Raw genomic sequence first — 110,120 nt, forward strand, 5'->3', positions numbered from 1 at the left:
CGGTTACATTCCGAACCCGGAAGCTAAGCCTTACAGCGCCGATGGTACTGCAGGGGGGACCCTGTGGGAGAGTAGGACACCGCCGAACAAATTTTGAGAGAGGCCCACGCCGTCATGGCGTGGGCCTTTCTGCGTTTACGGGCATGGTCCGGCTAGAACGTCACGTCCGCCGTGTCGACCGTGCCGCCCTTTCGGCCGGGGGCCTCCTGCCACTGCCAGTAGAGGTTCGTGTGCGAGATGACCTGCTGCGGTGCCGGCGCACCGTACGCGGTGAGGTCCTCCGTGGTGTGGGCGTCGCCGACCAGGGTCGCGTCGTAACCGCGGACCATCGCGCCGTGCAGTGTGGAGCGGACGCAGGCGTCGGTCTGGGCGCCGGTGACGACCACGCGGCCCACGCCGTGTGCGGCCAGGACGGACTCCAGTTCGGTGTCCTCGAAGGAGTCACCGTAGCGCTTGTGAATGAGGGGCTCGGTGGCCTCCTCACGGGTCAGCTCCGGCACGTACTGCCAGGGGGCGCTGTCCGGCTTCAGCTCGTCGCTGGAGTGCTGGATCCAGATCACCGGGACCGCCTCGGAACGGGCCTTGGTGATCAGGGTGTTGATGTTGGCGATGACCTCGTCGCGGTTGTGGGAACTGTCCACCACCCCGTTCTGCACATCCACGATCAGCAGGGCGGTGTTCGGTCGGTTCGGCAGAGTCGTCATGGCGTCCACAGTAGGCGGGAGCACTGACAGCGGGCCCTGTGCGAGCGTCGTAAACGGGGTGAGCATGGTGGGCGGTGGCGGCTACCGTGGCCGTATGAGTGCGATGACCAGCGGTGATTACGTTGTTCGTGCGATACGGGCCGAGGAGTGGGAGGACGTGAAGCGGCTGCGGCTGGTCGCGTTGCGGGACCCGGTGGCGCGTATCGCGTTCCTGGAGACCTACGAGGACGCCGTGGGCCGGCCGGACTCCTTCTACCAGGAGCGGGCCGCGCGGTCGGCCGACGAACCGAGCGGTGCGCGGCAGTTCGTCGCCGAGGCTGCGGACGGGGAATGGGTCGGGAGTGTGACCGTACTCGTCGAGGAGGCCGGGTCCACGGACTGGGCCGGGGCCCGGGTCGAGCGGCGGCAAGGGCATGTGGTCGGGGTGTTCGTGCGGCCCGAGCACCGTGCGAGCGGGCTGATCAAGGCGCTGTTCGACGCCGGTGTGGCCTGGGCGCGGGAACGGGGTGCCGAACGGGTACGGCTGCTGGTGCACCAGGACAACGCGCGGGCCCAAGGGGCCTACCGCAAGGCGGGGTTCGTGCCGAGCGGCGTACTCGTGCCGTTCGTCAAGGACGAGACGGAGAACGAGGTGGAGTTCGTTCTGGAGTGGCCGTCCTAGGCACTCGGCCGGACCGGCAGTTCCCGGTGCGGCCAGCGGGAGCGGGCCTGTTCGTGGGAGCGAAGCAGCGCCAGGGTCGGCAGGCCCTGGTCGACGCCGGTGGCGAGCAGGTCGGGGAGCTGGGGGAGCGGGGCCACGGCCGCGACGTCGTCCAGGACCAGGGTCAGTGGTGGGTCGAGCCGACCGGAGGATGACCGTTCGGCCATGCGCCGGCCGCGCTCGACCACGCTGGAGACGAGGGCCGTCAGGAGGGGCATCGCGCCGGGGTTGGTCCTGGGGTCCTCGATGGATTCACCGACCACATAAAGCGTGCCCCCTTCGGCCACGAAGGAATCCAGGGCGAGGGCATCGGATCGGTTGGGTGTGCAGGCCTCGCGGATGTTGACCGTGAAGAGGGCGGCGAGCGCCCGGGCCGTCAACTCCTGTGCGATGTCGCGGCGTTCGGGGTGGGAGGTGAGTGCGGCTTCGAGCTCGCCGGCCGCGCCGGGGGCCGCCTTCGGGTGGGTGCGGAGGGTTCGTACGGCGTCCTGGACGCCGGTGCCCTGTGCCCAGCGGTGGACGTGGCGGATCGTGCGGTTCTCCAGGGCGGCGGCGTGGAGGTAGCTGCGCAGGAGGGTCTCGGCCGTGTCGGTGACCGCCTGGTCGATCTTGGCGGTGGGTTTCACGGGGGTGAGAAGGGCCTGGGCGCGCAGGACCGCGGTCTGCTTGTCCTCGCAGTTGGCCGTGGGGGACCAGTGGAAGCGGGCCGGGGTGTCGCAGAGGTGGTTCGGGTCGTAGAGGAGGGCCGGGCCGAGTTTGGCCCTGGCGTCCTTGGTGTCGGACCAGAGGGCGGGGTTCGAGGTGACGACGAGGGCGGGTCCGGCCGCGTCGCGGACGGCCTGGGTCGCGGTGGTGTGGCGGGTGTCCTTGGGGGCGATGTGGATCTCCGTCCACCTACCCACCAGGCCGCCGTTGGCGGCGGGGTGAGCGTAGAAGCCGTCGGGGACGGGGCGGGCCGGTGCGTCACCAGGGGTGGAGTGGGCCAGTGCGCTGATCGGGCCGGGGGCCGGGTAGGTGCCGTGCGCGTCGTGGCCGGCCTGTTCGAGTCCCGGGGCTCCAGCGTCCGGGACTGCCGCTCCCGGGACGGCCGGGTTCGAGGCTGACGCCCCCGAGGCCGGCGTCTGTGTCGGTTCGTGGCCCGTACGTGGCTCGGGAACCGCGGTGGTCGCCGCCGCGTACTTGTCCGCCGTCCGTCTTCTTCTCCCCGCGCGCCATCTCGCCACCGTGCCCATCACGAAGATCGTCAGGACCAGCAGGATCATCAGCTGGCCGATGAACAGGCCCCAGAACAGGCCCCATCCCGACAGCCGGGCCGGCGGTGTGTCCGGCCAGGCGCCCGTGATGTCGTGCGGTTCGCCGACGAGGTGGCGCATCGCGAGGGGGGTGTGGGAGAGGTCGACGGTCGACGGCCAGGCGCCGTGGGAGAACCAGGCCGCCAGGCCGGTCGCCGTCCACACCATCACCGTGATGCCGAGCAGGAACGCGAGTATGCCGATCAGCAGGCCGTCGGGGATGCCGCCGCCGCTCTGCTGTTCGCGCTCCTGCCGGGGGTCCGGTCTCACGATCGGGTCCTCCCTACGCCACCGTCGATTCCGAGTCGCCGAGATGCTGTTCGACGAAGGCCGCCGCCCGCTCCTCCGCCTCCAGTTCGGCGGCGCGCAGGGCGTCGTCGGCGGCGGCGAGCTGGTCGGCGGACGACTCGGTCATCGCGCGGTCGGTGAAGACGAGCGGGCGTTCCGTCTCGGTGACCAGGTGTTTGACCACCTGGACATTGCCGTTGACGTCCCAGACGGCGATGCCGGGGGTGAGGGTGGGGATGATTTCCACCGCCCAGCGGGGGAGGCCCAGTACGCGGCCGGTGGCGCGCGCCTCGTCCGCTTTCTGGGCGTAGATCGTCCGTGTCGACGCCATCTTCAGGATCGCCGCCGCCTCCTTCGCCGCCGCGCCGTCGACGACGTCGGAGAGGTGGTGGACGACCGCGACGAAGGAGAGGCCGAGCCGTCGGCCGAACTTCAGCAGCCGCTGGAAGAGCTGCGCCACGAAGGGGCTGTTGATGATGTGCCAGGCCTCCTCGACCAGGAAGATGCGCTTCTTCCGGTCGGGGCGGATCCAGGTGTGCTCCAGCCATACGCCGACGATCGCCATCAGGATGGGCATGGCGATGGAGTTGCGGTCGATGTGGGAGAGGTCGAAGACGATCAGCGGGGCGTCGAGGTCGATGCCTACCGTGGTCGGGCCGTCGAACATGCCCCTCAGGTCACCGTCGACCAGGCGGTCCAGGACCAGGGCGACGTCCAGGCCCCAGGCCCGTACGTCGTCTATGGCGACGTTCATCGCCTCCGCGGACTCCGGCTCGGGGTGCCGTAGCTGCTCGACGATGTCCATCAGGACCGGCTGGCGGTCCAGGATCGTCTCGTTGACGTACGAGTGCGCGACCTTGAGGGCGAAGCCCGAGCGTTCGTCGAGTCCGTGGCCCATCGCCACCTCGATGATGGTGCGGAGCAGCGCCAGCTGGCCGGTGGTGGTGATCGACGGGTCCAGCGGGTTCAGGCGGATGCCGTGGTTCAGCGCCGCCGTCGGGTCGAGCCGGATGGGTGTTATCCCCAGCTCTTCCGCGATGAGGTTCCACTCGCCGACGCCGTCCTCGCCCTGGGCGTCCAGGACGACGACCTGGCGGTCCCGGAAGCGCAGTTGCCGTAGGACGTAGGTCTTCTCCAGGGCCGACTTGCCGTTGCCGGACTCGCCGAGGACCAGCCAGTGCGGGGCCGGGAGCTGCTGGCCGTAGAGCTGGAACGGGTCGTAGATGTAGCCCTTGCCGGAGTACACCTCGCGGCCGATGATCACGCCCGAGTCGCCCAGGCCGGGGGCGGCGGTCGGGAGGTAGACCGCCTGGGCCTGGCCGGTGGAGGTGCGGACCGGGGAGCGGGTCGTCTCGACCTTCCCGAACAGGAAGGACGTGAAGGCTTCGGTGAGGACGGACAGCGGGTCCCTCATCAGCGCATCAGCCTCTACCTTCGGATTCCGGTGGCGAAGGGAAGTGTGTTCACGAAGGCGCGGTGGTGCTCACGGTCGCACCACTCCAGTTTCAGGTACGACTTTCCGGCGGACGCCCTTATCGTGCGCTTGTCGCGGTTGAGGGCCTCCGGGGTACGGGAGGAGACCGTGATGTAGCCGACCAGGTTGACGCCGGCCGCACCGCTGGCCAGGTCCTCGCCGCGCTGGTCGAGGCGGTTGTGGGCGGCGATGTCGCGGGGGTCGACGGTCCGGTTCATCTTGGCGGCGCGGGACGCCTCCGCCTCGTCGTTGGTCTTCTCGGTCAGCATGCGCTCGATGGCCACCTCGGTGGGTTCGAGGTCCATCGTCACGGCCACCGTGCGGATGACGTCGGGGGTGTGGACCAGGAGGGGCGCGAGGAAGTTGACGCCGACGGGGGTCATCGGCCACTCCTTCACCCAGGCCGTGGCGTGGCACCAGGGCGCGCGGGTGCTGGACTCGCGGGTCTTCGCCTGGAGGAACGTCGGCTCCATGGCGTCCAGTTCGGCCGGCCAGGCGTTGCGCTGGGTCATCGCCTGGATGTGGTCGATGGGGTGGTCCGGGTCGTACATGGAGTGGATGAGGGAGGCGAGCCGGCCCTGGCCGAGGGGCTGGCGGACACGGATGTCCGCCTCCTGGAGGCGGGAGCAGATGTCGGTGAGCTCGCGGGCCATGACGACCGCGAGGCCGGCGTCGCGGTCCAGCTTGCGGCCGGACTGCGGGCGGGCGGCGCGGGCCATCGCCTGGGCCTCCGCGGCCAGTTCGCGGGAGTAGTGCATGCAGGCGACCAGGTAGGCGCGGTGCTGCTCGCTGCTGGTGGAGACCATGGACTGCAGCTGGTCGTAGGAGCGGGACAGCCAGTCCGGGGACTCCTCGTCACCGCGCTGGGCGACGTCCTTGGCGTGGGCGTCGGGGTCGGCGGGGAGGGTGCGGGCGAGCATCTGCAGGCGGGTGACGAAGCCGTCGCCGTTGGCCACGTGCTTGAGGAGGGTGCCGAAGCGGTCGACGAGGGCTTCCTGGTCCTCGGAATCGCGCAGGCCGACGCCGGGCCCCTCGATCTCGATGGCCGCGGTGACCGTCTTGCGGTCGGCGTGGAGCAGGACGGCGATCTCGTCCGGGCCGAACGGGGCGGCGAGCCAGCTGATCCGGCCGATACCGGGCGGGGGACCGACCTCGACCTCACGGCCGTCGATCCGGGTGCCGGCCTCGGCGGCCGCGGAACGGTAGACCGTGCCCTGGCGGAGCGTCCGCTTGAAACTGCGGTTGATCTCGAACCACCTGTAGAACGTACGGCGCTTGTACGGCACGTAGACCGCCGCCAGCGCGAGCAGCGGGAAGCCCATGAGCAGCACGATCCGCAGGGAGAGGACCGGGACGAGGAGCCCGCACATCATGCCGAGGAACGCGCCCGCGATGATCAGCACGATCTCGCCGGATTCACGGTTCCGGCCGACGATCGCGTTCGGCCGGGCGCGGCCGATCAGATACGTACGGCGGGGCGTGACCGGATGGGAGAGATGGGACTCGGTCGTCAACGCCCTTCACCTCCCGAGCTGTTGTTGCGGGTGTTGCCGGCGTGCGGGGTGTTCATCGGGCTGGGCGCGCGGGGTGCGGGTGCGGCGGAGGGGACAGATCCGCCGCCACCACCGTTCGGGGTACGCGTGCTGTGCGCGGCGACGCCGCCCGAGGCCGGGTTGGACGGGCGGGCACCGGAGGAGGCGGAACCGCCGCCCCCGCCCCCGCCGCCGTTGTTGTCGGCGCGGGCGCTGTGCGTTCTGATGCCCTGGGCGACCAGGTTGGCGGGGCTGCTGATGACGGCGGCTGCCTTGCCCTCGGCGCCCGACATGATGCGGTTGCTGCGGCCGGCCGCGATCTCGTCGCCGAAGCCGGGGACGAAGCGGTAGATCATCGCGCTGGCGAAGATGGCGAGCAGGATGATGGCGAGGCCGGAGACGACGGCGGAGAACGCGTCGGGGCCGCCGTCGGAGGACAGGGCGCCGGCGAGGCCGAGCACTATCACGATGACCGGCTTCACGAGGATGACGGCGATCATGATGCCGGCCCAGCGGCGGACGTGGCCCCACAGGTTCTTGTCGACGAGTCCGGCGTAGACGACGGTGCCGAGGAGGGCGCCGACGTAGAGCAGGGCGGCCCGGATGACGAGCTCCAGCCACAGCACTCCGGCGGCGAGGATGCTGACCAGGGAGACGACGATCAGCATGATCGGGCCGCCGCCGATGTCGTCGCCCTTGCCGAGGGCGCCGGAGAAGGTACCGAAGAACGTGTCCGTCTGGTTGCCGGTGGTCTTCGCGAGGACGTCGGTGACGCCGTCGGTGGCCGATACGACGGTGTAGAGGATGAGGGGCGTGAAGGCGGACGCCAGCACCGTCAGCCAGAGGAAGCCGATGGCCTCGGAGATGGCGGTGCCGAGGGGTACGCCTCGCACCGCGCGCTTGGCGACGGCCAGGAGCCAGAGCAGGAGCGTAAGGATCGTCGACGCGGCGAAGACGACGGCGTACTGCTGGAGGAACTTCTCGTTCGTGAAGTCGACGTTCGCGGTCTCCTTCACGGCGGCGCTGAGCTTGTCGACGGTCCAGGAGGCGGCCTTGGCACACCCCTGAGCAAGCGAGGAGAGGGGGTCGAGGGTGGAGGTGAGGGGGTCGGTGGTGCCGCCGGTGCCGCCGGTGCCGCCCTTCTCGCAGTAGTCCTTCGCGGGACCGCGAATGAGGTCGCAGGCGTCGTTGCTCGCCGTGGGGGACGGAGTGGCGGAGGGCGTGGGGGCGGCGACGGCGTGGGTGGCCAGCAGCACCGCGGCCGTTTGCAGGGTGCCGAGGACCGCGCTGACTTTGAGGAAGCGGTGGCTAGCGCGCATACGTGAACCCTCCGAACTCCTCCACGGCCCTGGTCATGTCGTCGGCGGTGGAGGCCTGCTGGTCACGACCGACGGGGACTGGGCCGTCCTTCTGCTGGAAGTCGGTGATCTTCCAGTCGTCATCGACCCACGTCAGTTCATAGGTGGTGGTGTACCAACTCTCGGTCACCGGGTTGGTCGAGGCCGCGCCGGACAGTCCGAAGAGCGAGGTGTACCAGACCGCGACCGTGGCGGCGTCCGTGCTGGACGCGGTGACCTTCGTGCCCACCGGGATGACCCGGGAGATGAAGGTCTCGCCGACCGGTGTGCTGCCATCGTTGTTGAGGCCGATGTTCGTGAGGAACTTCGCGCTGGAATACGCGCTGTCCAGTCCCGCTTGTCTGCTCGCGGCGACGTCGGGGGCGTAGATCGTGTTCACGAGCGCGTGCCGCTTGGCCATGACGAACATGTCGGTCGAGCCAAGTGCAACGGAATAGTTCGCCGCCGCGCTCTGCGCCCCCTGCACACTGCGCGCGAACCCCGCCGGGATTCCCTCGGTGTTCTTCGTCTCCACCGGCTTCGTACCGCTCGCCGCCGTTGACGAAGTCGTCGGCTGCCCCCCGTTGCCGGTGCCGCCTCCGGTGCCCGTCGCCGATGACGAGTCTCCGTCCCCGCCTCTGTTCGCGAAGGCGATCGCCGCGATGAGGAGGACGACCACGCCGACGACCGTGACCAGGCTTCTGGAGGAGGAGCGGCCGCCGCGGCGGGACGCGCCGCCGTACGGGTCGCTCTCGGGCAGGCGGGTGCGAGTGTGACCCGTCTCCGGGTAGCCGGGCTCGTCTCCGAGGCTCATGCCGCGTACTCCCCCTCCACGTCGTACCGGAACGCGTAGCAGTACGACGGTAGCCGTGCTGGTTCCCGCGCGGGCGCGGTGTGGTGACTCGACATCAGGGAAACGCAACCTCGGAGCGGGGGAAAGGGAGGTGCAGATTGGCTAGACGGCCATGCCGTACACGATCGTGAACAGGGTGCCGAGTGAGCCGATGATGAAGACTCCGGTCAGTCCGGCGATGATGAGGCCCTTGCCCTGTTCGGCACTGAAGGTGTCACGGAGGGCCGTGGCGCCGATGCGCTGTTTGGCGGCGCCCCAGACGGCGATGCCGAGGCAGAGCAGGATGGCGACGGCCATGACCACCTGGATCATCGTCTTCGCCTCGTTACCCAGGCTGCCGAAGGGGCCCCAGTCCGGAGCGATCCCGCCGATGATGGTGTTGATGTCTCCCTTGTCGGCCGCATAGAACACGTAAGTCACCGCCCCTGGTGGGTAGTTCCGTTCGCCCCTGCCGGGTGCAGAGGTCACGCATCATTCTCGCCGAAAACGTCGCCGGAGTATGTCGACTTGACGTCATCGATTGGCGGGTTTCGTACGAAAGGCTCGTACGGTCACTCTGTGTATCACGGCAGGTCACGCCGGGCAATGAGGCCTGAGCGGAACCTGTCGTGTGGTTCCGTCGTTGACCCCCTCTATGACCTGGCACGTTTGATGACGGCCGGTCGGGTGAGGGATCGAGACGATGTTCTCACGGTAGTCATGGGGAAATGGCCAGTGGACCCCGGCCGATGCCGGGGCCCACTGGGTCGGTGACGGGTGCTCAGCCCGCGAAGGCCGTGACGCCCTCCGGGGTGCCCCAGCCGGTCGGACCGTCGTAGCCGGTCGTGGCGGTGCAGTAGTACGAGGTGGTGCAGGTGCCGTTGTTGCCGCTGGTCACGTCGTTGAGGTACGAGGTGCCGGCGTAGCCGTAGGGGAACTTGGCCGGGTAGGAGCCGCTGGACGGGGTGCCGGCCAGGGCGTAGACGCCCGCGATGATGGGCGCGGAGACGCTGGTGCCGCCGAAGGTGTACCAGCCGGCGGTGACGCCGTAGGAGTCGTAGACGGAGACGCCGGTCGCCGGGTCGGCCACCGCGGAGACGTCCGAGATCATGCGCTTGGTGCAGCTGGAGTCGGTCTGCCAGGTGGGCTTGGCGTCGTAGGCGGAGCAGCCGGAGCCGGTGCCCTCGGTGCTGGACGTCTTCCAGACGGTCTCGGTCCAGCCGCGGGTGGTGGAGGAGGTGGCGAGCTTGGTGCCGCCCACCGAGGTCACGTACTTCGACGCGGCCGGGTACTCGGCGCCGTAGCCCTCGTCACCGGCGGAGACGGTGATGGCGACACCGGTGTGGTTGAAGTACGAGGAGTCGTACGAGGTGTCGGACGAGGACTCGCTGCCGCCGTAGCTGTTGGAGACGAACTTCGCGCCCAGGGTGACCGCCTCGTTCACGGCGGTGCCCAGGTTGGCCATGGTGGCGCTGGTCGCCTCGACGAGCAGGATGTTGCAGTTCGGGCAGATCGCGGAGGCCATGTCGAGGTCGAGGGAGATCTCCTCGGACCAGCCGGCGTCGGACGAGGGCAGCGAGGTCGTGGAGCCGGTCTGGCTGACCTTCTTGAAGCAGCCGTTGGCCGTGGTGCAGGCGGAGAGGCCGTAGTACGAGCGGTAGGTCGCGAGGTCGGTCTCGGCGTTGGGGTCGTTGTACGCGTCGACGATCGCGATGGTCTCGCCCGAGCCGTTGGAGGCGGCGGCGGAGGTCAGGCCGTAGGCGGCCCGGAGGTTGGTCGGGCTGTAGCCGGAGGGAGTGCTGGCGTCGGCGGCCTTGGGGGTGACGCCGGTCTTCGCGGCCCGCTCCTTCTGGTAGGCGGTGAGGCCGCCGGTGACGCGGTAGGAGTTGCAGGCGAGTTCGCCCGTGTGCTTGGGGGTGGCACAGGGGGTCGCGGTGTAGGTCACCTTGGCGGAGGAGACGGAAGATGCCGCGTCGGCCTGGACGGCGGTGCCGAATCCGGTGAGCAGCAGCGCGGCCGTGGCCGCTGCCGCCGTGCCGATGCGGCGCCAGCCACCGCGTATGGAAGGTCTGTTGGGGGGAGTGGAACGCATGCGTGCAGCCTCCTGAGTTCCGGTATGGGGGAGGAACAGGGGCGGTGCGGGTGCGATCTGGTGCGTTGTGGTGCGCGATGAGAATCCTTTGTTGAGTACGCGACAACAAGAGGGTTCAGGAATCATGACTTCCGCATTGCCGAACGGGGCGCCCGCGTGACTCGTCGATGGCCGCCCGTTGTCCTGCGGGTGACAGGCACTTGACTCAACTCACAGCCAGTTCAATGGAGTTACCAAGGCGGCCAGGAATAGGAAAAAACGGGCCACGGCCGGCTGCCGTGACCCGTTTCCCTTTGCGTGCCGCCGAGGGGACCCCACGTCCCCCTTACGGTGGCGGCTCCCCGTGACCCGACGGGGAGGTCCTGCGGTCGGGGCTCAGCCGGTGAAGGCGTCGGTCCCTTCCGGGGTGCCCCAGCCGGTCGGGCCGTCGTAGCCCGACTTGGCGGTGCAGTAGTAGGACGTGGAGCACGAGCCGTTGGATCCGCTCGTCACGTCGTTCAGGGCGGAGGTGCCGGCCGCCGCGTAGGGGTACTGGGCCGGGTAGTCGCTGCTGCCCGGCGTGCCGGCCAGGGCGTAGACCGAGGCGATGATCGGCGAGGAGGCGCTGGTGCCGCCGTAGGTGTTCCAGCCGGTGCCGTCGGCGCCGTAGGAGTCGTAGACGGAGACGCCGGTGGCCGGGTCGGCGACCGCCGACACGTCGGCGATCATGCGCTTGGAGCAGCTGGTGTCGGTCTGCCAGGTCGGCTTGGCGTCGTAGGCCGAGCAGCCGGAGCCGGTCCCCTCGGTGCTGGACGTCTTCCAGACGCTCTCGGTCCAGCCGCGGCTGGTGGAGGAGGTCTTCAGGGCGGTGCCGCCGACGGCGGTCACATAGCGGGAGCCGGCCGGGTACTCGGCGCCGTAGCCCTCGTCACCGGCGCTCGCGGTGATGGCCACGCCCGCGTGCTTGTAGTACGAGGTGTCGTACGTCGTGTCCGACGACGACTCGCTGCCGCCGTAGCTGTTGGAGACGAACTTGGCGCCCAGCTTGACGGCCTCGTTCACCGCGGTGCCCAGGTTGGCGTCGGAGGCCGACTTGGCCTCGACGAGCAGGATGTTGCAGTTCGGGCAGGTCGCGCTGACCATGTCGAGGTCGAGGGACTCCTCGCCGGCCCAGCCGCTGTCGGCGGAGGGGAGCGAGGTCGTGGAGCCCGTCTGGCTGACCTTCTTGAAGCAGCCGTTGCCGGTGGTGCAGTCCGACAGGCCGTAGTACGACCGGTAGGTCGCGAGGTCTTCCTCGGCGTTCGGGTCGTCGTACGCGTCGACGATCGCGACGGTCTCGCCCGAGCCGTTCGAGGCGGCGGCGGAGGCCAGGCCGTAGGCCGACTGGAGGTCCGAAGGGCCGTATCCGGTGGGGGAGTCGGAGGCGGCGTCCGGCTTGACGGTCTTCGGCGTCACGCCCTTGAGCGCGGCCTGCTTCTCCATGAAGGCGGTGGTGCCGCCGGTGACCCGCAGGGCGTCGCACGCGGCGAAGCCCTTCTTCGGGGTGGCGCCGCAGCCGGCCTTCTCGTACCGCACATGGGCCTTGGCGACCTGGGCGGCGACGGCCTTGGCGCTGACCCTGTGGGTCGTGGTGGCGGTGGCCGCGGTGGCGTGCGCCGCGGTGCCGAGTCCGGCGACGAGCAGGGCGGCGGTGGCCGCGGCTGCCGAGCCGACGCGGCGCCATCTGCCGCGTATGTGGGGGGTGTCGGGGGTGGTCGTACGCAACGTACAGCCTCCTGGAAGAGGGGGACAGAGGCCTGCGGGTGGGGGCCACCGGTGTGGTTGCCGGTGGGGGCGGCGGCCCGCGACGACCATCGCGTTGTTCAGTACGCGACAACAAGGTGGGTTTCGGAATCCTGACTTCCGCGTTACTGAAGGACGGTCGGGGCTTACTGATCAATGGGCCGCGGATGGCCGGAAGTTGGGGTCCGATTGACCTGGAGGGCGCTGGAGGTGGTGACTCAATGCGCGTTGATCGGGGCGTACCGAGCTGTCAGCGGGGCTTCAGGCCGTGCAGCAGGAGATGGACGTGTTCGTCCAGGCCGGCCAGCGCCTCGTCCGCCGGGAGCGTGCAGTTGGCGACCAGGGCCGCCAGGCCGTGGACGGCGGAGGCGGCGACGAGCGTGATGCGCTCCGGGTCGCCGTCGACGATCTCGCCCCGCTGCTGGGCGTCGGCGAGCAGTCGCACGAAGGAGCCCATGGAGCGGTCGACCGCCTCGGCCAGCGGCGTGGAGATGTCCGGGTCGTGCTTGCGGGAGAACATCAGCTCCAGCAGTTCGGGGTTCTCGACGGCGAAGGTCAGATAGGTCCGGGCGAGCGTGACGATGCGCGGTTCGAGGGGGGCGCCCGGATCGTCCGCCGACTCCAGGCCCCGGTTGAGACGGTCGTACCCGCTGAGCGCGAGCGCGTCCAGCAGGGCCTGCTTGTCCTTGAAGTGCCGGCCGGGCGCGGCGTGGCTGACGCCGATGTCGCGGGCCAGTTCGCGCAGGGACAGCGCGGCGGCGCCCTTCTCGCGCAGGGTGCGTTCCGCGCTGGCGAGCAGGGCGGCGCGCAGGTCTCCGTGGTGGTAGGGGCGGCTTTGCGACATGAAGGTCATCCTAACCCGGATGTTGACGGTGCCAGCTTTGTTGACACCGTCAGCTTTGTTGGCGTTGCCATCTTTGTTGTCATTGACAGCATTGTTGTCGACGCCTACATTGGCGGGCATGGCGAAGAAGACCGGCACATGGAACGCATCCGACCTCCCCGACCTCTCCGGCCGCACGGCCGTGGTCACCGGTGCCAACAGCGGCATCGGCTTCACCGCCGCGGACGCGCTGGCCCGGGCCGGTGCGCACGTGGTGTTCGCGGTACGGGACCCGGAGCGCGGGCGCGCGGCCGCCGCGCGGGTGAACGGCAGCACCGAGGTGCGCCGCCTGGACCTGGCGGACCTGGCCTCGGTTCGGGAGTTCGCGGCGGGCTGGGACCGCCCGCTGGACCTTCTGATCAACAACGCGGGCGTGATGATGCTGCCGGAGCAGTCCACCAAGGACGGCTTCGAGATGCAGTTCGGCACGAACCACCTGGGTCACTTCGCGCTGACGAACCTGCTGCTGCCGCATCTCACGGACCGGGTGGTGACGCTCTCCTCCGGGCTGCACCGCGGGGGCGACGGCGTGATCCACTTCGCCGACGTCAATCTGCGCGGCACCTACAACCCGACCCGCGCCTACGCCCAGTCCAAACTGGCCAATCTGCTGTTCACCCTGGAACTCCAGCGCCGGCTGACGGAGGCCGGCTCCCCGGTCCGCGCGCTGGCCGCCCATCCCGGCTACGCGGCCACCAACCTCCAGAGCCACACCGCCAGCCCGCTGGCCCGGCTCGGCATGCGCCTCGGCAACCTCCTTGTCGCCCAGGACGACCGCTCCGGCGCCCTCCCGACGCTGTACGCGGCGACCCAGGACCTGCCCGGCGCCAGCTACGTCGGCCCCGACGGCATGGGCGGGATGCGGGGCGCGCCGGCCCTGGCCGGCCGCAGTCCGGCGGCGAGCGATCCGGTGGCGGCCCGCAGGCTGTGGACGCTGTCGGAGGAGATGACAGGGGTGACGTGGCCGCTCGGGGTGGAGGCCGTGTGACCGCGGCCCGGTAGCCCGGCGCCCAGTACCCGGACGCCCCTCGGTCCGTCCGCACCCGCCGGATACGGTGAGCCGATACGACGGATACGGCGGATACGACGGTTCTCCGGGAGGCGGCCGGATGAGCGGTGGCGTGGACTTCGCGCTCGACGGGCGTACGGCCCTGGTGACCGGCTCCGCGCGCGGACTGGGCCTGGAGATGGCCCGGGGACTGGCGGGCGCCGGCGCGCGGGTGATCCTCAACGGGCGTGACCCGGCGACGCTGGAGGCGGTGGCCGGGCGGCTCCGCGACGACGGTCTCGACGCGGTGGGCGCGGTGTTCGACGTCACCGACCGGGAGGCCGCCGAGGAGACGGTGACCGCCCTCGGCGCGATCGACATCCTGGTCAACAACGTGGGCCACCGCGACCGGCGCGGAGTCCACGAGATGACCCCCGACGAGCTGTCCGCGCTTCTCGACGTCCACCTGACCTCGGCGTACGCGCTGAGCCAGACGGTGGCCCGGGGGCTGGCCGCGCGGGACGTCCCGGGCCGGATCATCAACGTCTCCTCGGTCGTCGGCCAGCTGGGGCGCACCGGGGACGTCGCCTACGCCACGGCGAAGGCGGGCCTGGACGGTCTGACCCGGGCGCTGGCGGCCGACCTCGGCCCCAGCGGCACGACGGTGAACTCGGTGGCACCGGGCACCTTCGCGACGGACGTCAACGCCGACCTGGCGGAGGACCCGGAGTGGGCGCGGTGGCTGCGCACGCGCACGGCGCTGGGCCGCTGGGGCCGCCCCGCCGAGATCGCCGGCATCGTCGTCTTCCTGGCGAGCGACGCGGCGTCCTTCATCACGGGCCAGACGATCGCGGTCGACGGCGGGATGACCACGACGTTCTGAGGGCGGGCGCCGGCCGCATCCCGTACGGGCGTGCGCCGAGCGCCGTTGACCTGTGGCCGGCCCGGTTCACAGAGAAATCTCAGTCAAGTGGGGAACCGTTTCTCACCTTTGTGGGACACAGTGGGGGCTGATGAAGCGCACCTCACGCATCTCTTCCGTATCGCGCCGTGTCGCGCTCGGCGCGGCGGTCGTGCTCGCCGCCACCTCGGCCTCCGTGGCGGCCGCCGACGACGGGCCCGGGCCGTTCGGGGTCACCGCGGTGGTCGGGCCGACCGCGGAGAGCGCGCGGGTCGGGGCCCTGTTCGGCGCCGACAAGGCCGGGAGTCTGGCCGGCAACCACTTCTGCACCGCCTCCGTCGTGCACAGCCCGCAGCGGGACCTGATCGTCAGCGCCGCGCACTGCGTCGACGGCGACGACACCACCGGGCTCGTCTTCGTGCCGGGCTACCGGGACGGCCAGGCGCCGTACGGGGTGTGGAAGGTGGGGAAGCGGTACCTGCCCGACGGGTGGGCGAAGGGGCAGGACGAGGACAGCGACGTGGCCTTCGCCGTCGTGGCCGAACGGGATGGTAAGAGGGTCGAGGAGGTGACCGGGGCCAATCGGTTCGTCAGCGGCATGGCCACCGGGGCCACCGCCGTGACCGTCACCGGGTATCCCGACTCCCGTGAGGTGCCCGTCAGTTGCACCAACAAGCCCGTCGCCCACAGCGCCACCCAGCAGCGGTTCGACTGTCCCGAGTTCACCGGGGGTACCAGCGGGAGCCCCTGGGTGAACGGGGACCACGAGGTGGTCGGGGTACTGGGCGGCCACGAGCAGGGCGGTTCGACCCCCGACACGTCCTACAGTGTCGTGCTCGGGAGCGAGGCCGGCGAGCTGTACAAGGACGCCGTGGCCGGCTGAGACGGCGTCATGTGCGCCGTCCTGCTGTGAAATAGCGCCACTCTCCGCCGAAATGGCGTTGAACAGCCCTGACATGGGGGAGGGTTGGGGCGTGCGGAAAGTATGGGTGATCGGTGGCGCGGCGGTCGGCGTCGGGCTGAGCTTCGTCATGCTGCTCGTCGTCGGGGTGTACGTCGTCGCCGGGAACCTGCTGGGCGGCGCCGGCGGTGCCGGCAAGGCACTGGCCAAGGGAGCCGTACCGGCCGCCTACTCCACGCTCGTGCAGAAGTGGGGCAACCTGTGCTCCGCGATCAATCCCGCCCTGCTCGCCGCGCAGCTCTACCAGGAGAGCGGGTTCAACCCGAAGGCGCAGAGCGCGGCGGCCGCGCAGGGGATAGCTCAGTTCATCCCGGGGACCTGGGCCACCCACGGCATCGACGGCGACGGCGACGGGGACCGCGACGTCTGGGACCCGAATGACGCGATTCCGTCGGCCGCCTCCTACGACTGCCAGCTCGCCTCGTACGTCAAGGACGTCCCCGGCAACATCTCCGAGAACATGCTCGCCGCCTACAACGCGGGGGCGTACGCGGTCATCCAGTACAAGGGTGTGCCGCCGTACAAGGAGACCCAGAACTACGTCAAGACGATCACCACCCTCGAGGACAGCTTCGCCGCGCCCGTCAGCCGGCTCTCCCCGACCAGGCAGGCCGCCGGCGCCATCGAGTACGCCCAGAACAAGCTCGGCACCCCGTACCTCTGGGGCGGCAACGGCACAGCTCAGGACGGTGGCCGGTTCGACTGCTCGGGGCTGACCAAGGCGGCGTACGCGCGGGTGGGGATCACGCTGCCACGCGTCGCCAACGATCAGTACAACGCCGGTCCGCACCCCTCGCGCAAGGAACTGCTCCCGGGGGACCTGGTCTTCTTCTCCACCGACCTCTCCAACTCCCGCGCCATCCACCACGTGGGGATCTACGTCGGCGGCGGGTACATGATCGACGCGCCGTACACCGGGGCGGTCATCCGGTTCGACCCCATCGACAGCGCCGACTACTTCGGGGCCACCCGGGTCACCGAGGATGGCGCGAAAGCGCTGCCCACCACGGTGTGAACGGAGCGTATAACCCACCCCCTGAGCTGGGGCTTTGTGTCTCTCTTCGATAACGTCTGCGTGATCATTCGGTGGAACCTGGAACGTAGTGATGGGGACCGTGCGTTCCTGTTGACGTAGCCGACCACGGGGGTGGCAGCGAGCGACGCACACGAGGTGCGTCCGGGACGACGACGAAGGGGCCGCAGGCACGATGGCTGTACTCGCCGAATCCGGATCCAACCCCGACGTCGACCTGCTCTACGACATCAACGGCCTGGCCAAGGACGCACCGCACTGGTTCGACCGGGCCATGGAGTTCGTCGGGGAGTACGGGCTGCTGGTCGCGATGGTGCTGCTGGTGGTGTGGTGCTGGTGGTCCGTGCGGCGCCGGGGCGACGCGGACACCGCGTCCACCATGGCCGCGCTGGTGTGGACGCCGCTCGCCGCCGCCATCGCCGTCCTCGTGAACGTCCCCATCCGCGGGTTCGTCGAGCGGCCCCGGCCGTTCCTCACCCACCAGGGGCTCGACGTCCTGGTCTCCGGCAAGACCGACTACTCGTTCGTGAGCGACCACGCGACGATCACCATGGCCCTGGGCGTCGGGCTGTTCATCGCGAACCGCCGGTTCGGGCTGGCGGGGATAGGGCTGGCGCTGGTCGAGGGGTTCTGCCGGGTGTACATGGGGGTGCACTACCCGACGGACGTGGTCGGGGGGTTCGCCCTCGGCACCGCGGTCGTGCTCCTGCTGTCCCCGCTGGCCACGGCTGTGCTGACGCCGGTGATGAAGGCCGTGGAGGGGTCGCCGAGGGCGGGGTGGATCGTGCGGGGGCGGTCGGTGACGGTGGGGTTGGTGCCGGGAGCCCGTACGCCGATGGACCCTGAGGAACGGGACCTGGCGGCGTAGCCGGGGGGTTTCGCTCACCGGCGCCGGCAGGGTGCCGCCGCGCCCACCCGTGCCGCCCTGCCCTGCGGCACGATTGCCCGCAGCTGAGCGGCCCTTCAGGGGCGCGGGGAACTGCGCGATCAGCCCCCGCGCACCCGCGGACGGAAACGACTCCCTACAACCCCTGCGGAGAAGAGAAGAACCGATTCGGGTCGTACTGCTTCTTCACCTTGCCCAGCTTCGTCACGGCGTCGCCGTAGTACGCCTTCTTCCAGTCGGCCAGCGTCGGGTCCGTGTAGTTCTGGTAGGCCGCGCCGGAGGCGTACGGCTTCATCGCCGTGTGCGCCCCGTTCAGCCACGTCTGGCCCGAACCGCCGGAGGCCCCCGCCCCCCACGACACTATGTACTGCGCCAGCATCCGCGACCGCCGGTGCACGAACGCCGTCGCCGTCGGAGAGACCCGGTTCACCGCGCCGCCGAGCGCCGTGAAGGCGATGCTCCCGGCGCCGCCGCGCACCGCGCCGATCTGCCGCAGGGCCGTCTGGATGCCGGCCGCCGAGAGCGAGCGGTCGAAGAAGTCGGAGCGGGCCGCGTAGGTCTCCCGGCCCAGCCTGCCCGCCGTGGAGCGGCCCGGCGTGGACCCGGGCAGGTGGCACTGGGGCTCGGTGGCGAAGGAGGAGCAGCCGGCGTAGCTCTCCATCGCCTCCTCGTAGCCGTGGCGGCGCAGCGAGACGGAGGAGGCGTTGGCGCCGGCCTTGTGGGCGAGCGCGTCCACCGCGTTCTGGAGTTCGCCGTAGGTGCCCATCGAGAAGCAGGCCACGGAGACCCGCGGGCCGCTGCCCGCGTTCTCCAGGTGCAGGGAGGACCAGATCTCGTCCGGCTGGGAGGGGCCCCACTCCTGCCAGGCCTTGAGGACCTGCGCCGCCTTAGACCAGGGCCAGGTCAGGTACGCCGTCACGGCCTGCGGGGTGGGGTGGGTCCTGAACTGCAGCTCGGTCACGACGCCGAAGTTGCCGTTGCCGGCCCCGCGCAGTGCCCAGAAGAGGTCCTTGTTGGTGCTCGCGTTGGCGACCACCTGTGTGCCGTCCGCCGTGATCAGCGTCGCCTGGGTGAGACTGTCGCAGGTCAGGCCGTACGCGCGGGACGCGACCCCGTGGCCGCCGCCGAGGACCAGGCCGGAGACGCCGACGGTGGGGCAGGAGCCCGCCGGGATGGTCACGCCCTTGGCCGCGAGGCCGCGGTAGACGTCGATCAGCTTGGAGCCGGCGCCGACGACCGCCGTGCCGCCGCTGACCCGGATCCGGTTGAGCTTGGAGACGTCGAGGATCAGGCGGCCGTCGCCCGAGGAGTAGCCCGCGTAGGAGTGGCCGCCGTTGCGGATGGAGACCTTCAGCCCGTGGGCCTGGGCGTACGACAGCGTGGTGCGGATGTCGTCCGCGTGGGCCACGTAGGCCACCGCGGACGGCTTCAGTCCGTCGAAGCGGGTGTTGTAGAGCTGGTGTGCCGTCGTCCAGCTCGCGTCGCCGGGGCGGACCAGGGTGCCGTCCAGGGCGTGGGCCAGGGCGGTCCAGTTGGCCGCGGCCGCTGCGCTGGTGGTCTTCAGCGCCGTACGAGAGGATGTGGACGCGAGTGGCGTGCCGGTCGTGTGGGATGTGGTGGCGCCGCCGGAGCTGCACCCCGTCAGTGCGGTCGCCGCGAGGGCGGCCGCCCCGCCCGATATGAAGGTACGCCGTTCCATGCCCGTGCCTTTCGTCGGCTTTCGTGGGACGAGACGGCGTCCGTCGCACAGAGGTTCCCGTGCGGTGTAACGAACGCTGTGACGTCGTAACGGCTGTGATGGCGAACGGCGAATAAATGTTCGCGTAACCCGGCCGTCGGAACCGTGGCGTGCCCTCACCGTGAGCGTTCCGTGACCTAACCGGGTCGACGGCAGGGGTTCACCCTCCGTTTACCTATGGCCATCGGCGGCTTCACCTGTTCTGCCTAATTTCGGCCCTACCCGATGCGGTGAGCGGTCCTAAATGACCAGTCAGGAGGCCCTCACCCATCACGACTACTTCGCACGCCGCCGAAGGTGGCGCCTCTGGAAGGAACCCCCGAAAGTGAAGCTTCAGCGCAAGAACCGGCTGCGCGCCCTGTCTCTCGGTGCTGTCGCTGTCTCCGGCGCCCTGGCCCTGACGGCGTGCGGCTCGGACGACAACGGTGGCGGCAGCGGTTCGAGCACCTCCTCGGCCTCCGCGAACGCCAGCTCCATCAAGTGCGACGACGCCAAGGGCCAGCTGCTCGCCGACGGCTCCTCCGCGCAGAAGAACGCGATCGACGCCTGGGTGAAGGCCTTCTCCCAGGCCTGCGGTGTGCAGATCAACTACAAGGGCTCCGGCTCCGGCGCCGGTGTGACCGCCTTCACGCAGGGCCAGGTCGCCTTCGCCGGTTCCGACTCCGCGCTGAAGCCGGAAGAGGTCACCGCCTCCAAGAAGGTCTGCTCCGGCGGCCAGGGCATCGACCTCCCGATGGTCGGCGGCCCGATCGCCCTCGGCTACAACGTCCCGGGTGTCGACAACCTGGTCCTGGACGCGCCGACGATCGCGAAGATCTTCGACAGCAAGATCACCAAGTGGAACGACGCCGCGATCAAGAAGCTGAACCCCGGCGCGAAGCTCCCCGACCTCAAGATCCAGGCGTTCCACCGCTCGGACGAGTCGGGCACGACGGACAACTTCACCAAGTACCTGATCGCCGCCACCCCGTCCAACTGGAAGTACTCGGGCGGTAAGGCCTGGCAGGCCAAGGGCGGCCAGTCCGCTCCGCAGTCCGCGGGTGTCGCGCAGCAGGTCAAGCAGACCTCCGGCGCCATCGGCTACTTCGAGCTGTCCTACGTCTCGGACGGCGTCAAGGCCGTCTCGATCGACACGGGTGCCAGCAAGCCGGTCGCCCCGTCCACCGAGTCCGCCACCGCCGACATCGCGGCCGCCAAGGTCGTCGGCACCGGCAAGGACCTGGCGCTGCAGCTGGACTACAAGACCAAGGCCGAGGGTGCGTACCCGATGACCCTGGTCACGTACGAGATCGTCTGCGACAAGGGCAACAAGGCCGACACCCTCCCGGCGACCAAGGCGTTCCTGCGCTACATCGCCTCCGAGGACGGCCAGAAGGTCCTCTCCACGATCGACTACGCCCCCGTCCCCGACGACATCATCGCCAAGGTCCGCACCACCATCGAGGGCCTGAGCTAAAGATCCGCGAGTGCGGCCGAGTTCCGTGAGGAGCCCGGCCGCACCGTCCGGTGCACCGCCGCCCGGAGCCGTACGCCCACAAGCCGGGGCGTGCGGCTCCTCCGAGCCGCCCCTCAGGACGGCTCCGCAGACCGGAGAACCCGATGGACATATCTACGCAGACAACAGACGCATCTCCCCCCACCCCACGGCCCGGCACGGCCGAGCAGAAGCGCAACGCCCGCGGTGCCACCCGGGCGGGTGACCGGGTCTTCCTCGGTCTCTCCCGCGGATCCGGCATCCTGCTGCTGGTGATCATGGCCGCGATCGCGGTCTTCCTCACCTACCGTGCCGCCCTCGCGATCAACCGCGACCACGGCAACTTCCTCACCACTTTCGAGTGGAACACCAACATCCTCCCGCCGACCTTCGGCATCGCGGTCCTGGCCTTCGGCACGGTCGTCTCCTCGATCATCGCCATGGCCATCGCCGTCCCGGTCGCCGTCGCGATCGCGCTGTTCATCACGCACTACTCGCCGCGCAGGCTCGGCGGCACCATCGGCTACGTGATCGACCTGCTCGCCGCGGTGCCGTCCATCGTGTACGGCCTGTGGGGCGCGCTGGTCCTGGTACCGCACATGACCGGCCTGTTCGGCTGGCTCGACAAGTACTTCGGCTGGACCGGGATCTTCTCCTGGGACGGCGGAGCCCCCCGCTCGATGCTGACCGTCGGCGTCCTGCTCGCGATCATGATCCTGCCGATCATCACCAACGTGAGCCGCGAGGTCTTCCGCCAGGTCCCGCAGATGCACGAGGAAGCGGCACTCGCTCTCGGCGCCACGCGCTGGGAGGTCATCCGCATGTCGGTGCTGCCCTTCGGCCGCTCCGGCGTGATCTCCGCCTCGATGCTCGGCCTCGGCCGTGCGCTCGGCGAGACGATGGCCGTGGCCACCGTGCTCTCCCCGGACTTCGACATCCACGCCAGCCTGCTCAACCCGGGCGGCGGCACCTTCGCCCAGAACATCGCCAGCAAGTTCAGCGAGGCGACCGCGGACGGCCGTGACGCGCTGATCGCGTCCGGTCTGGTCCTGTTCGTCATCACCCTGCTGGTCAACGGCGCGGCCCGCATCATCATCCAGCGCCGCGCGGAGTACTCGGGGGCCAACGCATGAGCACCGCAGCAGTCAAGCGCCCCAGCACCCTGCAAGGCGCCACCCTCCCCAAGTGGTCGCCCTACGCCATCATCGGCGGGTCCATCGTCCTCGGCGTGGTCATCGGCCTCGTCGGCGGCCTGGACAGCAAGATCCAGTGGGGCCTGATCGCCGCCCTCCTCTACGTCTTCGGCACCTACGGCATCGCCGCCCGGGTCGAGGGCCGCCGCCAGGCGAAGGACCGGATCGCGACCTCGCTGGTCTGGGTCGCCTTCATCATCGCCGTCATCCCGCTGGTCTCCCTGATCTGGGTGACCATCTCGCGCGGTGTCAAGGTCCTGGACCCCTACTTCCTCAGCCACTCCATGGGTGTGGTCGCCGACTCCGAGGCCGGCGGCGGCGCCTACGCCGCGATCATCGGCTCCCTGGAGCAGGTCGGTCTCGCCACCGTGATCGGTGCCCCGATCGGCATCCTCACCGCGGTCTACCTCGTCGAGTACGGCCGTGGCCGGCTCGCCAAGGCGGTCACCTTCTTCGTGGACGTGATGACGGGTATCCCGTCGATCGTCGCGGGTCTGTTCATCCTCAGCCTCATGCTGATCTTCGACATGCAGCCCTTCGGTTTCGCCGGATCGCTCGCCCTGGCCATCCTGATGATGCCGGTCGTGGTCCGCTCCACCGAGGAGATGCTCAAGCTCGTCCCCAACGAGCTGCGCGAGGCCTCGCTGGCCCTGGGCGTGCCGAAGTGGCGCACGATCCTGAAGGTGGTCCTGCCGACCTCCATCGGCGGTATCACCACCGGTGTCATGCTGGCCATCGCCCGTATCGCGGGTGAGACCGCCCCGGTGCTGCTGCTGGTGTTCGGTAACCCGTTCATCAACAACAACCCCTTCGAGGGTGCGCAGTCGTCGCTGCCGCTGTTCATCTACCAGCAGTACGCGAACAGCGCGGGTGCCAACGCCGCGTACGACCGTGCCTGGGCGGCGTCGCTCACGCTGATCGCCTTTGTGATGATCCTGAACCTGGTGGCCCGCGGCATCGCCCGCTGGAAGGCCCCGAAGACCGGTCGCTGACCGGCCTACAGCGACCGACTCCCTGGAAGTGAAGAAGTAATGTCCAAGCGAATCGACGTAAGCGGGCTCACCGCCTACTACGGCTCCCACAAGGCCATCGAAGACATCTCGATGAACATCGAGCCGCGCACCGTCACGGCGTTCATCGGCCCCTCCGGCTGCGGCAAGTCGACGTTCCTGCGCACGCTCAACCGCATGCACGAGGTCACCCCCGGCGGCCGCGTCGAGGGCAAGGTCCTCCTCGACGACGAGAACCTCTACGGCGCCGGTATCGACCCCGTGTCGGTGCGCCGTGAGATCGGCATGGTGTTCCAGCGTCCGAACCCCTTCCCCACCATGTCGATCTTCGACAACGTGGCCGCGGGTCTGAAGCTGAACGGCAACTACAAGAAGAGCCAGCTCAACGACATCGTCGAGAAGTCGCTCAAGGGCGCCAACCTCTGGAACGAGGTCAAGGACCGCCTGAACAAGCCGGGCTCCGGCCTCTCCGGCGGTCAGCAGCAGCGTCTGTGCATCGCCCGCGCGATCGCGGTCGAGCCGAAGGTGCTGCTCATGGACGAGCCCTGCTCCGCCCTCGACCCGATCTCCACCCTCGCCATCGAGGACCTGATCGGTGAGCTCAAGGAGCGCTTCACGATCGTCATCGTGACGCACAACATGCAGCAGGCCGCGCGTGTCTCCGACCGCACCGCCTTCTTCAACCTCGCCGCCGTCGGCCAGCCCGGCCGGCTGATCGAGATCGACGACACGGAGCGCATCTTCTCCAACCCGTCGGTCCAGGCGACCGAGGACTACATCTCCGGCCGCTTCGGCTAGGCCGGATCCGACCCCTCGCGGTGCTGCATGGCGGTGCCACCGCGAGGATGCAAGAGGGCCCGCCCCTGGCTCCCGGGGGCGGGCCCGTCTGCGTTGGGGGGCGGCGGCTCGGTGTTCACACCCTGTGGACGGGGAAGGCGACCGGTTCCGCTCCCGACTCCCGCAGCTTGTCCACAGCCTGTTGGACCACCTGGGGTCCGGTCAGTCCCATGGTCCGCGCCAGCCGCCGCCAGGTCACCGCGTCCGGCCGGCCACCGTGGCCGCCCGGGGACGGCCGACCGGGCGCCGGCCGGCCGGCGCAGTCGTGCGCCACCAGGGCGAGGGGCTCGTCCGCGGCGGCGAACCGGACCACCGAGGCCGTGCTCCGGTCCACCCGGGTGATCTCCCCGTCGGGGAAGGTCGCCACGTCCCCCTCGAAGCCCAGCGCCCCGGCGCAGACCAGCGCCAGGGTGTCCGAGCAGTCGTGCACGACAGTCGTGGCGAACTCCCGGGCCACGTCCTCGCCGACCTTCGTCCCCTCGGCCGAGGTCAGCGCGGACACGAACGCCCAGTAGTCGTCGGCCGAGCCGGATCCCACCAGACAGACGGTGAAGTGCCGCAGCGGCGCGAGCAGCGCCTGTACGGCGTCCCCGGCGGGGCCGGGCGGCGGCAACCGCACCCCCGACCCGCAGGAACACCGGAACGGTCCGCCGACGGACACCACCTCGACGACCGGGTCGCCGAGCTCCCGCCGCAGCGCGGCCAGCACGTCGAGGACGGCCGTGGTCGGCAGCTCGTGATCCACCAGCACCAGCTCGACGGGCGCCGCGTAGGCCGCCCGGACCCAGTCCAGGTCCTGCGGGAGCGCGCCGAGCAGAGCGGGGGTGAGGCGTACGACACCTTCCGTGCCGCCGGCCGCCTCCCGTACGAAACCCTCCGTGCCGCCGGCCGCCTCCCGTACGAAACCCTCCGTGCCGCCGGCCGGCTCGCGCACGGCCCGGCCCTCGTCGCCGACGAGCACGACGGTGGAGACCCGCTCCGCCGCGTTCGGCCGCCGGGCCATCGCCGCGGCCACGAAGTCCCCGAGGCCGTTGCCGGCCATGACATGAATCGTTCCTGCCCTCAGACCCACCGAAGCCTCACCGGTCCCGTCGCGGAGCCGCACAGGGCGTACGGCGTCCCGTCGGCATGATCACACCGAAGGACGAGGATGGGGTGCAGGCGGGGGCGGCGGCCGCTGCCGTTACAGGAATACCAGGTCCACGAGGCCGAACGTCGCGGCTGCCACCAGGGCCGCCGCCGGCATCGTGATGAACCAGCCGAGGACGATGTTCTTGGCCACGCCCCAGCGGACCGCGTTCACGCGCTTCGTCGCGCCGACGCCCATGATGGCCGAGGTGATGACGTGGGTCGTGGAGACCGGAGCCTTGAAGAGGTACGCCGTGGTGAACATGATCGAGGCCCCCGTCGCCTCGGCCGCGAAGCCCTGCGGGGGGTCCAGCTCGATGATCTTGCGGCCCAGCGTGCGCATGATGCGCCAGCCGCCCGCGTAGGTGCCGAGGGAGAGCATCACGGCACAGGCGATCTTGACCCAGACCGGAATCGCGTCGCCGTACGTCTCGTGGCCGGAAATCACCAGTGCCATGACGACGACGCCCATCGTCTTCTGGGCGTCCTGGAGACCGTGGCCGAGGGCCATGCCGGCCGCGGAGACGGTCTGGGCGATACGGAAGCCGCGCTTGGCCTTGTGCGGGTTGGCGCGGCGGAAGAGCCACATGATGGCCGTCATGACCAGGTAGCCGAGGACCAGGCCGACGACCGGCGACAGGAACATCGGGATGATGACCTTGTCGACGACACCGTTCCAGAGGACCTCCGTGCCGCCCGCCAGGGCGGCGCCCACCAGACCGCCGAACAGGGCATGGGAGGAGGACGAGGGCAGACCGAAGTACCAGGTGACGAGGTTCCAGACGATCGCGCCGACCAGCGCGGCGAAGAGGATGCCCATGCCCCTCGAGCCCTCGGGCGTCTCGATCAGGCCCTCGCTGACGGTCTTGGCGACCCCGGTGCCGAAGAACGCACCGGCCATGTTCATGACCGCGGCCATGGCGAGAGCCGCCCGCGGGGTGAGCGCACGTGTCGACACGGACGTCGCGATCGCGTTCGCCGAGTCGTGGAAGCCGTTCGTGTACGTGAAGAAGAGCGCGACCAGGATGGTCACGACGAGCGCGAAGGTGTCCATCGACGCCTCAGGACTCCTTGACGGCGATGGTCTCCACCGTGTTCGCCACGTGCTCGAACGCGTCCGCGGCCTCTTCCAGGACGTCCACGATCTGCTTGAGCTTCAGCACCTCGATCGCGTCGTACTTGCCGTTGAAGAGGTGGGCGAGAAGCTTGCGGTGGATCTGGTCGGCCTGGTTCTCCAGACGGTTGACCTCGATCCAGTACTCGGTGAGGTTCTCCATCGTGCGCAGGTTGGGCATCGCCTCGGCGGTCAGGTCGGCGGCCCGCGCCAGCACCTCGATCTGCTGCTCGACGCCCTTCGGCAACTCCTCGACGTTGTAGAGGACGACCAGGTCGACGGCTTCCTCCATGAAGTCCATGATGTCGTCGAGGGAGGACGCGAGGTTGTAGATGTCCTCGCGGTCGAAGGGCGTGATGAACGAGGAGTTCAGCTGGTGGAAGATCGCGTGCGTGGCGTCGTCACCCGCGTGTTCCGCTGCCCGCATACGCTCCGCGATCTCGGCCCGGGCAGACGCGTCCGCCCCGAGCAGTTCCATCAGGAGTTTCGAGCCCGTGACGATGTTGTCCGCGGACGCGGCGAACATGTCGTAGAAGCTCGTCTCCCTGGGGGTCAGACGAAAGCGCACTTGGGGTCCTCGGTATGCATGGGTTTCGGTCAGGCTGATGCTAGGCGCATCATCCGGCCACGGCTAATGGGCCGTCCTCCAGTGTCGCCCATCGGGCAAGGTGATCAGTACGGGGGCGTCCCGAGGGCCCTATACCCAGCAAAGTTCGTTACCATATACCCACCAGGGGTATATGTATCGGCAATGCGGAGGACGCGATGACGACCACCGAGGCCGGCGCCACCAAGCCCTCCGGCAACGGGGCTCCGGCGACCACGCACGGCTACCACAAGCAGAAGGACGAACACCTCAAACGGCTGCGCCGGATCGAGGGCCAGATCCGTGGCCTGCAGCGCATGGTCGACGAGGACACCTACTGCATCGACATACTCACCCAGGTCTCCGCCTCCACCAAGGCCCTGCAGTCGTTCGCCCTGCAACTGCTCGAGGAACACCTGCGGCACTGCGTCGCCGACGCTGCGGTCAAGGGCGGTGCGGAGATCGACGCGAAGGTGGAAGAGGCCACCCAGGCCATCGCCCGGCTGCTGCGGACCTGAACCGGCGGAATCGAACCCGCGGGCCTGAACCGCGGACCTGACCTGCGGACCTGACCTGCGGACCTGGCCGAAGTCAGCCGTCCTCGCGCGCCTCGGCCACGCGCAGCACCTCGTCGATGCTCTCCAGGCTGAGCCGTTCCTCGGCGGCCGACGCCGCGATGATCAGTTCTCCGCACAGCTCGATCTCGGCGAGGGCCACGTGGTCCTGAACTGCCGTACCGCCGACCGGAGCCACGCGCATCACCTCTTCTCTGCCGTCACCGACTTCCTAGAGTAGGGAGCGGTCTACACAACGCGCATGGCACGGACGGGCTAGTTCACAGGTTGTACAGGGCCGATCCCGGACTAGTGCGCTGGCTGGTTTTCGGCGATCCGGCCCGCGTAGATGTCCCGGGAACGCGGCAACTTTACGTCCACCGGAGTGCCGAAGTCGTACAGCAGAGTCGTCGAGGCGACCGCGACCGTGCCCTTGCTGCTGTCGTTGACGAAGCTGAACCGCTGCCGCAGTTTGCGGATACGGCCCTGGTCGTCGAGGTACGCGTCGAACGGAACCTCGGCCGTGGCGAACCCTTTCGCCGCGGCGGCGAGGGCCGGCCGGTTGCCGGCGGAGGCGGCGCGGGCGGCGGCCGCGAGGTCGGCGGTGCCCCGGTAGTGCCGGACCTCGGCCCCGGCGACCTCGGTCTTCCCCAGGTAGGTCGCGGTGCGGGTGCCGAGGAGCAGCTCGGCCGCGGCGAACGGGTCGGTCGCGCCGCCGGTGACCAGGTTGCCGTCGGAGAGGCTCGCGGTCTCCACCCGGACCCATTTGTCGGCGGGTACCCCGGCGCCCCGGTTCTTCATGAACAGCGCGCCCGGGGCGAGGAGTTCGGTGATCGGACGGTGCTCGGGGGTGCCCGCGGGGTCCTGCGGGAGCACGACCGTGAGTTCGCCGAGCTGGTTGCGGTAGTCGTAGCGGCCCTTGCCGCGGATGGTGACCCGGGTGCCGCCGGTCGCCATCTCCATCGACGTCGTCGCCCTCGAGGTGGCCGCGGCACGCAGGGTGTCCGCCGCGCGCTTGAGGACGGCGACCGAGGTGCCGCCGGGGTCGCCGTTGGCGCCCTCCGCCGCGGCGCCGCCGCAGCCGGTTGCGCATGCGCCGAGGCCGACCATGAGCCCTACGGTGACGGCCGTCTTTCCAGCGCGCCTTTGCTGCCGCCGATCCATCGCCTGCCTACCCCCAGCCGGTACGTCCGTCACGGGCCCCCTGTCGTTCCGCTTAACGAGGGGTGGGTGGGGCCGTCACGCATACCGGCCGTTTACCGGGCGTGGGTAACGTTGTCAGGGTGGCGCAGAAAGACGGTTCCGGGCGGGGCGTGCAGGGGCAGCAGCACGATACGAGGCTGGTCGAGCACGGACCGTTCTGTTACGCGCGGTGCACGTGTGGGTGGCGGGGGCCGGCGCGGCGGGCGCGGAGCCTCGCGCGAACGGACGGGACGGGGCATGTGTCCGGGGGCGGCTGAGGTGGGGAGTCGGCCGCGGGCCGAGTGGGGGTTGTTCGCGCCCGCGCGGCGGTAGCCGCATATCGAATACAGTCCCGCGCCCCTACGGGGCGCGATGCAGCGAGGCCAGGAGTTCGTCCACCAGCTCGGCGTCTCTCGGCTGGGTGAGCCGTTGCCGGGCCTCTGTCGGCCGGAGCCACAGGATCCTGTCGACCTCGTGGTTCGGGGTGAAGTGGCCTTCTCCTGCCTCTCCCGCCCAGTAACGGACCTGCTTGGGGCGGTCGTTGGCGTAGTAGAGGGCCGTGGAGAGTTCGCTGCCGACGTGTGCGGTGTAGCCGGTCTCCTCCGCGACCTCGCGCAGGGCGCCCGTGACCGCGTCCTCGCCGCGCTTGAGCTTGCCCTTCGGGTGGGACCAGTCGTCGTACTTGGGGCGGTGGACGAGGCAGACCTCCAGGTCGCCGTCCACCGGTGAGCGGCGCCACAGGACGCAGCCGGCCGCCAGGACCGGGGTGTCGTTCACACCGCCTCCAGCCGCTGCTTCTGCCACGCCTGCTGGAACGCGAACCGGGCCGCCTCCACCTCGTGCCGCTGGTCGGCGTGGAGGACGCCGAGGGCGTAGGCGGTCGCCGGCGCGATGCGCGGGGTGCGGGCCGCGGCCGCGGCGGCCGCGGCCGCTTCGGAGGCGTCGCGGTGCCGGTTCAGGGCCTGGCCCGCCGAGAACAGCCGTACGTCCACGGGCGCGCCCTCGCCGCACAGCACCTCGCGGGCGTAGCGGTGCAGGCGCAGGAGAAGGCGGACCTGGTGCCAGGGGCCGTCCTGGGGGTGCGGGGCCGGGTCCGGGGACAGGCCGTGGACCAGGGCCTCCGCGTTGTAGGGGTGGCCGGCGGTGACCAGCGGGAGGGCCGCGACGGCGTCGGTGAGGCGTTCCTCGGCCGCCGAGGCGAGCGGGCGCAGGTCGGCCGAGGGCGCCGCGGGGGTGAGCGGGACCTCGCTGGCCAGGACCGCGACCTTGTCGGCGACCGCGTGGAACCGGGAGGAGCCGAGCGCCTGGAGGGCGGTGGAGTGGGCCCTGGTACGGGCGAGGGTGAGCTGGCGGTCGAGCAGGGCGCCCGCCTTGGCGGCGCCGACGGTGAGGTTGCCGCGCTCGACCGGGGTCTCCGAAGTGGCCTGGCTCGGCAGGGTCGTCGAGCCGGAGAGCCGGTGGAGTGCCAGCAACAGGCGCTCCAGTCTTGCCTCGTAGGCGTGCTCAAGACCCAAGGTGCCCGACAGCCAGGCCAGTTCGGGGCGGATCTCCTCCGACCAGTCGGCCTCTAGCAGGGGCCGGAAGGTGTGCAGGCTGCCGCTGATGCGCCGGGCCGAGCGGCGCAGCGCGCGGGCCGCGTCGACGGACTCCTCCGCCGCGCTCGCCGTCCCGGTCTCCCGGTGCAGGCGCAGCGCGCGGAGGAACTCGGTGGCCTGGGCGCGCAGGTAGCCCGCGAGGGCGTCCCCGATGGGGGCACCTCCCGCTTGAGCGGAGCCGAGAGTGGGGGACACCCGGGCCGTCGGGTCCGTCGGTTCAAGGTGTTGCTGTGCCACGCCGGCGCCTCCGGGCGTCTATGAGCATCTCCTGGATGTTGCGCAGGGGCTGTCCGTCCGCGTCGGTCGCGTGCCGGGTCCACTCGCCGTCCGCACTCAGGTGCCAGGAGGAGGTGGAGTCGGACATACCGGTTTCGAGGAGCCGGTTGAGCGCGGCCCGGTGGGCCGGGTCGGTGACCCGGACCAAGGCCTCTATCCGGCGGTCGAGGTTGCGGTGCATCATGTCGGCGCTGCCTATCCACACCTCGGGCTCGCCGCCGTTGCCGAAGGCGAAGACCCGGGAGTGTTCCAGGAAGCGGCCGAGGATCGAGCGGACCCGGACGTTCTCCGACAGGCCCGCGACGCCCGGCCGGATCGCGCAGATGCCGCGGACCCAGATGTCGACCGGTACGCCCGCCATGGACGCGCGGTACAGGGCGTCGATGATCGCCTCGTCGACCATCGAGTTGACCTTGATGCGGATGAACGCGGGACGGCCGGCCCGGTGGTGCTGTACTTCCTTGTTGATCCGCGCGATCAGTCCGTCGCGCAGCGACTTGGGTGCCACCAGCAGGCGGCGGTAGGTCTCCCGGCGCGAGTAGCCGGAGAGCCGGTTGAACAGGTCGGACAGGTCCGCGCCGACCTGGGTGTCGGCGGTGAGCAGGCCGAGGTCCTCGTAGAGCCGTGCCGTCTTCGGGTGGTAGTTGCCGGTGCCGACGTGGCTGTAGCGGCGGAGCGTCTCGCCCTCCTGGCGGACCACCAGGGACAGCTTGCAGTGCGTCTTCAGGCCCACCAGGCCGTAGACGACGTGGCAGCCGGCCTCTTCCAGGCGCTTGGCCCACTTGATGTTGGCGTGCTCGTCGAAGCGGGCCTTGATCTCGACCAGGACGAGGACCTGCTTGCCCGCCTCGGCGGCGTCGACGAGCGCGTTGACGATCGGGGAGTCGCCGGAGGTCCGGTACAGGGTCTGCTTGATGGCGAGGACGTCCGGGTCCTCGGCGGCCTGTTCGATGAAGGCCTGCACGGAGGTGGAGAAGCTGTCGTAGGGGTGGTGCAGCAGGACGTCCCGCTCGCGCAGGGCCGCGAAGATGTCGGGCGCGGACGCCGACTCGACCTCGGCGAGGTCGCGGTGGGTGCCCGCGATGAACTTGCGGTACTTCAGCTCCGGCCGGTCCAGCCCGTGGATGCGGAACAGGCCGGTCAGGTCGAGCGGGCCGGGCAGCGGGTAGACCTCGGCCTCGGAGACCTTCAGCTCGCGGACCAGCAGGTCGAGCACCTCGCGGTCGATGGACTCCTCGACCTCCAGGCGCACCGGCGGACCGAAGCGGCGCCGCATGAGCTCCTTCTCCAGGGCCTGGAGCAGGTTCTCGGCGTCGTCCTCCTCGACCTCCAGGTCCTCGTTCCGGGTGAGGCGGAAGGCGTGGTGCTCGACGACCTCCATGCCGGGGAACAGTTCCTCCAGGTGGGCGCCGATGACGTCCTCGATGGGGACGTACCGGCCCGGGCTGCTCTCCAGGAAGCGGGACAGCGACGGCGGCACCTTGACCCGGGCGAAGTGCTTGTGGCCGCTGACCGGGTTGCGTACCACCACGGCCAGGTTCAGGGAGAGGCCGGAGATGTACGGGAAGGGGTGCGCCGGGTCGACCGCCAGCGGGGTCAGGACCGGGAAGATCTGGTGCCGGAAGAGCGTGAAGAGCCGCGCCTGCTCCTTCTCGGTCAGCTCGGCCCAGCGGACCAGGTGGATGCCCTCCTCCGCCAGCGCGGGGGCGATGTCCTCGTGGTAGCAGGCGGCGTGCCGGGCCATCAGCTCACGGGAGCGGGCCCAGATCATCTCCAGCACCTCGCGGGGCTGCAGCCCGGAGGCGGACCGGGTGGCCACGCCCGTCGCTATCCGGCGCTTCAGCCCTGCCACCCGGACCATGAAGAACTCGTCCAGGTTGCTGGCGAAGATCGCCAGGAAGTTCGCCCGCTCCAGCAGTGGCGTGTTCGGGTCCTCGGCGAGTTCGAGCACCCGCTCGTTGAACGCGAGCCAGCTGCGCTCCCGGTCGAGGAAGCGGCCCTGGGGCAGTTGGGGCCCGTCGTACGGTGACTCCTCGTACGCGTCGAGGTCGGCATCGATGTCGGGTTCGAGGTCGGAGACCGCGGCGGCCACGGTGTGCGGGCGGTGCGCGGCGATGGAGCCCACGGAGGGCTGGGCGTGCTGGACCTCGGCTGCCTGGGCGTTCTGCTGACTCATGACCCCATTCTTCCGCGCCCGGGGCGTGACAGGCGCGTCGGAGCGCGCGGTCGGGAGCTGAACGACCCCGTTTCCCGCGGACCCCTGCGGGGGCGGCGAAGGCTCTGGCACGGCGGGCTTCATTGGCTGAGCGTCGCAAGCCAGCCTGAACCAATGGTTACGAAGACATGGCGTATGGGATAGCTGCGAGAGGCTCGCGGACGTCGAAGATCAGGCCGCGGCGCTCTCCGGGATCACGAAAGCGACGTTCCTGTACGACCTTCCCACGGATCCCGTACGCCCTTCCGCCGACGGGGGGACGCACGGGTCCGACGGTCTCTCAGCGGGCCCGGTGGCGCAAGAGGGAGAACGCGCCGACGACGGCCGCCGCGGCAACGGCGAGCACCATGGCGGTGGCCGTGAGGTGGACGGCCCAGAAGCCGTGCAGGGGACCGCGCAGCGGCTGCCATGCCGCGCGCAGATACAGCCTGATCACCAGGGTCACGGCGGCGGCCGCGGCCAGCGCGGGCAGGGTGCGGCGCAGGGCGATCCCGGCCAGCGCGCCGACCGCGAGGCCGAGCAGCAGCAGGGCCGGCAGCAGCGGGCCGCGCGGGATGAAGACGCGGTCCCAGGTCCAGTTGGTGACCAGGGCGCCCCGGTCGGAGGACCACACCCAGCCGAAGGCCAGTGCCAGCAGTCCGCCCCCGGCGAGCAGCGGCAGGGCGGCGGCGATCAGCTTCCCGGCCAGCCAGCGGGCCGGGGAGACCGACTGGGTCCAGGCCAGCTTGGCGGTCCCGGACTCCAGCTCCCGGCCGATCAGCGCGGCGCCCGCCCAGGCGGCGACCGCGACACAGGAGTAGCTGAGGGCCTCGCCGAGGAAGTTGAAGAGGTTGTTGGCATCCGTGAACGCCGAGTAGGTGCAGGTGGGGAGGTTGCCGTCGGCGGAGTAGTGAAAGCCCAGGCAGGCCTGCTCGGCGGGCACCTCGGAGAAGTGCAGCCAGAGCAGCCAGCCCGTCACCAGCAGCCCGAACGCGGTCCAGACGAGCAGTGCCGGGCGGTGCAGCCGGCGCAGGGAACGCTGGGCGGCCGCGGGACCGGGGGCGGCGGACAGGGTGGTCATCAGGCGGTCGTCTTTCCGGTCAGGCGGCGCAGTGCCAGGAAGCAGCCGAGGGTCAGCAGGGCCGCCACGGCGAGGAGCAGGGCGGTGGTGGTCAGCTGGAGCGGCCAGTAGTGCGAGGCCGGATGGTAGTCGCCGGAGGGCACCGCGCCGTTCTTGCTCTCCCGCACCGTCCAGGAGCTGTTGGGGAGGGCGAAGAAGGCCTCTCCGGTGCTGGTCCGCGTCGGCCACAGGCGGGGCATGACCAGCTGGGCGACGGTCCAGATCGCGCCGGTGAGGAGCAGGCCGAGGCCCAGGGCGGGCAGGGTGCGGCGGGACAGCAGGCCCGTCAGCGCGCCCGCCGCCAGGCCGCACAGGGCCAGGGCGACGAGGGTGGGGCCGTTGGTGTGGAAGGTCCAGACGTCGTACCACTGCTTGGCGGTGTCGATGCGGTCGTGGCCCGCGGCCCAGGCCAGATGGTGCAGCCAGACCAGCAGTCCGGTCCCGCCGGCGACGGCCGCGGCCGGAACCGCGAGGCGGACGGTCAGCCAGCGCACGGGGGTGCTGGACTGGGTCCAGGCCAGCCGGGCGGTGCCGGACTCCAGCTCCTTGCCGAACGCGCCGCCCGCCCAGCCGGCCGCCAGGAGGGGCACCGCGGCCACGGTCAGGGTGGCGTAGTTGTACCAGTCCTTGTAGCGCAGGATCGCGTTCTGGTCGTAATCGCACCGCTTCGGCCACTCGGGGCAGCCGTTGTACTGGCGCCAGGCTTCGGCCGCGGCGTCGGTCATGGGGCCGTGCAGGAGGAGGAGCACGACGGTGGCGGCGAGCACCAGGCCCGTCCAGACGTACAGCGCGGGGCGGTGCAGGCGCAGCAGCCAGCGGGTGAGGTGGGCCCGGGTGGCCGGCGCCGGCGCGGGTGCGGTCAGGGTGGTCATACGGTGGCCTCCACCGCGGTCAGGGCCGGGGCCTCGGGGTTGCGGAGATGGGCGAGGACCAGCTCCTCCAGGGAGGGGGAGCCGGTGCTCCAGTCGGCGGGCAGCGGGCCCGCCGGGCGGATCATGGCGCTCAGCCGGCGGCCGGTGGTCCGGGACTCCACCACGGTGTGCGGGGCGAGGTCGGCGTCGGCGGTGGCGCCGACCCGGGTGTGGGCGGCCAGCAGGTCGTCGATCTCGCCGGCCAGCCGGACCCGGCCGCCGCCGATCAGCAGCAGATGGTCGCAGGAGTCCTCCAGTTCGGCGACCACGTGCGAGGACATCGCGATGGTGGTGCCGTGCTGGGCGGCCTCCACCATGAGCAGGCCCATCAGTTCGTGCCGGGCCAGCGGGTCGAGGTCGGCCATCGGCTCGTCCAGGAGCAGCAGTTCGGGCCGCTTGCCGAGCGCGAGGGCGAGCGCGACCCGGGTGCGCTGGCCGCCGGAGAGGGCGCGCACCCGGGACTTCGGGTCCAGGTCGCCGCCGGCCACGACGTGCTCGGCGGCGGCCGCGTCCCAGCGCTCCGGGTTCAGGTCGGCGCCCATCCGGAGCGTCTCGCCGACCGTGAGCTGCGGATACAGCGGCTTGTCCTGGGCGACGTAACCGACCCGGCCGCGGGCCTCGGCCGGGGTGGTGCCGAGGACGGTCAGCTCGCCCTCGGTCGGGCCCAGCAGACCGGCGGCGAGGGCGAGGAGCGTGGACTTGCCCGCCCCGTTGGGGCCTACGACGGCACACACGCGGCCGGCCGGCAGCCGGAAGCCGCACTCGCGCAGCGCCCAGCCCCCGCGCCGGCCGAACCGTTTGCCGAGCGCGGTGGCCGCTATCGCGGTGTCGGTCATGAACTCTCTCCTTGGAAGTGCTTCTCGGGCACGGTGAAGTGCTTCTCCGGTGCGGGGAAGCACTTCTCCAGTACGGCGGTGAAGAGTGCGGCCACGTCGTCCCGGTCCAGGCCGGACTCCCGGGCCCGGACGGCCCAGTCGTCCAGCTCCCCGTGCAGCGGGGACTCGGCCGGGGCGGTGCCCAGGGCGCGTTTCACGAACGTGCCCAGGCCGCGCCGGGCCTCGACCAGGCCTTCCCGTTCCAGTTCCCGGTAGGCCTTGAGGACCGTGTTGGGGTTGATGGCCGTGGCCTCGACCACCTCACGCGCGGTGGGCAGTTTGTCTCCCGGCTGTATGTGGCCGAGCCGGAGCGCCTGCTTGGTCTGCTGGACGATCTGGACGTAGGTGGCGACGCCGGAGCGCCGGTCGATGCGGTACTCGACCACCCGTACAACCACCCTTTCACTAATTGAGTAGTGAAAGGGTGGTGCAAGGGTGGGCCGAAAGTCAATCCCGGAAGATTTCCGGAACGGCCCCGTAGCCCGTGAACCGATCGGCCGGGCTCGTGCGATGAGGAGACGTGAGCGGAACGAGAAGCGACGGGGAGCTGCTGCGGGCCATCGCGGCGGACTCGGACCGGCGCGCCTTCGAGGAGCTGTACCGGCGGTACGCGCCGTGGCTGACCGCGCGGCTGCGCGGCCGGTGTGCCGATCCGGCGGTCGTCGACGACGTCGTACAGGAGACGTTCCTCGCGGTGTGGCGCGGCACGGCCCGCTACCGCGAGGAGGGGGACGCCGCCGGGTGGCTGTGGCGGATCGGGTCGCGGCGGCTGGTCGACGTGCTGCGCGGGGACGGGGCCCGGGGCCGGCTGCGGCAGGCGCTGGCGCGGCTGCGGCACCGGGACGAGGCCTCGGCGGAGGAACGCGTGCTCGCGGGGGTGGAGCACGGGGACCTCGCCGGGGCCCTGGTCCGGCTCTCGCCGGAGCTGCGGGCGGTGCTCCAGGCGACGGTGGTCGACGGGCTGACCACCCGGGAGGCGGCGGTCCTGCTCGGCATTCCGCCGGGGACGGTCAAGACACGGGCGATGCGGGCGCGCAAGCAGTTGCGGGAGGAGTTGGCATGACCTGGCATGTGTCCGAGGAAGAGCTGCGGGCCTACGCGCGCGGCGAGTTGGCGGCGCCGCTGCTGTGGTCGGCCGACACCCACGTCGGCTCCTGCACCGAGTGCCGTGCGGTGCTCGCGGCGGTCTCCGACCCGGTCGCGCTGGACGCCGGCTGGGACCGCCTGGACGCCGAACTGGACGCGCCCCGGCCGGTATGGGGCGAACGGCTGCTGATGCGGCTGGGCGTCGGCGAGCACACCGCGCGGCTGCTCACCGCGACCCCGGTGCTGCGCCGCTCCTGGCTGGCGTCGGTCGCGTTCGTGCTGGCGGCGACGGTCACCGTGGTGCGCCTGGTGGACGCCCCGGCCCTGTTCCTGGCGCTGGCCCCGCTCCTTCCGCTGGCCGCGGTGGCGCTGTCGTACGGCCCGACACTCGACCCGACGTACGAGATCGCCGCGGTCGCCCCGACGCACGGCTTCCGGCTGCTGATGATCCGTACGGTGGCCGCGCTGGCCGCCTCGCTGGGCCTCAACTGCCTTGCCGCGCTGGCCCTGCCCGGGTTCGGCCTGCTCGCCTTCGGCTGGCTGCTGCCCGCCCTCGCGCTCACCGCGGCCGGCCTCGCGCTCTCCGCGCGGCTGGGCCCGCTGCTCGGCCCCGGCCTGGTCGGCGGCGCCTGGACGCTGCTGATGGTGACGGCCGCGCGGCACCCGGCGGACACGCCGGCCGCGTTCACGGCGGCGGGCCAGTCGGTGGCCGCTGTGCTGGCCGCGCTGGCGATCTTCCTGCTGCACCGGGCGCGGGACCGCTTCGACGCCAAGCCCTACTGATCTGGAGTCTCACGTGCACACCACTGTCTCCGCCGCGGGCCTCACCGTGCGCTACGGCGGCACCCGGGCCCTGGACGGCGTCTCGCTGCGCCTGACGGACGGCGTGACCGGCCTGCTGGGCCCGAACGGCGCCGGAAAGACGACCCTGCTGAAGGTCCTGGCCACGGCCGTGCCGCCCGACAGCGGCGGCTTCACGGTCCGCGGCGAGGACCCGTCGACCCCGGCCGGCCGGCTGGCCGTCCGCCGCACGCTCGGCTACCTCCCGCAGACCCCCGGTTTCCACCCGGACTTCACGGCCTTCGAGTTCGTCGACTACGTGGCCGTCCTCAAGGAGCTGACCAACCGGGCCGAGCGCCACCGCGAGGTGCGGCGCGTCGTGGACCAGGTCGGGCTCGCCGACGTGCGCGGCACGCGCATCAGGCGGCTGTCCGGCGGCATGCGCCAGCGGGTCGCGCTGGCCGCGGCCCTCGTCGGCGACCCCGGCTTCCTGGTCCTGGACGAGCCGACCGTCCACCTCGACCCCGAACAGCGGATGCGGTTCCGGGAGCTGGTCGCGGAGGCGGGGGAGGGCCGCACGGTGCTGCTCTCCACCCACCAGACCGAGGACGTGGCGATGCTCTGCCACCACGTGATCGTCCTGGCGGGCGGCGCGGTCCGCTTCGACGGCACCCCCGCCGAGCTGACGGCACGGGCGGCGGCCCGGGTGTGGAGCAGTACGGAACGCGCCCCGGGCGCCCGGGCGGGCTGGCGCACCGGCAGCGGCGCCTACCGCAACGTGGGCGATCCGCCGGCCGGCGCCGACCTGCTCGAACCGACCCTGGAGGACGGCTACCTGCTGGTCCTCGACGACGAGACCACGGAGGTGGCGGCGGCATGACGACGACCCTGGTGAAGCCGGCCGTGCCGGTGGCGGGCGGTCCCGGCCGCCGTACCGCGTCCGTGCTGACCCTCGCGGCCTTCGAGGCCCGCCAACTCGCCCTGCAGATACCGGTGGTGGTGCTCGGCCTGGTGTATCTCGTCTACGTCGGCTACCAGTTGCTCGGCCGGGACGAGGGCATGGACGCGTACCCGGTCCTCCACGACGCCGACCGCGCCACCCAGGGCGGTCCGATGCTGCTCTGCGTCGCCCTGCTGGCGTGCGTGCACCGGGCCGCCCTGCTGAACCGGCGGCGCGGGCTGGAGGAGCAGCTCTCGGTGCTGGTCATGTCGCCGCCGCGGCGCACCCTGGCGCACGCCCTGTCGGTGGTGCCGTTCGCCGTCGGCGTGGCCCTGGTGGTGGGCGTCCAGTTCGGCTGGGCGGCGCTGCGGCCGGGCGCGGCCGGTCATGGCTCGCTCGCCGAACTCGCCGTCGCCCCGCTGACGGTCCTGCTCTCCGGGGCGGTCGGTGTCCTGCTGGCCCGGGTGCTGCCGTTCCCGGCGGCCCCGGTGCTGTTCGTGATCGCCCTGGCGGTCGTCGTCACCCTCCTCGGCGGCGTCACGGGCGGCGCGCACGGTGTCCAGTGGCTCTGGCCGACGGTGCAGGAGAACGGCGGCACGCCGGTCCCGGGCGAGCTGCTGGGCCGCCCGGCGGGCTGGCACGCGCTGTACCTGGCGGGGTTGACGGTGCTGGCGGCGAGCGTCGCGGTACTGGTGGCGGGCGGCCGGACGCGGGCGCTCCAGGTGGTGACGGCCGTGGCCCTGGCCGCGACGGTCGCCGGCGTGAACGGCCAGACCCCGGGCACCTCGGCCTCGCTCCAGGCCACCCGGAAGGCGGAGGCGGACCGCCCGGGGAAGTTCCAGACGTGCGTGGAGCGCGACGGATCCCGGTACTGCGCCTACCCGGACTGGACGGGCTGGACGGCCGACTGGGCGGGAGTGGTGCGCCGGGTGCGGGCCGAGGCGGGCGGCGACGCGGCGAACCCCCGTCTCACCGTCCGCCAGCGCATCCAGGAGATCACCGACCTGACCACGGACGCCGCCCTGCCGACCAGTTCGACCCGGGGCACGGTCACGGTCGGCACCCAGTGGGGCGGCAACCGCGTCCCCGAGTTCGCGGTCGGCGTCGCCAGGGTCCTGGTGGCGGGCGACGAGATGGCGTCCATCGACATGTGCGACGCCCGGGCGGTCACGACGATGTGGCTGGCCCTCGCCACCGACCCGACCCCGGAGGACACCTTCCGCCGGCTCCGCATCGACGACAGCCTCAGCGGCCCGGCCGCGGTCCTCACCCCGGACGGCGGCAGCATGGGCGTCTCCGCCCAGGCCACCGAGGTCGTACGGGAACTGCTCCGCGCCCCGCACGACACGATCGCGGCCCGGGTGAAGGCCCACTGGACCGAACTGACCTCGTCACGGACGACCACGGCGGAGGCGGCCCGCCTGCTCGGCGTGACCGTCCCGAAGGGCGCGGACGACTGCGGGGAGGGCTGACGGGGGATGCCGGAGCCGGCTCACGTCCTGACGGCCCTCACGTCTCCGTGCGGTACATCAGGTCCGTCTCGTGCGTCGTGAAGCCGAGGCGTTCGTACACCGCCACCGCCGCCGTGTTGTCGGCGTCGACGTAGAGCATCGCCGTCGGCAGGCCCCGGTCGGACAGATGGCGCAGGCCGATGGTGGTGAGGGACTTGCCGAGGCCGCCGCCCTGGGCGGCGGGGGAGACACCGAGGACGTAGACCTCGCCGAGGCCCTCCTGGTCGTGGACCTTCGTCCAGTGGAAGCCGACGAGTTCGCCCGCGCGCTCGGCGAGGAAGAAGCCGGCCGGGTCGAACCAGGGCTGGGACTTGCGGTCGTCCAGGTCGCGTTGGGTGAGTGAGCCCTGTTCGGGGTGGTGGGCGAAGGCGGCCGCGTTCAGGGCGAGCCAGGCCGTGTCGTCCTGACCGGGCACGAAGGCACGGACCGTCACGCCCTCGGGCAGCTTCGGGTCGGGCAGGTCCAGGTTCGTCAACGGGCGGCGCATCTGGCGCAGTTCTCGGAACAGGGTGAGGCCGAGGACCTGGGCGAGGTGGCGGGCCGCCGAGTGGCCGCCGTGGGCCCAGACACGCAGCCGCTTGCCGGAGGCCGCGAGGAGGGCGGAGCCGAGCGCGCGGCCGTGGCCGTGGCCCCGGTGGGCGGGGTGGACGACGAGTTCCGCGGCCGGTGCCTCCACCGGGTCGGTGTCCTCCAGCTGGGCGTAGCCGACGAGTTCGTCGCCGACGCTGAGCAGCAGATGGGAGACGCCCTCGCGGGCGCCGCCGCGGATCTGGATCCGGCCCTGCTCGGACACCGGCTGCTGGCCGTCGGAACGGGCCGCCTCCGCGAGCAGTCCCAGCACGGCCTCGGCCTGGTCCGGGGTGAGCGCGGAGTAGGTGTCGATGGAGCGGGAGTACATGGGCGGCCGTGCGGTGTCGTCGCTGGTCATGCGTACGAGGGTACGGGGCCGGACCGGCAAAGTGGGGACACCGGAGAAGGTAAAGGGCAGGGCAACCGGCAACCAAGATGTAACCATGAACCCCCTGTTGCGCTACGCGCGTTGACCCTAGGCTGCGCCGGACCGGGCCACTTCTCAGCAGACCCACAGGGGGGTTCCATGCAAGCGAAGGCCAGACCGTCCAGACGGCGTACCTACGCGCTGCTCGCGTCGGCCGCCGGGCTCGCCACCGTCGCAGCCCTGGCGAGCGCGCTGCCCGCCGACGCCCACTCCGGCAAGGGGCACGGGCACCACGGCCCCAGCCGCTACCAGGACGTCCAGCTCCTCTCCTTCAACGACCTGCACGGCAACCTGGAGCCGCCGGCGGGCTCGTCGGGCCGGGTGACCGAGACCCAGGCCGACGGGACGACGAAGACGATCGACGCCGGCGGTGTGGAGTACCTCGCCACGCACCTGCGCCAGGCCCGCAAGGGCAACCCGTACTCCGTCACGGCCGCCGGCGGTGACATGGTCGGCGCCTCCCCGCTGATCTCCGGGCTCTTCCACGACGAGCCCACCATCGAGGCGCTCAACAAGCTCGACCTGGACGTGACGACGGTCGGCAACCACGAGTTCGACGAGGGCGCCAGGGAACTCGCGCGCCTGCAGAACGGCGGCTGCCACCCCACCGACGGCTGCTACACCGACAAGAAGTTCAAGGGTGCCGACTTCCCCTACCTGGCCGCCAACGTCCTCGACGACAAGACCGACAAGCCGATCCTGAAGCCTTACTGGGTCTGGAAGAAGAAGGACGTCAGGATCGGCTTCATCGGCGTCACCCTGGAGGGCACGCCGGGCATCGTCTCCGCCGACGGCGTCAAGGGGCTGGCCTTCAAGGACGAGGTCGAGACGATCAACAAGTACGCCAAGGTGCTCCAGCGCCAGGGCGTCCAGTCGATCGTGGCGCTGGTGCACGAGGGCGGCTTCCCGGCCTCCGCCAACTACAACTACGACTGCGACTCCCCGGGCGCCGGCAGCGGTATCTCCGGGCCGATCGTCGACATCGCGAAGAACGTCAGCCCGGCCGTGGACGCGCTCGTCACCGGACACACCCACACCGCGTACGTCTGCACGGTCGACGACCCGGCCGGCAACCCCCGCATGGTCACCTCCGCCGCCTCCTTCGGCCGCCTCTACACCGACACCACCCTGACGTACGACCGCCGCACCGGCGACATCGCGCGTACGGCCGTGAAGTCGGCGAACCACGTGGTCACCCGGGACGTCGCCAAGGCGCCCGACATGACCGCGCTGATCGGCAAGTGGAACACCCTCGCCGCCCCGATCGGCAACCGCGCCATCGGCTACATCTCCGCCGACGTCAACAGCACCGGCACCGAGTCCCCGATGGGCGACCTGATCGCCGACGCGCAACTGGCGTACGGCAGGAAGCTGGACCCGGAGACCGACCTGGCGCTGATGAACCCGGGCGGGGTGCGGGCCGGACTGACGTACGCGGCCAAGGGGAGCGAGGGCGACGGTGTGGTGACCTACGCCGAGGGCTTCACGGTCCAGCCGTTCGCCAACACCGTCAACCTCCAGGACTTCACCGGGGCCCAGGTCATCCAGGCGCTCAAGGAGCAGGTGAGCGGGAGCAACGCCGCCGCCCCGAAGATCCTCCAGCCCTCCAGGGGCCTCACCTACACCCTGGACCTGACGAAGACGGGCGCGGACCGTGTCGTCACCGACTCCGTGAAGCTGAACGGCACCGCCATCGACCCGGCGGCCACCTACCGCGTCGCCACCAACTCCTTCCTCGCGGGCGGCGGCGACGGCTTCACCACCCTCGGCCAGGGCACCGGCGACGTCGTCGGCACCGACGACCTGTCCGCCCTGGCGGACTACCTGACGGCCAACTCCTCGGCCACGAGCCCGATCGCGCCGCCGGCCACCGACCGGATCACGATCGTGCAGTAGTCACCCCACGCCGGCCCTCGGGCCCGGTGCGCGCAGCCGCGTGCACCGGGCCCGCTCTGTTTTATAAAACCTGTGTGAGGCGATGTTTGGTTCCGCGTTGCTCCTGAAAATTCATCTCAGCCGCAATTCATCGAGGTCTAAGTGAAAATGGCTTTCTTCGGCTCGCGGAGCACGTAATGTTTTCCATGTCGAAAGCGAACGGCGCAGACGGCAGAACGAAGGAGAACACCATGAGCTTCCACAGGATCGCCCCGGTCAAGAAGAGCCACAAGCCCGCTCCGGCCCCGAAGAAGCCCGCGCCGAAGAAGCCTGCTCCGAAGCGCCGCCCGGTCGGCGACCAGCGCTGACAAAGAATTTACAGACGTAATTCAAATCAATTCACAGGTCATTGCAGCAGGGCGGTAGAGGACTGTTGCAGAACCATGACAGAGGCCCCGGCAGAGGCCACGACAGAGAGGAACAGCACCATGAGCTTCCACAAGATCGCCCCGGTCAGGAAGAACCACAAGCCCGCTCCGGCCCCGAAGAAGCCCGCGCCGAAGAAGCCGGCCCCCAAGCGCCGCCCCGTCGGCGACCAGCACTGAGGCACGCAGCGAGGCGGGGCCACCGGTCGAGCACGTTCGCACCGGTGGCCCCGCCTCGGCCATGTGCACTCCTGTGCGCACAGAGACAAGAAGGGAGTTGCCGACCATGAGAGAAGCCCGGGTGGCCTTCCGCCGCTTCTGGCCGCTGACCCGCGGCGACCGCAGATGGCTCGGCGCGATCATCGCCTGCGTGGTGGTGTCCGCGCTCGCCGAGACCGCCGCGATCCTGCTCTTCGCCGACCTCACCGACAACGCCCTGGCGGCCGGCTCGCTGTCCGCCTTCTGGGGGCCGGCCGGCGCCTGGCTGGGCGTCGCCGCGCTCGGCGCGTTCGTCGGCTACTGCGGCAACTCACTGGCCACCTGGACCGCCGAACGGTTCGTGCTGCGGCTGCGCGCCAAGGTCTTCCGGCATGTCCAGGACCTGCCCCCGCACTTCTTCCAGCGGCACCGCCAGGGCGACCTGGTGGAGCGCCTCACCGGTGACGTCGAGGCCATCGAGCAGATGGTCGTCTCGGGTGTCGTCGGCACCGTCGCCGCCGCCTTCTCCGCCGTCTTCTACGCGGCCGCCGCCTTCTGGCTGCGCTGGGACCTGGCCCTGGCCACCTTCGTCCTCGCGCCCCTGTTCCTGTTCGCCGCCCGCCGCTTCTCCGGCCGGATCAGGACGGCCTCGCAGGACGAACGGGTCGCCGACGGCGCGATCACCTCCGTGGTCGAGGAGTCGCTCGGCAACGTCGTCCTCACCCAGGCGTACAACCGGCGCCGGGACGAGGAGAAGCGCCTCGACGTCGAGGCCCGCGCCTGGATGCGGGCGAGCGTGCGCGGCGCCCGGCTCAGCGAGATGTACGCGCAGTTCGTCGAGGTCGTCGAGACCCTCTGCGTGCTCGCCGTGATCGGCCTGGGCGTCTGGGAGATCTCCGCGGACCGCATGACCCTCGGCCAGTTGCTCGCCTTCGCCGCCTTCCTCGGCTACCTCTACCCGCCGATCCGCAACCTCGGCCAGCTCGGCCTCACCCTCACCGCGGCCACCGCGGGCGCGGAACGCATCAACGAGATCCTGGACGCCGAGCCCGCCGTCACCGACCCCGCCCGGCCGGTCGGCCCCTGGCCGGTGCGCGGCTGGGTCAGCTTCCACAACGTGTCCTTCCGCTATCCGGAGTCCCGCCGCGCCTCCCTCCGGGACATCGACCTCGTGGCCGGCCCCGGCGAACTGGTCCTGGTCACCGGCAGGAGCGGCGCCGGCAAGTCCACCCTCTCCAAGCTCCTCACCCGCTTCTACGACCCCTCGGCCGGCGTGATCTGCCTGGACGGCGTCCCGCTCACGGACATGCCGCTGGAGTTCCTCCGGGAGAACGTGGCCCTGCTTCCGCAGCAGACGCTCATCCTCAACGGCACGGTCCGCGAGAACATCGGGTGCGGCCGGCCCGGGGCGACGGACACCGAGATCGAGCAGGCGGCCCGGGACGCCGCCGCCCACGACTTCGTCGCCGCCCTCCCCGAGGGCTACGACACCCACATCGCGCCCGGCACGGCCGCCCTCTCCGGTGGTCAGCTCCAGCGGATCGCCATCGCCCGCGCGATGCTGCGCGCCGCCCCGGTCCTCGTCCTCGACGAGCCCACCGCGGGACTGGACGCGATCGCCGCCCGCCAGGTGGTGACCCCGCTGCGCAGGCTGATGGCGGGCCGTACGACCATCATGATCACCCACGACCTCACCCTCGCCCCCGACGCCGACCGCATCCTGGTCGTCGACGGCGGCCGCCTGGTGGAGTCCGGCACGCACGCCGAACTCCTCGCCCGCGACGGCGCGTACGCCGGCCTGGCCCACCCCCTCCCGGAGGCGATCGCGGCGCAACCGGCGCCGGCCCCGGACGAGACGATGATCCTCAGGTGGTAGCGGCGGTTCAGGCGAAGGCGAAGGCCAAGGCGAAGACGGCCGCCACGATCGCCGCCGCCAGCGCCAGACCCACCACCACCGACCACGTCTTGCGCCGCGCGATCCGCCGCACGATCTGCTCCTCGACGGCCGGGCGCAGCTCCCAGTCGAAGCCGCGGTACGGGACGGCGGTCAGACAGATGTCGGTGATCTCGGCGTACGGGTCGTCCAGCTGCCAGTTGTTGAGCTGCGGCAGCGGGAACCGGCGTCCGTCGAAGTCGTACAGGTAGACGACCCAGTCCGGATACGTCACCCCGGAGCCGCCGCCCTGGACGCGCTCGACCCGGATGCCGTACACCTCCCGCCACGCCCAGGTCCGTGCGTGCAGGGCCCACTGCGCGGTGACGCCCTGCCCCGTGACCCGGGTGTGCGCCCGGTACTGGTTCAGCGGGACCATGACCAGGAGCATCAGGAACAGCAGCCCGAACCCGAGTGAGCCCCATCTGCGCAGCCCGCCGTCATCCGTGTAGAGCTGTAGGTACGCACCCCCGATGGTCGCGCCCACCACCAGGAAGTACCGCCCCGGCAGCCTGCGCCGTCTCCGGTACACGCGCTCCACGCCTGTCGCCTCCCCCATCGAGGCCCCCCTCCTCAGACCCGCACCGAACTGGTGCGCGGCTGAGGAGAGGATAGGACCGCTCGCTGTGACGTCAGTTGCGTGGCCGGGTGCTCCAGTACCGCTGGAGTACGGCGCTCAGCGCGACGCCCGAGGCCACCGGTACGCACACCATCAGCAGGAAGAAATGGTCCGCCTGGTCCGCGAACACCAGCGCCAGGGAGACCACGAACATCACCACCGTCATGGCGACGGCACCGTACCCGCCCCACAGCCGTGCCTTGCGCCGCACGGCCCCCCGCAGGATCCGCTCCTCGACGTCCGGACGCCGTTCCCAGCCGAGGCTGCGCTGCGGGGCGGCGGCCAGGCACAGCTCCGAGACCTCGGTGTAGGGGTCGGCAAGCTGCCAGTCGTCGAGGTGCGGGAGCAGGAAGCGGCGGCCGTCGAAGTCGTACAGGTGGGTGAGCCACCGGGGACCGTTCCCGCCGGAACCGCGCGGGAGGGGCTCCACCCGGATGTCGTACACCTCGGACCAGGCCCAGGTACGGGTCCGCAGCGGTCCCCGCGCGGTGATCCCGGCGCTCGTGACCCTGGTGTACGCCCGGTACTGCTGCAGCGCGACCCGCGTGAGCACCACGACGATCAGCAGCCCGAAGAGGGGCGGCCCCCACCAGTCCCCGCCGTCGCCCCCGTCGTGGAGACGACCGGTCTGGAGGAGGGTGTTGAACAGCACCACCGCCAGCAGGACCAGGTACGACCCGGGCAGTCTTCGCCTCTTCCGGTACTCCCGCTCCACTCCACCCTCGGCCACGACCCGAACCCCTCCCCAGGCGCACCGAACGGGTGCGCGACTGGGGAGAGGATAAGCGGCCTGGTGGTGGAGCCTCCGGGCAGATCAGGAGGCGGCCGGCGGCCGGAAGCCGAACCTATTGTCCTGCCTCCGGCGGAGCCGTGGGCGCCCCCGGCAGCCGTACCGTCGCCACCGTGCCGCCGCCGCTCGCGCGGGCCAGGGTGACCTCGCCGCCGACCTGCTGGACCGTGCGGGCCACGATGGACAGGCCGAGGCCGGACCCGGGCAGGGCCCGTGCGCTCGGGCTGCGCCAGAAGCGGTCGAAGACGTGCGGGAGTTCGTCCTCCGGGATGCCGGGGCCGTGGTCGCGGACCGTGAGGACGCCGTGGTCCAGGGCGACGTCGATCGTGCCGCCCTCGGGGCTGAACTTCACCGCGTTGTCGAGGATGTTGACGATCGCCCGCTCCAGGGCGGAGGGCTCGGCGCGTACGAACCACGGCCGAACGTCCGCCGTGATCTTCAGCTCCGGGCCGCGCAGCTGGGCGCGGCGCAGGGCCGCCTCGACCGTGTCCTGCAACGCCACCACCTGGACGCGCTCGCCGCGCTGGCCCTCCGACCGGGACAGCTCCTGGAGGTCGCCGATCAGCGACGCCAGCTCCGTCATCTGCGCCTTCACCGAGGCGAGCAGCGCCTTGCGGTCCGCCGGGGGGATCGGGCGGCCGGTCTCCTCGCTGCGGGTGAGGAGCTCGATGTTGGTACGGAGGGAGGTGAGGGGGGTACGGAGTTCGTGGCCGGCGTCGGCGATGAGCTGCTGCTGGAGTTCGCGGGAGCTCGCGAGTGACGTCGTCATCGAGTTGAACGAGCGCGAGAGGCGGGCGATCTCGTCGTCGGCCTCCTCCTCCACCGGGATGCGGATCCCCAGGTCCTCGGTACGGGCGACGTGTTCGACGGCTTCGGTGAGTTCGTCGACGGGACGCAGACCGGCCCGCGCGACCGCGAGGCCGGCGGCTCCGGCGCCGATGACTCCGATGCCGGAGACGAGCAGGAGGATCAGGGCGAGGTCTTTGAGGGTGTCCTGGGTGCTCTTCAGGGGAACCGCGGTGATCAGTCCGACGTAGGAACCGCTCTCGGTGGCGAACACCTGGGTCATCACGCGCAGCGGGTTGCCGTCCTTGTCGGTGCCGTTGCGGAAGTAGAGGGTCCCGAGGTTCCCGGCCTTGATGACGTCCTTGTCGCTCTGCGCGACCTTGATCACGCCCGTGGAGTCATGGTCGAGGCAGATCGAGCCGTCCGTCTTGACCACCTGGGCGTAGCTGATCCGCAGGCCGTTGGAGTCCGAAACCGTCGGGGAGCAGTCGAAGAGGATCCTCTGGGCGGCCATTTGCGCCGGTCCGCGTACCTTCTGCAGGTCCGCCCCCAACTGGTCGTACAGCTTCCCCTGCACGATGAACCAGCACGTCACCGAGACCGCCGCCACCGCGAACGCCACCGCCGCCGCGACCAGCATCGACAGGCGGGCGCGGATCGGGAGGGTGCGGAAGCGGCGGGCGAGCCTGTTCACTCGGCGCCGCCCTGGCGCAGGACGTACCCGACGCCGCGCACGGTGTGGACGAGGCGGGGCTCGCCGCCGGCCTCGGTCTTGCGGCGGAGGTACATGACGTAGACGTCGAGGGAGTTGGAGGAGGGCTCGAAGTCGAAGCCCCAGACGGCCTTGAGGATCTGCTCGCGGGTGAGGACCTGGCGTGGGTGGGCCATGAACATCTCCAGGAGCGTGAACTCGGTGCGGGTCAGCTCCACCTGCCGGCCGGCCCGGGTGACCTCGCGGGTCGCCAGGTCCATCCGCAGGTCGGCGAAGGTGAGCGCCTCGTCCTCCTGGCCCCCGTCGGCCACCGAACCCGAGTAGGAGCTGCGGCGCAGGAGGGCACGGATACGGGCGAAGAGTTCGTCGAGTTCGAAGGGCTTGACAAGGTAGTCGTCCGCCCCGGCGTCGAGGCCGGTGACGCGGTCGCCGACCGTGTCGCGGGCCGTCAGCATCAGGATCGGGGTCGTGTCGCCCGCCCCGCGGATCCGGCGGGCCGCGGTCATGCCGTCCATCCGCGGCATCTGGATGTCGAGGACGATCAGGTCCGGCTTGTAGGCCGGGGCCTTCTCCAGCGCGTCCGCCCCGTCGACCGCGACCTCGGTCTCGTACCCATCGAAGGCCAGGCTGCGCTGGAGGGCTTCGCGTACGGCCGGCTCGTCGTCGACGATCAGAATGCGCTGGGGGTCACGGTCGCCTTCGGCGGGGCTCATCGCTCGCGGTTCCTCGGGGTGTGATGGGTGGGTCGGGGTGCGGTGGTTCGCGGTGGGACGTCTCTCAGCCTCGCATGTTTCCGGGCTGCCGGGTATGCGCCCGTTGGGGCGTAACGCCCCCTAGCCGCGTACCAGGGTCATACGGCTCAGCGGCACCTTGCGCTGGTGCGGCCGGTCCGCGGACATGCGCAGCCCCATCAGTTCCGGGGCCGGCACGATCTCCGGGGCGCGCGGGGCCGGGGACACCGCCGCCTTGGCCGGCGCGTTGAGCTCGTACGCCACCTCGAGGGCGAGGTCGAAGCCGGCCGGGTTGTCACCGCTCGTGTGGTGCGAAACCTGCTTGATCATGACGTACTCCCTTGCGCTCGGTGTGCTCTTGGTGCCGTGTTTCAGCTGGTGGAGCCCGCCCGCAGCTTGGCCAGGTCGGACTTGACGGTGTTGATCGGGATGGCGAAGCCGAGGCCGACGCTGCCCGCGTCCGAGGAGGACGACGAGGAGTCCGAACTGGCCGAGTACATCGCCGAGTTGATGCCGATGATGTTGCCGCCGGCGTCGATCAGCGCACCGCCGGAGTTGCCGGGGTTCAGCGAGGCGTCGGTCTGGATCGCCTTGTAGGTCGTAGTCGACGAGCCCGTGTCGCCGTTGAACTGCCGGCCGCCGAAGGAGAACGGCCACTGGCCGTCGCTGCCGCCGCCCTGGCTCTGCTGGTCCTGGCCCTCGTCGGTGGAGACGGTCACGTCCCGGTCGAGCGCGGAGACGATGCCGCTGGTGACGGTGCCGCTGAGGCCCTCGGGGGAGCCGATCGCGACGACCGTGTCGCCGACCTGGACGCCGTCGGAGTTGCCGAGGGTGGCGGTCTTGAGACCGGACGCGCCCTGGAGCTTGACGAGGGCGAGGTCCTTGGCGCTGTCGGTGCCGACGACCTGGGCGGTGTAGGACTTGCCGGTGCTGGTGGTGGCCTTGATCGACTGGGCGCCGGAGATCACGTGGTTGTTGGTGACGATCTCGCCGTTGCTGCTGATGACGACGCCGGAGCCGGTGGAGGTGCCGTTGCTGAGGGTGGCGGTGATCTCCACGACGCTCGGGCTGACGGCGGCGGCGATCGTGGCGACGTCGCCCTTCTTGCTGGAGGGCACCACGCTGGTGGTGGTGGAGCTGGAGACGACGTCGTTCTTGCCGGTCAGCTCCTGGAAGGCGTACGCGGTGCCGCCGCCGACGGCCGCCGCGACGATCGCGACCGCGGCGAGCAGGGCTATCGGGCCCCGGGTGCGCTTCTGCTTGGCGTGGACCGAGTGCGGCTCCTGGACGGCCTGCGGGGCCGGCTGGTGGGCCGGCGGGGGCGGCCACTCCGGACTGACGGGGGCGGAGGCGTGCTGCTGGGGGTACGCGCCCTGGTAGGCGTCACCCTGGGGACCCTGAGGGTTCTCGTACTCGCCGCTGCTGCGGAGGCTCTCGGTCATGACAATTAGCTTGTCCCGTGACCATGAGAGCTGCCTGAGTGCTCGCTGAGAACGCCGCGAGAAGCGCGTTTGCCCGATATAAGGAACCTTCTCGCAGGTCGGGCGGGGTTCTCATCAAGCGTTCATGAGGACCTTCTTCGGGTGCGGCCCGGCGGGGGCTTGTCGCGCCCGCGCGGCGGTAGCCGCATATCGAATACAGCCCCGCGCCCCTTCAGGGGCGCTCACCGCGGCGCCCTGCTTTCAGGGGCGCGGGGAACTGCGCGAGCAACCACGACGCACCCGCAGCCGAAGAGCCACCCGCACCCGCAGCCGAAGAGCCACCCGCACCCGCAGCCAAAGAGCCACCCGCACCCGCAGCCAACGAGCCACCCGCACCCGCGCTCGGAGAGCTACCCGCAGCCGCAGGAACCCCGCACCACCAGCCGGGAAGGAAACGTCTTCAGGCGCTCTCTCCGCGACCCCGCCACCCGCAGGCCGTCGTCCAGGACCAGATCCACCGCCGCCCGGGCCATCGCCGGGCGGTCCGATGCGATCGTTGTCAGCGGCGGATCCGCCAGCCCCGCTTCCTTGATGTCGTCGAAGCCGGCCACCGCCAGCTCGCCCGGCACGTCGATGCGCAGCTCGCGGGCCGCCCGCAGCAGGCCGATCGCCTGGTCGTCGGTGGAGCAGAAGAACGCCGGCGGCCGGTCGGGGCGAGCCAGCACCTCCAGGGCCACCCGGTACGCGTCGTACCTGTTGTACGGCGCCTCGAACAGTCGGCCCTCCGTGGTCAGGCCCGCCTCGTCCATGGCCCGCTTCCAGCCCTCGACGTGGTCCGAGACCGGGTCGCCGACGGCCGGGGTGTCCGCCGTACCGCCCATACAGGCCACGTACTCGTAGCCGTGTTCCAGCAGGTGCCGGACGGCCAGCTGGGCGCCGCCCAGGTCGTCCGTCACCACCGCCACGTCGTCGATCGCCTCCGGCCGCTCGTGCAGCAGCACCACCCGGGCGTCCCAGGCGTCGATCTCGGCGGCGGCCAGATCGTTCAGCGCGTGGGAGACGAGGATGAGGCCCGAGACCCGCATCCCCAGGAACGCGCGCAGATAGTGGACCTCGCGCTCGCCGACGTAGTCGGTGTTGCCGACCAGCACCATCTTTCCGCGCTCGGACGCGGCCTGCTCCACCGCGTGCGCCATCTCGCCGAAGAAGGGCTGACGGGCGTCCGGGATGATCAGCCCTATGAGGTCCGTGCGCCGGGATGCCATCGCCTGGGCGACCCGGTCGGGCCGGTACCCCAGTTCCTTGATCGCGGCGAGGACACGCTCGCGCGTGGCCGGTGCGACCGGCCGGGGTCCGTTGTTGATGACATAACTGACCACGGCGGTCGAAGTCCCCGCCAGCCGCGCCACATCATCCCGAGTCACCTTGGCCACGCGCGGAGTCTACGCGGATGGACCCGCTCTGGGCAGGGCATATCGAAGCTTCGCTTGCGGAAGCAATGCCCTGTCCGGGCGACGGCCATGCCTCGCCCGGACCCCCACTACGCCTCCGCCGGTACCTCGACCGCGTCCAGGGCCGCCGAAGCGTCCGCATCCTCCGGCTTTGGACCCTCCGCCCGTGCCCTGGCCTCGTCGCTGACCCGCTCGCCCCGTTCACCCTTCTCCGGGGTAACGAATCGATAACCGACGTTCCGGACGGTCCCGATCAAGGACTCGTGCTCCACGCCGAGCTTGGCGCGCAGCCGCCGTACGTGTACGTCCACGGTCCGGGTGCCGCCGAAGTAGTCGTAGCCCCAGACCTCCTGGAGCAGCTGTGCACGAGTGAACACCCGGCCGGGGTGCTGGGCCAGGTACTTGAGGAGCTCGAACTCCTTGAAGGTGAGGTCGAGGACCCGTCCCTTGAGCTTGGCGCTGTACGTCGCCTCGTCCACCGAGAGGTCGCCGTTGCGGATCTCCATGGGGGAGTCGTCGTTGACGATCTGCTGGCGGCCCATGGCGAGGCGCAGCCGTGCCTCGACCTCGGCCGGGCCGGCGGTGTCGAGGAGTACGTCGTCGATGCCCCAGTCGGCGGTGACGGCGGCGAGCCCGCCCTCGGTGACGACCAGGATGAGCGGACAGCCGGGGCCGGTCGAGCGCAGCAGCTGGCAGAGGCTGCGCACCTGGGGGAGGTCGCGGCGCCCGTCGATGAGGATGACGTCGGCGCCCGGGGTGTCGACGAGGGCGGGGCCCTCGGCCGGAGCGACCCGCACGTTGTGCAGGAGCAGCCCGAGGGCCGGCAACACCTCCGTCGACGGCTGGAGGGCGTTGGTCAGGAGCAGCAGAGAACTCATACGTCTGGTTCCTCCTCGGTCCCTGCGAGGACTGTGTGCAATGACACTGCGCTGCGCTCCCGAGCCTCCGTACAGCCGCGGTCACCTGGAGTTTCCCGCTTCGTATACAGAGCTTCCGAAAGCACAAAAGGACCCGGTGGCGGCGCTGCCCGAGTCCTCTGCACAGCAGAATAGCCCACATGAGCAACGGTCCGGCAGGTCATGTGGCACGTTCCGTAATTCGTCCGAACTGTGAGACAAGCAGAAGCACCCCTATCCGGACGTTTCTGCGCACGGACGACGGGGTTTCCGTCGATTCCGTATACGATCCCGCCTCCGTCGTATACGACGGCTCCCAGCCACTCTCCCGTGACCTGGTGTTCGTCCTGGCCCATGGTTTCACCGGCGACGTCGACCGGCCACACGTACGACGGGTGGTGGCCGCGCTGACGCGTCACGCCCCGGTGGTCAGCTTCTCCTTCCGGGGCCATGGCCGCTCCGGCGGCCGCACCACGGTCGGTGACCGCGAGGTCCTCGACCTGGCGGCGGCGGTGCGCTGGGCGCGTCACTTCGGGCACGCCCGGGTGGTGACCGTCGGCTTCTCGATGGGCGGCTCGGTGGTGCTGCGGCACGCGGCGCTGAACGCCGGTGTGGACGCCGTGGTCTCGGTGTCGTCCCCGGCCCGCTGGTACTACCGGGGCACCGCCCCCATGCGCCGCGTCCACTGGCTGGTCACCAGACCGGAGGGCCGTCTGGTCGGCCGCTACGGCTTCCGCACCCGCATCCACCACCGCGACTGGGACCCGGTGCCGCTGTCGCCGGTGGAGGCGGTGCCCAGGATCGCCCCCACCCCGCTGCTGATCGTGCACGGCGACAGCGACGGTTACTTCCCGGTCGACCACCCCCGGATGCTCGCGGACGCCGCCGGTGGCGCCGCCGAGCTGTGGCTGGAACCCGGCATGGGCCATGCCGAGCACGCCGCGGACGACGGGCTGCTGGCCAGGATCGGCGACTGGGCGACCTCCCGGGCGGGCTAGCCTGAGCCTGTAAAACTGCTACACAGCCGACTGATCGTTCTTACTGGTTCTCACTGGTTCTTACTGAGTCTCTTGAGGAAGCTGATGCCCAAGGTCACGGTGCGCTACTGGGCCGCCGCGAAGGCCGCGGCCGGCATCGCCGAGGAGCCGTACGACGCGGACACCCTCGCCGAGGCGCTGACCGCGGTACGCACGCGACACCCCGGGGAACTCGCGCGCGTCCTGCGGCGATGCTCCTTCCTCATCGACGGTGACCCCGTGGGGACGCGCGAGCATGAGACGGTACGGCTGGCCGAGGGCGGCACGGTCGAGGTGCTCCCGCCGTTCGCAGGAGGGTGAGCGAGACCGATGACCAACCAGCCGTACGAGGGCTACGACCCGTACCAGCAGCCCCCCGCCCAGCCGCAGTGGGGGTACGAGGAGCAGCAGTACGCCACGCAGCAGTGGCAGGGGCAGACCTGGGAGACGCAGACGCACGCGCCGGTGCAGGCGGCACAGCCGCAGGCGTCGGCGGCGGAGACGGCGTACATGCCCCAGCAGACCTACACACCGGCCCAGCAGCAGGCACAGCAGCAGGCACAGGCGCAGGCACAGGCGCAGGCGCAGGCACAGCAGCAGGCGCAGGCACAGCAGCAGGCCCAGGGCCAGGGCCAGCAGCAACCGGCCTACATGCAGCAGCCGCAGCAGGCACAGCAGCCGCAGCCGACGCAACAGCCGACGCACACACCGCCCCCGGCGCCCGGCTCCGGCCCCGCCGAGCCCGGCACCGGCTACGGTCCCGCGACCCTGGCCGGCAACGCGCGCATCACCGACGCGCAGCGGGCCCGCCTGGAGGGGCGCTCGCCGATCATCGAGCCGGGGATGCAGCCGGCCCTGCTGACGGGTCTGCTGGGCCTGCTCCTTGCGGTGGCGGCCCCGGTCTCCTCCTACGCCCTGGTGGTCCCGCTGGTGATCCTCCAGGCGGTGACGGCGGCGGGCTGGTTCCGGCTGAACGGCATGTGGCCGGCCCGGCAGGGCATCGCCCTCGCCTTCCTGGGCGCGCTGGCGGCGGACGCCGCGGTGCTGGTGGCGGGCCGCGACCAGGCCCCGGCGGCGATCCTGGGCCCGCTGGGCATCTGGGTCCTGCTCTCCCTGGTCCTGCAGCTCCGCTCGCACGCGGACCCGGACACCCGTATGTACGGCCTGATGGCGACGGTCGCCTCCTCCGCGCTGGCGATCATCGCGACGGGCTTCCTGGGCGCGGACCCGGACGCGGCCTCGGTGGGCGCGGCGGCGGTCGCGGTGGCGGTGGTGGCGCGGGCGCTGCCGCTGCCGACGGTGGCGTCGGTGGTGGTGTCGGTGCTGGCGGCGGCCGGGGCGGGCATCGCGGTGGGCGGCATGACCGGGCTGGGCGCCAAGGGCGCGCTGATCGGCGCGGGGGCCGCGGTGTGCGCGCTGGCCGGTCACCGTGCGGCGAGCTACGACTACCCGTCGAAGTTCGTGCACTTCACGGCGGGCGTGGCGCTGCCGCTGGCCGCGGCGGCTCCGGCGGTGTGGATCCTGGGCCGGTAGTTCTCGGCTGCGGGTGCGTTGTGGTCGCTCGCGTGGTTCCCCGCGCCCCTGAAGGGCGCGAGGCTGTCGTCGGTGTTGAAACCTGTCACAGGTGTTCGACAAAAATCCGGTTGTCGTCCCCGGCAGGGTTAGCGTGAACTCGCCGTTATCGAACGCCGACCCGGGGGACCCCATCACCATGCGAGCCCTGCGTATCTTCCTGATCGTCGTCGTCATCCTCGGCGTGCTCTTCGTGGTCGTCGACCGCGTCGCCGTGCACTTCGCCGAGGGCGAGGCCGCCGGCAAGTTGAAGACGACGGAGGACCTCGCGAGCACCCCCGACGTCTCCATCAAGGGCTTCCCGTTCCTCACCCAGGTCGCCGGCGGCACGCTGGACGACGTGGAGGTCGGCATCAAGGACTACGACGCCACCACCGGCACCGCCGGCAAGACGATCCGTATCGAGGACCTGAAGGCCGACATGAAGGGCGTCACCTTCACCGGCGACTACAGCTCCGCCACCGCGCGGACCGCCACCGGCACCGCGCTCATCTCCTACAGCGAGCTGCTGAAGAACGTGGACACGCAGCCCACCGACCTCGGCCTCGGCTTCACCGGCAAGGTCGTCGGTCTCGCCGACGGCGGCAACGGCAAGATCAAGGTCACCCTCGACCTCACCGTCCCCGGTCTGGACGCGCACCAGAAGGTGAACATCCTGAGCACGGTCACCGTCAAGGACAACACCGTGCAGGTGCACGCCGACAACCTGCCCAAGCTCGCCGGGGTCAGCCTCGTCGAGGACCGGTTCCGGCAGGCCTCCGACTTCCAGCAGGCGATCAGTCAGCTTCCCGGCGGCATCCGGCTGGACAAGGTGGAGGCGGCGGCGGACGGTGTGGAGATCGGGGTGAAGGGTTCGAACGTGCGGCTGGCCGGGTAGAAGGCGGCACGGCGGCGGCCGGCACGGCTGACGGAACCCGTCCATCTGTCGAGACGGCGATGTCCGTACCGTAGATATGACAACGGGCGCGGCGGGGCGGCGGCTGCCCGGTCACGCCCCGGGCCGCCACCCTGTCCCATAATCCGGACGATCGCGTCTCATCATGCGACATGCCGGTGACATGCCCGGTCATCCGTCCCTACGATCGAGCCCATGAAGCGTCAGGCGGATCTCACGAAGCGGCGGGCAGTCGACCTGTGCCGCGTCGCCGCCATGCTCTGTCGCCCCTTCTGACGGTGGAGGCCGCTGCCTCCGCATCCCCCCTGCCCTCCCACGCCGAGGGCATCCGTGCGCGCCCGCGCGCACCCACCCGCACTCGCACGCCCCGCCGCATCTGCCCCGGAGGAGAAAGAGCATGAGCCGCAGCGACGTCCTGGTCGACGCCGACTGGGTCCAGGAGAACCTGGACAACGCCGACATCGCGATCGTGGAGGTGGACGAGGACACGTCCGCCTACGAGAAGAACCACATCCGAGGCGCCATCCGCATCGACTGGACCAAGGACCTTCAGGACCCGGTCCGCCGCGACTTCATCGACCAGGAGGGCTTCGAGAAGCTCCTGTCGGCGAAGGGCATCGCCAACGACACGCTGGTGATCCTGTACGGCGGCAACAACAACTGGTTCGCGTCCTACGCCTACTGGTACTTCAAGCTCTACGGCCACGAGAACGTCAAGCTTCTCGACGGCGGCCGCAAGAAGTGGGAGCTGGACGCCCGCGAGCTGGTCGAGGAGGTGCCCGAGCGCGCCGAGACCTCCTACCAGGCGAAGCCGCAGAACACCGCGATCCGCGCCTTCCGCGACGACGTCGTGGCGGCCATCGGCTCGCAGAACCTCGTCGACGTCCGTTCCCCCGACGAGTTCTCCGGCAAGCTGCTCGCCCCGGCCCACCTGCCGCAGGAGCAGTCGCAGCGCCCGGGCCACGTCCCGTCCGCGCGGAACATCCCGTGGTCGAAGAACGCCAACGACGACGGCACCTTCAAGTCGGACGACGAGCTCAAGGAGCTCTACGCCGAGGAGCAGGTGGACCTCGCCAAGGACACCATCGCCTACTGCCGTATCGGCGAGCGCTCGGCCCTGACCTGGTTCGTCCTGCACGAGCTGCTCGGTGTCGAGAACGTCAAGAACTACGACGGCTCCTGGACCGAGTACGGCAGCCTCGTCGGCGTCCCGATCGAGCTCGGCGCCAACAAGTAGGACCCGCAGGACCCCGGCAAGTCCCCAGACCGACCTTTCAAGACCTCAACAGGAGTACGACATGTGTGGAGCGAAGGCCGGCGGCCCGGACAGCTCGACGATCAAGCCCGGTGAGACCACCATCCAGGGTCAGGTGACCCGCGACGGCGAGCCGGTGACGGGTTACGTCCGTCTCCTGGACTCGACGGGCGAGTTCACCGCGGAGGTCCCGACCTCCGCCACCGGACAGTTCCGCTTCTACGCGGCGGAGGGCACCTGGACCGTCCGCGCCCTCGTCCCCGGCGCCACCGCCGACCGCACGGTCGTCGCCCAGCAGGGCGGCCTGGCCGAGGTCGCGATCGCGGTCTGACCAGCTCGAAGCAAGGGCCGCGCCTCCCGGGTCGAAGACCCGAGGCGCGGCCCTTCGCCGTGTCCGCACACCGGACCTACCCTGGATGCATGCTGGCCCGGCGTCGTCGCGTGTACTTCGTCATGATGGGGATCTGTATCGGTCTCTTCGTCCTGGCCTGGGGAGTCGTGCGCATCTGGTCCGTCCCCGCCGCCGTGGGGATGTGTGTGGTGGCCATGGTCATCCCGCCCGTCGCCGCCATGGTCGCGAACCGCCGGGGCCCCGACGACCGCTGGTGGGACGACCCCTCCGGTGACCCCAAGTCCGACGAGTGGTGGGACGAGCTGGACGGGAAGAAGCGTCCCCGGCAATGACGCCCGACGTGCCCGCCGCCTGTCGTGGCCGGCTTCCGTCGTGTCCGGCGTCTACCGGAACGCTTCGACGTTGCGCAGGGCCCACGCGGCGAAGGGCCGGGGCGGACGGCCGAGCACTCCCTCGATGTCCGGGCTGAGCCGCAGCTCGCCCGCGTTGGGCTCGCCGAGGACGGCCAGCGTCGTCGCCACCACCGGCTCCGGCATGAACGCGGCCATCCGGGCGTGCGCCGCCTCCCGGGTCAGCTCCACGAACCGCACCGGCTCACCGAGCGCCGCACCGATGGCCTCGGCCTGCTGCCGGGGCGTGACGGCCGCCGGCCCGTTCAACTCGTAGACCCGGCCGGTGTGTTCGTCCTTGCGCAGAGCCACCGCGGCGACCTCCGCGAGGTCCGCCGGATCGACCACCGGGATCCCGACGTCACCGAACGGCGCGGCGACCGTCCGTTCCGCGCGCACCGACTCCGCCCAGGCGTAGGCGTTGGACGCGAAACCGCCGGCCCTGAGGATCGTCCAGGCCAGGCCCGACCCGCGCACCGCGTCCTCGACCGCCCGCATCGCTCCGCCGTGCGAGGGCGACTCCGGCCTGGTCACCACGCCCTGTGAGGAGAGCAGCACCACCCGCGCCACCCCGGCGTCCCGGGCCACCGCCAGCACGGCCGGCGCGTCGAGCCCGTGTCCGCCCGTGCCGCCGTCGTGCAGGAACAGCGCCTCGGCACCGTCGAACGCGGGCCGCAGACTCTCCGGCTCGGCCAGGTCGGCCCGCACCCGTACGACCCCTGCCGGCAGATCCACGGGGGCGATCCCCCGCGACACCGCCGTCACCCGTTCCCCGGCCGCCGCCAGGGAAGCCACCAGCGACCGGCCCACGTTCCCGGTCGCACCCGTCACCACGATCATGCTCAACTCCCGTATTTTCCGGTGGTCTTACGCGATGGCAGCGACGCTAACAGCGCCGGTATAGTAGGTACCTAGAGGAAAGTGACTACCTCAGAGGGGTGTGGCCCATGACGACCGCGACGCGACGGACCGCGCCCGACGCCCTGTCCGACCCCGAGCTGGCCTGCCCGGTCTCCCCGGTCGTGGACATCGTCTTCAGCCGCTGGACCACACCGATCCTCTGGTCCCTGCACACCTTCGGCCGCCAGCGGTTCGTCCAGCTGGAGCGCCGTATCAAGGGCATCACGCCGAAGGTGCTCACCCAGCGGCTGCGCCAGCTGGAGCGCGACGGCCTGGTCGTGCGCACCTACCACCCCGAGGTGCCGCCGCGCGTCGAGTACGAGATCAGCGACCTCGGTACCACCCTCGCCCCGCTCTTCGCCCACCTCGCCGACTGGGCCGGCACCCACCTCGACGACGTCGAGACGGCCCGGCAGCGCTACGACGAGGCGGGATCCCCGCGCCCCTGAAGCGCGGTCCCGGAAGCGCGGTACTAGTAGACGAGCGCCTGCGTCCCCTCCGCCATCGCCTCCTGCACGAAGACCTGCGCACCCGCGATCCGTACGCCCTCGATGACGTCCTTCTCCGTGATGTCCCGGCGGGCCGCGCACTGCGTGCAGAGCGTGAGCGTGCCGCCCGCCAGGATCGAGTCGACCAGGTCCGGCAGCGGAGCGGCATGCGGCAGCTCGAACTCGGCGGCCCGCCCCGGCAACGCGAACCACGCGGACTCGCCGGTCAGCCACATCGACACCTCGACGCCGCTGGCGACGGCCACCGCCGCCACCGTGAACGCCTGCGAGCACCGCTCCGGGGCGTCCGCCCCGGCCGTCACCTTGATCACGAGCTTCTTCGCCATGCCTGCAGGGTAATCGCGCCGCGTCATGGCTGGTGCTCCGCGCGCTGATGCTGGCGCAGCAGCACGTTCGCGTCGGTGGCCGCGCTGTGGTCGTACGCGACCAGCGCGGTCTCTCTTCGATCGCCGAGGTCCGCGCACTCGGCGCAGCCGGGGACGGGCCGGGGTGGTCGGCTCAGGTCGTCGGGGGACGGCGGTACGGCCCACGTACTACGGTCGTTCGCCGCGCGCACGCCGGCACTGAGCCGCTCTCTGTCGGTAGCGGGGCGTAGCGTCGCCGGGTCGGCCTGCCACTCCCTGCCGCCGCCGACGGGACGCAGCATCGCGTACGGCCCCGACTGGTCCCGGTACTCGCCGACCTGGTCGGTGGCGGTGTCGTAGAACAGGGTTCCGGGCTCCATGGCATTTGCTCCTTTCGTCCAACATCTATACGAAATGCGTGAGTTGGACTACTCTGGGTATCGAGGCTGCTACGAGCATGGCCCGGAGGTGGCGTCGGCACGCCGATGGCGAGCGGTTCTTCCCCGTCTGGCGGCGCTAATTCCACAAATTCCATGACGTACCAGGGAGGGGTGCGGTGCCGCAGAGGCGCGTGGTGACGGGGCGTAGTCAGGAGCCCAGGCAACGGTTCGCGGAGGAGTTACGGCTGTTGAGGGCGGAGAAGGGGGTGAGCTTGCGGGAGCTGGCCGAGCGGGTGGGCTGGGATCCGTCTCTCTTCGGAAAGATGGAGAACGGGCACACGCTGGGCGGGCCGGAGGTGGTTCAGGCGCTCGATCAGTACTACGGGACGCCGGGGCTGTTGCTCGCATTGTGGGAGCTGGCGATGGCGGATCCTACGCAGTTCCGGGAGCGGTATCGGCACTACATGACGTTGGAAGCCGATGCGGTGAGTATGTGGCAGTACTCGCCGAGCCTCCTTCCGGGCCTGCTGCAAACTCCTGAGTACGCTACGGAGTTGCTCAGGCAGGGCGGACTCAAGGGCGACGAACTGGGAGCGCAGGTCGAGGCTCGGATGGGCCGACGCGAGGCGCTGCTGCGGGACGACTGCCCCCAGTTCCGCGCGATTCTCTCCGAAGCCGTGCTACGCACACCACTCCAGGAAACCGAGGAGTGGCAGGGGCAGTTGGAGCACCTGACGCTGATGAGTCATCGCCTCAATGTCACGATCCAGGTGCTGCCGATGTCCGCCGGGCTCCACGGCCTGACAAACACCGACACCATGTTCCTGCGTGGCCTAAGTGGCCAGACGGTGGCGTGGGTCGAGACCGGTTATTCCGGCGAACTCGTGCAAGAAACGGCCGCCGTCGAACACCTCCAGCTCCGATACGATCGGGTACGCGATTTGGCACTATCCCCTGACGAATCGCGGCAGTTCATCGAGCGGATGCTGGAGGAAGGGCCATGCGAGCCATCGACCTGAGCGACATCACCTGGCGCAAGAGCAGCTACAGCAACCAGGACGGCGGCAACTGCCTCGAAGTCGCCGCCGACATCCCCACCCTCGTCCCCGTCCGTGACAGCAAGGACACCGGTCGCGGCGCCCTCGTTTTCTCGGCCTCCGCCTGGTCGGCGTTCATCGACGGAGTCGCCCGCTGACCGGGCGGTAGGCCTCGATCGCCACCTGGACGAACGGCCGCAGCAAGGGATTGGTGTCTCCCTCGACCCATGCCACCACCACCCGGCTCGGCTCCATGTCCACGATCGGTACCGTCACGAGCCCGGCGCCCGGCGCGTGGTCGGTCGTCGTCATGCCCACCGTGCCGTTCCACAGCACCGCCTGCCGGCACTCCTGGATCGCCCGCACCACCGGCCCCTCCCGCACCGTCCCGCCGTTCCAGTACGACTGCCAGCGGCCGTCCGTGCCCGCCGGGAACCGGAACCACTGCCGGTCGGCGAGGTCGGCCAGCGTCAGGCTCTCCCGGCGGGCCAGCGGATCATCGGCGCGGAGCAGCGCGCCCACCGGGTCGGCCCGCAACTCCCGTACCACCAGGCCGGTTTCGTCGAAAGGCGCGCGGGTCAGGGCGACGTCCACGAGCCCGGCGTGCAGCCCGCAGGTGGGGTCGGTGAGGTCGGTCTCGCGGATCCGGATCCCGACGCCGGGGTGACGTTCGCGGTAGGCGCGGGCCAGCCGGCGCACGCCGGGATCCGTGCTGTCGCCGAGGAGGCCGACGGTGAGGGCGGTGGCGCCCGCCGCCGTGGCGACCCGTACGCGCAGCCTGTCGGCCTGGTCGAGGAGTGCCCGGGCCTCGGTGAGGAGCACCGCTCCGACGGGGGTGAGCGCGACACCGGCCGGGGACCGCTCGAAGAGCGCCGCGCCGATCTCGCCCTCCAGCCCCTTGATCGCACGGCTCAGCGGGGGCTGGCTCATATGGAGCCGGGCGGCGGCCCGGCCGAAGTGGAGTTCCTCGGCGACGGCCACGAAGTAGCGCAGCGTCCGTAGCTCGATCCGCTCCATCCGCTCCATGCAGCCACGATACCGACCGGGTATCGAGGCGGCGGAACAGGTCTTGGACAGCCGTACCGCCCCGGCCGTCGAATCGAGGCATGACGACCCACGACCATCACGAACCCGCCGTATCCGTCGTCGGCCCGGACGACGGCGAGGTGCTCGTCCTCGGCACCACCCGGATGCGCGTCCTGGAGGACGGCCGTACCACCGGCCACCGGCTCGGCATCGCCGAGTCCGTGCTCGCGCCGCACACCCCCGGCCCGCCGCAGCACCGGCACGGCGGGCACGACGAGGGCTTCTACGTCGTCTCCGGCTCCGTGCGGTTCACGGTCGGGGAGGACGACCACGACGCCACCGCCGGCACCCTGGTGATGGTGCCGCCCGGCGCCCCGCACACCTTCGCCAACGTCACCGACGAACCGGCGGTCATGCTCAGCACGTTCACGCCCGACCTGTACGTGCGGTACTTCCGGGAACTGCGGGACCTGTTCGCGACCGGAGAGGCGCCGAGCCCGCGGGCCGGCCTCGAGGTGATGAGCCGTTACGCCACCGAGCCCGCCTCATGAGCGTCGCCTACTGGACCGTCGCCGGGCTGCTCGCCCTCTTCTACCTCTACGCGGGCGGGCTGAAGGCCGTCCGGAGCCGGGAGCGGCTGCGGCCGATGATGGCGTGGGTGGACGGCATGCCGATGGCGGCGGTGCGGGCGATCGGGGCCGTGGAGCTGCTCGGCGCGCTCGGCCTGCTGCTTCCACGTCTGACCGGTGTCGCGCCCTGGTCGGCGACCGCCGCCGCGGTCGGGTTGGCCGTGCTCCAACTCGGGGCGATCAGGGTGCACGTGCGTATGGGGGACCGTCAGATCGCCCTCAACATCACGCTGCTGCTCACAGCGGCGGTCGCGGCCTGGCTCGCGGCGGTGTCCTGATCGTGATTAATCGTTGTACAACTCAGTGAGTGGACCATGAGTCTCCTGTGGCGCGTGGATCAAGGAATCCGCGCTCCCGTTTCCCCAGGGGGGACCCATTGGACGCGCCAGACACACCACCCGACAGACCCGGAAGACGCCGTCGTACCGGCGTGCTGATCGCCACCGCCGCCGTGCTCGGCGTCGTGGCCGGCGGCTGCGTCGGCTACCTGGTCCAGGCCGACCGCGAGCCCACCGCCTTGCCGCCGCTCTCCCAGCCGTCCCTCGCGCAGGCGAAGGGCGCGGGTCCCGAGCCGCTGTCGGCCGCCCAGGACCGGAAGGTCAAGGTCGACGGCGACCTGCGCAAGCTGCTGCTGAGCAAGCCGAGCGGGGCACGCAAGGGGCTGTACCCGGTGGGCAGCGACGGCTGGCTGGACGTCTCGGCGTACGCGGAGACCTACAAGTACCCGGCCGGTGCCTTCCGCAGCCTGGTCGGCAAGCGGGAGTTCCGCCGGGCGGCCGTCACCGACTGGCGGGAGGGCGGCGACTTCGACGTCGAGATCCGGCTGGTCCAGTACCGCCAGGTGGAGACGGGCACGGAGGCCGCCGACGCGGCGGACGGCGCCTACTACTACGCCGCGCCGGCCGGTGACCAAGGCACCGACAGCTGGCCGATACCCGGCACGGGCGACGGCATGGCCTACGTCCACAACAAGCCCGACACCTCCTACGGCGTGAGCCTGTACTCCGCCGAGGCGCACGCGTGGCGCGGGGACATCGCCATGGAGATCTGGATCTACGACACGAAGCCGATCCCGAAGACGAAGGTGCTGGATCTGGCGAAGCGGCAGATGGAGCGGCTGTGACCGAGAACCCGGAAACGTCCGTGACCCCCGAACCGGAGGCCGTGTCCACGGAGCCCGCCGCCGAGCCGGCCCCCGCGGAGGCGCCGCCCGCCGCCGAGCGGGCCCCCGCGGAGGCGCCGCCCGCCGCCGAGCGGGCCCCCGCGGAGGCGCCGCCCGCCGCCGAGCGGGCCCCCGCGGAGGCGCCGCCCGCTCCCGAGCCGGCGGTCTCCGAGCCGGCGCCTGTCGAGAAGCGGCCGCGTGATCGTCGTCGTATCGCCGTCGCCACCGCCATCGGTGTCCTGGTCGCCGCCGTGCTGGCCGGGGTCGCCTGCACGGCCGTCACCGTCCAGGGCGCGGACCGCGACCCCGGTGCTCCCGTCTGGAGCCTGCCGAAGGCCGCCAAGGAGACGAAGCCGGCCGGCGGCAGCGGCCTCCAGGGGATGCTGCTGCCCTACGACGGCGACACGTACGGGCGTGGCCCGGACCTGGGCCAGTTCGGGTCGGACGCCGCGTTCTCCGGCAAGCAGGCGAACCTGCTGCGCAAGGAGTCGATCAAGGACCTGCCGCGGTCGCAGCGGCAGCAGCTGGAACGGCAGCTCGACCGGAACCCGGTCAAGGGCATGGCGATGCGCAGCTATGTGAACACGGCCGGGACGCCGGGCTACGAGTACACGATGGAGATCGTGCTGGCGCAGATGGGGAACCAGCGGACGGTCCGTTCCCTGGCGGCCGTCCAGAAGGAGCTCTTCGACGCGCTGAAGGTGCTGCGGAAGGGCCCCGAGATCGAGGGGTACAAGGACTCGGCCTCGTGCTTCCTGCCGCCGGCCGACTCGGCCGAGAAGCTCGACACGATGTTCTGCACCGGCTACGTGGGCGACGTCCTGGTCACCGCCACGGCGACCGCGGGCAAGCCGCTGGACAAGGAGAGCGCGGCCGACATGCTCCGCGCACAGCTCGACCGCATCAAGGAGCCGGGGGCGTCGGTATGACCACGGACACGAACCAGCCGGAGGTCCTCGAGGACCCCGAAGACCTCGAAGGCGAAGGCATCGAAGACCTGGGGGACCTCGACGACCTCGACGAGTTTCCGCCCCAGCCCCCGAAGAAGGACCGTCGCGTGCTGCGGGCCACGCTCCGCTGGGTCTCCGCCGCCGTCGTCTTCGCGGTCGCCGGGGCCGGGACGGCCTACGGCGTCACGCGGGCCGACCGGACCGATGTGCCCGGGCTCGGCACGCACTCCGACGGGCGCTGGACGTACCCCACCCTCGTGCGGCCGCCGCTGCCGTCCGGGAGCCCCGGGCCGAACGACGATGCCCGTAACCCGGCCGGGACCCACTTCGCCGACCTGCGGAAACTCGTTCTGCCCGGGCCGGCGGGGGCCACCGCCGACGCGGCGCTGAAGGGGACGGACGGCTGGCTGCCGACCGGGACGTTCCTCGCCGAGTTCACCGCGTCCGACCGTGCCGGGCTGCGCCAGAAGCTCGTCGACAACGGCCTGCGGCACATCACCGCACGCGGCTGGACCACCCCCGACGGCACGCACACCCGGATCTACCTCCTCCAGTTCGACACGGCCGCCGTCGCCGAGGAGCTGGTCAACCACCAGCTCATGAGCTACTCGTCGCCCGCCTACGCACTGCGCGACGGCGACCAGTACGAGCTCGACCAGAAGTTCCCGGACAAGGCCCGGAGCGACGACGTCCTGATGATCCCGTACACGGAGCTGAAGCCGTACGGTGCCGAACAGGTCCGGCAGGCCTACCTGGCCACCGGCGACACCGTCGGCGTGATCGTCCAGTCCCGGAAGGGCGGCGCGCTCGCCGTCCCCTTCGAGCAGACGGTCACCCTGCAGGGCGAGCTGCTGGACTGAGCCGGCGGGGCGTACCTCGCCAAGAGTCCCGGGCCCCGGCCGCGTAAGCTTGGGCCCGGCTCTTGTACGTACGCCCACCCCCGCTCAAGGAGCACCCGTGGAGATCTTCTTCGAAACCCTGCTGGTCCTGGTCTGCGTCGGCGTTCTCGCCTTCGCCGGACTGACCGTGAAGAAGCTGTACCAGGGCCAGCGCTGATCCTCTCCGTCTAGGAACCGCCGTCATGATCGAGATTCCGTCCGACCTGCACAAGGACCTCGTCCCGCTCGCCTTCCTGCTGGGCAAGTGGGCCGGTGCGGGCGTCCACGACTTCCCGGGCTCGGAGAAGTGCAACTTCGGCCAGGAGGCCACCTTCAGCCACGACGGGCGTGACTTCCTGGAGTACCACTCCCAGACCTGGGTGCTGGACAACGACGGGAACAAGGTCCGCCCGCTGGAGACCGAGCACGGTTTCTGGCGCATCGACGCCAACCGCCGGGTCGAGGTCACGATGACCCGCGACGACGGCGTGATCGAGATCTGGTACGGCGAGATGGCCGACAAGAAGCCCCAGATCGACCTGGTCACCGACGCCGTGGCCCGCACCGCCGCCTCCGCCCCGTACAGCGGTGGCAAGCGCCTGTACGGCTACGTCAAGAGCGACCTGATGTGGGTGGGGGAGAAGCAGACCCCCGAGGTCGAGCTGCGCCCGTACATGTCCGCGCACCTGAAGAAGGTCGTCACCCCGGAGGAAGTCGAACGCTGGGCAAAGGCCCTTCCCAGCGACATGCCGGACGACGGCATCGCCTTCTTCAAGTAGTCGCCAAGTGGTTACCGCCGAGTGGTCCTAGACTTTCGGTGTGGTGAGCACCGACTGGAAGAGCGACCTAAGGCAGCGCGGCTACCGGCTGACGCCGCAGCGGCAACTCGTGCTCGAAGCCGTGGACACCCTTGAGCACGCGACCCCCGACGCCATCCTCGGTGAGGTGAGGAAGACCGCGTCGGGGGTCAACATCTCCACGGTGTACCGGACCCTGGAGCTCCTGGAGGAGCTGGGGCTGGTCAGCCATGCCCATCTGGGGCACGGGGCGCCGACGTACCACCTCGCCGACCGGCACCATCACATCCACCTGGTCTGCCGCGACTGCGAGAACGTGATCGAGGCGGATGTGACGGTCGCCGCGGAGTTCACCGCCAAGCTGCGGCACGAGTTCGGCTTCGAGACCGACATGAAGCACTTCGCGATCTTCGGCCGCTGCCAGGACTGCGCACGCAAGAGAAGCAAGGCCGCAGCCGTCCGGACTTCAATTACCGAGTCGTAGGCTACTGATATGAAGAGCCCCCTGCTGACCCTGCCCGGCGCCGTGGCCGCCGAGGGCGTGGACGAAGGCGTCGCCGCCCACTACGGCGACCTGTTCCGCGAGCAGCGCGCCCTCGCCGACGGCGCCGGTTTCGTGGACCTCTCGCACCGCGGTGTCGTCACCGTCACCGGCGAGGACCGTCTCGGCTGGCTGCACCTCCTGCTCACCCAGCACGTCAGCGAGCTGCCCGTCGGCGAGGCCACCGAAGCGCTGGTCCTCTCCGCGCACGGCCACATCGAGCACGCGCTGTACCTGGTCGACGACGGCACGACGGTCTGGGCCCATGTGGAGCCCGGCACCGCTGAGGCGTTGATCGCCTACCTGGAGTCGATGAAGTTCTTCTACCGGGTGGAAGTCGCCGACCGGACCGGCGAGTTCGCCGTCGTGCACCTCCCGGCCGGCTCGATCGCCGAACCCCCGGACGGTGCCGTCGTACGCGAGACGGCGTATGGCCGTGATCTCTTCCTGCCCCGCGCGGACCTGGAGTCGTACGCGGAGAAGGCGGGCCCGGCGGCCGGCCTCCTCGCCTACGAGGCCCTCCGGGTGGAGAACCACCGCCCCCGTCTCGGCTTCGAGACCGACCACCGCACCATCCCGCACGAGCTGGGCTGGATCGGCACCGCGGTGCATCTGCAGAAGGGCTGCTACCGGGGCCAGGAGACCGTGGCCCGGGTCCAGAACCTCGGCAAGCCGCCCCGCCGCCTGGTCTTCCTGCACCTGGACGGCAGCGACGTGCACCTGCCGCCGCCCGGCACGGAGATCCGGCTGGCCGACGACGGTGAGGACGGCCGCAGGATCGGCGTCGTGACGACGTCGGCACGCCACCACGAACTGGGTCCGGTGGCCCTGGCGCTGGTCAAGCGCAACGTCCCGGTGGACGCCCGGCTGGTCGCCGGGGAGACGGCCGCGGCACAGGAAGTGATCGTCGAACCGTAGGGCGGACGGCGAGCCGGACCGTGAGCGGCCGGGCCCCCGGGAATCCCCCGCATCCCCGGGGATTCCCGCGAGCGCCCTGCGAGATATGCCGTTGACACTCCATAATTGGCAACGGGCGGCGACTTCCTGAACACGGTGTGCACGTGTTCGACCATCGGTCGGCGTGCCCCCGGGGGAGGCGCCTTGACACCGCAGGAGGAGTTCGCCGAGGCCCTGCGCGTGCGCCGGGAGGCCGCCGAACTCTCCCTCGCCGAGCTGGCCAGACGGGTCCATTACAGCAAGAGCTACCTCAGCCGGGTGGAGAACGGCCTGCGGCCGCCCGGCCGGCTGCTGGCCGAGCGCTGCGACGCCGCCCTGCGGGCCGACGGCGCCCTGCTCGCCCTGCTGCCGCCCGGACCCGAGCCGCACGAGCGACGGGACGACGGAGGGGCCGCAGGGGCCGCAGGGACCGGAGGGGACCGAGGGGGCGGGGCCGACCGCGGGGGCGGGGCCGACCGAGGGGGCGGGGCCGACCGGTCCGCACGCCGCCCCCGTCCCGACCCGGCGTCACCCGCCCGGCCGGGCCCCAGCGGCTACGGCGCCGAGTTCGACCAGCACATCCGGCGCGGCGACACCCGCCACCTCCTCGGCGAGATGTACGAGGCGGGCCGGCACTACCAGGCCGCCTACGAGGCCGCCGGGGGCGACGAACGGGCCCGCGCCCACGCCGTCGTCCGCAGTGCCCGCCGCTGGTCGGACCCCGGCCAGGTCGACCGCGACCTGCTCTTCCGCATCGACGCCTGCCTGGCCGCGCTGGCGGACCGCGAGGACGCGCCCGCCGTGGAACTGCGCCTCCAGCTCACCGCCCACCGGGCCAAGAAGCTCGCCATGGCCATCGGCTACGACACCGCGATCACCGGCGCCGAACCCCGCACCGGCGCCCGGCTGGCCCGCCAGACCCTCGCGGAGCTGCGCGAACTCGGCCGCCGGGCCCCCGGCCGGATCGGCGACGAGGCCCGCTGCGAGGTACTGACCGAGACCCGCTGGGCCCTGTACGACTTCGCCCCGGCCCGCGAACTGCTCGCCATGTCCAGCGAACTCCGCGACCTCGCCGTACGCTCCCACTCCGCCTACTTCCAGGGCGAGGCCCTGGTCGCCCTCGCCATCGACCAGCTCCGCACCGGCCGGGTGCCCGCCGCCGAGGCGACCATCAACGTCCACCGCGAGCACGCCGCCCGGCACCGCAGCCGGCTCGCCTACTGGCAGCAGCGCACCCTGGACGCCCTGATGAGCCTGTGGCGCGGCGAGTTCGCCGCCGCCGCGCAGTGGATCCTCGGGGAGGCCGGCGAGGTGGCGGCCGCGATGGAGGCCGGGCTGTCGATGCCCGCCGACGCCCTCGGCCAGACCGTCCTCGGCCAGGAGTTCTGGCTGCGGCACGAACAGGGCCGGCTGGCCCAGCTGTTCGCCTCCCCGCGCATGGCCGGCGTCCAGCAGCGCGGCTACTTCCCGGTGTGGCGGGCGGGCCTGGCCCTGGCCCTGTGCGAGACCGGACGGTACGAACAGGCCGTGGACCAGTTACGGGCGTTCGCCGCCGACACCGACGGGTTCACCCGGTTCCCGCCGAGCGGCTGGGCCCTGCCCACCGCCGCGGTCCTCGCCCAGGTCTGCGCCGAACTGGCCGAGCGCACCGACCGCCGCGGCGAACTGTCGGCGTACGTCCCGCCGCTGCGCGCCCTCCTCGACGCGCACGGCGACGAAGTGGTGCTGGCCGGCTGGCCCACCGTCCTGCTGGGCCCCGCCGCCCGCTTCAGCGCGCTGCTCGCCCTGGTCGCCGGTGAACCGGAGACGGCCCTCGGGCACCTGGGCCGGGCCGTACGCCTCGCCCAGCGCTATCCGACGCAGATGGCCCGGCTCCGCCTCGACGAGGCCCGCGTCCGGATCCGCACCGGCTCCCCGGCCGCCCGGGACACCGCCCACGACCTGGCCAGGACCGCGCTCGGCACGGCGGAGGAACTCGGCATGGCGGGCCTGGCCCGCGACTGCCGGGAACTGCTCACATCTCCAGCAGAACGGTGAACGGCCCGTCGTTGGTCAGCGACACCCGCATCTGCGCCCCGAAACGCCCGGTGGCCACCGTCGCCCCCAGAGCCCGCAACTGCGCCACTACCTCCTCGACCAGCGGCTCGGCCACCTCGCCCGGCGCCGCCGCGTTCCACGTGGGCCGCCGTCCCTTGCGCGCATCGCCGTACAGCGTGAACTGGCTGATCACCAGCAGCGGCGCGTCGATGTCACTGCAGGACCTCTCGTCGGCCAGCATCCGGATCGACCAGAGTTTCCGGGCCAGTTGGGCCGCCTTCTCCTTGGTGTCGTCGTGGGTCACGCCCACGAGCACACACAGCCCCTCGCCCTCGATCGCGCCGACCGTCTCGCCGTCCACGACGACATCGGCGCCGTCCACCCGCTGAACCACAGCTCGCATGCGGACCATCATGCCCGGTGCCCCGGCGGCCCCCGCAGGGGGTCCATTATTGATCCTTAACCTCACATCTAGGGCCGTTCGGGGGCACTCGGTCACATTGCGGCCACTTGGGGTGGCACCATGCTTCCACACGCCGGTCGAGGGGACGGTAGAGGCGTATGAGCACACCGAGTACCGGGCGACTGAAGGTGCAGGGCACGCAGAGCGCGCAGAGCCTGCCCCGGCCGCCCGCACAGCGCGGGGAGGGCATCGCCCTGCCCGCGGAGCCGCCCGAGCACGACCTGACCCGCCTGAGCCTGCCCGAACTGCGCGTCCTGCGAAGGGACGCGCAACGCGACGAGGCCGACCTCAGCTACGTACGACGGCTGCTCCAGGGCCGTATCGACATCCTCCGGGCGGAACTGGCCCGCCGCTCCCCGGCGGGCGCGGCCGCCGTCGTGGACCGCCTCCCGGAGATCCTGACCGACGCCCCGGCCCGCCACCGCTCCTCGGCCCGCCACGTCACCCTGGGCACCCCGCACAACGAGGAGTACGACCGGCTGGCCGCCGACATGCTGGCAGAGGTGGAACTCTCCGACCTCCAGGCCCGCACGGACACCGAACTGACCACGGCGATGGGCCGCCTGGTCCGGTACGAGCAGGAGGTGTCGAGACGACGACAGCGCCTGCAACGGACCGCAGACGATTCGAGTGGGGAGATCACCAGGCGCTACCGGGAGGGCGAAGCGCAGGTGGACGATCTACTGACGTGAGCTGCAGCGCCCCTTCAGGGGCGCGGAGCTGCATCACTGTGCGGCTCCGCCGCGTGGGGCGCGACCGGCCCCCACGGCCCGCAGCCGAAATTCGATCGGCACCACCCAGGTCGAACACCTACCGTGCTGTCATGACCGACGCCGTCGAAATCCGCCCCGTAACCGAACCCGAGCTGGAGGACTGGCACCGGGCCCTGAGGACCGGCTTCCTGCAGCCGCCCACCCTCACGGCCGAGCAACTCGACGCCCGCCGAAGGCAGTTCGTACCGGGCCGACTCCTCGGCGCCTTCGACGGCTCCCGCTGCGTGGCCACGTTCCGCTCCTTCGACCAGGAGCTCACCGCCGTCGGCGGCGCGACCGTCCCCGCCGACGCCATCTCCAACGTCACGGTCACCGCCACCCACCGCCGCCGCGGCCTGCTCACCCGCATGATGAGCCAGGACCTCGCCGCGGCCAAGGAGCGCGGAGACGTGGTCGCCACCCTGATCGCCGCCGAGTACCCGATCTACGGCCGCTACGGCTTCGGCCCGGCGACCACGCTGACGGAGTGGACGGTCGAGGTCGGGCGCACCGGTCTGGACCCCCGCTGGTCGGCCCCCGAGGACGGCGGCCGGATCGACCTCCTCGACGCCGAGGACGTCCGCAAGCTCGGTCCCGAGCTGCACGAGCGGGTCCGCCGCAGCACGCCCGGGGCGATCAGCCGCAGCGAGCTGTGGTGGCAGCTGCGCACCGGCGCGGTCCGCTTCGAAAGCGACTGGAAGGAGCCGTTCCACGCGGCCTACCGGTCGGCCGACGGCGAGGTCGAGGGAATGCTGGCGTACGAGGTGGACGACACCTGGCACGGCAAGCAGCCGGACGAGACGGCCACCGTGAAGTGGCTGCTCGGCGCCACGCCCGCGGCCGAGCGCGCCCTGTGGCACTACCTGTGCTCGGTCGACTGGATCACCAGGGTGAAGAGCGGCTGGCGGTCGCCGGACGACCTGCTGCCGCACTACCTCCCCGACCCGCGCGCCGCCCGGATCACCTCTCAGGCGGACTGGCTGTGGGTGCGGATCCTGGACGTCGTACGGGCCCTGGAGGCGCGGACGTACGACACGGCGGGGTCGCTGGTCCTCGAGGTGGTGGACCGGCAGGGGCTGGCCGGCGGCCGGTTCCGGCTGGACACCTCCCCCGAGCAGGCGTCCTGCGTCCCGACCACCGACGCCCCCGAACTCACCCTCGGCATCGCCGATCTGGCGACCGTCTGGCTGGGTGACCAGTCCGTGGCACGGCTGCACGCGCTCGGCCGGGCCCAGGAAGCGCGAGTGGGCGCCGCCCGGAAGGCCGACGCCCTGCTGCGTACGCCCGGGCGTCCTTGGTGCCCGGACATCTTCTGAGACGGTCTCCTTCCGTTCGGCGACGGTGCCTGAATCACCTTGTTCACTTGTTCAGCCGTGCTCATCCGTAGCGAGCCGTTCGAGCTGTGAAGTTGTGGCTGTGCGGGTCTGCTTGTTCGGTTGTCGGTGTTCGGTTGTCGGTGTTCAGTTGTGACTGTGCTCAGGTGCGGTGCGCTGGTCGTGCATCTCGGTGGCTGCCCTGGTTGACCGGGCTCCCGGCTCCCCTCCGGAAGGGAACCCGTCGGCCAACCACCGGGAAAGTGTGACCATGTTGCAGAAGTTGGTGGCCAACTCCACTGTACTTATCTCCGCTTGGACGCGACTCATAACCACCTTCCCGTGAACTGCCGAAAGATGGCGGGAAGTTGTACTGTTTGTCCGTGGACCCGGAACACGTCTCCGCCAGTGGACGGGAGAGGTCACAGCGGCCTCAGACGTCACACCACGCGGTGGCCGACGTGCTGCGCACCCGGATCAGGTCAGGGGTGCTGCGGCCGGGCCAGCGCATGCCCACCCAGGCCAAGCTGGCCGACGAGTTCGGCGTCGAGCGGGGGGCCGTACGGCAGGCGCTGCGCATCCTGCAGTCGGAGCATCTGCTCACCAACGTGTCGAAGGGCGCGCCGGCGACGGTCGCCCCTGATCCGGGCCCGGTCCGGCTCGCCGTGGGCCCGGAGGCACCGCCGCAGCCCACCATGGTGGCCCTCGCCTCCCGGATAGAGGCGGCCTTCGCGGCCCCGGAGGTGGAGATCGACGCGCTCTGCCTGACCTCGGTCTCCCTCAACCTCGCGCTCGGCGAGCCGCTGCGGCTCATCCACGCGGGGCGTCTGGAACCGGCCAAGATCGACGTGCGGGTGCTGCTGCCGAGCCGGAACATCGACCTCGCGTTCCCGACGGCGCTGGACGCCTCGGCCGAGGACGCGGTGCACAACCGCTGGCTGGCCCAGCGCAACGCCCAGGGCCAGGTGCTCCGGCACAACCTGCTGGCACTGCGCGCCACGCACGGCATCGACGTCAGGGTCACCCTCCGGGCCCTGCCGTTCACCCCGCCGGTCAAGCTGTACCTGCTCAACGGGGTGGAGGCGCTGTTCGCGTACTACACGCTGGAGCGCCACGAGCGGGAGATCGGCCACGAGCACCTGCAGACGTACGACGCCGAGGGCACGCGGTCGATGCTCTTCGCGTTCGAGCAGGGCGCCGGCCTGCGGGACACCGCGTTCGTGGACCAGTCCACGCGGTGGTTCGACGCCCTGTGGGAGACGATCAGTTCGGAGCTGCAGCTGACGGCCTAGCGCTCACCGGGCCGGTCCTCACAGCGCGGGACCGGTGATCAGCAGGGCGAGCAGGACCGCACCGACGGAGCTGACCGCGGGACTCTTGGCCTTGATCCCCACGGTGAGCAACAGCAGACCGATAATGCCAGTGGCACCGTACTTCGACTGGACCATCTGTTCGAAGCCGACGACGAAGACGGCGGAGAAGAGAGCGAGGGCGGCGGGCATGTCGGTTCCCCCATCGTCGGGAAGCAAAGCTTCCACCAACTTGACCAAGTTGGTAACCAACTCTGATTAAGTTGTTCCCAGTTGGCTGTGACTTATAACCAATCTTCAAACAACTCCCGGTAGATGGATCAGAGTTGTAGCGTTTGGTCGTGACTCAGGAGAACGTGGCAGTGAACGCCGGCAGCACACCTCAGGAGATCGCCGACACCCTGCGGGAACGCATCCGCAAGGGCGACATCAAGGTCGGTGACCGCCTGCCCACCCAGGCCGAGCTGGCCGAGGAGTTCGGCGTGGAGCGGGGTGCCGTACGCCAGGCCATGCGGGTGCTGCAGGACTACGGTCTCCTCGCCAACGTCACCAAGGGCAGCCCGCCGCGCGTCGCCGAACCGGCTGTCCGGCCCCTCGGCGAGCCCCAGCCGACGATGGTCGGCCTCGGTCCCCGTATGACGGAGGCGTTCGCCGCCCCGCACGTCCGCATCGACGCCGCCTGCCTCACCGCCCAGAGCCTGCTCCCGGCGCTCGCCGAACCCCTGCGCCTGATCCACGAGGGCCGGATCCGCCCCGACAGCATCGACGTCCGCGTCCTGCTCCCCGGCCGCGACATCAACCTCGCGTTCCCGGTCCCGGTCGAGGGCGACGACGACACCGTCCACAACCGCTGGCTCGGCATGCGCAACGCCCAGGGCCAGGTCCTCCAGTACAACCTCCAGGGCCTGCGCTCCACCCACGGCATCGACGTCCGGGTCACCTTCCGGGCCCTGCCCTTCACCCCGCCGGTCAAGCTCTACCTGCTCAACGGCGCGGAGGCGCTGTTCGCGTACTACATGGTCACGCGCCGCGAGGAGCAGACCGAGTCCGGCATGCTCGACATGTACGACGCCGTGGGCTCGGAGTCCCTCCTCTTCTCCTTCGAGAAACGAGCCGGCCACCGCGACGCCGCGTTCGTGGAGCAATCGCAGAAGTGGTTCGACGCCCTCTGGGAAACCATCACCACGGACCTGACACTCTCCTAGTGACTTCTGATACGACGCAGACTGAACTGGTGGCAACCAAGAGCGAGAACCCGGCCGAAGGGCTCACGGAACTGATCAGAAGTGCCCGTGTCGTGCTCTGGGACTTCGACGGCCCGATCTGCCGTCTGTTCGCGGGGCATTCGGCGGAGAGCGTGGCCGACGGCCTGGTGGAGTGGCTGGCGAGCCGCGGCTTGCGCGGCCTGGTCACGGAGACCGAGCGCGACTCCCTCGACCCGCACCTCGTGCTGCGCGCCGTGGACCGCCGGCATCCGGGCAGCGACCTGGTCACCGAGGTGGAGGAACGTCTCACCAAGGAGGAGCTACGGGCCACGGCGACGGCGATGCCGACGGCGTATGCGGACATCCTCATCCAGACCTGGCGAGCGCGTGGCGTCCGTATGGCGGTGACGACCAACAACTCCCCCCGGGTGGTCCGCGCCTACCTCGACGACCGCGGCCTCACCGCCTGCTTCGCCCCGCACATCTACGGCCGTACCAAGGATCTGCACCGTCTCAAGCCCGACCCGCACTGCCTCAACCGTGCCCTCAGCGCGATGGGCGCCGCCCCCGCCGCGGCCCTGATGATCGGCGACTCCCCGTCGGACTTTGAGGCGGCCGAGAGCGCCGGCGTCCCCTTCCTGGGCTACGCGCGTAACGCACGGAAAGCCAAGCTTTTGACCGAGGCCGGGGCGGCGTGTGTCGTGGGGTCCCTGCATCCGCTTCTGGAGATACTCCGGCACTAGCCGGCACCGACCGGGTCCGCCCGCCGGAGGGCCGGGCCGCCCTGCGTCCGCGCTGCCATGCCGCCAGCACGCCGATCAGACCGGATACGGAGACCGCCAGTTGGAACAGGTCGTCGATCCGAACCGTGACGCCGAGTACCCGTAACTCCATGGTGCCCGCCCCCTGCAAGCTCTGGTCGACCGTGCAGCACCCGGCCCTTCTTGCCTGGTTGCCGGTCAATATCAGGCATGCCCAGGCAAGTTGATCCGTTAACCGATCGGCTCGCACCGTTTCCTGCCTGACCGGATTGTGTTTGCGGAGCGGCTGGGAGCGGAACGTTCGCTGTATGGCGGGCAGGCAGGCACATGACGGTGGCGGCAAGGCGTTCCGGCAGGTTTCCGAGGCGCTGCGGGCCCGGATGGTCGACGGGACGTACCAGCTGGGTGCCGAACTGCCCGCGCAGGGCAAGCTCGCCAAGGAGTTCGGGGTGTCCCGTGACACCGTGCAGCGGGTGGTGCGCGAACTCGGCAACGAGGGGTGGATCGAATCCCGTCAGGGCAGCCCGGCGCGGGTCGTCAAGGTTCAGCGCGTGCAGTCCAGCACGGCCAAGGCCACCAGGTCACGGCAGGTGATGATGCTGGGGCCGTTGATAAGCGAGGCGTTCGAACAGCCCGAAGTCACCCTGGACGTCTTCACGTTGACCTCGGAGTCCCTCGACACCCACATTCGGCTCCAGGCGGAGCGGATCCGGGCCGGGGCCATCGCCCCCGACAGCATCGTCGTGCGGATGCTGCTGCCTGAACCTCAGCTCGACCTGCCGTATCCCGTGATCAGGCATGACAAGAGCGATCCGCGTCTGAGGGACCGGTTGCGCGCCATCACCGACCGGCACACGGAATCGCTGCGTACCGCACTCCGGGACCTGCAGGCCGAACGGTTCGTGCCGTCCGTCGACGTCCAGGTCAGGCATGTGCGGCTGGTTCCGGCCTTCAAGCTCTACGTCATCAACAGCACAGAAGTGCTGCATGGCCTCTACGAGGTCATCGAACGGCCCATCATCCTGGACACGGGCGAGGAGATCGACGCGCTCGACGTGCTGGGACTGGGAGCCATGCTGACGCACCACGTCATGGACGCCGACCCGAACTCGCCGGGATCGGTCTTCGTGCTGAAGATGCGGTCGTGGTTCGAGTCCATCTGGGACCTTCTCGCCGAGTAGCTCTTCCAGGGAACAAAGATGGAGGCAAGCGCAGTGCGCTAGCATGCCCGCATTGTGTGAGCAACCGCTCCGGTTCCAACGTATGAGAAGGTCAAGCACACCGATCTCAGAACGACCTGACGCAGCGGGGCACCAAACCCACCCGTTGTGGCTACTCGATTGCGCCTCTGGTCGTGCGGGCAGTCAGCCGCGTTTACCGTTTGCCGTACTTTCCAGCCAGCGCTAGCAATTCCGGAGCGGCCAGTGGGCGCATCTTCCGTTCCCTCTATTTCCATCGGGGAACGCGCCAAACCCGGCACAGGTGATGCGCTTTATGAGCACATCGTGCGCCCTGCCATGCAGCACGGCAAGGCCCACAGCGGGTATCACAACAAGAACTACGTCCTGCTGCTGACCGGCCCCATGGCCCAGTTGCTGAACCGTGAGCCCGGCATGTCGGCGACGGTGCGCATCCGGCGTGCCGACGCGCTGCCCGTGGTGATCAGGACGTGGCAGAACGAGGCCGAGATCCTCAGGGCGGTCCGGGCCGCGCTGCCGCACGTGCCGGAATGCCTCTTCGAGGGAAAAGGGTTCGCCATCCACAGCTATGTGGAGGGAGTGCCGCTGTCCAGCGTCTGCGGCAACGGCAAACCCGTCGACACCCTGCTCATCGAGGAAATCGCCCAACTCCTCGCCCAGATGGCCCAGGTGCGACGAGGCACCCTGCCGGGCCTGCCGGCCTCCTGGCCCAGCAAGGGCCAGGACAGCCAGGGCTTTCTGCAGACGCTGGCGCACTGTGCGGACCAGCAGATCCGGCGGGCCAACCTGCACGCGTTCGGCGGACTGTTCGCGGCGCTCGGCATTCCGGAGGACGCGCTCACCCGGTTCGCGGAGAGGGTTCCGGTCATGGCCCGGCGGCCGTACAGCCTGCTCCACGCCGACTTGCACCGGGACAACCTGATCGTCACCTACGGAGGCCATCCGTCGCTCATCTGCGTCGACTGGGAACTCGCCACCTACGGCGACCCCCTCCACGACCTGGCGACCCACCTGGTGCGCATGCAGTATCCCGGTGATCAGTGGTCCGAGGTGATCGAGGCCTGGGTCCGGGCGATGGAGGGCGCCCGGCCCGGAGCCGTCAACGGCGTACCCAAGGACCTGCGCCACTACGTCGCCTTCGAGCAGGCCCAGTCCGTCTATCCGGACGTGATGCGGGCCGCGACGTCGCTGGACGAATCGTTCGACCAGAAGGGCCTGGACGAGGCGACGGTGGCGGTGCGCCGTGCCCTGGACGCGGCCCAGGCACCGCTGCGGCTGCGGCACCTGCCCGGCGAGGCCGAGATCGAACGCGTTCTGTTCCGGTGGCGCATTTCCCGGGGAGAGGCACGCAAGGGACTTTTCTCGAGCTTCGTCACCGTGCCCTGGACACCGGACAAACGTGTTCCCGAGCGCCCGGACTTTCCTTATCTTGCGGTGCAGGGGGCATTGCATGCCGAGGGTGCGGCCCCGGCCGGGCGGGTGTTCAAGGGGACCGGTCACCTGAATTCCGTGGTACGGGTGCCCGGCATCGATTTTCCTGTCGTGGTGCGGCGCAAAGTGAAGAACGTATTCCGGCGCGAACGTAGTTTTCTCAGCGAGCACGCCGTACTCAAGGCCATCGAGACCTCGCGGGTTTCGGTGGCGGCACCGCGAATCCTGGCCCTGGGTGAGAGCTACCCCGGTAAATACCGGAAGGACAGCTTCGCCATCCACACCTACGAAGGACCGCTCGACATCGACAGGCCGCCCAACCATCCGGTGCACGGGCTGCTGCCGCACGAAGCGGATCGGCTGGTCGACCAGCTCTGTGCACTGAAGGGCGTCGACTACACCAAGCTCGACCCGGCTGCCGGAGCGGCAGGCTACAGCTTCTACAGCTATCTGAGTGACCAGCTCGTCCTCCTGGTAGGGGACCTGCCCAAGGAATCGCAGCAACTCGCCAGGCAACTCGGCCTGCCGGATGCCGGACGGCTGCGGCAGATACTGGCCCGGCACCGGGTGAGCGATCGCGAACCGACTCTCCTGCACGGTGACCTGAACCCCTGGAACCTCGTGCGGCGGGACGACGCCCTGGCGTTGACCATCATCGACTGGGAGATGGCGATCGTGGGCGACCCCCTGTACGACCTGGTGCGGCACATGCATCTCACCCCGACCCGGCCGGAGATCCGGGACCGGATGTTCCGCCGCTGGGAGCGCCTGCTGCCGGATACCCACACTCATGCCTGGCAGCAGGACTGGCGGGTCTACCGGTGGATCGAGATCGTCCGCTCGGCCTACGTGGACCTGGACCGGCTGGTCACCGGAGCGAGCCTGGACGCCCCCAACGTCCGCCGGGCCGTGGACTCGTACGCCATGACACTGGCGGCGGCGATCGGTTCCCTGGGGCTGCCGGCCCGGGCAACGGCGAATCCACATCTTGCCCGTGCCCTGGCATAGGTGGACCATGGCGGAACCGGATACCGGTCTGCCCACGGGCCCGTGGCGCCGGCGGGGCAGTGCTGCGCGGAGGGGGCGTGCATGTCCGGGCGGAGCGACGGTTCGGCGGACGAGACCGGGGCGTCCCGGCTGAGGCGGTTCCAGGAGCGGGTCGAGTCGACGGCGACCCGTGTCCTGCTGGTCGGCGTCTTCGTCACCGGCCTCACGGCCCAGGGGGACCGGGACATGCCCGTGGACGACCCCGACTTCCGCAAGCGCATGGAGCAGCGATGCCGCGAGTACGACGGCATACTCTCCGAACTCGCGGAACGGCTCACGGAGGCCGGCCGGGTGCGGGTGGAGTGCGAATACCGCCTCTATCCCGGTATCCCTCGCGACAAGATCTGCATCTTCAACAGGCAGCAGGTGCTGCACGGGCTCTATGACCTGTCCGTGCGGATGCGGCTGAACCATCTGAGCGACGAGTACTACGACCCCAAGGGCTACCGGACCGACCTGAACGTGTGGTCCCGGGAGGGCGCGGCGGAGGAGGCCGTGGCGACCTGGACCAAACACTTCGACGATCTGTGGTTCCTCGCCAAGCGCCCGCACTGGCGACAGGAGACGGCGGCCTGAGCTTCGCTGCGTAGGCTCGCCCCATGGGTGAGATGGGCCTGCGGGAGCGCAAGAAGCGGCGGATGTACGAGGACGTGTCGGACATCGCCGTGCGGCTGTTCCTGGCGAAGGGGTTCGACGCGGTGCCGGTCGCCGAGGTGGCGGCCGCGGCCGGCATCTCCAAGCCGACCCTGTTCCGGTACTTCCCGGTCAAGGAGGACCTGGTCCTGCACCGGATCGCCGACCACGAGACGGAGGCCGCGCGGCTGGTCGCGGGGGCCGAGTCCCCGGTCGGCGTGCTGCGGGCCCACTTCCTGGACGGCCTGCGGCGCAACGACCCGATCACCGGGCTCAACGACCACCCCCAGGTCCTCGCCTTCCACACCCTCCTCAACAGCACCGCCACCCTCGTCGCCCGCCAGCACACCTATCTGGAACGGTCCGAGGCCGCGCTCGCCGAGGCCCTCGGCGGCACCCTGGACGCGCGGCTGGCCGCCGGCCAGATCATCGCCGTACAGCGGATCCTCGCGCAGGACAACTGGCGGCGGATCGTGGCCGGGGAGCGGGTCGAGGAGGTGCGGGAGGACGCGGTGCGGGCGGCGGAGCGGGCCTTCGGGCGGCTGGAGCGGGCGCTGTCCGATCTTCCCGGTTAAAAATTTAACCGGGTTACGTTTTCTCGTCTACGCTGTTCCCATGCAGCAGGAACTCGCCCAGCAGGACCTCGCTCGGCAGGAAGTCGCTCGGCAGGAAGTCGCGCAGCAGGAACCCGTCCGGCGCGAACCCGCTCAGCGCGAACCCGCTCAACGTGAACTCGACCGGCGCGAACCCGGTCGGCCCGAACCCGCTCAGCGCGAACCCGCTCAGCCCGAACTCGGCCGGCACGCACCCGGTCGGCGCGAATCCGGGCGGTCCGAACTCGACCGGCGCGAATCCGGTCGGCCCGAACTCGACCGGCGTGAATCCGGTCGGCACGAACCCGGTCGGCGCGAATCCGGGCGGTCCGAACTCGACCGGGAGCGCGCCTACCACGACGCCTGCCGAGCCGCCCTCGCCCGCATGGTCGAAGGCGCCGCCGAGCACGTCGTCACCGGCGAGGACGTGTCCGCCTCCGGCGCCGACGCCGAGGTCCTCGGGTACCGGCTGCGCAGCCGGGCCAAGGAGATGCGCGAACTGCCCCAGGGCCCGCTGTTCTTCGGCAAGCTGGACTTCGCCTCCGGCGAGCACGCCGGGCAGAGCTACCGCGTCGGCCGGCTGCGGATCAGCGCGGAGCCGACCGCCCCGCCCCTGGTCGTCGACTGGCGGGCACCCGTCTCCCGGGCCTTCTACCAGGCCGGCCCCGACGAACCGCAGGGCGTCGCGGTACGGCGCCGGTTCGGCTGGGCCCCGGGCAGCCACGGCGACTCCGCCGACCTCACCGGCTGGGAGGACGAGCGGCTGAGCGCGGGCGAGACCGGCCCCGGCACCCTCCTCGCCCGGGAGATCGAACGGCCCCGCGTCGGCCCCATGCGGGACATCGCCGCCACCATCCAGCCCGACCAGGACGACCTGGTACGCGCCGACCTCACCGCCTCCGTCTGCGTCCAGGGCGCCCCGGGCACCGGCAAGACCGCCGTCGGCCTGCACCGCGCCGCCTACCTCCTCTACACCCACCCCCAGCGCATCCGCCGCTCCGGCCTGCTGATCCTCGGCCCCAACCGCACCTTCCTCTCCTACATCTCCGAGGTGCTGCCGGCGCTGGGCGAGACCGGCGTACGCCAGACCACCCTCCACGAGGAGATCGCCCGCCACCCGGCCACCGGCACCGACTCCGCCCGCGCCGCCGCGCTCAAGCACGACCCCCGGATGGCCGAGGTCCTGCGCCGCGCCCTGTACGCTCACGTGTCCACCGAGGCCGTCCACCCCCTCTCCCTCTCCGACGGCACCTACACCTGGCGGGTGTCCGCCGCCGCGCTGACCGAGATCGTCGCGGCGGTACGGCGCGAGGAACCGCCGTACGCCGTCGGGCGCGAGCGGGTGCGGGGGCGGGCGATGCGGGCCGTACAGCTCCAGGCCGAACGGCGGGCCGGTCCGCAGCCGGCCACCTGGACCCGCCGTCTGGAACGGTCGCGGGCGATGAGCGCCTGCCTCGACACCGTCTGGCCGAAGGTCCGCCCGGAGGAGGTGCTGGCCGGACTCCTCACGGACGCCGAGGTGCTGGCGCGGGCGGCCGAGGGCCTCCTCGACCCCGACGAGCAGCAGGCGTTGCGCTGGCCCCGCCCGCCACGCTCCTACAAGTCCGCCCGCTGGTCACCCGCCGACCTGGTGCTCCTCGACGAGGTCGCCGGGCTCGTCGAACACCCCGAGGGCTACGGCCATGTCGTCGTCGACGAGGCCCAGGACCTGTCGCCCATGGAGTGCCGGGCGATCGCCCGCCGTGCCGTCTTCGGCTCCCTCACCGTCCTCGGCGACCTGGCCCAGGCCACCACGCCCTGGTCGGCGCGGAGCTGGGACGCCGTACTGCGCCACCTGGGCAAGCCGGACGCGACGGTCGTCCCGCTCACCACCGGGTTCCGCGTCCCGGCGGCGGTCGTGGAGCTGACGAACCGGCTGCTCGAACGGCTGGACACGGACGTGCCCCCGGCCCGGTCCTACCGCGCCGACGGGGAGCTGACCATCCGTCCGACGCGGGACGTGCGGGCCGCCACGGTCACCGCGGTACGGGAGGCCCTGGCCCGCGAGGGATCGGTGGGCGTCCTGGCGGCGGACGCGCAGGTCGCCGACGTACGCGCCGCGCTCACCGCCGCGGGCATCGAACCGGCGGAGGCGGACCAGCTCGGCGCCAGGGTGGCCGTGGTCCCGGCGAGCCTGGTCAAGGGCCTGGAGTACGACCATGTGGTGGCGGTGGAACCGGCGGCGGTGGCCGAGGGCGAGGCACGCGGCCTGCACCGGCTGTACGTGGTGCTGACCCGGGCGGTGACGAGGCTGGACGTGGTGCACGCGAGGCCGCTGCCGTTCTGAGGGATCCTGTCCCCGATGATTCTCTTCCTGGACATCGACGGCACCCTCATCCCGTTCGGCGCCCCGGCGGGGCACCTGTACCCGGCCTACGAGACCGCTCACGCCCCCCTGAACCCGCTGGTCACCCGCATCGACCCGGCGCTGGGCCCGCGCCTGGCCGCACTCGGCTGCGAGCTCGTGTGGGCTACCACCTGGATGGACGACGCCAACGCCTGCGTCGCCCCGTGGCTGGGCCTGCCCCCGCTGCCCGTCGTGGAGTGGCCGGACGAGGACGAGCCGCCCGCCCTGCTGCACTGGAAGACGCGGCCGCTGGTGGAGTGGGCGGGGGAGCGGCCGTTCATCTGGATCGACGACGAGATCACCGAGGCCGACCGCGCCTGGGTCGCCACCCACCATCACGGCCCGGCCCTGCTCCACCGCGTCACCCACGAGTTCGGCCTGACACCGGCGGACTTCGGCGCCCTGGAGTCCTGGCTGACGACGCACCGCTGACGACGCACGGGTGCCGGCGCACGGGTGCCAGCGCACGGGTGACGCCGCACCGCTGACGCCGCACGGGTGCCGGTCCTCGGCCGGCGGCGGCGTGGACGACGGCGGCGTGGACGACGCCGGCGTGGAGGGCGGCGGTACGGACGGGTGCCCGGCCCCACGTACGGGAAGGATCCCGACCGTGTCCGATACCCCTGCCCCCGTCTCCCTCCCCGCCGCCACCGAGGCCGCCGTCGTCCTTCTGCGGCACCTCGGTGCGGACGGGATCTCCCACCCCGGCGGGACTCTTCTCGCGCATCTCCAGCGCGTCGAGGAGCAGCTCGCCGGATGGGGTGCGCGCCCCGCCCTCCGGCTCGCCGGCCTCTGCCACGCGTTCTACGGCACCGACGGTTTCCCCACCGCGCTGTTCCCCCTGAGCCGCCGTGCCGAACTCGCCGCGGTGATCGGCGCGGAGGCCGAAGCCCTGGTGTATCTCTACGGCTCCTGCGACCGGAAGGCCACGTATCCGGCGCTCGCGGACGCCGACGCCCCGGTCCATGACCGGTTCACCGGCCGCGCCCGTGTTCCCGGCCTCCGGCCGCGCCAGGACTTCGCCGAACTGACGGCTGCCAACGAACTCGACCTCGCCGGCCTGGACCCGTCCTTCCGCGAGAAGTGGGGTCCCGGTCTCCTCGCCCTGTTCACCCGCTTCCGCCCCCTGCTGAGCCGGCCGGCCTGGGAGTCCTGCCAGAGCGTGCTCGGGGGGAGGTGAGCGCCCGGCCCGGCTCAGTAGCCCTGGGTGATCACCTTTTCCCGCATCAGCTTCTCCAGTTCCGTGTCCGACAGCGGATGCAGTGTGTTCAGGACGCGGCGCAGGCCGGGTTCGTCGAGGGACTGACTGCTGACCTCGATCTCCGTGTCGTGGTGGCGGCGGGTGAGGGTGACGGCGAGGACGCCGCCGGGGATGCGCTCGACCGTGCGCATCTCACCGTGCGCGTCCACGGTGCAGGTCACCGCCTTTTGCGCGGGCGCGGGGCACTGTGGAGTCCGGGTGAGCGCAGGCCGCACCACGAGCCCCACGTACGACAGGTCGTATCCCTCCCGGACGGAGCGGTACGCGACGGTGAAGTAGGCGGGGCCGACCTCGGCACGGGCCACCCGCATCCCTGGTGGCGGGGCGCCCAGATACAGCAGCTCCGCGTGTTCCCGGTAGCGCGCGATCTCCGCCGCCTGCCGGTGCCGATCCGCCCGCGCCGGGCCGACGAAGCCCCCGTAGGCGACACCGGCCGCCAGCGCGGCCACCGCCCCCAGCCGCACCCACCGGCTCGGCACGAAGAAGGCCGCGGCGACGGCGTACGGCACCCCCGTCAGCGCGACCCGGGCGCCGGCGCTTCCCAGACCGACGTGCCCGCTGTAGGCGGCGAGGCCCGCCAGAACGCCGAGGGTGCCGAGGGTGAAGACCAGGGTCGCCCAGCCGAGCCGCCCACGCACCGAGCCGCACAGCGGCACCAGGGTCCTGGCCGGTACGCCCACCACGGTCAGCAGGCCTGTCAGCAGCGGCACGCTCACCGCGAGGACCAGCGCCGCCGCCCCGACACCGCTGCCCCAGCCCGCCAGCAGCAACCCGAAGCCGAGCGTCGGCACGGTGGCCGTCATCGCCGCCCAGACCAGGAAGAGATGCGGAACCGCCGACGTCCCTCTGCCACTCGTCGTCATGCCGCGGAGCCTGCCAGCCCCCACCGCGGCACACATGAGTCGTCCTACTCAGACGGGTGGGCCCTGTCGGTCCGGGTCATCCCTTCTGCATCTGCCGAGGCTGATCCCGTGGCCGCCGAGGCCGAGCTCGGCGGGCGCGACACGCGGGGCACACTTTTGCAAGCGGGTGCTTGCAATTGTTAGCGAGGATGAGGCAGGGTGGAGGTATGGCATCGCTCAACGTCGGCAATCTCGGTGAGTATCTGCGCGAACAGCGGCGCAACGCGCAGCTGTCGCTCAGGCAGCTCGCCGACGCCGCCGGGGTGTCCAATCCGTACCTGAGCCAGATCGAGCGCGGGCTGCGCAAGCCGAGCGCGGAGGTGTTGCAGCAGGTCGCGAAAGCCCTGCGGATCTCCGCCGAGACGCTGTACGTCCGCGCCGGCATCCTCGACGCCGAGCGGGATCTGAACGAGGTGGAGACGCGCGCGGTCATCCTCGCCGACCCCACCCTCGACGAGCGGCAGAAGCAGGTGCTGCTCCAGATCTACGAGTCGTTCCGCAAGGAGAACGGCTTCGGGTCGGGCGGGGAGAGCGCGAGCGCCGCCGGCAGCGAGGCCGGCGGTGTGCGGGGCGACGGAGTGCGGGGCGACGGCAGCGAAGCCGGCAGTGACATCGGCAGTGACGCCGACAGCGGTACCGGCAGTGACGCCGGCAGCGAGACCGATCCGGGGCGGACGGCCGGATGAGCCGGCCAAGCGCGCCGACCGCCACGCCACGGACCACAAAACCCTCAGCCGAACCTGAATCCGGGAGGACCATCACCATGGCCATCACCGACGATCTGCGCAAGACCCTCAGCGACCCGACTCCGTTCTACTTCGCCGCCGGCACCGCCGACCTCGCCCTCCAGCAGGCCAGGAAGGTGCCCGGGCTGGTCGAGCAGCTGCGCGCCGAGGCCCCGGCCCGCATCGAGGCCGTCCGCAACGCGGACCCGAAGGCCGTGCAGGAGAAGGCCGCCACCCGCGCCAAGGAGGCCGGTGCCAAGGCCAAGGAGGCGCAGGCCAGCCTCCAGGCCAGGGTCAACGACTTCATCGTCTCCCTCGACGGTGACCTCAAGAAGCTCGGCGAGTCCGCCCAGGACTTCGCGCTGCGCCAGGTCGGCGTGGCCGCCGAGTACGCCGTCAAGGCCCGCGAGACCTACGAGAAGGTCGCCGAGCACGGCGAGCAGGCCGTGAAGACCTGGCGCGGCGAGGCCGCCGACGAGATCGAGGACCTGGCCATCGCCGTCGAGGGCAAGCCCGAGCCGGTCGTGGTCAAGGCCGACGAGAAGAAGGCGGAGCAGCCGAAGGCCGCCGAGGCCAAGCCGGCCGCGGTGAAGAAGGCCCCGGCCGCCAACGCCAACGCCAACGCGAAGAAGGCCCCGGCGCCCCGCAAGGCCACCCCGGCCAAGAAGACCACCCCGCCGGCCAAGTAACCGGCAGGGCGAAGGGACGCACGGGCCGGGCACTCCTCGGGTGTCCGGCCCGTTATCGGGGTAGCGGGATCGGCCCAGCGGGTACGGTGGCCGCGTAGGAACAAGCCGAAACGGGTGGTGGACGTTGTGCTGATGCAGGGCTTCTCAAGTTTTCTGGGGCTGCTCTACCTCGCCATGCTGGTCCTCGCCGTGGTGGCGCTGGTCATGGCCGCGCTCTTCCGGAACGACGCGTACCGGGCCGCGGACAAGCAGAACAAGGGTTTCTGGCTGATCATCCTCGGTATCGCGGTCGCGGTGAACCTGCTGGTGCCCATGCTCTTCCTGCAGCTGGCGGGCCTGGTCGCCACGATCGTCTTCTTCGTCGACGTCCGCCCGGCCCTCAGGCAGGTCTCCGGCCGCGGCTTCGGCCGCCGAGGCGGCAGCAGCAGCGACGGCCCGTACGGGCCGTACAACGGCGGGCGGTGACTCCGCGGGGCGCGCCCGCTGAGGCGCGCCCCCCGCGAGCACCGGTCAGGCCTGCCGGTCCAGCAGCACCAGGGCGACGTCGTCCGTCAGCTCGCCGCCGTTCATCTCCCGCACCTCGTTGACCGCCGCCCGCAGCAAGGCCTCCCCGCTGAGCCCCTCGCCGAGCTGCCGGCGCACCATCTCGACCATCCCGTCCTGACCGAGCCGCTCCCCGCCCGAGCCGATGCGGCCCTCGATCAGCCCGTCGGTGTAGAGCATCAGGCTCCATTCGGCGCCCAGCTCCACCTGCATCCGCGGCCACCGAGCCCCCCGCAGCAGCCCCAGCGCCGGCCCGTTGTTGTCGTACGGCAGCAGCTCCGCCGGCCGCCCGGGGCGGGCGACCAGCGGGGCAGGGTGACCGGCCAGGCACAGCCCGGCCCGGCGCCCGTCCGGCGCTATGTCGACCGTGCAGAGCGTCGCGAAGATCTCCTCGTCGGAGCGCTCGTGCTCCAGCACCTCCTGCAGCGTGCCCAGCAGCTCGTCGCCGCACAGTCCCGCCAGGGTCAGCGCCCGCCAGGCGATCCGCAGCTCCACACCGAGCGCGGCCTCGTCCGGGCCGTGCCCGCAGACGTCACCGATCATCGCGTGCACGGTCCCGTCGGGCGTGCGCACGGTGTCGTAGAAGTCACCGCCGAGCAGCGCGCGGGAGCGGCCGGGGCGGTAGCGGGCGGCGAACCGCAGCGAGGAGCCGTCCAGGAGCGGCGTGGGCAGCAGGCCCCGCTCCAGGCGGCGGTTCTCCTGCGCCCGCATCCGCCCCTCCGCGAGCTTGCGCTCGACCGCGAGGGACCGCTTGCGCTCGACGGCGTACCGGATGGCGCGGCTCAGCAGCCGGCCGTCCAGCTCGTCCCGGAAGAGGTAGTCCTGCGCGCCGACGCGCACGGCCTCGGCGCCGCGCTCGGCGTCACCGGAGGCGGTGAGCGCGAGCACGGCGTGCCGGGGCGCGAGCTTGAGCACGTGCTTGAGCACGGCGAGCTCGTCGGCGTCGTCGTCGGCGCGGCCCGGCGCAGGCAGCGCCAGGTCGAGCAGGATGCAGTGGACGTCGTCGGTCAGCAGCCGCTCGGCCTCGGTGAGGTTGCGGGCGGTGCGGACACGGATCGAGTTGCCGGACGCGTCCCGCAACTCGGGCAGGATCGGCGAACCGGCCGGATCGTCCTCGATCAGCAGCAGGGTGAGAGTGGTGCCGCCGCTGTTCGGGGCGACGGCTTCCGTGCGGTTGGCCTCTTCCTTGAGGTGGCCGCCGCCCTGTGCGGGCATGGCGACCGGCGCCTGACCACTCTCCACGGCCGGGATCGCTCTCTGCCGCGGTACGGGTACGGGCATCGTGTTGGGTTCCTTCCCTCCCCCCGAGGGCATGGCGGGGCGAGGGACCTCGACCCACCCGACGGGGACCATAGCGGTACTGGCCGCCGCAACGGAATGGTGTGAGCCCCGTCGCTCCGTCTCAGACCCTTGGCATATGCCGCGTGCCGTAACGCAGTTGGACAAGAAGGCCGTCCGGCAGGGATGACGAAGGTCACGCGGTGCCGGGGTTTCCAAGGGTGTTGGCGTGCACTGGGTCACATGGCACAGGTCACGAAAGGGACATCACACCCAAAGTGCCCTGTGGTGCTCAGGCGTCCGGCCGTACCACCCCGAGGATCGGCATCGTCCCGGCGCCGCCGATCGACACCGTCCGTCCCGGGCGCGGGGCTTGGATGATCGCGCCGTCGCCGACGTACATCGCGACATGGGTGGCGTCGTCGAAGTAGATGATCAGGTCGCCGGGGCGCATGTCCTTCACGTCGACGTGCTTGAGCTGCTTCCACTGCTCCTGTGAGGTGCGTGGGATCGGCCGCCCGGCGCTCGCCCAGGCCTGCGAGGTCAGCCCGGAGCAGTCGTAGGAGTCCGGGCCCTCCGCGCCCCACACGTACGGTTTGCCGATCTGGGCGGTGGCGAACGCGACCGCCTTCCTGCCCGCCGCGGACGCCTTGCTGTGGATCTCGTCGAGTATCCCGGTGTCCAGCCAGGCGGTCTGCGCCTTGTAGGCGGCCTCCCGCTCCAGCTCGGCGAGCCGCTCCTTCTGCTTCTTCTGCAGCGTCGACTGGAGCTTCTCGGCGGCGGCGATCCGCTGCGTGATCTTCTTTTTCGCGGTGGCCTTCGCCTTGCGCCCCGCCTCCAGCCTGTTCCACCGGTCGGCCGCGTCCGCCGCGTACTGCTTCAAGTCCTGCTGGGTCTGGGTCAGTTCGCTGATCAGGCCCTTGGTGGCGCGCTCGCCCTGGAGCACCCTCCCGGCTCCGTCCAGGAACTGCGAGGGGTTGTCGCTCAGCAGCAGCTTGGCGCTGTCGGGCAGCCCGCCGGTGCGGTACTGGGCGGCCGCCGCCCGGCCCGCCCGAGCCTTCAGCCCGTCGAGCTTCTGCTGCCCCTTGACGATCTTCTTGGCCAGGTCGACGATCTCGGCGGACTGCTTCTCGGCGGCCTCTTCGGCGGCGTTGTACGCGTCGGTGGCGACGGCCGCGTCATGGTAGAGATCGTCCAGTTTCGCCTGTACGGCCTCAAGGTCCTTGTCGGGCGCGAGAGTCACGGAGGCGCCGGGGGAGCTGCTGGGGGACGGCGTGGGGCTCGGTGCCGCGAACGCCGTGCCGGATGCGGCCAGTACGGTCACCGCGCAGACCACGGTCACGGCCGCTGCCAGGATCCCGTGACGCCCACCCGCCCGGACGTCGTGCTTGTCCGGTCCCATGACCCGACCCCCCAAAAACTGATTAACCGTCAGTAACTTCCGACACGTGGAGGATCGTGCCATGTCACGCCGCAAATCGACAGAGGTAGTGACAGGTGGGTTCCTTCCCGGTCTCCCCCCAGGCATGGCCGTCTCCCCGCCTTTGTGACGAACACCTCACCGAGATCGTTCCCGGGCCGCCGGCGTCAGACCGAGGGCGCCAAGGCCCCCCACGTCACGGTCACTTCCCCCTGCCGCCAGCGCACCGCCGAGTCCGTCACCGGCCAGTCGCCGGCCAGGTCCCGCACCGTCCGGATCCACCGCTGCCGGGCGCCGTACGAGGCGTAGGGCGCGGCGGCCGCCCAGGCGCGGTCGAAGTCCCGCAGGAACGCGTGCACCGGCTCGCCCGGCACATTGCGGTGGATCAGCGCCTTCGGCAGCCGCTCGGCGAGGTCGGACGGCCGTTCCAGGGAGCCGAGCCGGGTCGCGAAGGTCACCGTCCGGGGCCCCTCCGGCCCGAGCGCGACCCACACGTGCCGTCGCCCGATCTCGTCGCAGGTCCCCTCGACCAGCAGCCCGTCCGGCGCGAGCCGTGCGCACAGCCGCGCCCAGACGGCGGCGACCTCGTCCTCGTCGTACTGCCGCAGCACGTTGGCCGCGCGCACGAGCAACGGCCGCCCGGGGACCGGGATCTCGAACCCGCCATGCCGGAAGACCAGTCCGTCCCGCTCGTACGGCTTCGCGGCGGCGACCCGGTCGGGCTCGATCTCGATCCCGACGACCCGCGCACGCGGCGCGACGGTACGCAGCCGCCCGAGCAACTCGACGGCGGTCCAGGGAGCGGCACCGTATCCGAGGTCCACGGCCACGGGATCGACGGCGCGACGCAGCGCGGCCCCGTGCGTGGCGGCGATCCACCGGTCCATGCGGCGCAGCCGATTGGGGTTCGTGGTCCCGCGCGTCACGTTTCCCACGGGGCGGGAGGGGGCGCGGGCTGTCATGTCTAAGAGGGTAAACAGTGAGCGCCCCGAAGTGAGGCGCCCCTAAGGGGCGCGGGGCTGTGGCGACATGCGGCTCCGCCGCGTGGGCGCGCTCGGCCCCCACCGGCCCGCCCCCAGGCCCCCAACCGAACCCCTACGCATCCCACCCTCGAACGGTTGAGCGACCGCAGGCAATGTGTCGGCAAAATCGACCGCCCCTGGAATGGGAATCCTCCCCTCCGCGTTGCACCCCGTTGGAGGGCAGTCGATGTCCTCCCACAGGCATGCCCGCATCGAGAGAGGACCGCCACGTGAGCCAGTACGTCAGCAGGCTCGGGCGCCGCTCCCCGTCGACTGCCTCCCGGCTCCGCCGGGCCCGCAGGCCCCGCCGCGTCGCCATGCTCTCCGTGCACACCTCACCGCTCCACCAGCCCGGCACCGGCGACGCCGGCGGCATGAACGTCTACATCGTCGAGCTCGCGCAGCGCCTCGCCGCGATCAACATCGACGTCGAGATCTTCACCCGAGCCACCTCCGGCGGCCTCCCGCCGACCGTCGAACTCGCCCCCGGCGTCCTCGTCCGGCACGTCGACGCCGGCCCCTACGAGGGTCTCGCCAAGGAGGACCTCCCGGCGCAGCTGTGCGCCTTCACGCACGGCGTGATGCAGGCCTGGGCCGGCCACCGCCCCGGCTACTACGACCTCGTGCACTCGCACTACTGGCTCTCCGGCCACGTCGGCTGGCTCGCCGCCCAGCGCTGGGGCGTCCCCCTCGTGCACGCGATGCACACCATGGCCAAGGTCAAGAACGCCAGCCTGGCCGACGGCGACACCCCCGAGCCCGCCGCCCGCGTGATCGGCGAGACCCAGATCGTGTCCGCGGCCGACCGCCTGATCGCCAACACCTCCGAAGAGGCCGACGAACTCGTACGGCACTACTGCGCCGACTCCGCCAAGGTCGCCGTCGTCCATCCCGGCGTGAACCTCGAACGTTTCCGGCCCGACGACGGCCGGGCGGCCGCCCGCGCCCGCCTGGACCTCCCGCAGGACGCGCTGATCCCGCTCTTCGCGGGCCGCATCCAGCCCCTGAAGGCCCCCGACGTACTGCTCAGGGCCGTGGCCGTGCTTCTCGACGAGCGGCCCGAGCTGCGCTCCCGGATCGTCGTACCGATCGTCGGCGGCCCCAGCGGCAGCGGCCTCGCCAAGCCGGAGGGCCTGCAGAAGCTGGCCGCGCGGCTCGGCGTCGCGGACGTCGTCCGCTTCCGGCCGCCGGTCGGCCAGGAGCAGCTGGCGGACTGGTTCCGGGCGGCCTCCGTGCTGGTCATGCCGTCCTACAGCGAGTCCTTCGGCCTGGTGGCGATAGAGGCGCAGGCGGCCGGCACCCCCGTCCTCGCCGCCTCGGTCGGCGGGCTGCCGGTGGCCGTACGGGACGGCGAGACCGGCTTCCTGGTGCGCGGGCACGATCCCGCCGACTACGCGCGCGTGCTGTGCCGTTTCGCCGACGACCCCTCCCTGGCGGACCGTCTCGGCAACGCCGCCGCCCGGCACGCCCAGTCGTTCGGCTGGGACACCGCGGCCGCCGCCACCGCCGACGTCTACATGGCCGCGACCCAGTCACACCGCCGTCGCGTACGCTCGGCCCATGGGTGATGTGGACAAGGCCGCGCAGGTCATCGAGGGGGTTCTGAAGGACGCCGAACTGGAGTGGGAGAGCCCCGGTCCCGGCAACTACGTCGTACAGCTGCCCGGCACCCGCAAGCTGAAGACCACCGTCTCCCTCCTGGCCGGCCGCCACTCCCTCTCCCTGAACGCCTTCGTCATCCGGCACCCCGACGAGAACGAGCCGGCCGTCCACCGCTGGCTCCTGGAGCGCAACCTCAAGCTGTACAGCGTGAGTTACGCCGTCGACCGGCTCGGCGACATCTACGTCACCGCCAGGCTCCCGCTCGCCTCCGTCACCCCCGACGAGATCGACCGCCTGCTCGGCCAGGTCCTGGAGGCGGCGGACGGCGCCTTCAACACCCTCCTGGAGCTGGGCTTCGCCGCCGCGATCCGCAAGGAGTACGCCTGGCGGGTGTCCCGGGGCGAGTCGACGCGGAATCTGGACGCGTTCACGCACCTGATCGAACGGCCCACTGACTGACTTCAGGTCCAGACCTGATTGACCCCTGCACGACTCTTTCGAGGTGACGGGGCGCCATGGCATGCTCGCGGCCGACGCAGATATGAACGTCGTTCACAACCATGAATCGTCGCCAGGAAAGCCGGCCGGAAAGTCGCCATGGGAAGGACGTACGGAATGAGCACCGCCGGAACGAACAGCGCGCGCCACGGCATGACGAGACGGAGCCTCCTCGCCGGCGCCACGGCGGTCGCCGCGACCGCCGTGACGGGCACCACCGTCCAGGCGGCGGCCGCCACCGCCACCGACTCCGCCTCCGCCTCCGCTTCCGCGGCAGGGGTGGCGGGCGGTGAAGTCCCCTCTCTATGGCGGGAGTTCACCCGCACCCCGTTCACCCACCCGCAGATCCCGTACGTCGGCAGGGCCGGAGCGGCACGGATCCGCCGCCTTCCCGTGGTGGCCGACGTCCGCGCGTACGGCGCGGTGGCCGACGGCGTCACCGACTGCGCGCCCGCGATCAACCGTGCCATCGCCGCTGCCGCCAGGGCCGGCGGTGGCACGGTCACCATCCCGCCCGGCACCTTCCGCATCGACGGCCTGATCCACCTCGCCTACGACAACGTGGTGCTGCGCGGCGCCGGCAGCGGCCGTACGACGCTGTACGCGACGAAGAACCTCACCGAGCTGATCGGCCCGTACGGCTCCCGCTACGGCGGCACGAAGTCGGCGTGGTCCTGGGCGGGCGGCCTGATCTGGCTGGCGCCAAAAGCCCGTTGGGACTCCCTGACTTCCGCGATCAGGGCACAGGACTGGCCGTTCGAGGGCTGGACCGGCAACAAGCGGGACGAGTGGGAGCAGTTGACCACCGTCGCCCCCGCCCGCCGGGGCGAGTGGACGGTCACCGTCGCCGACCCGTCCCGGCTGCGCCCCGGCCGGCTGGTCCTTCTCCGCGTCTCCGACGACACCGCCCACACCCTCCTCCAGCACATGTCGGGCGGCGGCCCCGGCCCGGCCGCGTACTCCTGGGAGGACAAGACCAAGCTGCTGTCGTACGTCCCCTACGAATGGCCCGTCCGCGTCGCGGCCGTGCGCGGACACCGGGTGACGCTGGAGCGCCCGCTGCCGCTGGACCTCCGGCCCGAGTGGAACCCCCAACTCACCACCCATGTACCTGAGCTGACCGGCTCCGGGGTCGAGGGGCTCACCCTGGACGTGATCGAGACCCCGCAGTCCACGCACCTCCTCGACAAGGGCTACAACGGGGTCGTCCTGCAGTGCGCCTACGACTGCTGGGTGGACGACGTCACGGTCCGCAACGTCGACAACGGATTCGGCCTGGTCGCCGCCTCCGCCTGCACCCTGCGCCGCACCCGGGTCGGCGGCCGGGGCGAGCACCATCCCTACTTCTGCCGCGAGGGCTCGCACGACAACCTCGTCGAGGACTTCACGGTCGAACAGCGCACGGTCCCGGCCCCCTCCGACACCCAGCTCCACGGCATCAACGTCGAGGGCCTGTCGTCGTACAACGTCTGGTCGCGCGGCGAGATGCAGATGGGCACCTTCGACTCCCACCGAGGTCTGCCCTTCGCCAACGTCCGCACCGACATCACGGTGGACAACAACGGCCGGCACGGCGGCGACGCCAACGCGGGGCCGCTGTTCGGGGCTCGGTTCACCCACTGGAACGTGCGCGTGACCAACGGCCGCGCGGGCCTGATGCGCCTCGACGGCCTCGCCCCCTGGTCCGCCACGGTCGGCCTCAACGAGGTGACCGACTTCGACCAGATCGACGTACCGGACTTCACCGGGGACCTGCACGCACGCCTTGAGCTGTACGGCACCTGGGACGCGGTACGGCCGCGGAACCTGTACGAGGCTCAGCGCGCGCTGTCCCGGTAGCGCCCCGGGGTCACCCCCACCAGCTTCTTGAAGTGCCGGGTGAGATGGGCCTGGTCGTAGAAGCCGGTGGCGGTGGCCGTCTCGCCGGGCGGGACGCCGTCGAGCAGCAGCCGGCGGGCGCGGCCGACCCGGCGGGACATCAGGTACTGGTGCGGGGCGATGCCGTACGCACTGCTGAACGCCCGGACCAGGTGGGCGGGATGGGCGTGCAGCAGCCGTGCGGCCTCGTTCAGGGCGAGTCCCTCGCCGATCCGCTCGTCGAGGAGCTCGCGCAGGGTGCCGGCGAGGGCCGGGTCGGCGGGTCTGGGTGCTGCCGTGAGCCCGGGGCGGAGCAGGTCGCGCAGCCGCTCGCCGATCAGGGTGAGCCGGCTCTCGGCCTCCAGCTCGTCACCGGGGCGGGCGAGGGAGGCGTGCAGCCGGCCGACCCGCCGCCGCAGCAGCGGGTCGCGCAGGTCGGGTCCGTCGACCGCGGCGCCGATGAGCTCGTCCCCGAGGAGGGTGCCGTCCAGGTAGACCACGCGCTTGCGGAAGCCGTCCGCGGTGGCCGGGGAGCCGTTGTGCGGCACGTGCGGGGGGAGCAGCGAGACGGTGTCGTCCGGGGTGCCGTGCTCATGCCGTTCGAGGTCGTACCGTACGGCGCCGTCGTCCACGATGAGCAGCGTCCAGGCGTCATGGACATGCATCGGATACGCGTACTCGGTGAAGTGCGCGTGGAAGACCTCGGTGACGCCCGGGACGCGGGGGCGCCAGGCGGTGACTTCCTCCGTGAGGTGCTGCCGGGCGGCCATGCAAAGAACGTACAAGACGACGCCGTACGACGATCGGCAGTCTCATTGCATGAGCACTGAACCCATCGCGCCCGTCCCTGCCGCCGTCCCCTCCGCCGTCCCTTCCGACGTCCCCTCCGCTGTCCCTTCCGACGTCCGTTCCGACGTTCGCTTCGACACCAAGATCGCTGTCCTGCTGCGGGAGGACCTGGAGCCGTGGCAGCGCCTCAATGTCACCGCGTTCCTGGTCAGCGGCCTGGGCGCGACGGTCCCCGAGGTGGTCGGGCAGCCGTACGAGGACGCCGACGGGGTGGCGTACCTGCCGATGTTCCGGCAGCCGGTGCTGGTCTTCGAGGGCACGAAGGAGACGGTGACGGCGGCGCACGAGCGGGCTCTGAGCCGGGCGCTGCCCCGGGCCGTGTTCACCGCGGACCTGTTCGCCACCGGCAACGACCGCGACAACCGCGCGGCGGTCCGGGCGGTGCCGACGGCGGAGCTGGACCTGGTGGGACTCGCGGTGTACGGGCCGCGGAACGGGGTGGACAAGGTACTGAAGGGGGCGCGGATGCATCCGTGAGCGCCGGCCGGCTCCGTGATTGAGCCGACCGGAGGAATCGCAGCGCGTGATCGGGTGATCCGATCATCACACTTGCCCTATTCCTCCGTGAACGACGCATCTGACATGTCATGCGACTCATCAGATCCAGCAGCATGGCAGCGGTGGCGGCGGCGGTCGTCGCGAGCGTGACGGGCGTGACCGGCGGACCGGCCACCGCGGCGGGCCAGGACGACGGGACCCGGGTTCCCTGCAGCTCGACGGCACTGATCACTGCCATTGTCGCGGCGTCACCGGGAGGGACGCTCTCCCTCTCGTCCGGCTGCACCTACCATCTGACCTCTCCCTACACCAGCGGTGAGGGTCTGCCGCCCATTGCCCAGCGGCTCACGATCCTGGGCAACGGCGCGACGATCGTCCGTGACGGGAACGGGACCGCCGCGTTCCGGATCTTCCACGTGAAGTCCGGCGGCTACCTCCGCCTGGAGGACCTCGCCGTCCGCGGCGGGAGCACCAGCGGCAACGGCGCCGGCATCCTCGTCGACTCCGGCGGCTCGCTCAAGCTGTCCGGTGTCGACGTGACCGACAACACCTCCTTGGACAGTGGTGGCGGTGTGGCGGTGTCACCGGGCGCCACGGCGGTCGTACGGCGTGGCTGGATCGCGTTCAACAACGCCGAGAGCGGTGCCGGGCTGTACAACGGCGGAACGCTGACCGTGGACGACAGCGAGTTCAGCCGCAACCACGCCACGACCCTCGGCGGTGCTCTCTACGAGGACTCCGGCCGCGCCTTCGTCAACGCGAGCGTCATCAGGCGCAACACGTCGGCCAGCGGCGGTGGCGGCGTCGCCAACTTCGGCTCCGCCTCGCTCGAGGTCGCCGACAGCAAGATCACGAACAACACGACCACCGGTACCGCGGGCGGCGGCATCCTGAACGTGTCGAACCTGAGGCTGGAGAGGACCGAGGTCAGCGGCAACGTCGTCGGAGGCGAGGCGGGAGCCGGGGGCGGCATCCACAACTCCACGACCACCGCCGTCCTCGTCCTGAAGGGCAGCGAGATCCTCCGCAACAGCGCCAACGGCGGCGGCAACTCCCAGGCCGGCGGCATCTACAACAACGCCGGCTCGGTCACCCTCGACCACACCCACGTCCGCAACAACGCCTCCACGGCGGCCCCCGGCGGCGTCTACACGAACAACCAGTTCACGGTCATCGCCTCGGACATCACCCGGAACATCCCGACGAACTGTGCGGGGAGCCCCGTCGTGGTGACGGGCTGCAGGAACTGAGGCGGCCGGGTCGGGTCTCGTGGGGCGGGCCCCGTCGGCCGGGTCTTGCGGGTCGGGCCCCGTCGGCCGGGCCTCGTCGGTCCAGCCTCGTGGGCTGGGCCTCGCCGTCGGTCCAGCCTCGTGGGCTGGGCCTCGCCGTCGGTCCCGCCTCGTGGGCTGGGCCTCGCCGTCGGTCCCGCCTCGTGGGCTGGGCCCCGTCGTCGGTCCCGCCTCGTGGGCTGGGCCCCGTCGGTGGGGGCCTCGCCGGTCGGGCCTCGTCGGTCGGGGCGAGGACAGGGCGCGTGCCGGTCAGGCGCGCGCCTCTGCCTCGATCTCGGCGTCGATCTCGGCGTCGATCTCGGCCTTGATCTCTGCCTCGATCTCGGCGTCGACCGCGCCGGCGTCCGCGTCGACGCCCGCCCCTGTGATCGCGTCCTTCGTGACCGGGGTGCGCTCTTCCGGCCCACGCTCTTCCGGCAGTCGCCGCATGAGAACGCCGTACCCGAGCGCCGCCGCAGTCCCCACGACCGCGCACACCCCCCACAGCCACCGCGCCCCGAACCGGTCGATGACGACACCGGACATCAGCGGCGCGATGAGCGCGGCGGCGGACCAGGACATCGTGTACATCCCCTGGTAGCGCCCCCGCCCGTGCACCGGCGAGAGCCGTACCACCAGCCCCGTCTGGGTCGGGGCGTTGACGATCTCGGCGAGCGTCCACACGCACACGGTGAGCGCGAAGACCCCGACCGATCCGGCGAAGGCGGTGAGCCCGAACCCGTACCCCGCGAGCAGGGACGAGACGACGAGCAGCGACCGTGGATCACGGTGCTCGATCACCCGCGTGACGGGAATCTGGAGTACGACGATCAGCACGCCGTTGACGGCGATGGCCATGCCGTAGTCGGCGGGCGAGAACCCGGCCTCGCCCATCGCCACCGGGAGTCCGACGGACCCCTGCTGGAAGATCAGGGCGACGAGGAAGGACAGCCCGACGACGGCCATGTACCGCCCGTCACGCACCACGGTCCCGAGGCTGACCGCGCCGTCCTTGGTGCCGCCCCCCTTGGTGGCGCGCTCCGGCCGCGACTCGGGCACCTTGGCGAAGACGAGGACGGCGCAGACGGCGGTCATCCCGGCCTCGATCAGGAACCCGGCGCGGTAGCTGACCTCGGCGATGAACCCGGCCCCCATGGACGACACGGCGAACCCGAGGTTGATGGCCCAGTAGTTCAGCGAGAACGCCCGTACCCGGTCCTGCGGCCGCACGATGTCGGCCATCATCGCCTGCACGGCCGGCCGGGAGGCGTTGGAGGCCAGGCCGACGAAGAAGGCGACGGCGGCGATGGTGACAGGGTCCTGCACGAACCCGAGCAGGGCGACGGCCACCGCGGTGGAGCCCTGGGCGACAAGCATCGTCGGCCGCCGCCCCAGCCGGTCGGCCATCACCCCGCCGCCCAGGGACGAGACGACCCCGCCCAGTCCGTGCAGGGCGGCGACGAGCCCGGCGTAGGAGGCGCTGTACCCCCGGTCCAACGTCAGATACAGGGCCATGAAGGTGGCGACGAAGGCGCCGAGCCGGTTGACGAGGGTGCTGGTCCACAGCCACCAGAACTCGCGGGGCAGACCGGAGACGGTCTCCCGGACAGCGCGTCGCACGGCGACGGACGGCATGGCTCCCCCAGGACAGGACGTAAGTGACGCAAGGAATGAGTGGACCTTACTTTTGGGTCGCTCACCTGAGCCACTCAATTAACAAAAGCAGTCAACTGTCCGACGTCTGGGACGCCCTCCGGGCGGCGGCACTCCGCCCCGAACACGTGGATTACGCTCTGACCCATGGCCGACGCACCGTACAAGCTGATCCTCCTCCGCCATGGCGAGAGCGAGTGGAACGCGAAGAACCTGTTCACCGGCTGGGTGGACGTCAACCTCAACGAGAAGGGCGAGAAGGAGGCAGTCCGCGGCGGTGAACTCCTGAAGGACGCCGACCTTCTCCCGGACGTGGTCCACACCTCGCTCCAGAAGCGGGCGATCCGCACGGCGCAGCTCGCCCTCGAAGCGGCCGACCGCCACTGGATCCCGGTCCACCGCAGCTGGCGCCTGAACGAGCGCCACTACGGCGCCCTCCAGGGCAAGGACAAGGCGCAGACCCTCGCGGAGTTCGGCGAGGAGCAGTTCATGCTCTGGCGCCGCTCGTACGACACCCCGCCCCCGCCGCTGGACCGCGACGCCGAGTACTCCCAGTTCGACGACCCGCGCTACGCCACGCTGCCGCCGGAGCTGCGCCCGCAGACGGAGTGCCTGAAGGACGTCGTCGTCCGCATGCTCCCGTACTGGTTCGACGGCATCGTCCCCGACCTCCTGACCGGCCGCACGGTCCTGGTCGCCGCCCACGGCAACAGCCTGCGCGCGCTGGTCAAGCACCTCGACGGCATCTCGGACGCCGACATCGCGTCCCTGAACATCCCGACGGGCATCCCCCTCTTCTACGACCTCGACACCGACTTCAAGCCCCTCACCCCGGGCGGCCGCTACCTCGACCCAGAGGCAGCGGCAGCAGCGATCGAGGCAGTGAAGAACCAGGGCAAGAAGAAGTAACGCGCCACGATCAAGGCCTCTACCTGCGGCTTCTCCGCTGGAAGGGGCCTTGTCCGTGTGCTGGCGCCGTCAGCCGCTTGATCGGCCCGCGTTCAGTGCCTCGGGAACTCCGGCTCCGGTCGTTCTCTCGTCTCTGCCCGGGCTCCCGCATCACGGAGGACCAGAACCGCTGCCGCCGCGTCTCCCCGGGGCACGCCGCCGAGAATCAGGGCAGGAACCTGCGTTGCCAGGACCTTGCTGCGCCAGAGACTCAGCCCGGTCAGCCGACGCACGACCTGAGCGACGTCCAGCACCCGGACACCAGGGTCGGTGAGCACCACGTCATGGGGCACGTCGTCGCACACCAACAAGAAGTACTCGTCTGCCATCGCTTCCCCGCCCGTCTCTGGTTCGGAGCGTACGAGCCCTCGATCGTCATGTCGCGTCGTTTTGGTCGTGTTGAAGACAGCGACCACGGCTTTACGCCCGTTCCTGACGCGACGGCATGAGGTGCGCGTACACGCGAAGTCCTTGCTGTGGCTTCCTGACCCTCGATGAGCGTGGCTGCTTCGATATCCGTGCCGTGTACTTCTGACAGAACGACGGGCAGGACGACCACGATGCCGACGAGGCTCGAGGCGGCCGACCCGAACGGTGGGCTGAGCCTCACCCGTCTTCCTCTGCCCGACGGACATCCAACGGGAACTCCTAATGCGATGCTCACGCGCGATTGCTTTTCCGGGCCGTCCTGGCGTGAAAGGGCTCGATGGTGACCAATGTCGACAGCCGCCGGCAGCTCGGCAGCAGGTCAGGGTATTGATCGATTGGGTGGCCGTAGGTCACGGCAGCCGGTGATCAGTTGTCAGCGCGCTGATCGCGGCCGCCGCCTACTGCACGCCGTCGAAGAAGCCGGATTTCAGGTCCCCGATAATGGCGTCGAGCGGATGCCCGCTGACGATGAACGGTCCGCTCCAGGGCGCGCTGAGTGCGAAGAGCAACGCCAGGCTCAGTCCGACCACACTCGCAACCCCGACGATGAGCAGCGACGTTCGCAGGCTGCTGCGGAAGACCAGTGCACCGGAGTTCACGATCAAGGCCAGTCCGCTGACCACAAGCGTGACGATGTAGAGCGTGGGAACTTCGCGCGAGGCAGCCGCAACGCGCGCGCGACGACTACTGGTGACACCGTCCAGGGAAACCACCAGCTCCGTGCCTGTCGGGGTTCCCACGTCGGGCCGGGCCGCCTCGGCGCGCACACTGCGCTCCAACCGGGCGATCGCACGAGCGGTGGCCGGGTCGTCACCGGACGCCGCTTCCGTACCCTTCCACTCCCTGGCACGCGTGGTCTGCAAGTAGTCCAGCAGCGCCGCATGGATCGGCTCCGACTGGACGTGCGGACTCGTCGCCGCCCATGCCAGGCGGGAGGACGCGGCCGCCTCATCGCTGACCAACCCCTCGGCTGCCCGCAGGTAGCCGGCCTCGCTGGCCAGTGAGAGTGCGGCGAAGATCGCGAAGGCAGCGCCGAGTGTCGGCATCAGCGGCGTCGCGATCTGCGGCACCCGATCCCGTTCAGCGACCGGTACGAGCGCCCGGACGCCGACCCGCGCCACCGCCGCAACCAGCAAGGCAAGGAGGAGACCGCCCACAACCAGCACCACCGCCGGCAGCGAGGTCAACCAGTTCACCACATCACCTACAGCGCGTTCCCGAGAGCGCCCCACGGCGGCGGCACATCGGGCCCCGCGACCTGAAGCTCCTCGTCGATCACTCCTAATGAACGCTCCATGATCACAGGTCGAAGACCTCTGACCCCCGCGACGCCCGGCACGGCATCTCTTTTCGTTTACCGAACAGCCGAATACGGTCAGCGGCAGAGCTCCGTGATGGTGTCGTCGAAGTCCGGGAATTCGCGGGTCGCCTGCTCGATGACGGCGGCGGCGGGCTGCCTGTGGTCGGCCGCGAATCGTTCGGCGACGGCCGCCCGTTCCTGGTTGTGACGCGGGGTCCAATCGGGCTCGTACGAAGTGGCCGCCTCCCAGGGTCCGTACCCCCCGGCCAGGAGCCACAAGAAGGCAGCCAGATCGCGTGCTACGACACCGGTCTCGCCCTCGGAACCGAGAAAGACCACAGGCTGGTCGACGAGCGGGCGGTCCGGGCGGATGAGCCACAGGGCCGCGTATCCGCCCGAGCCGTCCTTGCCGAACACACGGAAACCGTCCCCATCCAGCTCCGCGTTACCCGTCCAGGCCCGGAACCAGTCAGTGGTCTCCTCACCGGACAGGAAGGCCGTAAAGGGCTCGAAGTCCACACCGTCGCCGTCGTCATAGTCGAACGGGACCGCCAGAGCGGCGGCGAGGGCCGCAGGGAACCGCCGGTCATCAGTAGAAATCACGCGTACACGCTAGCGACCGTCAACCGTCGGGACTTGCTCAGGGGGACGGCTCACTCTTCTTCCGTCGCCGTGGGACCTGTTCTCACCCTTTGCCGAGAGTCGCCCGCATGAGAGCCCACCGGGGATCGGGGCTCTCTCCTGGACGACTACACCTCGTTGAAGCCACGCGACGCGTCATAGATGTCAGCCTCGATGACGACCACGAAGAAGCTCGTCACGACGTAATGGACCATCACGCGGTCTTCCCAGGCCGCACGCGTCACCGTGTCGGTCATGTAGGCAAGGCTGCTGTCGGCGCCTTCGGGCTCGGCTGTGATCCTGTCGACGAGTCGCAGGAGCTTTTCCCGATCTGCCGTCGGGAGGTAGTCACGGAACCGCGCAACCTGCTCGGTGAACTGCACGCGTCTCTTCATCGAGGCAGGATTCTATGGACCCGGCGCAGGCCCCTGCCGGGAATATCGGTCGGGGCCTGCTCGCCTGGGGACAGCTCAGGCGACGGCTTTTGCCGGGGTGTTGGCGACGCCCGAGGAATCGGTGCAGGCGGACCACGAACCCCGATCCTCCGGCGGCCGCGAGCGATCGAAGTCGTCGTGCGGAAAGTGGTGCGCGGCCGGTGCTGGCAGGTCTCTCCCTGGCCATCGACGAAGCCCGGTCGTCGGTTGGGTCCCGGACGCTTTCTCCGGGCCGCCCCCGACAGGCCGGGGATGCAACCATTCCCTACGGAGCTGGAACCCCCGGAAGCCGGCCGCGCGGGTGTGACCCTAGCCGTGGGGACTGACAACGGGTCCTCCAGCGAGGGGCAGGAAGCCGAGGGGGCGGCGCGGAGGGTTTGGCCGGGTTGCCGGATCGGCAAATGTGTTCGTGGTCCTGGCTGCGGTGCTCACATGATCCGTGGTGAGGCGGCGACGCCGAGACCGAGGAGGGATCATGGAGGGTACGCATCGGGTTGTCTCCGGTGGCGGACGGCGGATTCATCTTGTCGAGCAGGGGGCCGGGCCCCTCGTACTGCTCGTGCACGGGTTTCCCGAGGGCTGGTACTCCTGGCGGCATCAGCTGCCGGTGCTGGCCGCGGCGGGATACCGGGCCGTCGCCATCGACGTGCGGGGGTACGGGCGTTCCGGCAAGCCGGTCGCGCCGGACGCCTATCGGATGGCCGAACTCGTCGAGGACAACGTCTTCGTGGTGCATGCGCTCGGCGAGGAGTCGGCCGTGGTCGTCGGCCATGACTGGGGTTCCACCATCGCCGCGAACTCCGCACTGCTCAGGCCCGACGTCTTCCGGGCCGTGGGGCTGCTGAGCGTGCCGTACGCCCCGCGCGGCGGCCCCCGGCCCAGTGACGTCTTCGCGCGGATGGGCGGTGAGGAGTTCTACGTCTCGTACTTCCAGGAGGCGGGGCGGGCCGAGGCCGAGATCGAGCCCGATGTACGAGGGTGGATCGCGGGGTTCTACGCCGCCTTCTCCGCCGACACCATGCCCGGGCCCGCCGCTCCCGACCCCCACTTCGTCGGTGCGGGGGGCACCCTGAGGGACCGGTTCCCCGTCGGCAGGCTGCCCGGGTGGCTCGGCGAGCGGGACCTCGACGTCTACGCCGGGGAGTTCGAGCGCACCGGACTCACCGGGGCGCTCAACCGGTACCGGAACATGGACCGTGACTGGGAGGACCTCGCCGCCTACGACGGTGCCCCGATCACCCAGCCCTCCCTGTTCGCGGGCGGCAGCCTGGACGCCTCCACGACCTGGCTGGCCGAGGCCATCGAGGCGTACCCGGTCACCCTCCCCGGCCTGGTCTCCTCGCACATCCTGGACGGCTGCGGGCACTGGATCCAGCAGGAACGGCCCGACGACGTCAACCGGCTGCTCGTCGACTGGCTCGCCGGCCTGCCCACCACCTGACGGCGGTAGGCGGCCACCCGGCCGTCGCAGGCCACCGGCACGAAGGGGCCACCAGCACGAAGGGGCTCACCAGCACGAAGGGGCCCACCAGCACGAAGGGGCCCACCAGCACGAAGGCTCCCCGGCACGAAGGCTCCCCGGCACGAACGGGCCCCGGCACGAAGGGAAGGGGGCCCACCAACACGAAGGCCCCCCGGCAGCACAAAGGGCCCCCGACCGGAGTCGGGGGCCCTTGGCCGTACGTCGGGTGGGTGCTCAGCCGCACTGGCAGGGGCTGCCCGACTGGCAGCCGCAGCCGCAGCCCGAGCCGCACCCGCACGCGCCGATGACCAGAAGGTTCTTGATCTCGACGGGCTGGTCGGTCTCGCGCTGCTGCGTGGGGTCGGGCGTGGTGCTGGGGGATTCGGCCATGGATCCCTCCTAGAGGTCCCTAGAGGCAGGGCGTGGTGCCCTGCCCATTTCATGCCCGTTTCACTGGGCGCATCAACGGCGCACAGTGGCGCCCGCACGCCCGACCCGCACGCCGCGAGCCCCCGACCCGCCAGGGGAGCCGTCGGCGGAACCGTCAGGAGTTACGCCCCCTCGACGCCCGTCACCGGCTGGATGTCCGGCTGCAGCTCGTCAGCGTGCTCACCCGTGACCAGGAAGACGACGCGCTTGGCGACGGCGACCGCGTGGTCGGCGTAGCGCTCGTAGTAGCGGCCGAGCAGCGTCACGTCGACGGCGGTCTCGATGCCGTGCTTCCAGCGGTCGTCCAGCAGGTGCTGGAAGATCGTGCGGTGCAGCAGGTCCATCTCGTCGTCGTCCTGCTCCAGCTGCAGGGCCAGGTCGACGTCCTTGGTGATGATCACCTCGGCGGCCTTGGCCATCAGGCGCTGCGCGAGCTGCCCCATCTCCAGAACGGTCGCGTGCAGGTCGTGGGGGATGGCGTTTCCCGGGTAGCGGAGCCGGGCCAGCTTCGCCACGTGCTGCGCCAGGTCGCCGGAGCGCTCCAGGTCGGCGGACATCCGCAGCGAGGTGACGACGATCCGCAGATCGGTCGCCACCGGCTGCTGGCGGGCCAGCAGGGCTATCGCCCGGGCCTCCAGGTCGTGGTGGAGTTCGTCCACCTTCTGGTCGGCCTCGATGACACTTTCGGCCAGCTTGAGGTCGGCGTCGAGGATCGCCGTCGTGGCGCGCCCGATCGCCGATCCGACCAGCCTGGCCATGTCGACCAGGCTGTCGCCGATCGAGTCGAGTTCCTCGTGGTACGCGTCCCGCATCAGGGTTCCCTCTCGTACGTGTGTTCTAGGGCTCCGGAGGCCGGGGCCCGTGGCCGAAACCAGCTCCGAACCCCACGCTCCCATGTTCTGGTCCCCGCGCGTCCGTTTCTGCCATCGCAAATGAACCAATACTGGCTCCAAGGTGAACTCTGGGCGACGAGTGTTCGAGCTGACACCTCGCGGACTGTGGGGATGTCGTACCCCCTGCTTAACCTGTTTGCATGGACGTGAACGCGGCGGTCGCCGCAGCGGCAGCGATCGCCGGGGTGCTTACCGGTGTCATCGCCATGCTGGCGTTCCGCTGGAGCGAACGCGACCAGAAGCGACCGACCAGGACTTCTCTGCACACCGACCCCGTACTGCCCCCGGGCGTGGACACCGTACTGAGCGTGCTGCGCTCCTCGGCGGTGGTCCTCGACGAGGGCGACATCGTGGTCAAGGCGAGCTCGGCGGCGTACGCCCTCGGACTGGTGCGCGGCGGCAAACTCGCCGTCGAACCCATGCTCCAGATGGCCCGGGACACCCGGCGCGACGGCGAGATACGCCAGGTCGAGCTGGACCTGCCCCGGCGCGGCACCGGACGCGGAGAGGCGCTCGCCGTCTCCGCCCGGGTGGCGCCCCTCGGCTCCCGGCTCGTACTGCTCCTCGTCGAGGACCTCACCGAGGCCCGTAGGATCGAGGCGGTACGACGCGACTTCGTGGCGAATGTCAGCCACGAGCTGAAGACCCCGGTCGGCGCACTCTCCCTCCTCTCCGAGGCCGTCATGGACGCCTCGGACGATCCGGAGGCGGTGCAGCGCTTCGCCGGTCGTATGCAGATCGAGGCCACGCGCCTGACCAACCTGGTCCAGGAGCTCATCGATCTGTCGAGAGTGCAGAACGACGATCCGCTGGAGGACGCCGAGCCCGTCCGGGTGGACGAACTCGTCGCCGAGGCGATCGACCGGTGCCGGCACCAGGCCGGCACCAAGCAGATCACCATGGCCGCAGGCGGCACCGCCGACCTGCACGTCTGGGGCAACCGCGGCCAGCTGGCCGCCGCCCTCGGCAACCTCGTCGAGAACGCCGTGAACTACTCGCCGGCCCGGACCCGGGTCGGGATAGCCGCCCGCCGGCTCAACGCGCCCGGCGGCGACATGATCGAACTTGCCGTGACCGACCAGGGCATCGGCATCACCGACAAGGACAAGGAGCGCATCTTCGAGCGCTTCTACCGCGTCGACCCGGCTCGCTCGCGGGCCACCGGCGGTACCGGTCTCGGTCTCGCCATCGTCAAACACGTGGTCGCCTCGCACGGCGGGGAGGTCACGGTGTGGAGCGCCGAAGGTCAGGGCTCCACGTTCACCCTCAGGTTGCCGGAGGCGGGCGCGGCTCGTGACCGCGCCTCGCAGCACCCCGACCCCGACCTCGATGACGAGGCCGGCACCACCGAGTCATCCCCGTACGAACCGCTTCCCGCCCCGGAGGTCCTTCCGTGACCCGAGTGCTCGTCGTCGAGGACGAGGAGTCCTTCTCCGACGCCCTGTCGTACATGCTCCGCAAGGAGGGCTTCGAGGTCGCAGTGGCGGCCACGGGCCCCGACGGACTCGACGAGTTCGAGCGCAACGGCGCCGACCTCGTCCTCCTCGACCTGATGCTGCCCGGCCTGCCGGGCACCGAGGTCTGCCGCCAGCTGCGCGGCCGGTCCAACGTCCCCGTCATCATGGTGACGGCCAAGGACAGCGAGATCGACAAGGTTGTCGGGCTCGAAATAGGAGCCGACGACTACGTCACCAAGCCCTTCTCCTCCCGCGAGCTGGTCGCCCGTATCCGGGCCGTCCTGCGCCGTCGCGGGGAGCCGGAGGAGGTCACCCCGGCCGCCCTCGAGGCGGGTCCGGTCCGCATGGACGTCGACCGTCACGTGGTGACGGTCTCCGGCTCCAAGGTCGACCTTCCCCTCAAGGAGTTCGACCTGCTGGAGATGCTGCTGCGCAACGCGGGCCGCGTCCTCACCCGCATGCAGCTCATCGACCGGGTCTGGGGCGCCGACTACGTCGGTGACACCAAGACCCTCGACGTCCACGTGAAGCGCCTGCGCGCCAAGATCGAGCCGGACCCGGGCGCGCCCAGGTACCTGGTGACGGTCCGCGGCCTCGGCTACAAGTTCGAGCCGTAAACCGCTGACCTGGTCCTGTGACCGACGCGAGAAGGGCGGTACCCCCGAGGGGGCCGCCCTTCTCGCGTCGGCCGCAGGGCCGTACGGCTGCTCAGCCCGCGTTCGCCGACTCCGACGCCGAGTCGCTCGGGGTGGCGCTCTCGGACGCCTTGTTCTTGCCCTTGGCGCTCTCGCTCGCCGTGGCGCCCGCCGCCGGGGAGCCGGAGGTCGAGGAGGAGGCGGACGAGGACGCGGAGGCCGAGGGCGACGGGACCGCGCTCGGGCCCCAGCCCGTGAAGAAGCTCTCGGCGGGCACGACGAACGCGCGCAGGCTCACATCACCCGTCTTGCTGAAGGTGAACGTGACCTTCTGCGCGTTGCCGTCCTTGACCGCCTCGCGGCTGCTGCCGAGCACCGCGGAGGCGTTGCCCTTGCCGCCCAGGATCAGCCGGCCGCCGCCCGGGATGGTCAGCGGCTGGGACTTGGTGGCGTGCAGCTCGGCGGTCTTGTTGGTGCCGGCGACGACGATCGACTGCAGTGTCTCGGGCTCGGTGCCGGTGTTGAAGATGGTCGCGGTGACCACGGCCGGGCCGGTCGAGGTGAGGTCGGGCTGGGTGATCACGGTCGCGTTCTGGACCTTGATGTCGCCGACACTCGTCGCGGCGTTGTCCGGCTTGATCTCCAGCGTCTGGGAGTTGTTGCCGGCACCGCATGCGGCGAGCGAGGCGACGGAGACGGCGATGGCGGAGGCGGCGAGGGCGCCGCGTCGAAGGCTGCTGCTCACGGCGGCGGCTACTCCTTGAACGCACGGGCGGCCCCGATAAAGCCGCCCTAAGTGTCTGTCAGCGGCCTTAGGTTACCGAGCCGTTCCCGCGTGGCCGCACCCGACCCTCCCCAAGCCCCTCGCTTCTCTTGAGCAGCTGCGGCCCCCAGGGCTCCACAAGTGACTCCCGGGTCACTTTGGGGGGCGCTCGTCAGGCATTCACATAACTCGCTCGCAACACCGCGCGCAAAATTTCCGTGAAGGAATGCGCGACCGCCGGGGAAATTGATCACGTACCGTTCGGTCGGACGCCTGTGATCAATTCCGGAAACGTCTCCGATCCGACATCGGCAGCCGAACGGAGTAGCGGAAGTCGTACGCTTGGAAGTGGACATATGGGGACGTTCGGCCACTTGGGCGGCCGTCCGGAGGTGTGTGACGTACGCGTTTCACCTCGCCCGAAGAGCCGCTCCGACCTGCGAATACCTGCTTCCGGACGGCCTGCGCAGCACGTCCCTGTTGCTGTTGTCAAGCCCCGAGATATGCTCTGACCTGCGAAAACGCCATTCAGAACCGCCGGTTTCCGTGTTACCCTGGATAGCCACGGAAGGGGTACCTGTCACATGACGTTCAAGGTTGGCGACACCGTGGTCTATCCCCATCACGGGGCCGCGCTGATCGAGGCTATCGAAACTCGCCAGATCAAAGGCGTGGACAAGACCTACTTGGTGCTGAAGGTCGCCCAGGGTGACCTGACGGTACGTGTGCCAGCGGACAATGCGGAGTTCGTCGGCGTGCGTGATGTGGTCGGTCAGGACGGGTTGGACCGGGTCTTCGAGGTGCTGCGCGCGCCGTACGCCGAGGAGCCCACGAACTGGTCCCGTCGTTACAAGGCAAACCTGGAGAAGCTCGCCTCGGGCGATGTCATCAAGGTCGCGGAAGTCGTACGTGACCTGTGGCGTCGTGAGCGCGAGCGCGGACTCTCCGCCGGTGAGAAGCGGATGCTCGCCAAGGCCCGCCAGATCCTGGTGAGCGAGCTCGCCCTCGCGGAGAACACGAACGAGGACAAGGCCGAGGCCCTGCTCGACGAGGTCCTCGCGTCCTGACGCCGTCCAGCTCGGCACACCGAAACTCCGCACACTGAATGCCGTGGTGCCCGATGACAGACTTGTCGCCGGGCGCTGCGGCATGTCCGTGCCCGGACTCGCGCTCTCGGAACCCCGCCCCGGCGGAAACCCCCGATACTAGGCGTGCCGGGCCCGGGCTGCTGGCTCGACCAGTGTCACGGAAGGGTCCGGTCAAGGCGTCGCGCCCGGCACTTCCCAGGCCATACCCACGCCAGGCCCGCACACAAACCTGACAGGAACCGATGTCTGACGATTCGCGTCCTTCGCGTACGGAACCGCGTACGGAACTGCGTACC

115 protein-coding genes and 1 rRNA gene (1 of these 116 running past the window's edge) are annotated in these 110,120 nt (G+C 70.7%); 64 read left to right on the top strand and 52 right to left on the bottom strand.

Annotated elements, in window-relative coordinates:
* Window positions 1-88, top strand: a 5S ribosomal RNA gene (rrf, locus tag ACWDGI_RS23635); the annotation flags it as partial.
* A 64-nt stretch (window positions 89-152) separates the two neighbouring features.
* Here rrf and ACWDGI_RS23640 read toward each other — a convergent pair.
* Window positions 153-704 (bottom strand): isochorismatase family protein, encoded by a 552-nt coding sequence (locus ACWDGI_RS23640; protein ID WP_450762016.1) that lies wholly within the window; start codon window positions 702-704, stop codon window positions 153-155.
* A gap of 94 nt (window positions 705-798) precedes the next feature.
* On the opposite strand from ACWDGI_RS23640, the gene ACWDGI_RS23645 reads away from it, so the two are divergent.
* Window positions 799-1,365: a GNAT family N-acetyltransferase gene (locus tag ACWDGI_RS23645; RefSeq protein ID WP_450762018.1), complete on the top strand. Its 567-nt coding sequence runs from the start codon at window positions 799-801 to the stop codon at window positions 1,363-1,365.
* Here the strand turns inward: ACWDGI_RS23645 and ACWDGI_RS23650 are convergent.
* The 9 genes from ACWDGI_RS23650 to ACWDGI_RS23690 form a co-directional block, all read right to left on the bottom strand.
* Entirely contained in the window at window positions 1,362-2,966 is a 1,605-nt protein-coding gene (locus ACWDGI_RS23650; RefSeq protein ID WP_450762020.1) for a type VI secretion protein, read from the bottom strand. The two genes, ACWDGI_RS23645 and ACWDGI_RS23650, sit on opposite strands and share 4 nt — an antisense overlap.
* A gap of 13 nt (window positions 2,967-2,979) precedes the next feature.
* Entirely contained in the window at window positions 2,980-4,398 is a 1,419-nt protein-coding gene (locus tag ACWDGI_RS23655; RefSeq protein ID WP_450762022.1) for an ATP-binding protein, read from the bottom strand.
* 14 nt (window positions 4,399-4,412) lie between these two features.
* Entirely contained in the window at window positions 4,413-5,972 is a 1,560-nt protein-coding gene (locus tag ACWDGI_RS23660; RefSeq protein WP_450762024.1) for an SCO6880 family protein, read from the bottom strand.
* Complete coding sequence (locus ACWDGI_RS23665; protein ID WP_450762026.1) at window positions 5,969-7,309, bottom strand: hypothetical protein; 1,341 nt, start codon at window positions 7,307-7,309, stop codon at window positions 5,969-5,971. Before ACWDGI_RS23665 ends, ACWDGI_RS23660 begins: the two co-directional genes overlap by 4 nt.
* On the bottom strand, window positions 7,299-8,141 hold the full coding sequence (locus ACWDGI_RS23670; protein ID WP_450762028.1) for a hypothetical protein: 843 nt from the start codon (window positions 8,139-8,141) through the stop codon (window positions 7,299-7,301). Before ACWDGI_RS23670 ends, ACWDGI_RS23665 begins: the two co-directional genes overlap by 11 nt.
* 141 nt (window positions 8,142-8,282) lie before the next feature.
* Window positions 8,283-8,591: a hypothetical protein gene (locus ACWDGI_RS23675; protein ID WP_351328461.1), complete on the bottom strand. Its 309-nt coding sequence runs from the start codon at window positions 8,589-8,591 to the stop codon at window positions 8,283-8,285.
* Window positions 8,592-8,940: 349 nt separating this feature from the next.
* On the bottom strand, window positions 8,941-10,251 hold the full coding sequence (locus ACWDGI_RS23680) for a S53 family peptidase (protein ID WP_450762030.1): 1,311 nt from the start codon (window positions 10,249-10,251) through the stop codon (window positions 8,941-8,943).
* 375 nt (window positions 10,252-10,626) lie between these two features.
* Window positions 10,627-11,994, bottom strand: coding sequence for a S53 family peptidase (locus ACWDGI_RS23685; RefSeq protein ID WP_450762032.1), 1,368 nt, complete (start codon window positions 11,992-11,994; stop codon window positions 10,627-10,629).
* Between the two features lie 268 nt (window positions 11,995-12,262).
* A complete protein-coding gene (locus tag ACWDGI_RS23690) occupies window positions 12,263-12,865 on the bottom strand; it encodes a TetR/AcrR family transcriptional regulator (protein ID WP_450762034.1) in 603 nt (200 codons plus the stop codon).
* A 109-nt stretch (window positions 12,866-12,974) separates the two neighbouring features.
* On the opposite strand from ACWDGI_RS23690, the gene ACWDGI_RS23695 reads away from it, so the two are divergent.
* From ACWDGI_RS23695 to ACWDGI_RS23715, 5 genes are all read left to right on the top strand, one after another.
* Entirely contained in the window at window positions 12,975-13,883 is a 909-nt protein-coding gene (locus ACWDGI_RS23695; protein ID WP_450762036.1) for an oxidoreductase, read from the top strand.
* Window positions 13,884-14,004: 121 nt separating this feature from the next.
* On the top strand, window positions 14,005-14,766 hold the full coding sequence (locus tag ACWDGI_RS23700; RefSeq protein ID WP_450762038.1) for an SDR family oxidoreductase: 762 nt from the start codon (window positions 14,005-14,007) through the stop codon (window positions 14,764-14,766).
* A gap of 130 nt (window positions 14,767-14,896) precedes the next feature.
* Entirely contained in the window at window positions 14,897-15,667 is a 771-nt protein-coding gene (locus tag ACWDGI_RS23705) for a trypsin-like serine peptidase (RefSeq protein WP_450762040.1), read from the top strand.
* 73 nt (window positions 15,668-15,740) lie between these two features.
* A complete protein-coding gene (locus tag ACWDGI_RS23710) occupies window positions 15,741-16,760 on the top strand; it encodes a C40 family peptidase (protein ID WP_450762042.1) in 1,020 nt (339 codons plus the stop codon).
* A 193-nt stretch (window positions 16,761-16,953) separates the two neighbouring features.
* Entirely contained in the window at window positions 16,954-17,646 is a 693-nt protein-coding gene (locus tag ACWDGI_RS23715; protein WP_450762044.1) for a phosphatase PAP2 family protein, read from the top strand.
* A 154-nt stretch (window positions 17,647-17,800) separates the two neighbouring features.
* Here the strand turns inward: ACWDGI_RS23715 and ACWDGI_RS23720 are convergent, their stop codons facing one another.
* The gene (locus ACWDGI_RS23720; RefSeq protein ID WP_450762046.1) at window positions 17,801-19,363 is read right to left on the bottom strand and encodes an FAD-binding oxidoreductase; all 1,563 of its coding nucleotides are present in this window, start codon (window positions 19,361-19,363) and stop codon (window positions 17,801-17,803) included.
* 364 nt (window positions 19,364-19,727) lie between these two features.
* Here ACWDGI_RS23720 and pstS point away from each other — a divergent pair, with 364 nt between their 5' ends.
* The 4 genes from pstS (at window position 19,728) to pstB (ending at window position 23,877) form a co-directional block, all read left to right on the top strand.
* Complete coding sequence (gene pstS, locus ACWDGI_RS23725; RefSeq protein ID WP_450762048.1) at window positions 19,728-20,858, top strand: phosphate ABC transporter substrate-binding protein PstS; 1,131 nt, start codon at window positions 19,728-19,730, stop codon at window positions 20,856-20,858.
* Between the two features lie 143 nt (window positions 20,859-21,001).
* A complete protein-coding gene (gene pstC, locus ACWDGI_RS23730; RefSeq protein WP_450762050.1) occupies window positions 21,002-22,009 on the top strand; it encodes a phosphate ABC transporter permease subunit PstC in 1,008 nt (335 codons plus the stop codon).
* Window positions 22,006-23,061 carry a phosphate ABC transporter permease PstA gene (gene pstA / locus ACWDGI_RS23735; RefSeq protein WP_450762052.1) on the top strand — a complete coding sequence of 352 codons (1,056 nt, stop codon included), beginning with the start codon at window positions 22,006-22,008 and terminating at the stop codon, window positions 23,059-23,061. Before pstC ends, pstA begins: the two co-directional genes overlap by 4 nt.
* Window positions 23,062-23,100: 39 nt before the next feature.
* Complete coding sequence (gene pstB / locus ACWDGI_RS23740) at window positions 23,101-23,877, top strand: phosphate ABC transporter ATP-binding protein PstB (protein ID WP_351708834.1); 777 nt, start codon at window positions 23,101-23,103, stop codon at window positions 23,875-23,877.
* 115 nt (window positions 23,878-23,992) lie between these two features.
* On the opposite strand, the gene ACWDGI_RS23745 is transcribed toward pstB, so the two are convergent.
* The 3 genes from ACWDGI_RS23745 to ACWDGI_RS23755 all read right to left on the bottom strand — a co-directional run bounded on the left by ACWDGI_RS23745 (window position 23,993) and on the right by ACWDGI_RS23755 (window position 26,726).
* Window positions 23,993-24,958, bottom strand: coding sequence for a hypothetical protein (locus ACWDGI_RS23745; RefSeq protein WP_450762054.1), 966 nt, complete (start codon window positions 24,956-24,958; stop codon window positions 23,993-23,995).
* A 141-nt stretch (window positions 24,959-25,099) separates the two neighbouring features.
* The gene (locus ACWDGI_RS23750) at window positions 25,100-26,098 is read right to left on the bottom strand and encodes an anion permease (protein WP_450762056.1); all 999 of its coding nucleotides are present in this window, start codon (window positions 26,096-26,098) and stop codon (window positions 25,100-25,102) included.
* Between the two features lie 7 nt (window positions 26,099-26,105).
* Window positions 26,106-26,726, bottom strand: coding sequence for a DUF47 domain-containing protein (locus tag ACWDGI_RS23755; protein WP_450762058.1), 621 nt, complete (start codon window positions 26,724-26,726; stop codon window positions 26,106-26,108).
* Window positions 26,727-26,923: 197 nt separating this feature from the next.
* On the opposite strand from ACWDGI_RS23755, the gene ACWDGI_RS23760 reads away from it, so the two are divergent.
* A complete protein-coding gene (locus ACWDGI_RS23760) occupies window positions 26,924-27,262 on the top strand; it encodes a metal-sensitive transcriptional regulator (RefSeq protein ID WP_351747096.1) in 339 nt (112 codons plus the stop codon).
* 73 nt (window positions 27,263-27,335) lie between these two features.
* Here ACWDGI_RS23760 and ACWDGI_RS23765 read toward each other — a convergent pair whose 3' ends face one another.
* From ACWDGI_RS23765 to ACWDGI_RS23805, 9 genes are all read right to left on the bottom strand, one after another.
* A complete protein-coding gene (locus tag ACWDGI_RS23765; RefSeq protein WP_450762061.1) occupies window positions 27,336-27,503 on the bottom strand; it encodes a hypothetical protein in 168 nt (55 codons plus the stop codon).
* 104 nt (window positions 27,504-27,607) lie between these two features.
* Window positions 27,608-28,462, bottom strand: a complete 855-nt coding sequence (locus tag ACWDGI_RS23770) for a hypothetical protein (RefSeq protein ID WP_450762065.1) — start codon at window positions 28,460-28,462, stop codon at window positions 27,608-27,610.
* Window positions 28,463-28,840: 378 nt separating this feature from the next.
* Window positions 28,841-29,257, bottom strand: a complete 417-nt coding sequence (locus tag ACWDGI_RS23775) for an NUDIX hydrolase (protein ID WP_450762067.1) — start codon at window positions 29,255-29,257, stop codon at window positions 28,841-28,843.
* Entirely contained in the window at window positions 29,254-30,312 is a 1,059-nt protein-coding gene (locus ACWDGI_RS23780; RefSeq protein WP_450762069.1) for a CHAD domain-containing protein, read from the bottom strand. The genes ACWDGI_RS23775 and ACWDGI_RS23780 overlap by 4 nt, the downstream gene beginning before the upstream one ends.
* Complete coding sequence (locus ACWDGI_RS23785) at window positions 30,293-32,650, bottom strand: RNA degradosome polyphosphate kinase (RefSeq protein ID WP_450762071.1); 2,358 nt, start codon at window positions 32,648-32,650, stop codon at window positions 30,293-30,295. Before ACWDGI_RS23785 ends, ACWDGI_RS23780 begins: the two co-directional genes overlap by 20 nt.
* Window positions 32,651-32,846: 196 nt before the next feature.
* Entirely contained in the window at window positions 32,847-33,626 is a 780-nt protein-coding gene (locus ACWDGI_RS23790; RefSeq protein WP_450762073.1) for a hypothetical protein, read from the bottom strand.
* A complete protein-coding gene (locus ACWDGI_RS23795) occupies window positions 33,626-34,537 on the bottom strand; it encodes an ABC transporter permease (RefSeq protein WP_450762075.1) in 912 nt (303 codons plus the stop codon). Before ACWDGI_RS23795 ends, ACWDGI_RS23790 begins: the two co-directional genes overlap by 1 nt.
* On the bottom strand, window positions 34,534-35,412 hold the full coding sequence (locus ACWDGI_RS23800; protein ID WP_450762077.1) for an ABC transporter ATP-binding protein: 879 nt from the start codon (window positions 35,410-35,412) through the stop codon (window positions 34,534-34,536). Before ACWDGI_RS23800 ends, ACWDGI_RS23795 begins: the two co-directional genes overlap by 4 nt.
* The gene (locus ACWDGI_RS23805; protein ID WP_450762079.1) at window positions 35,409-35,837 is read right to left on the bottom strand and encodes a GntR family transcriptional regulator; all 429 of its coding nucleotides are present in this window, start codon (window positions 35,835-35,837) and stop codon (window positions 35,409-35,411) included. Before ACWDGI_RS23805 ends, ACWDGI_RS23800 begins: the two co-directional genes overlap by 4 nt.
* 134 nt (window positions 35,838-35,971) lie before the next feature.
* On the opposite strand from ACWDGI_RS23805, the gene ACWDGI_RS23810 reads away from it, so the two are divergent.
* From ACWDGI_RS23810 to ACWDGI_RS23825, 4 genes are read left to right on the top strand one after another with little or no spacing between them, the layout of a single operon-like run.
* Window positions 35,972-36,514 (top strand): RNA polymerase sigma factor, encoded by a 543-nt coding sequence (locus tag ACWDGI_RS23810; protein WP_450762081.1) that lies wholly within the window; start codon window positions 35,972-35,974, stop codon window positions 36,512-36,514.
* Window positions 36,511-37,320: a zf-HC2 domain-containing protein gene (locus tag ACWDGI_RS23815; RefSeq protein ID WP_450762082.1), complete on the top strand. Its 810-nt coding sequence runs from the start codon at window positions 36,511-36,513 to the stop codon at window positions 37,318-37,320. The genes ACWDGI_RS23810 and ACWDGI_RS23815 overlap by 4 nt, the downstream gene beginning before the upstream one ends.
* A gap of 13 nt (window positions 37,321-37,333) precedes the next feature.
* Window positions 37,334-38,197, top strand: a complete 864-nt coding sequence (locus ACWDGI_RS23820) for an ABC transporter ATP-binding protein (RefSeq protein WP_450762084.1) — start codon at window positions 37,334-37,336, stop codon at window positions 38,195-38,197.
* The gene (locus tag ACWDGI_RS23825; protein ID WP_450762086.1) at window positions 38,194-39,729 is read left to right on the top strand and encodes an ABC transporter permease; all 1,536 of its coding nucleotides are present in this window, start codon (window positions 38,194-38,196) and stop codon (window positions 39,727-39,729) included. The genes ACWDGI_RS23820 and ACWDGI_RS23825 overlap by 4 nt, the downstream gene beginning before the upstream one ends.
* Window positions 39,730-39,766: 37 nt before the next feature.
* Here ACWDGI_RS23825 and mshD read toward each other — a convergent pair whose 3' ends face one another.
* Window positions 39,767-40,696, bottom strand: a complete 930-nt coding sequence (gene mshD / locus ACWDGI_RS23830; protein ID WP_450762088.1) for a mycothiol synthase — start codon at window positions 40,694-40,696, stop codon at window positions 39,767-39,769.
* Window positions 40,697-40,864: 168 nt separating this feature from the next.
* Here mshD and ACWDGI_RS23835 point away from each other — a divergent pair, with 168 nt between their 5' ends.
* Together ACWDGI_RS23835 and ACWDGI_RS23840 are read left to right on the top strand one after the other, a co-directional pair.
* The gene (locus tag ACWDGI_RS23835) at window positions 40,865-42,661 is read left to right on the top strand and encodes a bifunctional metallophosphatase/5'-nucleotidase (RefSeq protein ID WP_450762089.1); all 1,797 of its coding nucleotides are present in this window, start codon (window positions 40,865-40,867) and stop codon (window positions 42,659-42,661) included.
* A gap of 690 nt (window positions 42,662-43,351) precedes the next feature.
* Window positions 43,352-45,139, top strand: a complete 1,788-nt coding sequence (locus ACWDGI_RS23840) for an ABC transporter ATP-binding protein (protein ID WP_450762091.1) — start codon at window positions 43,352-43,354, stop codon at window positions 45,137-45,139.
* 7 nt (window positions 45,140-45,146) lie between these two features.
* Here ACWDGI_RS23840 and ACWDGI_RS23845 read toward each other — a convergent pair whose 3' ends face one another.
* The 8 genes from ACWDGI_RS23845 to ACWDGI_RS23880 all read right to left on the bottom strand — a co-directional run bounded on the left by ACWDGI_RS23845 (window position 45,147) and on the right by ACWDGI_RS23880 (window position 52,584).
* Window positions 45,147-45,755 (bottom strand): hypothetical protein, encoded by a 609-nt coding sequence (locus tag ACWDGI_RS23845; protein ID WP_450762093.1) that lies wholly within the window; start codon window positions 45,753-45,755, stop codon window positions 45,147-45,149.
* A 73-nt stretch (window positions 45,756-45,828) separates the two neighbouring features.
* Window positions 45,829-46,545, bottom strand: coding sequence for a PH domain-containing protein (locus tag ACWDGI_RS23850; protein ID WP_450762095.1), 717 nt, complete (start codon window positions 46,543-46,545; stop codon window positions 45,829-45,831).
* A 115-nt stretch (window positions 46,546-46,660) separates the two neighbouring features.
* Window positions 46,661-48,085, bottom strand: coding sequence for a sensor histidine kinase (locus ACWDGI_RS23855; RefSeq protein ID WP_450762097.1), 1,425 nt, complete (start codon window positions 48,083-48,085; stop codon window positions 46,661-46,663).
* Window positions 48,082-48,816 carry a response regulator transcription factor gene (locus tag ACWDGI_RS23860; protein ID WP_450762099.1) on the bottom strand — a complete coding sequence of 245 codons (735 nt, stop codon included), beginning with the start codon at window positions 48,814-48,816 and terminating at the stop codon, window positions 48,082-48,084. The genes ACWDGI_RS23855 and ACWDGI_RS23860 overlap by 4 nt, the downstream gene beginning before the upstream one ends.
* Before the next feature lie 120 nt (window positions 48,817-48,936).
* Window positions 48,937-49,164 (bottom strand): hypothetical protein, encoded by a 228-nt coding sequence (locus ACWDGI_RS23865; protein ID WP_450762101.1) that lies wholly within the window; start codon window positions 49,162-49,164, stop codon window positions 48,937-48,939.
* A 41-nt stretch (window positions 49,165-49,205) separates the two neighbouring features.
* Complete coding sequence (locus ACWDGI_RS23870; protein WP_450762102.1) at window positions 49,206-50,276, bottom strand: S1C family serine protease; 1,071 nt, start codon at window positions 50,274-50,276, stop codon at window positions 49,206-49,208.
* A gap of 389 nt (window positions 50,277-50,665) precedes the next feature.
* On the bottom strand, window positions 50,666-51,688 hold the full coding sequence (locus ACWDGI_RS23875) for a LacI family DNA-binding transcriptional regulator (RefSeq protein ID WP_450762104.1): 1,023 nt from the start codon (window positions 51,686-51,688) through the stop codon (window positions 50,666-50,668).
* A 107-nt stretch (window positions 51,689-51,795) separates the two neighbouring features.
* Window positions 51,796-52,584, bottom strand: coding sequence for a response regulator transcription factor (locus ACWDGI_RS23880; protein ID WP_450762106.1), 789 nt, complete (start codon window positions 52,582-52,584; stop codon window positions 51,796-51,798).
* Window positions 52,585-52,763: 179 nt separating this feature from the next.
* Here ACWDGI_RS23880 and ACWDGI_RS23885 point away from each other — a divergent pair, with 179 nt between their 5' ends.
* The 8 genes from ACWDGI_RS23885 (at window position 52,764) to ACWDGI_RS23920 (ending at window position 58,024) form a co-directional block, all read left to right on the top strand.
* Window positions 52,764-53,600, top strand: coding sequence for an alpha/beta hydrolase (locus ACWDGI_RS23885; protein WP_450762107.1), 837 nt, complete (start codon window positions 52,764-52,766; stop codon window positions 53,598-53,600).
* An 84-nt stretch (window positions 53,601-53,684) separates the two neighbouring features.
* Window positions 53,685-53,939 carry a MoaD/ThiS family protein gene (locus tag ACWDGI_RS23890; RefSeq protein ID WP_450762109.1) on the top strand — a complete coding sequence of 85 codons (255 nt, stop codon included), beginning with the start codon at window positions 53,685-53,687 and terminating at the stop codon, window positions 53,937-53,939.
* A gap of 9 nt (window positions 53,940-53,948) precedes the next feature.
* Window positions 53,949-55,151 carry a hypothetical protein gene (locus ACWDGI_RS23895; RefSeq protein ID WP_450762111.1) on the top strand — a complete coding sequence of 401 codons (1,203 nt, stop codon included), beginning with the start codon at window positions 53,949-53,951 and terminating at the stop codon, window positions 55,149-55,151.
* A 178-nt stretch (window positions 55,152-55,329) separates the two neighbouring features.
* Complete coding sequence (locus tag ACWDGI_RS23900) at window positions 55,330-56,067, top strand: LmeA family phospholipid-binding protein (RefSeq protein WP_450762113.1); 738 nt, start codon at window positions 55,330-55,332, stop codon at window positions 56,065-56,067.
* Window positions 56,068-56,280: 213 nt separating this feature from the next.
* The gene (locus ACWDGI_RS23905; RefSeq protein ID WP_350751515.1) at window positions 56,281-56,361 is read left to right on the top strand and encodes an Ms5788A family Cys-rich leader peptide; all 81 of its coding nucleotides are present in this window, start codon (window positions 56,281-56,283) and stop codon (window positions 56,359-56,361) included.
* A 121-nt stretch (window positions 56,362-56,482) separates the two neighbouring features.
* Window positions 56,483-57,322, top strand: a complete 840-nt coding sequence (locus ACWDGI_RS23910; RefSeq protein ID WP_450762115.1) for a sulfurtransferase — start codon at window positions 56,483-56,485, stop codon at window positions 57,320-57,322.
* A gap of 61 nt (window positions 57,323-57,383) precedes the next feature.
* Entirely contained in the window at window positions 57,384-57,671 is a 288-nt protein-coding gene (locus ACWDGI_RS23915) for a DUF1416 domain-containing protein (protein WP_351708937.1), read from the top strand.
* Between the two features lie 89 nt (window positions 57,672-57,760).
* The gene (locus tag ACWDGI_RS23920) at window positions 57,761-58,024 is read left to right on the top strand and encodes a DUF3099 domain-containing protein (protein WP_351747018.1); all 264 of its coding nucleotides are present in this window, start codon (window positions 57,761-57,763) and stop codon (window positions 58,022-58,024) included.
* A 51-nt stretch (window positions 58,025-58,075) separates the two neighbouring features.
* On the opposite strand, the gene ACWDGI_RS23925 is transcribed toward ACWDGI_RS23920, so the two are convergent.
* The gene (locus tag ACWDGI_RS23925; RefSeq protein ID WP_450762609.1) at window positions 58,076-58,921 is read right to left on the bottom strand and encodes an NAD(P)H-binding protein; all 846 of its coding nucleotides are present in this window, start codon (window positions 58,919-58,921) and stop codon (window positions 58,076-58,078) included.
* Between the two features lie 107 nt (window positions 58,922-59,028).
* Between ACWDGI_RS23925 and ACWDGI_RS23930 the strand changes: the two genes are divergently transcribed.
* Window positions 59,029-59,430, top strand: a complete 402-nt coding sequence (locus ACWDGI_RS23930) for a winged helix-turn-helix transcriptional regulator (RefSeq protein WP_450762118.1) — start codon at window positions 59,029-59,031, stop codon at window positions 59,428-59,430.
* 23 nt (window positions 59,431-59,453) lie between these two features.
* On the opposite strand, the gene ACWDGI_RS23935 is transcribed toward ACWDGI_RS23930, so the two are convergent.
* Together ACWDGI_RS23935 and ACWDGI_RS23940 are read right to left on the bottom strand one after the other, a co-directional pair.
* Window positions 59,454-59,816 carry a DsrE family protein gene (locus tag ACWDGI_RS23935; protein ID WP_046732507.1) on the bottom strand — a complete coding sequence of 121 codons (363 nt, stop codon included), beginning with the start codon at window positions 59,814-59,816 and terminating at the stop codon, window positions 59,454-59,456.
* A gap of 23 nt (window positions 59,817-59,839) precedes the next feature.
* Window positions 59,840-60,214, bottom strand: a complete 375-nt coding sequence (locus tag ACWDGI_RS23940) for a hypothetical protein (protein WP_351747010.1) — start codon at window positions 60,212-60,214, stop codon at window positions 59,840-59,842.
* Between the two features lie 176 nt (window positions 60,215-60,390).
* Here ACWDGI_RS23940 and ACWDGI_RS23945 point away from each other — a divergent pair, with 176 nt between their 5' ends.
* Window positions 60,391-61,233, top strand: a complete 843-nt coding sequence (locus ACWDGI_RS23945) for a helix-turn-helix domain-containing protein (protein ID WP_450762121.1) — start codon at window positions 60,391-60,393, stop codon at window positions 61,231-61,233.
* A complete protein-coding gene (locus ACWDGI_RS23950) occupies window positions 61,215-61,409 on the top strand; it encodes a DUF397 domain-containing protein (RefSeq protein WP_450762123.1) in 195 nt (64 codons plus the stop codon). Before ACWDGI_RS23945 ends, ACWDGI_RS23950 begins: the two co-directional genes overlap by 19 nt.
* On the opposite strand, the gene ACWDGI_RS23955 is transcribed toward ACWDGI_RS23950, so the two are convergent.
* On the bottom strand, window positions 61,387-62,259 hold the full coding sequence (locus ACWDGI_RS23955; RefSeq protein WP_450762611.1) for a LysR substrate-binding domain-containing protein: 873 nt from the start codon (window positions 62,257-62,259) through the stop codon (window positions 61,387-61,389). The genes ACWDGI_RS23950 and ACWDGI_RS23955 overlap by 23 nt on opposite strands.
* 98 nt (window positions 62,260-62,357) lie before the next feature.
* Between ACWDGI_RS23955 and ACWDGI_RS23960 the strand changes: the two genes are divergently transcribed.
* The 9 genes from ACWDGI_RS23960 (at window position 62,358) to ACWDGI_RS24000 (ending at window position 70,207) form a co-directional block, all read left to right on the top strand.
* Window positions 62,358-62,828 (top strand): cupin domain-containing protein, encoded by a 471-nt coding sequence (locus tag ACWDGI_RS23960; RefSeq protein WP_450762125.1) that lies wholly within the window; start codon window positions 62,358-62,360, stop codon window positions 62,826-62,828.
* Window positions 62,825-63,184 carry a DoxX family protein gene (locus tag ACWDGI_RS23965; protein WP_450762127.1) on the top strand — a complete coding sequence of 120 codons (360 nt, stop codon included), beginning with the start codon at window positions 62,825-62,827 and terminating at the stop codon, window positions 63,182-63,184. Before ACWDGI_RS23960 ends, ACWDGI_RS23965 begins: the two co-directional genes overlap by 4 nt.
* A gap of 152 nt (window positions 63,185-63,336) precedes the next feature.
* Window positions 63,337-64,029 carry a hypothetical protein gene (locus ACWDGI_RS23970; RefSeq protein WP_450762129.1) on the top strand — a complete coding sequence of 231 codons (693 nt, stop codon included), beginning with the start codon at window positions 63,337-63,339 and terminating at the stop codon, window positions 64,027-64,029.
* Window positions 64,026-64,997 carry a hypothetical protein gene (locus tag ACWDGI_RS23975; protein WP_450762131.1) on the top strand — a complete coding sequence of 324 codons (972 nt, stop codon included), beginning with the start codon at window positions 64,026-64,028 and terminating at the stop codon, window positions 64,995-64,997. The genes ACWDGI_RS23970 and ACWDGI_RS23975 overlap by 4 nt, the downstream gene beginning before the upstream one ends.
* Window positions 64,994-65,878, top strand: coding sequence for a hypothetical protein (locus tag ACWDGI_RS23980; protein WP_450762133.1), 885 nt, complete (start codon window positions 64,994-64,996; stop codon window positions 65,876-65,878). Before ACWDGI_RS23975 ends, ACWDGI_RS23980 begins: the two co-directional genes overlap by 4 nt.
* Window positions 65,879-66,099: 221 nt before the next feature.
* The gene (locus tag ACWDGI_RS23985) at window positions 66,100-66,675 is read left to right on the top strand and encodes an FABP family protein (RefSeq protein WP_360496879.1); all 576 of its coding nucleotides are present in this window, start codon (window positions 66,100-66,102) and stop codon (window positions 66,673-66,675) included.
* 40 nt (window positions 66,676-66,715) lie between these two features.
* Window positions 66,716-67,177: a Fur family transcriptional regulator gene (locus ACWDGI_RS23990; protein WP_450762135.1), complete on the top strand. Its 462-nt coding sequence runs from the start codon at window positions 66,716-66,718 to the stop codon at window positions 67,175-67,177.
* Between the two features lie 9 nt (window positions 67,178-67,186).
* On the top strand, window positions 67,187-68,152 hold the full coding sequence (ygfZ, locus tag ACWDGI_RS23995) for a CAF17-like 4Fe-4S cluster assembly/insertion protein YgfZ (protein ID WP_450762137.1): 966 nt from the start codon (window positions 67,187-67,189) through the stop codon (window positions 68,150-68,152).
* A 183-nt stretch (window positions 68,153-68,335) separates the two neighbouring features.
* Window positions 68,336-70,207, top strand: a complete 1,872-nt coding sequence (locus tag ACWDGI_RS24000) for a helix-turn-helix domain-containing protein (RefSeq protein WP_450762139.1) — start codon at window positions 68,336-68,338, stop codon at window positions 70,205-70,207.
* On the opposite strand, the gene dtd is transcribed toward ACWDGI_RS24000, so the two are convergent.
* Window positions 70,185-70,610 (bottom strand): D-aminoacyl-tRNA deacylase, encoded by a 426-nt coding sequence (gene dtd, locus ACWDGI_RS24005; RefSeq protein WP_450762141.1) that lies wholly within the window; start codon window positions 70,608-70,610, stop codon window positions 70,185-70,187. The two genes, ACWDGI_RS24000 and dtd, sit on opposite strands and share 23 nt — an antisense overlap.
* Window positions 70,611-70,768: 158 nt before the next feature.
* Here dtd and ACWDGI_RS24010 point away from each other — a divergent pair, with 158 nt between their 5' ends.
* The 3 genes from ACWDGI_RS24010 (at window position 70,769) to ACWDGI_RS24020 (ending at window position 74,027) form a co-directional block, all read left to right on the top strand.
* On the top strand, window positions 70,769-71,362 hold the full coding sequence (locus tag ACWDGI_RS24010) for an RsiG family protein (protein WP_360496865.1): 594 nt from the start codon (window positions 70,769-70,771) through the stop codon (window positions 71,360-71,362).
* A gap of 131 nt (window positions 71,363-71,493) precedes the next feature.
* A complete protein-coding gene (locus ACWDGI_RS24015; RefSeq protein ID WP_450762144.1) occupies window positions 71,494-72,738 on the top strand; it encodes a GNAT family N-acetyltransferase in 1,245 nt (414 codons plus the stop codon).
* 374 nt (window positions 72,739-73,112) lie between these two features.
* Entirely contained in the window at window positions 73,113-74,027 is a 915-nt protein-coding gene (locus tag ACWDGI_RS24020) for a winged helix-turn-helix domain-containing protein (protein ID WP_450762146.1), read from the top strand.
* 18 nt (window positions 74,028-74,045) lie between these two features.
* Here the strand turns inward: ACWDGI_RS24020 and ACWDGI_RS24025 are convergent, their stop codons facing one another.
* Entirely contained in the window at window positions 74,046-74,237 is a 192-nt protein-coding gene (locus tag ACWDGI_RS24025; protein WP_360496857.1) for a hypothetical protein, read from the bottom strand.
* A 143-nt stretch (window positions 74,238-74,380) separates the two neighbouring features.
* Between ACWDGI_RS24025 and ACWDGI_RS24030 the strand changes: the two genes are divergently transcribed.
* The 6 genes from ACWDGI_RS24030 to ACWDGI_RS24055 all read left to right on the top strand — a co-directional run bounded on the left by ACWDGI_RS24030 (window position 74,381) and on the right by ACWDGI_RS24055 (window position 80,896).
* Window positions 74,381-75,250 carry a FadR/GntR family transcriptional regulator gene (locus ACWDGI_RS24030; RefSeq protein WP_450762148.1) on the top strand — a complete coding sequence of 290 codons (870 nt, stop codon included), beginning with the start codon at window positions 74,381-74,383 and terminating at the stop codon, window positions 75,248-75,250.
* A complete protein-coding gene (locus ACWDGI_RS24035; protein WP_450762150.1) occupies window positions 75,199-75,993 on the top strand; it encodes an HAD family hydrolase in 795 nt (264 codons plus the stop codon). Before ACWDGI_RS24030 ends, ACWDGI_RS24035 begins: the two co-directional genes overlap by 52 nt.
* Before the next feature lie 326 nt (window positions 75,994-76,319).
* Entirely contained in the window at window positions 76,320-77,192 is an 873-nt protein-coding gene (locus ACWDGI_RS24040) for a winged helix-turn-helix domain-containing protein (protein ID WP_450762152.1), read from the top strand.
* 336 nt (window positions 77,193-77,528) lie between these two features.
* Window positions 77,529-79,649, top strand: coding sequence for a phosphotransferase (locus ACWDGI_RS24045; protein WP_450762154.1), 2,121 nt, complete (start codon window positions 77,529-77,531; stop codon window positions 79,647-79,649).
* An 81-nt stretch (window positions 79,650-79,730) separates the two neighbouring features.
* Entirely contained in the window at window positions 79,731-80,264 is a 534-nt protein-coding gene (locus ACWDGI_RS24050; RefSeq protein ID WP_450762156.1) for a hypothetical protein, read from the top strand.
* A gap of 23 nt (window positions 80,265-80,287) precedes the next feature.
* Entirely contained in the window at window positions 80,288-80,896 is a 609-nt protein-coding gene (locus tag ACWDGI_RS24055) for a TetR/AcrR family transcriptional regulator (RefSeq protein ID WP_450762158.1), read from the top strand.
* A 13-nt stretch (window positions 80,897-80,909) separates the two neighbouring features.
* Here ACWDGI_RS24055 and ACWDGI_RS24060 read toward each other — a convergent pair whose 3' ends face one another.
* On the bottom strand, window positions 80,910-81,323 hold the full coding sequence (locus ACWDGI_RS24060) for a hypothetical protein (RefSeq protein WP_450762160.1): 414 nt from the start codon (window positions 81,321-81,323) through the stop codon (window positions 80,910-80,912).
* On the opposite strand from ACWDGI_RS24060, the gene ACWDGI_RS24065 reads away from it, so the two are divergent.
* From ACWDGI_RS24065 to ACWDGI_RS24075, 3 genes are all read left to right on the top strand, one after another.
* Window positions 81,300-83,240: a HelD family protein gene (locus ACWDGI_RS24065; RefSeq protein ID WP_450762162.1), complete on the top strand. Its 1,941-nt coding sequence runs from the start codon at window positions 81,300-81,302 to the stop codon at window positions 83,238-83,240. The two genes, ACWDGI_RS24060 and ACWDGI_RS24065, sit on opposite strands and share 24 nt — an antisense overlap.
* Before the next feature lie 15 nt (window positions 83,241-83,255).
* Window positions 83,256-83,732, top strand: coding sequence for an HAD domain-containing protein (locus tag ACWDGI_RS24070; protein ID WP_450762164.1), 477 nt, complete (start codon window positions 83,256-83,258; stop codon window positions 83,730-83,732).
* A gap of 178 nt (window positions 83,733-83,910) precedes the next feature.
* Entirely contained in the window at window positions 83,911-84,480 is a 570-nt protein-coding gene (locus ACWDGI_RS24075; RefSeq protein ID WP_450762166.1) for a DUF6817 domain-containing protein, read from the top strand.
* Window positions 84,481-84,494: 14 nt separating this feature from the next.
* Here the strand turns inward: ACWDGI_RS24075 and ACWDGI_RS24080 are convergent, their stop codons facing one another.
* Window positions 84,495-85,424, bottom strand: coding sequence for a hypothetical protein (locus ACWDGI_RS24080; protein WP_450762168.1), 930 nt, complete (start codon window positions 85,422-85,424; stop codon window positions 84,495-84,497).
* Window positions 85,425-85,630: 206 nt separating this feature from the next.
* Between ACWDGI_RS24080 and ACWDGI_RS24085 the strand changes: the two genes are divergently transcribed.
* From ACWDGI_RS24085 to ACWDGI_RS24095, 3 genes are all read left to right on the top strand, one after another.
* Window positions 85,631-86,149, top strand: coding sequence for a helix-turn-helix domain-containing protein (locus ACWDGI_RS24085; protein ID WP_450762170.1), 519 nt, complete (start codon window positions 85,631-85,633; stop codon window positions 86,147-86,149).
* A 77-nt stretch (window positions 86,150-86,226) separates the two neighbouring features.
* A complete protein-coding gene (locus ACWDGI_RS24090; RefSeq protein WP_450762172.1) occupies window positions 86,227-86,877 on the top strand; it encodes a hypothetical protein in 651 nt (216 codons plus the stop codon).
* 132 nt (window positions 86,878-87,009) lie between these two features.
* Window positions 87,010-87,342: a DUF2516 family protein gene (locus ACWDGI_RS24095; RefSeq protein ID WP_450762174.1), complete on the top strand. Its 333-nt coding sequence runs from the start codon at window positions 87,010-87,012 to the stop codon at window positions 87,340-87,342.
* A gap of 45 nt (window positions 87,343-87,387) precedes the next feature.
* Here ACWDGI_RS24095 and ACWDGI_RS24100 read toward each other — a convergent pair whose 3' ends face one another.
* The 3 genes from ACWDGI_RS24100 to ACWDGI_RS24110 form a co-directional block, all read right to left on the bottom strand.
* Complete coding sequence (locus tag ACWDGI_RS24100) at window positions 87,388-88,701, bottom strand: PP2C family protein-serine/threonine phosphatase (RefSeq protein WP_450762176.1); 1,314 nt, start codon at window positions 88,699-88,701, stop codon at window positions 87,388-87,390.
* 289 nt (window positions 88,702-88,990) lie between these two features.
* The gene (locus ACWDGI_RS24105; RefSeq protein WP_450762178.1) at window positions 88,991-90,100 is read right to left on the bottom strand and encodes a C40 family peptidase; all 1,110 of its coding nucleotides are present in this window, start codon (window positions 90,098-90,100) and stop codon (window positions 88,991-88,993) included.
* A gap of 185 nt (window positions 90,101-90,285) precedes the next feature.
* Window positions 90,286-91,080 (bottom strand): class I SAM-dependent methyltransferase, encoded by a 795-nt coding sequence (locus ACWDGI_RS24110; RefSeq protein WP_450762180.1) that lies wholly within the window; start codon window positions 91,078-91,080, stop codon window positions 90,286-90,288.
* Window positions 91,081-91,370: 290 nt separating this feature from the next.
* On the opposite strand from ACWDGI_RS24110, the gene mshA reads away from it, so the two are divergent.
* The 3 genes from mshA (at window position 91,371) to ACWDGI_RS24125 (ending at window position 95,079) form a co-directional block, all read left to right on the top strand.
* Window positions 91,371-92,708 (top strand): D-inositol-3-phosphate glycosyltransferase, encoded by a 1,338-nt coding sequence (gene mshA, locus ACWDGI_RS24115; RefSeq protein ID WP_450762182.1) that lies wholly within the window; start codon window positions 91,371-91,373, stop codon window positions 92,706-92,708.
* Window positions 92,701-93,201 carry a YbjN domain-containing protein gene (locus ACWDGI_RS24120; RefSeq protein ID WP_450762184.1) on the top strand — a complete coding sequence of 167 codons (501 nt, stop codon included), beginning with the start codon at window positions 92,701-92,703 and terminating at the stop codon, window positions 93,199-93,201. The genes mshA and ACWDGI_RS24120 overlap by 8 nt, the downstream gene beginning before the upstream one ends.
* A 156-nt stretch (window positions 93,202-93,357) precedes the next feature.
* Entirely contained in the window at window positions 93,358-95,079 is a 1,722-nt protein-coding gene (locus ACWDGI_RS24125) for a glycosyl hydrolase family 28-related protein (RefSeq protein ID WP_450762186.1), read from the top strand.
* On the opposite strand, the gene ACWDGI_RS24130 is transcribed toward ACWDGI_RS24125, so the two are convergent.
* Window positions 95,058-95,867 (bottom strand): AraC family transcriptional regulator, encoded by an 810-nt coding sequence (locus ACWDGI_RS24130; protein WP_450762188.1) that lies wholly within the window; start codon window positions 95,865-95,867, stop codon window positions 95,058-95,060. The genes ACWDGI_RS24125 and ACWDGI_RS24130 overlap by 22 nt on opposite strands.
* Here ACWDGI_RS24130 and ACWDGI_RS24135 point away from each other — a divergent pair.
* Window positions 95,866-96,423: a DUF2000 family protein gene (locus tag ACWDGI_RS24135; RefSeq protein ID WP_450762190.1), complete on the top strand. Its 558-nt coding sequence runs from the start codon at window positions 95,866-95,868 to the stop codon at window positions 96,421-96,423. The two genes, ACWDGI_RS24130 and ACWDGI_RS24135, sit on opposite strands and share 2 nt — an antisense overlap.
* A 110-nt stretch (window positions 96,424-96,533) precedes the next feature.
* Window positions 96,534-97,694: a hypothetical protein gene (locus ACWDGI_RS24140; protein ID WP_450762192.1), complete on the top strand. Its 1,161-nt coding sequence runs from the start codon at window positions 96,534-96,536 to the stop codon at window positions 97,692-97,694.
* Between the two features lie 288 nt (window positions 97,695-97,982).
* Here ACWDGI_RS24140 and ACWDGI_RS24145 read toward each other — a convergent pair whose 3' ends face one another.
* Entirely contained in the window at window positions 97,983-99,347 is a 1,365-nt protein-coding gene (locus ACWDGI_RS24145) for an MDR family MFS transporter (RefSeq protein WP_450762194.1), read from the bottom strand.
* A gap of 165 nt (window positions 99,348-99,512) precedes the next feature.
* Between ACWDGI_RS24145 and ACWDGI_RS24150 the strand changes: the two genes are divergently transcribed.
* Complete coding sequence (locus tag ACWDGI_RS24150; RefSeq protein WP_360485924.1) at window positions 99,513-100,274, top strand: phosphoglyceromutase; 762 nt, start codon at window positions 99,513-99,515, stop codon at window positions 100,272-100,274.
* A gap of 92 nt (window positions 100,275-100,366) precedes the next feature.
* On the opposite strand, the gene ACWDGI_RS24155 is transcribed toward ACWDGI_RS24150, so the two are convergent.
* From ACWDGI_RS24155 to ACWDGI_RS24170, 4 genes are all read right to left on the bottom strand, one after another.
* A complete protein-coding gene (locus ACWDGI_RS24155) occupies window positions 100,367-100,642 on the bottom strand; it encodes a ribosomal protein L7/L12 (protein WP_450762196.1) in 276 nt (91 codons plus the stop codon).
* A 498-nt stretch (window positions 100,643-101,140) separates the two neighbouring features.
* The gene (locus ACWDGI_RS24160) at window positions 101,141-101,938 is read right to left on the bottom strand and encodes a bestrophin-like domain (protein WP_450762198.1); all 798 of its coding nucleotides are present in this window, start codon (window positions 101,936-101,938) and stop codon (window positions 101,141-101,143) included.
* Between the two features lie 179 nt (window positions 101,939-102,117).
* Window positions 102,118-102,645 carry an SMI1/KNR4 family protein gene (locus ACWDGI_RS24165; RefSeq protein ID WP_450762200.1) on the bottom strand — a complete coding sequence of 176 codons (528 nt, stop codon included), beginning with the start codon at window positions 102,643-102,645 and terminating at the stop codon, window positions 102,118-102,120.
* A 146-nt stretch (window positions 102,646-102,791) separates the two neighbouring features.
* Entirely contained in the window at window positions 102,792-103,046 is a 255-nt protein-coding gene (locus ACWDGI_RS24170) for a hypothetical protein (RefSeq protein ID WP_450762202.1), read from the bottom strand.
* 526 nt (window positions 103,047-103,572) lie between these two features.
* Between ACWDGI_RS24170 and ACWDGI_RS24175 the strand changes: the two genes are divergently transcribed.
* On the top strand, window positions 103,573-104,538 hold the full coding sequence (locus ACWDGI_RS24175) for an alpha/beta fold hydrolase (protein WP_450762204.1): 966 nt from the start codon (window positions 103,573-103,575) through the stop codon (window positions 104,536-104,538).
* A 255-nt stretch (window positions 104,539-104,793) separates the two neighbouring features.
* On the opposite strand, the gene ACWDGI_RS24180 is transcribed toward ACWDGI_RS24175, so the two are convergent.
* Window positions 104,794-104,949: a hypothetical protein gene (locus tag ACWDGI_RS24180; protein WP_450762206.1), complete on the bottom strand. Its 156-nt coding sequence runs from the start codon at window positions 104,947-104,949 to the stop codon at window positions 104,794-104,796.
* 161 nt (window positions 104,950-105,110) lie between these two features.
* Window positions 105,111-105,800 carry a phosphate signaling complex protein PhoU gene (gene phoU, locus ACWDGI_RS24185; protein ID WP_450762208.1) on the bottom strand — a complete coding sequence of 230 codons (690 nt, stop codon included), beginning with the start codon at window positions 105,798-105,800 and terminating at the stop codon, window positions 105,111-105,113.
* A 221-nt stretch (window positions 105,801-106,021) separates the two neighbouring features.
* Between phoU and ACWDGI_RS24190 the strand changes: the two genes are divergently transcribed.
* Together ACWDGI_RS24190 and ACWDGI_RS24195 are read left to right on the top strand one after the other, a co-directional pair.
* Window positions 106,022-107,278, top strand: coding sequence for a sensor histidine kinase (locus ACWDGI_RS24190; RefSeq protein ID WP_450762210.1), 1,257 nt, complete (start codon window positions 106,022-106,024; stop codon window positions 107,276-107,278).
* Window positions 107,275-107,955 carry a response regulator transcription factor gene (locus ACWDGI_RS24195; protein ID WP_010358452.1) on the top strand — a complete coding sequence of 227 codons (681 nt, stop codon included), beginning with the start codon at window positions 107,275-107,277 and terminating at the stop codon, window positions 107,953-107,955. Before ACWDGI_RS24190 ends, ACWDGI_RS24195 begins: the two co-directional genes overlap by 4 nt.
* 91 nt (window positions 107,956-108,046) lie before the next feature.
* Here the strand turns inward: ACWDGI_RS24195 and ACWDGI_RS24200 are convergent, their stop codons facing one another.
* Complete coding sequence (locus ACWDGI_RS24200) at window positions 108,047-108,718, bottom strand: DUF461 domain-containing protein (protein ID WP_450762212.1); 672 nt, start codon at window positions 108,716-108,718, stop codon at window positions 108,047-108,049.
* Between the two features lie 602 nt (window positions 108,719-109,320).
* Here ACWDGI_RS24200 and ACWDGI_RS24205 point away from each other — a divergent pair.
* Both ACWDGI_RS24205 and ispD read left to right on the top strand, forming a co-directional pair.
* Entirely contained in the window at window positions 109,321-109,803 is a 483-nt protein-coding gene (locus ACWDGI_RS24205; RefSeq protein ID WP_003953493.1) for a CarD family transcriptional regulator, read from the top strand.
* A 263-nt stretch (window positions 109,804-110,066) separates the two neighbouring features.
* Window positions 110,067-110,120, top strand: partial view of a 2-C-methyl-D-erythritol 4-phosphate cytidylyltransferase gene (gene ispD, locus ACWDGI_RS24210; protein ID WP_450762213.1) — the beginning only. Its footprint extends 711 nt past the window's final position; only the first 54 of its 765 coding nucleotides appear in the window; its start codon is at window positions 110,067-110,069; the stop codon falls past the right edge of the window.

The sequence above is a fragment of the Streptomyces sp. NPDC001220 genome, assembly GCF_053597895.1.

Excerpts from the sequence above, each read along its gene's own strand:
- ACWDGI_RS24130 (WP_450762188.1), bottom strand. The coding sequence starts at position 95,867 with ATGGCCGCCCGGCAGCACCTCACGGAGGAAGTCACCGCCTGGCGCCCC.
- ACWDGI_RS24125 (WP_450762186.1), top strand. The coding sequence starts at position 93,358 with ATGAGCACCGCCGGAACGAACAGCGCGCGCCACGGCATGACGAGACGG.
- ACWDGI_RS23940 (WP_351747010.1), bottom strand. The coding sequence starts at position 60,214 with ATGGAGCCCGGAACCCTGTTCTACGACACCGCCACCGACCAGGTCGGC.
- ACWDGI_RS23670 (WP_450762028.1), bottom strand. The coding sequence starts at position 8,141 with ATGAGCCTCGGAGACGAGCCCGGCTACCCGGAGACGGGTCACACTCGC.
- ACWDGI_RS23655 (WP_450762022.1), bottom strand. The coding sequence starts at position 4,398 with ATGAGGGACCCGCTGTCCGTCCTCACCGAAGCCTTCACGTCCTTCCTG.
- ACWDGI_RS23700 (WP_450762038.1), top strand. The coding sequence starts at position 14,005 with ATGAGCGGTGGCGTGGACTTCGCGCTCGACGGGCGTACGGCCCTGGTG.
- ACWDGI_RS23935 (WP_046732507.1), bottom strand. The coding sequence starts at position 59,816 with ATGGCGAAGAAGCTCGTGATCAAGGTGACGGCCGGGGCGGACGCCCCG.
- ACWDGI_RS24070 (WP_450762164.1), top strand. The coding sequence starts at position 83,256 with ATGATTCTCTTCCTGGACATCGACGGCACCCTCATCCCGTTCGGCGCC.
- ACWDGI_RS23895 (WP_450762111.1), top strand. The coding sequence starts at position 53,949 with ATGACCAACCAGCCGTACGAGGGCTACGACCCGTACCAGCAGCCCCCC.
- ACWDGI_RS23640 (WP_450762016.1), bottom strand. The coding sequence starts at position 704 with ATGACGACTCTGCCGAACCGACCGAACACCGCCCTGCTGATCGTGGAT.
- pstA (WP_450762052.1), top strand. The coding sequence starts at position 22,006 with ATGAGCACCGCAGCAGTCAAGCGCCCCAGCACCCTGCAAGGCGCCACC.
- ACWDGI_RS23860 (WP_450762099.1), bottom strand. The coding sequence starts at position 48,816 with ATGAGCCCCGCCGAAGGCGACCGTGACCCCCAGCGCATTCTGATCGTC.
- ACWDGI_RS23745 (WP_450762054.1), bottom strand. The coding sequence starts at position 24,958 with ATGGCCGGCAACGGCCTCGGGGACTTCGTGGCCGCGGCGATGGCCCGG.
- phoU (WP_450762208.1), bottom strand. The coding sequence starts at position 105,800 with ATGCGGGACGCGTACCACGAGGAACTCGACTCGATCGGCGACAGCCTG.
- ACWDGI_RS23665 (WP_450762026.1), bottom strand. The coding sequence starts at position 7,309 with ATGCGCGCTAGCCACCGCTTCCTCAAAGTCAGCGCGGTCCTCGGCACC.
- ACWDGI_RS24190 (WP_450762210.1), top strand. The coding sequence starts at position 106,022 with ATGGACGTGAACGCGGCGGTCGCCGCAGCGGCAGCGATCGCCGGGGTG.
- ACWDGI_RS24135 (WP_450762190.1), top strand. The coding sequence starts at position 95,866 with ATGCAAAGAACGTACAAGACGACGCCGTACGACGATCGGCAGTCTCAT.
- ACWDGI_RS24015 (WP_450762144.1), top strand. The coding sequence starts at position 71,494 with ATGACCGACGCCGTCGAAATCCGCCCCGTAACCGAACCCGAGCTGGAG.
- ACWDGI_RS23965 (WP_450762127.1), top strand. The coding sequence starts at position 62,825 with ATGAGCGTCGCCTACTGGACCGTCGCCGGGCTGCTCGCCCTCTTCTAC.
- ACWDGI_RS24025 (WP_360496857.1), bottom strand. The coding sequence starts at position 74,237 with ATGCCCGCCGCCCTCGCTCTCTTCTCCGCCGTCTTCGTCGTCGGCTTC.
- ACWDGI_RS24040 (WP_450762152.1), top strand. The coding sequence starts at position 76,320 with ATGGCGGGCAGGCAGGCACATGACGGTGGCGGCAAGGCGTTCCGGCAG.
- ACWDGI_RS23645 (WP_450762018.1), top strand. The coding sequence starts at position 799 with ATGAGTGCGATGACCAGCGGTGATTACGTTGTTCGTGCGATACGGGCC.
- ACWDGI_RS24095 (WP_450762174.1), top strand. The coding sequence starts at position 87,010 with ATGCAGGGCTTCTCAAGTTTTCTGGGGCTGCTCTACCTCGCCATGCTG.
- ACWDGI_RS23710 (WP_450762042.1), top strand. The coding sequence starts at position 15,741 with ATGGGGGAGGGTTGGGGCGTGCGGAAAGTATGGGTGATCGGTGGCGCG.
- ACWDGI_RS23880 (WP_450762106.1), bottom strand. The coding sequence starts at position 52,584 with ATGAGTTCTCTGCTGCTCCTGACCAACGCCCTCCAGCCGTCGACGGAG.
- ACWDGI_RS24145 (WP_450762194.1), bottom strand. The coding sequence starts at position 99,347 with ATGCCGTCCGTCGCCGTGCGACGCGCTGTCCGGGAGACCGTCTCCGGT.
- ACWDGI_RS23835 (WP_450762089.1), top strand. The coding sequence starts at position 40,865 with ATGCAAGCGAAGGCCAGACCGTCCAGACGGCGTACCTACGCGCTGCTC.
- ACWDGI_RS24100 (WP_450762176.1), bottom strand. The coding sequence starts at position 88,701 with ATGCCCGTACCCGTACCGCGGCAGAGAGCGATCCCGGCCGTGGAGAGT.
- ACWDGI_RS23915 (WP_351708937.1), top strand. The coding sequence starts at position 57,384 with ATGTGTGGAGCGAAGGCCGGCGGCCCGGACAGCTCGACGATCAAGCCC.
- ACWDGI_RS23720 (WP_450762046.1), bottom strand. The coding sequence starts at position 19,363 with ATGGAACGGCGTACCTTCATATCGGGCGGGGCGGCCGCCCTCGCGGCG.
- ACWDGI_RS23905 (WP_350751515.1), top strand. The coding sequence starts at position 56,281 with ATGAAGCGTCAGGCGGATCTCACGAAGCGGCGGGCAGTCGACCTGTGC.
- pstC (WP_450762050.1), top strand. The coding sequence starts at position 21,002 with ATGGACATATCTACGCAGACAACAGACGCATCTCCCCCCACCCCACGG.
- ACWDGI_RS23750 (WP_450762056.1), bottom strand. The coding sequence starts at position 26,098 with ATGGACACCTTCGCGCTCGTCGTGACCATCCTGGTCGCGCTCTTCTTC.
- ACWDGI_RS23690 (WP_450762034.1), bottom strand. The coding sequence starts at position 12,865 with ATGACCTTCATGTCGCAAAGCCGCCCCTACCACCACGGAGACCTGCGC.
- ACWDGI_RS23800 (WP_450762077.1), bottom strand. The coding sequence starts at position 35,412 with ATGACCGACACCGCGATAGCGGCCACCGCGCTCGGCAAACGGTTCGGC.
- ACWDGI_RS23790 (WP_450762073.1), bottom strand. The coding sequence starts at position 33,626 with ATGACCACCCTGTCCGCCGCCCCCGGTCCCGCGGCCGCCCAGCGTTCC.
- dtd (WP_450762141.1), bottom strand. The coding sequence starts at position 70,610 with ATGCGAGCTGTGGTTCAGCGGGTGGACGGCGCCGATGTCGTCGTGGAC.
- ACWDGI_RS24110 (WP_450762180.1), bottom strand. The coding sequence starts at position 91,080 with ATGACAGCCCGCGCCCCCTCCCGCCCCGTGGGAAACGTGACGCGCGGG.
- ACWDGI_RS24090 (WP_450762172.1), top strand. The coding sequence starts at position 86,227 with ATGGCCATCACCGACGATCTGCGCAAGACCCTCAGCGACCCGACTCCG.
- ACWDGI_RS23680 (WP_450762030.1), bottom strand. The coding sequence starts at position 10,251 with ATGCGTTCCACTCCCCCCAACAGACCTTCCATACGCGGTGGCTGGCGC.
- ACWDGI_RS24050 (WP_450762156.1), top strand. The coding sequence starts at position 79,731 with ATGTCCGGGCGGAGCGACGGTTCGGCGGACGAGACCGGGGCGTCCCGG.
- ACWDGI_RS23795 (WP_450762075.1), bottom strand. The coding sequence starts at position 34,537 with ATGACCACCCTGACCGCACCCGCGCCGGCGCCGGCCACCCGGGCCCAC.
- ACWDGI_RS23760 (WP_351747096.1), top strand. The coding sequence starts at position 26,924 with ATGACGACCACCGAGGCCGGCGCCACCAAGCCCTCCGGCAACGGGGCT.
- ACWDGI_RS23910 (WP_450762115.1), top strand. The coding sequence starts at position 56,483 with ATGAGCCGCAGCGACGTCCTGGTCGACGCCGACTGGGTCCAGGAGAAC.
- ACWDGI_RS23925 (WP_450762609.1), bottom strand. The coding sequence starts at position 58,921 with ATGATCGTGGTGACGGGTGCGACCGGGAACGTGGGCCGGTCGCTGGTG.
- ACWDGI_RS24010 (WP_360496865.1), top strand. The coding sequence starts at position 70,769 with ATGAGCACACCGAGTACCGGGCGACTGAAGGTGCAGGGCACGCAGAGC.
- mshD (WP_450762088.1), bottom strand. The coding sequence starts at position 40,696 with ATGACCAGCGACGACACCGCACGGCCGCCCATGTACTCCCGCTCCATC.
- ACWDGI_RS23770 (WP_450762065.1), bottom strand. The coding sequence starts at position 28,462 with ATGGATCGGCGGCAGCAAAGGCGCGCTGGAAAGACGGCCGTCACCGTA.
- ACWDGI_RS24065 (WP_450762162.1), top strand. The coding sequence starts at position 81,300 with ATGGTCGAAGGCGCCGCCGAGCACGTCGTCACCGGCGAGGACGTGTCC.
- ACWDGI_RS23890 (WP_450762109.1), top strand. The coding sequence starts at position 53,685 with ATGCCCAAGGTCACGGTGCGCTACTGGGCCGCCGCGAAGGCCGCGGCC.
- ACWDGI_RS23900 (WP_450762113.1), top strand. The coding sequence starts at position 55,330 with ATGCGAGCCCTGCGTATCTTCCTGATCGTCGTCGTCATCCTCGGCGTG.
- ACWDGI_RS24150 (WP_360485924.1), top strand. The coding sequence starts at position 99,513 with ATGGCCGACGCACCGTACAAGCTGATCCTCCTCCGCCATGGCGAGAGC.
- ACWDGI_RS23950 (WP_450762123.1), top strand. The coding sequence starts at position 61,215 with ATGCGAGCCATCGACCTGAGCGACATCACCTGGCGCAAGAGCAGCTAC.
- ACWDGI_RS23705 (WP_450762040.1), top strand. The coding sequence starts at position 14,897 with ATGAAGCGCACCTCACGCATCTCTTCCGTATCGCGCCGTGTCGCGCTC.
- ACWDGI_RS23695 (WP_450762036.1), top strand. The coding sequence starts at position 12,975 with ATGGCGAAGAAGACCGGCACATGGAACGCATCCGACCTCCCCGACCTC.
- ACWDGI_RS24175 (WP_450762204.1), top strand. The coding sequence starts at position 103,573 with ATGGAGGGTACGCATCGGGTTGTCTCCGGTGGCGGACGGCGGATTCAT.
- ACWDGI_RS23985 (WP_360496879.1), top strand. The coding sequence starts at position 66,100 with ATGATCGAGATTCCGTCCGACCTGCACAAGGACCTCGTCCCGCTCGCC.
- pstB (WP_351708834.1), top strand. The coding sequence starts at position 23,101 with ATGTCCAAGCGAATCGACGTAAGCGGGCTCACCGCCTACTACGGCTCC.
- ACWDGI_RS23840 (WP_450762091.1), top strand. The coding sequence starts at position 43,352 with ATGAGAGAAGCCCGGGTGGCCTTCCGCCGCTTCTGGCCGCTGACCCGC.
- ACWDGI_RS23870 (WP_450762102.1), bottom strand. The coding sequence starts at position 50,276 with ATGACCGAGAGCCTCCGCAGCAGCGGCGAGTACGAGAACCCTCAGGGT.
- ACWDGI_RS24180 (WP_450762206.1), bottom strand. The coding sequence starts at position 104,949 with ATGGCCGAATCCCCCAGCACCACGCCCGACCCCACGCAGCAGCGCGAG.
- ACWDGI_RS24205 (WP_003953493.1), top strand. The coding sequence starts at position 109,321 with ATGACGTTCAAGGTTGGCGACACCGTGGTCTATCCCCATCACGGGGCC.
- ygfZ (WP_450762137.1), top strand. The coding sequence starts at position 67,187 with ATGAAGAGCCCCCTGCTGACCCTGCCCGGCGCCGTGGCCGCCGAGGGC.
- ACWDGI_RS24085 (WP_450762170.1), top strand. The coding sequence starts at position 85,631 with ATGGCATCGCTCAACGTCGGCAATCTCGGTGAGTATCTGCGCGAACAG.
- ACWDGI_RS23980 (WP_450762133.1), top strand. The coding sequence starts at position 64,994 with ATGACCACGGACACGAACCAGCCGGAGGTCCTCGAGGACCCCGAAGAC.
- ACWDGI_RS24080 (WP_450762168.1), bottom strand. The coding sequence starts at position 85,424 with ATGACGACGAGTGGCAGAGGGACGTCGGCGGTTCCGCATCTCTTCCTG.
- ACWDGI_RS23885 (WP_450762107.1), top strand. The coding sequence starts at position 52,764 with ATGAGCAACGGTCCGGCAGGTCATGTGGCACGTTCCGTAATTCGTCCG.
- ACWDGI_RS24105 (WP_450762178.1), bottom strand. The coding sequence starts at position 90,100 with ATGGGACCGGACAAGCACGACGTCCGGGCGGGTGGGCGTCACGGGATC.
- ACWDGI_RS23815 (WP_450762082.1), top strand. The coding sequence starts at position 36,511 with ATGACCTGGCATGTGTCCGAGGAAGAGCTGCGGGCCTACGCGCGCGGC.
- ACWDGI_RS23930 (WP_450762118.1), top strand. The coding sequence starts at position 59,029 with ATGACGACCGCGACGCGACGGACCGCGCCCGACGCCCTGTCCGACCCC.
- ACWDGI_RS23715 (WP_450762044.1), top strand. The coding sequence starts at position 16,954 with ATGGCTGTACTCGCCGAATCCGGATCCAACCCCGACGTCGACCTGCTC.
- ACWDGI_RS23785 (WP_450762071.1), bottom strand. The coding sequence starts at position 32,650 with ATGAAGCCCGCCGTGCCAGAGCCTTCGCCGCCCCCGCAGGGGTCCGCG.
- ACWDGI_RS23960 (WP_450762125.1), top strand. The coding sequence starts at position 62,358 with ATGACGACCCACGACCATCACGAACCCGCCGTATCCGTCGTCGGCCCG.
- ACWDGI_RS23765 (WP_450762061.1), bottom strand. The coding sequence starts at position 27,503 with ATGCGCGTGGCTCCGGTCGGCGGTACGGCAGTTCAGGACCACGTGGCC.
- ACWDGI_RS23845 (WP_450762093.1), bottom strand. The coding sequence starts at position 45,755 with ATGGGGGAGGCGACAGGCGTGGAGCGCGTGTACCGGAGACGGCGCAGG.
- ACWDGI_RS24045 (WP_450762154.1), top strand. The coding sequence starts at position 77,529 with ATGCAGCACGGCAAGGCCCACAGCGGGTATCACAACAAGAACTACGTC.
- ACWDGI_RS24155 (WP_450762196.1), bottom strand. The coding sequence starts at position 100,642 with ATGGCAGACGAGTACTTCTTGTTGGTGTGCGACGACGTGCCCCATGAC.
- ACWDGI_RS23865 (WP_450762101.1), bottom strand. The coding sequence starts at position 49,164 with ATGATCAAGCAGGTTTCGCACCACACGAGCGGTGACAACCCGGCCGGC.
- ACWDGI_RS23920 (WP_351747018.1), top strand. The coding sequence starts at position 57,761 with ATGCTGGCCCGGCGTCGTCGCGTGTACTTCGTCATGATGGGGATCTGT.
- ACWDGI_RS23825 (WP_450762086.1), top strand. The coding sequence starts at position 38,194 with ATGACGACGACCCTGGTGAAGCCGGCCGTGCCGGTGGCGGGCGGTCCC.
- ACWDGI_RS24120 (WP_450762184.1), top strand. The coding sequence starts at position 92,701 with ATGGGTGATGTGGACAAGGCCGCGCAGGTCATCGAGGGGGTTCTGAAG.
- ACWDGI_RS24055 (WP_450762158.1), top strand. The coding sequence starts at position 80,288 with ATGGGTGAGATGGGCCTGCGGGAGCGCAAGAAGCGGCGGATGTACGAG.
- ACWDGI_RS24140 (WP_450762192.1), top strand. The coding sequence starts at position 96,534 with ATGCGACTCATCAGATCCAGCAGCATGGCAGCGGTGGCGGCGGCGGTC.